The organism is Ornatilinea apprima (assembly GCF_001306115.1).
In the GTDB taxonomy this organism is placed as follows: domain Bacteria; phylum Chloroflexota; class Anaerolineae; order Anaerolineales; family Anaerolineaceae; genus Ornatilinea; species Ornatilinea apprima.
Map to the genome: position 1 here is coordinate 56,481 of NZ_LGCL01000039.1, position 92,664 is coordinate 149,144.

The window sequence follows — 92,664 nt, forward strand, 5'->3', positions numbered from 1 at the left end:
ACGAAAAATTTTTCTGACTTGAATTTGATTGGCCGGGGCGCGACGGGAAAAATGTCGGGTTTCTTCTTTACCGATCATGAGCAGCACCTGGACCACGATACCCAGCAGAATCACATGGCTCCCCACACCACCAGCGATCTGCTCTTCAAGGGCGCGTTGTTAGGTCACAGCCGCTCGGTGTGGCAGGGGATGATCTATGTTTCTCCCGACGCGACCAAAACGGATGGCTATCAGGCTAACCGCAATCTGGTGTTGAGCCCGAACGCCCGCGCCGATTCCATTCCGGGGCTGGAAATCAAGACCGATGATGTGCGCTGCACGCACGGCGCAACAGTTGGGCAGATTGACCCAGAGCCGGTGTTCTACCTGATGAGCCGTGGAATCTCCAAACGAGACGCGGAGCGCCTGATTGTGGAAGGCTTTTTTGACCCGATTATGCAGCGCATTCCATTTGAAGGCGTGCGGCAGCGGTTTCAAACCGCCATTCAGGATAAAATGCAGTCGTATGGCATTTAGATTTCTTTTCACAGACAGGTTATGATAAAATTTTATGATGCACAATTTTGCTGATGAAAAGAGGATCGTATGCCTTCTGTGCCTTTTATGACTCCACCCGAACCGGAGTTTTCGTTTCAGGTCGGGGATGATGTGGAAGTTTTTTGCGACCATGACAAAGAGTATGATCGCATTCGCGGCTGGCTCAAAGGGATAGTGGTGCAGGTTGACGCAAAAATGGTTGCCGTTCAGTTTCAGGAGAATGTGTACCTGACGGACGGATGGATGGTGCCGGACCATATCTTGTGGTTCCCGGCCAATTCTCCGCATATCCGCGAACCTTTGAAAAACCCGCCAAAACCCAGAGCGTTGAAGTTGGATTAAAAAAGGATACAAATTGAGCATGAGTTCGAATCGCTCGCGCTTGGACCCGGAACAAATTCGCGAGGATTTTCCGATCTTTCGCCGGATATTGCCAAACGGGAAACCGTTGACCTACCTGGATTCTGCCGCAACTTCACAAAAACCAAATGCGGTGATTGACGCTATGGATACGTATTACCGCGGTTTGAATGCCAATATCCACCGCGGTGTTCACACGCTGGCCGAGGAAGCGACTGAGGCATATGAAGGCGCGCGAGCGCGTATTGGCCGCTTTATCGGCGCAAAAAAAGCGCGTGAGATCATTTTCACCCGCAACACAACCGAATCGATCAATCTGGTTGCCCAATCGTGGGGACGGAGGAATCTCTCCGCAGGAGATGTGGTCATTCTGACCGAAATGGAGCATCATTCCAATTTAGTCCCCTGGCAAATACTGGCGGCGGAGAAAGAATTGCGGTTGGAATTTGTTCCGATCACCGAAGATGGCCGGTTCAACATGGAACAGTACCAGGCCTTGCTGGGACTGAACCCCAAGCTGGTTGGTTTTTCTCACATGTCGAATGTTTTAGGGAGCATCCAGCCGGCGCGCGAAATCATCGCGTTGGCGCATCAGGCTGGGGCGATTGTGCTGGTGGATGGTGCGCAATCTGTGCCGCATTTACCGGTGGATGTAGCAGAACTTGACACTGATTTTTTGGCGTTTTCCGGGCACAAGATGTGCGGGCCGACTGGCATTGGTGTTTTATACGGAAAAGAAGCGCTGCTTGAAAGCATGCCACCGTTCCTGGGGGGCGGGGACATGATCAAGAAAGTAACCTTGCAGGGATTTACTGCCAACAGCCTTCCCCATAAATTTGAAGCGGGAACTCCTGCAATCGCTGAGGTCATCGGTTTGGGCGCGGCGGTGGATTATCTCTCTGGGCTGGGCATGGAAGCAGTGGCCGCCTATGAGCAAGAATTGGCACGATATGGGATTGAGCAGCTCGAAAAAGTGGATGGCCTGCGTTTGTTGGGCCCGAACGCCGATCACAAAGGCTCGGTGTTTGCCTTCACGCTGGGGGATATTCATCCGCACGACGTGGCTCAGTTGCTGGACCAATCGGGCATCGCTGTCCGGGCGGGGCATCACTGCGCCATGCCGCTGCACCAAAAATTGAATATTCCGGCTTCAACCCGCGCCAGTCTCTATATTTATAATTCGAAGAATGAAATTGATCGGTTGGTGGAAAGCCTGCAATCCGTTAAGAAAGTTTTTGGGTGAGAAAAAATGGACGATTTATATCGGCAGGTCATCATTGAACGGAATAAGAACCCACTTTACCGGGGTGAATTAGAACCTTGTGATATCCGCTTTGAGGATGAAAACCCGCTCTGTGGAGATCAAATTCGCATCGATTTGCGTGTAGACAAAAACGATGTCGTCACCGAGGCGGCATTTAGCGGGCACGGCTGCGCGATTTCCACTGCGTCTGCCGATCTGCTGCTGGAATCAATCATTGGCAAACCCTTGGATGAGATCAGGGCTTTGGGCAAAGAGGATATTCTGGATTTACTGGGTATCGACCTGGGGCCGGTGCGGCTGAAATGCGCGCTACTTTCATTGAAGGTTCTCAAAGCGGGGGTGTATGGTTTAAGTGAAGCCAGCGATTCCCTGGTTGAGGATGAGGGGTGATGGGGATGGAATCCACAGAATTTGATGCCAGCCAATACGAGTTTTTCCCATTTGGAGACGCCGCGGACTTACCACCGGGTGAACGCTGGTTTATTGATGTGGAAGACCGGCCGGTGATGGTGGCAAACCTGGGTGGAAAATATTATGCCATTGCCGATGTCTGCACACATGACGATGGTCCGTTAGGTGATGGCGACATTGACGGTTGTGAGATTATCTGCCCACGGCACGGTGCCCGTTTTGACCTGAAGACCGGAGAAGCGCTTACGCTACCGGCAGTAACGAGAACGATGGTCTACCCGGTGCGCGAGCGGGATGGAAAACTGGAAATTGGAATTTTGAAAAAGTAAATCTTGATCCTTTTAGGGAAACAAAAAGAGCACGCCAGCGCTTTGGCATGCTCTTTTTTGCTGTGTTGATCGTTATGCGTGAAGTGAATTGAGGAAGCTGCCCACAATGCGCAGCGCTTCAAAGCCTTCGGCGTAATGCCGCTCGGCTAGGGCGCCATTGCGAATCAATGTGGACCGGGTGATTTCAGGGGAGAAATAGTATTTGTCTTTGTACGTAGAATACTGCGAGAGCGCTTCGATTTTCTTTTCCACGTCTTGCTCAGTTACTTCAACCAGGAAATTGGGGAAGAAACCGTAGCTGCTACGGAGGACATCAAAGCCCAATACCGTGGTGCCCCGGAAGGCGCGCAGAGCTTCTTCGGTAATCGTTCCGTGATCTTGGTGCAGGTCGGCTTTGGTATGCACAAACACAATTTCAGGCCGGAAGTCACGGTTTATTTTGAGGAAGTATTCCAGAATCTCCTGGCGTGCGTCGGGGAAGCGGCGCGTTTCAAATGGACCCAAAATTCGGCCTTCTTTGGGCACACCCAACACATCCATGCTGCGGTGATACTCTTCTACCAGATGGCTCAGGGCTGGATTTTTCTGATTGTCTGAGAGCGTTACGCAGAGAATTTCAGTTTGACCGGCAACATGAGCAATGAGTGCGCCTGCGCCCAGCTCAATGTCATCGGGGTGTGCGCCGATAAAGAGCAGCCGGCGGCCGTAAAAATTCATATCTTGTCCCATGGTTGTTATTTTGTCCCTAAAATTCCACCCACTACTTTGGTCATCACAATTTTGCCGTCGCGTTCCACCCAGCGGTTGGCAACTTCAGTGATCTTTTCCATCACTTTTTCAAAGTCGTCCGCTCCCTGGAAGAGGCTGCCCCACAGTTTGCGGTCTTCGGACAAAGAAGCTCGGGTGTAGTCGATGAAGGGCTGGGCATTGGTGAAGGTGAGCGGGTTCTCGAAGATTTCAACGCGAGAGCTGGAGAAGGTATCTTTCACGGCTCCATAAATTTCGGTGGAGTATCGCGAGCTGCCCGGCATAGGCGGAATGGGCTTGCCCGTCGCTTCGCGAATAATGTCGTAGAATGTTTTTTTGTTATCGGGCATGGGACCGGATGAGAAGAGCGTGCCGCCGGGTTTCAAGACGCGATGCATTTCGCGGATGGTGAAGGGAATGTCTTCAGCGTAATAGATGGCGAAGCAGCACGACAGCAGATCAAAAGAGTTGTCTTCGAAGGGGAATCGTTCGTTGAAATTCAACGACATGAATTTAACCGGATTGCCAATTTTGGCGTTTTCGGTGCGCGCTTTGGTGAGCAATTCTTCATTCACATCGCCGCCAGTGATATCGCATTCGCCTTGCAGATGGTTGTGGTAACCAAAGCACTGCTTACCGGCTCCGCAGCCTACATCCAGAATTTTCATGCCCTTTTGAAGCGGAAGGATTTGCAGCATCCATTCATCAATATTGCGGCCGCCGAAACGGTTGTGGATGTCGATGCGGGTCATCAAATCGTTAGTGGTTTCCTGATATTCGATTTTCATAAGTCCTCAATCTTTCGGTGGTAATCTAATTATTCAGAAATTGAATTGTAACGGCTTTCGAAACCGGGCGCAAGGAAAAGCAATTAGCAGATACGCGGTAGCATTTCTCCGGCCAATGTGTCTAAAATGCGGGTGGTTCCCATTTCGGTGCGCAGCAACACCCGTTTTAACGGCTGGGCAACCACCTCACCGATAATCGCGGCTTGATCTCCATATGGAGAATCCTGGATTGCCTGCAGGCCGGCTTGCGCTTCGGCGGCGGGCAGAATGGCAATGAGTTTGCCCTCGTTGGCCACATACAGCGGGTCAAACCCCAGCATTTCACAGGCAGTGCGCACCACTGGGCGGACCGGTATCTCGGTTTCATTCAAGATCATGCCTACTCCTGACTGTTGGACGATTTCATTGAGGGTGGTGGCTAAACCACCGCGGGTGGGGTCGCGCAAGACATGCGTGTTGGGAGCCGCCTGCAGCAGATTGGCAATCATCAAATTGAGAGGGGCAACGTCGCTTTGAATATCCGCTTCAAACCCCAGGTCTCCGCGCGCGGTGAGAACAGCCATGCCGTGGTCGCCGATCGAGCCGGAAATAATCACCACGTCGCCGGGTTGGGCGTACTGCCCGCCAATCGTTCTGCTTTCTGGAATCCAACCAATTCCGGAGGTGGTAATGTATACGCCGTCGGCTTTGCCGTGCTCCACCACCTTGGTGTCACCGGCCACAATGGCCACACCCGCTTCTTGAGCGGCGGCGGCCATCGACGCCACAATTTGCTGCAAGGTGGCAATGGGAAATCCCTCTTCCAGGATGAATCCAGCAGTCAGGTAGAGCGGTAGTGCGCCTGACATGCACATGTCGTTGACTGTGCCGCAGACAGCGAGCTTACCAATGTCTCCACCTGGGAATTGGATGGGAGACACGCTGTGGCAGTCGGTGGAGATGGACAGGCGGCCTTTCAGATTGGCTGATTCAGGCAAGGCGGCGCGGGCGAAGTCGTTACCCTCACTCAGGGGAGTTGAGTTGAAATAGGGATAAAAGACATTTTTGATCAGGTCTTGGGTCATTTTTCCGCCGCTGCCGTGACCCATAACGATGGTTTCATTGTGTTGCAGCGGTAATGGACAGGATGGACCCTCAAACGATTGGATCGTAGTCATTATGCTTGCCTTTCTCAGTTCTCTCGGCGGTAGCGGTAATAGGCGGCGCAGGCGCCCTCTGAGGAGACCATGGTCGCGCCGAGCGGGTTTTCGGGTGTGCATTGTTTGCCGAAGGCCGGACATTGGTTCGGTTTTTTCAGCCCTTGCAGGATCTGGCCGGCAATACAGATATCCGATTCCTGGGTCTTAATATGGCCTACATCAAAGCGTTTTTGTGCGTCAAAAGTTGAAAATTCATCCCGCAAGCCCCAGCCGGATTGTGGAATAAGGCCGATGCCGCGCCAGTTGCGGTCCACGGTTTGATACACCTGGTTGATCATCGCCTGGGCAGCGCGGTTGCCTTCTTGGGTAACGGCGCGCGAATAGGCGTTTTCAACGATATGGGTTCCGCGTTCCAATTGGATCACCGTCTGGTAAATACCCTGGAGCAGATCCAGGGGTTCAAATCCGGTTACGGTGATGGGAATGCAGTACTGCTCAGCAATGGGCGGATATTCCCAGTATCCCATGACCGAGCAAACGTGCCCGGCGGCTAAAAAGCCTTGCACGCGGTTCTGCGGCGCGCTGAGAATGGCATGCATGGCGGGCGGTACGCAGACCTGTGAGACCAGCACGGAGTAATTCTTTAGGTCCAATGCGCGCGCTTGAATTACGCTGGCAATATTGGGGGGGGCGGTGGTTTCAAAGCCGATGGCAAAGAAGACCACTTCTTTGTCAGGGTTTTTGATCGCAATCTGGACGGCGTCCAGCGGTGAATAAATCACCCGAACATCGCCGCCGTTGGCGCGGACGGTGAACAGGTCGCCATGCGAGCCGGGAACGCGCAGCATATCTCCAAAGGAGGTAAAGATCACATCAGGCCGGGCGGCGATTGCCAGCGCCTGGTCGATTAATTCCAGCGAGGTTACGCAAACCGGGCAGCCGGGGCCGTGCACCAGTTCAATCTCTGGCGGCAGAAGCTGGTCTAACCCATAGTGCAAAATGGAGTGGGTCTGACCGCCGCAAATTTCCATGATGTTCCAGGGACGGGTGGTGACACGGCGGATTTTTTCTGCCAGGGCTTTGATATAATCCGCGTTGCGAAACTCTTTGGTGAGCTGCATTTCAGACGGTCTCCAGCCCGGTTTCGCTACCTAATTCGGCCTCGATATCGGATAGCTCTTGGAGCAATGCCAGTGTTTCTTTGGCCTCTTCTTCGCTGAGCAAGTTGAGGGCAAACCCGGCATGCACAATGGTATAGTCTCCAATTTTGGCATCAGGCAGCGCAGCCAGGCAGGTTTCGCGGATGACACCGCCAAAATCAACTTTGCCCATTTGCATCTGGTCTTTTTCGTAAATATCAACAATTTTTCCAGGGATTCCAAGGCACATAATTTACCTCATCAAATTGAATTGTAGTTGGCGGCGGCAATAACTGCCTGCCCAAGCGCGATGCCGCCGTCATTGGCGGGCACCTGGCGGTGGGTGAATACTTCAAAGCCTGATTCTTTCAGACCCGTGGTAGTTGATTCCAGAAGGAGCATATTCTGCCAGACGCCGCCGCTCAGCACCACAGCGTTGAGGCCGGTTGATTTTCGCAAGCGCTGGCAGACCTCAAGGGTCATGCTGGCAATGGCATGGTGGAACCGCGCGGAAAGCACCGGCAGCGGAACTCCGTTTGACCAGTCCGCGATGATGTCGCGCAAGAGTGGGGCCGGGTTGATTTGACCATCTTCTATGGAGAAGGAATATACACGACGGGGCTGGTCTTGGCTGGCCAGGGCTTCAAGCTCAATGGCCGCCTGGCCTTCGTAGCTGGCGGTTTGCTGCACGCCAATCAGGGCGGATACGGCATCAAAGAGGCGGCCCATGCTGGAGGTTTGAGGTGTGTTAATATGGTGTTCCAGTTGGCTGCGCAGCAGGGTGCGCTCCTCATAACATAAGGCCTGACAGGCGGGCAGTTCTGGCATCCAATCGATGCCGGCCTGCCAGAGATGGGCCAGCGCCATGCGGGCTGGCTTTCGTACGCTCAGGTCGCCGCCGGGCAGCGGTGTGTATACCAGGTGATACGGCCGGATGAATGAGCGAATACTGCCAACCAGAAATTCTCCACCCCAAATTGCGTCGTCGGTGCCATAGCCAGTGCCGTCGAATATGACGCCAATAACTGTTTTTTCCGCTGGCTGCTGGTTATCAGCCAAGCAGGCGGCCAGGTGGGCGTGGTGATGCTGGACGGAAATCAGCGGAAGACCTTCCCGCTCGGCACGTTCCTGGGCGTACCGCGTGGCCAGATAATTAGGGTGAAGGTCGGCGGCGATCATTTTGGGTTGGACGCGGAAAAGGGTCTGGTAGTGCTCCACGCTGGATTGGAACGCCTGATAGGTTTCGTAGTTTTCCATATCGCCGATATGATGGCTGACGAAAGCGTATTGGTCGCGGGTGAGGCAAAAGGTGTTTTTCAGTTCAGCGCCGGTAGCCAGGACCTCTGGCAGTGATTGATTAAGGATAACCGGGTCGGGAGCGTAACCGCGCGCCCGGCGAATGGGGTACACCTCACCCTGGTTTAACCGGACAACGGAATCGTCCACGCGAGTGTGAATCTCGCGGTTGTGCAACAAAAACCCATCGGCCAATTGATGGAGGCGGCGGTGCGCATCCTCATCGGTGTGGGCGATAGGTTCTTCGCTCAAATTTCCGCTGGTCATCACCAGCACTTCAGGAAAGCCGGGTTGCGGTTCTAACAGCAGCAGGTGGAGCGGGGTGTAGGGCAGCATGAATCCCAGGGTGTTTTGCCCGGGGGCAATTTCGCTGCTTATCGGCGCGCCGGTATGTTTTTGAAGCAAGACGACTGGTTTTTGCGGAGAGGTCAGAAGGCTGGCTTCCTCCGGCTGGACGCGGGCGTATTTCTGAATGATTTCGAGGCTGAAAGCCATGAGCGCAAAGGGTTTCTGGCTGCGCTTTTTCCGCGAGCGCAGTTCCCGTACGGCAGCGTCGTTAGATGCGTCGCAAGTCAGGTGAAACCCCCCCAGCCCCTTAATGGCGATGATTTTGCCGGCCCGGATCCAATCTCTGGTGGTTTGGAGAGCCTCTTCCTGGTTGGAAAGGTGATGATATTGCTGGTCTTCAAACCAAATTTGCGGACCGCAAACCGGGCAGGCAACCGGTTGGGCATGGAAACGTCGATCCAGAGGATTGGCGTATTCCGCGTGGCAGTCTGGGCACATGGGGAAACCGGCCATGGTCGTTTTCGGCCGATCGTATGGAATATCTTGAATGATGGTAAAGCGCGGGCCGCAGTTGGTGCAGTTGATAAAGGGATAGCGATAGCGACGGTTGGCAGGATCGAAAAGCTCGGCGGTGCAATCGCTGCAGATGGACATATCAGGCGAGACCGGGATGTAATCTCCGGGTTGAGACTGGCTGGGAAGTATTTCAAATTGGGTGTAATGGTTAGGCTGGCACTCCTGAACTGTCAGCCGGTCGATGCGCGCCAGGGGAGGGAGAGAAAATTGCAAGGCGCGCAGGAAGGAGGCAACCCCATCGGCGCTGCCGTTGATTTCCATTTCAACGCCGCTGGAAATGTTGCGAATCCAACCAGTAAGATTTAGATTTGTCGCTTGCGTGTAGACAAAGGGCCTGAATCCGACTCCCTGAACAATTCCCTGAACAGAGATCCTGCGCCCTTCGGTAATTCTTTGATTCATTGGTTTTAGCGATTCAAAATTTTAGCCAGCAGCCAGTCTGCCCATGCCTGAATACCCTCGCCGGTTTGACAGGAGACTTCAAAAGTGGTCAAGCCTGGGTTGAGCAGTTCAACGCCCTGGCGGAAGTAGTCCATGTTAAAGTTGATATAGGGGAGCAGGTCAGTTTTATTGATGATCAACACATCCAGACCACGGTAGATGTTGGGGTATTTGTAGGGTTTGTCATCGCCTTCGGGGATGCTGGCAACGACCACGTTGGCGTGGTTCCCCAGTGCAAACCCGGCTGGGCAAATCAGGTTGCCTACATTTTCAATAATGAGCAGGTCAATTTCATCCAGGTTCATGGCTTCCAGACCGCGCTTGACCATCATCGCGTCGAGATGGCAGTTGCCGCCTGTGTTGATTTGCACGGCGGGCATACCGGCTGCCATGATCTTATCGGCGTCGATGGTAACCGGGGCGGTATCACCTTCGATGACGCCGATACGCAGTTTTCCACGCAAGGCTTCAATGGTTTTAAGAATCACACTGGTTTTTCCCGAACCTGGAGCGGCCATGATGTTAATCGCAAAAATGTTGTGATCGTCCAACATTTTTTGGTTCACGGACGCAACCTGGTCGTTGGCATCCATGATTTTTTCAACAATCGGTACGATTTTCGTTGTCAATTTCTACTCCTCTTTCTGGATCTCGATGCTATCCACCCAAAATTCTTCGCCTTGAATAACACGCAAATTCACACTTCCGCAGGAGGGGCAGGGAATAGGTCCGTGTTCGATGGTAAATTCTTGCTTGCAGTTCTGGCAGAGCATTTTGGCAGGAATTCGCGTGAAGTGCAGTTGGGCGCTCTGGCAAATGGTGTTCTCTGTGATCATATCCCAATAAAACTGAACGGAATCATCAATGATGCTGGAAAGCTCTCCAATCACAAGATGAACATCCGTTACACTTTTCGCTCCGGCCTGTTGGGCGTGTTTCAGCGTTATTTGTAAGATATTTTCTGTGACCGATAATTCATGCATGTTGGCAATTATAATATGAGGGTGTTGTTTGATCAATCAAATCTACATAACTTGAGGGAAAAGGTATGAATTGTTTGAGCGTGGCTATCCAGGCGGGGGGCGGGTCAAAGCGTATGGGCGTCAATAAAGCCCTCATGAGTTTTCTGGGAGAGCCTTTGATCACGCGAATTTCTCGCTTGCTTTCACCGGTTTCCGATGACCTCTTCATCATCACTCAAGAAACAGAAGCTTATCAACATTTGGGTCTGCGAACCATTTCAGATGAAGTGCCCAATATGGGCGCTATTGGCGGTCTGCTGACAGCGATGGCACAGGCAAGATGTGATTATGTGGCTGTTGTAGCTTGTGATATGCCTTTTGTGAGTCCTGGCATTCTTAAGCATTGTCTTGAAATTCTGGTTGATAATAACGCCGATGTGGCTATTCCGTTGACGATGGAGGGATATGAGCCTCTACACGCTGTTTATCGAAAAGCAACTTGCTTGCCCGCGATTAGGGAGGCTATGGCCGCTGGTAAAAAACGCCTGATTTCCTGGTTTTCTGATGTGAAAGTAATGGGAATTACGGAAGATCGGTTGTCAATACTTGACCCTGACCAGTTGGCGTTTATCAACACAAATACGATCGATGATTTCTTGCAGGCTGTTGAAATTGCAAAACAACACCCTGAAATGCTACCCCCCAACTTTGATTGAGTTGGGGGGTAGTCAGTTGTATGAATATTGGGGGAATGGTGTTATGCCGCTTCAATGTTGACGGCGGTCACTTTATATTCAGGAATCTTTGAGATCGGGTCTAAAGCGGCTTTGGTGAGGATGTTCGCCGAGTTTTCGGGGAAGTGGAAGTTGGCGTAAATGAGACCCTCAGGGACGCGTTCGGTGACCCAGGCTTCGGCGGTGATGCTTCCACGGCGCGAGGTAACTTTTACTTTGGTCACCTCTTTGTTCAATCCAAGCCGTTCAGCGTCTGATGGCGATACTTCTATCTTCGCCTGTCCATAAACCTCCATCAGGCCTTTGGCGCGGCGAGTCATTTCTCCACCATGCCAGTGATAGATAACACGTCCGGTTGTCATCACCATTGGGTAATTGTCGTCGGGCATTTCTGACGGATCCAGATGGATGGCCGGGAGGAAGAGGCCTTTACCGCGGGTGAATTTTCCGATGTGGAGAATGGGTGTGCCGGGGTGAGAGGCATCGGGGCAGGGCCAGTGCAGAGATTCGCCTGCATTGAGGCGGTCATGTGAGATACCACCATAGCTGGGGGTCAACGCAGCTATTTCTTTCATGATTTCATCGGAATTCTGGTAATCCCAGGCAGCGTATGGCGCAGCTGCGGGTTTGCGGTTGCCCAGATCGATGATGCGTTTGGCTATTTGAGAAGTGATCCACCAATCCTGGCGGGCGTCGCCAAGTGGTTCAACAGCTTGGCGTACCATCTGCACACGGCGCTCAGTATTGGTGAAGGTGCCGGTTTTTTCCACAAAGGTGACACCCGGGAGCAGAACGTCGGCGTAAACGGCAGTTTCTGAGGGGAAGATTTCCTGGAGAACAAAGAAATCGAGTTCTTCAAGGCAATGGCGGACATGGTTCGTATCCGGGTCGGTCATCACCGGATTTTCTCCCAGAATGTAAAGGGCTTTGGTTGAGCCATCCACCGTTGCAGGGATCATCTCGGTGACGGTGCGGCCAACTTTGTTGACCAAAGGCACACCCCAAGCATCTTCAAACTTCTTCTGCGCGGCTTCAGCAGTAACTGCCTGATAGCCTGGATAAACGTTGGGTAAGGCACCCATATCACAGGCGCCCTGAACGTTGTTCTGGCCACGAAGCGGGTTCACTCCACCGCCCTTAATTCCAAAGTTGCCAAGCATCATTTGCAAGTCTGCGAGGGCGTAGACGTTGTGGACACCCACTGTGTGCTGGGTGATACCCATGGCCCAAAATACAGCCATCGGGGCATTCTGGACAAAGATTTCCACCGCTTCGTAAAGTTGCTCTACCGGAATGCCGGTGATTTCGGATACACGCTCCGGTGGGTACTGGAGCACATTCTCGCGGACGGCCTCAAATCCTTCGGTTCTTTCTTCGATGAAGACTTTGTTTTCGTAGCCTTTTTCCAGGATGATGTACATCAGGCCATTGACCAAAGCAATATCTGTGCCCGGTTTTTGCTGGAGATGTAGGACGGCAAATTCGGTGATGTCAATCTTGCGCGGATCGGCAACAACCAGTTTTACTTTGCGGCGCAATACAGCCTGGCGGATTTTTGCTCCAAAGACAGGGTGCTGCTCGGTAGTGTTGGAGCCAATGATCAGCATTGAGTTGGCGTTGGCGCAGATGTCGGCAATTGGATTGGTCATTGCGCCAGAACCAAGGGTGGTCGCCAGACCAGCAACCGTGCTGGAGTGGCACAGGCGAGCGCAGTGATCCACATTGTTGGTGCCGATTACCTGGCGAGCGAATTTATTCATCAAATAGTTTTCTTCATTGGTACATTTCGCAGAGGAGAAGACACCAATGCTATCGGGTCCATATGTGTCTCGGTAGGAAACCATTTTTTGGGCAATCAGGTTCAGAGCAGTGTCCCAATCGGTTTCCACCCATTGGCCGCGATCCGATTTCGAGGGGCGTGGCTGACCTTTAAGCAGGTATTCACGCACCATGGGTTTAGTTAATCGGTCGGGGTGGTGGACGAAATCGTAGCCAAAGCGGCCTTTAACGCAAGTGTGCATGCCATTGACAGGTGCGTTGGGGTTGGATGTGACGCGCACAACTTTGTTGTCTACAACGTTGAGGTCAAATTCGCAGCCGACACCGCAATAGGTGCACGTGGTGGTTACTTTCTTTTCCGCTTTCGGCGCGTCAATGGAGGGTTTGAGATCCAGTGCGCCGGTTGGACAATAAGCCACACACGCACCGCATGATTCACACCGCGCTTCGAGCATGGTTTCGTCCAGGCCAGCGACAATGTGCGATTCAAAACCACGTTCGGCCAGCCCCCAAACAAAACGGCCTTGCACTTCGGCGCAGGCGCGGATACAACGGGTGCAGAGGATGCATTTATTCAAATCCACCCAAATAAATGGATTTGAATCGGTGTTGACCTGATAGCGCGGTTCTTTGGCCATCTCAGCTTTAGGATCAAGGCCATAATATTGTGCCCAGCGGATCAATTCGCTATTCTCAGCATCAACCTCTTTGTATCCAGCATCATAATATGCTGATAATAAGAGTTTTAATGTTGATTTTCGCGAATTGGCGAGGTCTGCATTTTCTGTCTCAATTTCCATGCCTTCATTGACCGGCGTGGTGCATGATGTTACCAAACCGCGTGCGCCCTTCACAGAGACGAGGCACATCCGGCAGCCGCCATGGGGACTCAGGTCTTTATGGTAGCAAAGGGTTGGGATGGTAATATCTGCGTGTTGCGCTGCCTCCAGTATGGTCCAGGAAGGTTCGGCTTCCACACTTTTTCCATTGATGGTTAGAGATACCATAGCTTTTTCCTTTCAAATACAGAAAGTCAAATAAGTTCTAAGAAATTCATTAACGGCGGTTACTCAAGAATAATTCTTTCCGGGTATGTGTATGCCGTAAAACAATCTTTTCGCATATATCCAACCAGGGTGATATTGTTGTGATGGGCAGTTTGAACCGCATTATATGTGGGGGTTGTTCGGGACACCAAAATACAAATTCCTGATCGGATGGCTTTATGGATCATTTCTGAGCTAACCCTGCCCGTAAGCAAGATGAGCCGGGGGATAAAGGGTCGATTTTTTAACAAGAAATGACCTGTAATTTTATCCAATGCGTTATGACGCCCAACATCTTCAACAGCAATATTGATCTGTTTTCCATCACTCATGGCAGCACTATGGAAGCCCCCCATGGCTTGGTGCATGACTTGACCGGCGGAAAATTGCTCATAGAGTGTTATTAACCTTTCCGCAGATATTTTGAAGGAATCCTTCACTCCAGAAAAGGCGAGGGGGTTCTGGAAAGTAAGCCCTGTGGTTGTGCGGTGCCAGTGTTCTGGCCGAACCACTTGCGATTGAAGCTGGACATCGATGGTTGCCGCCTCCAAAGAGATTTGGATGTGTTGGATTTGATCAACAGAGCTGATGATATCTTCATTATACAAAAACCCTACCGCCAATGCCTCCAGGTCGAATGGCGAGCAGATAAAGCTTAACCACTGCTCGCCATTCACCTTCAAAGCGATAGATTTTTCAGTAATGATTTGTTGACGCATTTCAACCCACGCTCTGGTGCGCAGGTTGAAATGCATTTGACGAATGGTTTCGGAACCAGGAAGCATTTAGTTCTTTTTACGTAGATAAATGAACCAATACACCACGCCCACAAGAACAACGCCGCCAATGATGTTTCCGATTGTGACTGGAAGCAGGTTGGCGATGAAGAAGTTATTCACCGTGAGGTGGGGGAAATCTGCGGCGGTTTTTCCAATCGCTTCGAAGAAAGAAGGATCGCCAAAATATTTTACGAAGAGCGCAATCGGAATGAAGTACATATTTGCGACACTGTGTTCCATTCCGGCAGCAACAAAGGCTGAAATGGGGGGGATAATGGCGAGAATTTTATCTGTGGTAGTACGGGCAGAAAAAGTGAGCCATACCGCCATGCAGACCAACGCATTACACATCACACCCAAGGCAAGGGCAGGAACAAATTCCAGGGCAGTTTTTGATTCGCCAATGTTGAGGATGGTCAGCCCAAGAGCGCCTTTTGCAAAGGTGTATTGTTTGGTGAGAAACATGAAATAGGCCGTCAAAACCGAGCCAACCAGGTTGCCAAAATAAACAATCGCCCAATTGCGCAGCAGCTTTCCCAAGGAAACTTTACCGCTCATGAATGCCATGACAATGAGATTGTTGCCAGTAAACAGCTCTGCGCCACCTACGATGACCATGATGAGGCCGACGGTGAATACCAGGCCCATGAGCAGTTTATTGACACCAAAGGGCAAGTCTCCACCGCCTGTACCAACCGTGGTTGCGAAAACAGCGCCCAGGGAGATGAATGCGCCTGCCAGGATTGCCAAGGCAAACATTGTCCAAAAATCCAAACTGGCTTTTTTGACGCCAACGTCTTCCGCTTTTTGGGCCATTTCAGCCGGGACAAGAGAATCGATTCGAATGTTGTTTTCGGCCATTTTTTTCTTACCTCACGCAAAGGATATGATGATTTATTATAGAACAAGCCGTGCTGGATGAGTAGGCTTGATTGTAATAAAAATCACAAACAAACATCATTTGTTATTAATCCAGTTTTAATGGTCCAGCCAGACTTCGATTTTCATTACCGCTTGAGCAGCTAGTTCTGCGGTTTGGGCAGACAGTTCGCGGCTGAAGCCAAACTGATAACCGCGAACGGATACCAGCAAAGCTTGCGGTTGAGCATCATAAAGCGTTTTGGCAATTTCCAGAACCGTTTGCGGGGTCATGTGATGGGTGAGAGGTGAGTTCTGAAAACTGGGAGACAACTCTTGAATATTTAAATCATCAGGCACCGCGCCTGTGTGGGCATCAATAAAGACAACTCTCTCGTAGTTCACTAATTCTTCGGCAAGTTCTGGAAAGAGTTGCAAATCAAATTGGATGTGGGGGTATGGGCCTGGTAAGGGGACTTCATCTTCGGGGGAGTCGGGGAAATCTTGACCATATTTTTGTGCCAGCATTTTGGCAATATGCCAGGCAACCCCATCGTCTTCCCGATCGAAATTTCCATAGGCAAAGATGAGCGTCGGTTTCAATTTTGCTTCCTCAAAAAGCAGGGTTTTGGCTCTATTTATTACCAAAACCCTGCTTGTTCACTTGTTACAACTTGCTAAGGCAAATCGATTATGGGTTGCGGCTCAAGGTTTGGAGTAAGTGTCCTTGTGAGTCGACTATGTCAATGACCATGGGCATTTGGCCAACGGCGTGCGTTGAGCAGGAAAGGCAGGGATCGTGGGCACGAACAGCAGCCTCCACGCGGTTGAGAAGGCCTTCGCGCACTTCATTGCCATCAATATAAGTTTTTGCCACGCTATCTACGGCTTCGGTCATGGCCCAGTTGTTATGGCCGGTGGCAACGATCAGATTCACTTTCGTCAGTTTGCCGTCTTCGTTAGCCCAGTAATGATGGAAGAGTGTGCCACGCGGCGCTTCGATCACGCCAACGCCTTCTCCCTTATTGGTCTGGCGCGTGTTAAGCACATCATTGGAGAGAATATCTTCATCTTCCAACAGCTCACGGGCTTTCTCAATGGCGAATAAAATTTCGATAAGGCGGGCGTAGTGGAAGTAAAGTGTGTTCTCAACAGGAGCGCCGTTATTGAGCGCCTTAAAGCGTTTATGCTCTTCATTGGCAATGGGCGTGCTGATTTGGTCTGATGCATTCAGACGGCCCAGTGGTCCGACACGATAAACCCCTTGCGGGTACCCCATCTTCTTGTAATATGGGAACTTGAGGTAAGTCCAGCTTTCGACATGTTCTGCAATGTAATCCAGGTAATTTCGTCCATCAAATTTTTCCAACTGCTGTCTATTGCGGTCTATCAGGCGAATATCTCCATCATACAGCTCCAGGCTGTTATTGGGCGTTACCAATCCGAAGTAGCCGGTTGGGAAGACAGCAAATTTCTGAATGTCTTCAGCATTTTTCTCAGCCCAATCGCGCATGATTTGCACACCCAATTGGGTGGTAGCAATGGCTTGATCGACACCAGCCAAAATGGCGTCACGATCTTCTTGAGAAAGGGCTTTGTTGACGCCGCCAGGAATGGCGAAGACAGGGTGAATGCGGCGGCCACCCAAGCGGTAGATGATGTCTTGCCCAAATTTTCGCAGCTGAACAGCTTTTACGGCGATATCTGGTGCGGTTTGAATGAGTCCTACCACGTTGCGAACAGCCGGGTCGGCATCAAAGCCGAGGAGCAAATCGGGGCCGGCCAATTCAAAGAAATGCATGCCATGGCTCTGAATGACCTGGCCCATGTGCATGAGTTCGCGCAGCAGAGAGGCAGGGCGGGGAGGCGGGCAGCTCAACAGGTCGTCACCGGCTTTGGCGGCTGCCAGGTGATGGCTAACCGGGCAGATGCCGCAAATGCGCGGGGTAATCATTGGCATTTCAAATACCATGCGGCCTTCGCAGAATTTTTCAAATCCTCGGAATTCATTAATGTGCAAGTATGCATGGTCTACTTTGCCGTCATCCTTCATGCGGATGGTGATTTTTGCATGGCCCTCAATGCGGGTTACTGGTTCAATTGTGATTTTTTTTGCTACCATTATGACCTCCTTTTAGTGCCAATGGAGTTTATCGTCTTTGATTTCAGGAATGCGTCCCTGGGCCAATTCGCTCAAAACGTAATAGATTACGTCTGGGTCTGGGGGACAACCTGGAACAAAGAGATCTACGGGTACAACCTCGTGCAATGCGCGCACACGGGTAGGCACACATATTTCTGGGTCATCAGGGATTTTGCCTTCCGAATCGGTACTTTCAGTTTCCACATAAGCACGTCGCAGGGCTTCTTCCAGGGTGAAGTAGTTGCGCATGGCCGGAACGCCACCAAAGACCGCGCAATCGCCAAATGCAACCAGTAGTTTACAGCGGCTGCGCATTCGGTGGGCTTGTTCTTCGTTGGAAGTATTATTAACACCGCCTTCAAGAATACCGACATCGACACCGTCTTCATCGGGTTCCTTAAGATCGGTTATGGGGGTGGCGCGGATATCAGCCAGTTCAGCAATTTTTATGATGCGTTCATCGATATCCAGCAGCGACATGTGGCAACCTGAACAACCAGCCATCCAGTCAGTTGATATTTTTGGTTTTGTCATTGCAGACTCCTTCATTTTTTCATTATTGGTTTACAACCCATAATCAGGCGTGTTCGATCGATACAACCGACTGACGGTGATGAAGTTCTGACTGCCAGGTAGTGTTCGCCTTGAAGCCCAACATGTCGGCAAGTGATTCCAGAACTTGCTGGTTGCTTTTTGCATAGGCGGGTCCAATGATGGCCGTAGCTGATTCCTGGACGTGTCCATCCATGCTGACGAAATGCCCGCTTTGTTCTGCCCAGTTGAATACGGGCAATACCACATCGGCGCGAGCGGTCAGTTTCGATATGTATGTCGCCTGAACGGCCAGGAAAGGAACAGATTCAAACAGGGCAGTGAACTTCTCGGTTGGCTCTTCATCACCAAGAGCGATATAAGCGACTTTGTGCCCGTTGACAGAGAAAGGCGTGTCGAGCTGGTATTGGGCGGCCGCCAGGCTGTTCGCTCCACCTTTCATGCTGACCAGAGAAGCGTTTACAAATTTGGCGAAGGCAACCCATTCCTCAACGCATTCTAATTTGGATATTGCGCTGCCCATAATCACTGCTGGTTTCTTGGCAGACGAGATAGCGTAGGCGGCTTTCATGAAGACCTCGTCGGCGATTTGGGTAGCCTTGACAGCCGCTTCTAACATCGCATCGGGTTGGATGGATTCATCCACCATCATGCCAAGTTTAACCATTGCCGCTTTCAAACCGCGCGCGATTTCTCCCAATTGCTCGGTTCTGAATACACCATCTGCCAGGGAATCCATTTCATTTACACTGTGGTCAACAACAAAGAGGGTCGCATCTTTAAGGCGAGCGCGCTTGACAAAGAAGCCGGCTACTTCATGTTCTTTCACCAGGTCTGTTCCAACAATGATGAATAGGTCAGATTGGTCTACATCATTGAGCGTGCCTTCAAAGCTTTGTTGTTGCTTTTCGGCCACTTTAGAGAAAACGGTTGTATGCTTGCCTTCTTCAGTCGTTGTCACCGAAGATGCCTTCAACCCATCTTTGAAGATGGTTTTGAGGAGGTGTAGCGATTCGGCAGACAATCTGGTGGAACCAATCGCCACAACGCCATCCGATTTGCCGGCAAGTGGTCTTAATTTTTCAGTTACCAGGTCAAGGGCTTCTTGCCAGGATACTTTCTTTAGCTGCCCATCTATCCGCACCATGGGGCTGGTCACGCGCTCGCGTTGGTCAGCAAGAGGTTCAAAGCGGCCGACTTTGCATATCACGCCGCCATTGATTTTTGCATCCCAATCTCCGTAAATGCGGACGATCTGGTTGTTGCGGGTCTGGACCTCGATACCGCAACCAATTGAGCAGCCAACACAAATGGTGGGGTGCGACTCTACATCTTTTTCCAAGCCACGGTAAGCACTCCAGCGATCAATCAGCGATCCTGTTGGGCAGATCTGAACACAGGTGCCGCAAGAGATGCAAGAACTTTCTCCCAACGGGACGGCGAGATCTGCAATTAATTGACTTTTGGCGCCGCGCTCTTCAAAGCCGAGAGTGGAGTTGCCGACCAGCTCAGTACATGCGCGGACACACCGGCGGCATAGGATACAGCGGTTCTGGTCCATGATGATGTATGGGTGCGATGCGTCTACCTGGAAGGGGATCCAGTTGGGCTGAAAGCCCCAATGGGTCATATCCTGTTCGTATGCTGCTTTCTGTAACTCGCAATCTCCACCAGAGACTTCACAATAAGGACAAAAGTGGTTGCGTTCAGAAAAGATCATGTCCAGCACAAACCGGCGTGTAGCACGAATTTCTTCTGTATTGGTCTTTATCACCATGCCGTTGCTGGCAGGCATTGTGCAGGAAGGCTGCAAAGTGCGCGCGCCTTCAATTTCTACCAGACACAGACGACAACCACCATAAGGCGTGAGGTTTGGATGGTGACAGAGGGTGGGAATATGAATTCCGGCGGCCTTAGCGGCATCTAAAACGGTCATTCCCTCCACTGCTTCCACTTTTTTCGCGTCAATTGTAATTGTAATCATGCTTTGTTCTCTCTGTTTATTATAAGGTTTGGCACTACTTCATTTCACATACACCGGTTGGGCAAACTCCCAGTCGAACATGTGCTTCCACCTCTGCACGAAAATATTTCAAAACATCGTGGATCGGTGTGCCAGCTGTTTGCCCCAGACCACAGTTCGACATGCTGTACAGGTTATTGCTGATCTCATCCAAATCGTCGAGGTCTTTGAGAATTCCTTTTCCACTTGCAATTTTATTAAGAATCTCGAATGCTCGGTGCGTACCAATTCGGCATGGACTGCATTTCCCACAGCTTTCGTTTCGGAAGAAATTCATGAGCACGATAGCCAGGTCGACCACACAGGTATCATTATCACAGATGAGGAGCGCGCCTGACCCCAAAGAGACTCCGGCTTTTTCAAAGGAGTCAAAATCCATGGGTGTATCCTGTAGAATTGCTGGAATAACCGATCCGCTGGAGCCGCCGGTTTGCGCCAGTTTTAACGTACCTCCGTTGCGCATGCCTTTGGCATAAATTGAGATGACTTCGCGCAATGTGATACCCATTGGCACTTCAATCAGACCGGTGGAGTTGACATGTCCAAGGACGGTATAAACTTTCGTTCCCGGGCTGCTGGGCGTTCCAAATTGGCGGAACCAATCTGCCCCATGGCGAATGATGGGTGGAATGTTCGCAATTGTTTCTACGTTGTTGACGAGAGTCGGTTTTTGCCACAGTCCCACGGTGGTGGGGTAAGGCGGGCGAGAACGCGGCTCGCCGCGTTTGCCTTCAATGGATTCGATCAGCGCAGTCTCTTCTCCACAAATGTACGCTCCGGCGCCAGCATGGACATGGATTTTGAAGTTGAACTTCGATTCGAAAATGGAGTTACCGAGAAACCCGAATTCTTCAGCCTGTTGGATGGCGCGTTGCAGGCGTTTATTTGCCAATGCGTATTCACCGCGAACGTAAACATAACCTTCATCTGCGCCTACCGCGTAACCGGCAATTGCCATTGCTTCCAGGATTTTGTGAGGATCTCCTTCGAGAATGAGCCGGTCTTTGAATGTACCTGGCTCCGATTCGTCTGCGTTGCAAATGACGTATTTCTTGTTGCCAGCGGCTTTGGCCACAAACGACCATTTTAAACCGGTTGGAAAACCAGCCCCACCCCGGCCGCGCAGTCCAGACGCTTTAATCAACTCGATGACTTCTGCGGGTTTCATTTCTGAAACAACTTTGCCCAGGGCGCTGTACCCATCATGCAAAATGTAATCTTCAATGTCATCAGGGTCAATCAAGCCCGCGTGTTCCAGAACAATGCGTTGTTCGGCCGGCATCGTATTTTTTCGGGCTGAAATCCACGCGATGCGTCCGCTGAGTTCTTTAACGGATGCCTGTAATCCTGCTGCTATTCTTCCTTTGTAAAGGTGCTCATCAACCAGGTATTCAACATCCGATGGTTTGATCGGTCCATAAATGACTGCTTCCGGGTAGATGATCACCAGCGGAGCAGCATCATTGCGGCCAATATCTCCGACCATCGAAATGGAGACTTCTTCTTGTAAGCCCTTCTTGGTAATTTCTTTTTGAAGGGTTTCAAACACTTCAGCAGCACCCAGTGACATGCTGTGTTCATCACTGGACACAAGGACCATGGAGCGGTATGTTCTCATTTTTCACCTGCCTTTGCTTGGTAGCGCGACAATATTTCGGGCAATTGATTTGGCGTGACATTGCCATAAACATCATCATCAATCACTACTACGGGGCCAATACCGCATAAGCCCAGGCAGCTGGTTGTAACCAGTGTCCACTCATTATCCGGAGTAGTCTCACCCGCCTCCAGTTGGAGGTGCGCTTTAAGCGCTAGCCACACTTCTCGGCCGCCCACAACATGACAGGGGGCGCTTTCACAAAACTGGATGACATGCCTGCCGCGCGGCTTTGTAGACAGCATGTGGTAAAAGGTGGAAACCGAAAGCACATTTGATTTGGGAGTCTTCACCAATTTGCTAACTTCCTCCATCGCCTGCTGTGGCAAATACCCCAGCCGGCGATTAACCTCACTCAATATGGGTATGAGTTCAGAAGGATTCGCCTCAAATTGATGGACCACCTCTTTCACCACTTCGCGAACAGTCTGCTCGTTCAGGGTTTCTATCGACATATTCCTCCTCCAATGTAGATCGTATGCAAAGTTGTGTGCGGATCACATTTCTAGAAGGCGGGTGAAACCATACTGCCGGTGTTTTATTTAGTTGTTGTCGTTGTTATCTAACCTCGATTGCGTTGAAATTACACACTTGCGCGCAGATACCGCAGCGAATGCAGATATCAGGATCAATGTGATGTGGCTGTCGCCGTTCTCCGCTGATGCAGTTCACCGGGCAGTTTCGTGCACAAACGGTACAACCGGTACAAGTATCTTCAACAATCACATATTGAATCAGCGCGCGGCAGACTTTGGCGGGACACCGCTTCTCGTAAATGTGAGCTTCGTACTCATCACGGAAGTGTTTAAGGGTGCTAACTACCGGGTTAGGGGCACCCTGGCCCAGGCCGCAGAGACTACCAGCTTTTACTTCGGCACATAGCGCCTCAAGGCGCTCTATGTCACCATCCTCACCTTTGCCTTCGCAGATCCGCTCCAAAATATCAAGGATACGGCGAGTTCCTACACGGCAAGGCACACATTTCCCGCAGCTTTCTTCCTGGGTAAATTCCATAAAGAAACGGGCAATGTCGACCATACAGGTGTCTTCATCGAGAATGATCATGCCTCCCGATCCCATGAAGGAACCGGCAGCTTTGAGTGTCTCGTAATCTACTTTCAGGTCAACCTGTGACGCTGGAATTGTGCCTCCGGCAGGTCCACCTGTCTGAATGGCTTTTAATGCCTTGTCATCTTTGATGCCGCCGCCAATTTCGTAAACGATTTCGCGCAGGGTAATTCCAAAAGGAACTTCAATAAGGCCAGTTTTCTTCACATCGCCAGCCAGGGCAAAGGTCTTGGTACCTTTGGAGGTCTCGGTGCCCATCGAACCGAACCACTCTGCGCCTTTTAAGATGATTTGCGGAATATTTGCGTAGGTTTCAACATTGTTGATATTTGAGGGTTTGCCCCACAGGCCTTTAACAGCCGGGAAGGGCGGGCGAGGGCGCGGCTCACCGCGGAAGCCTTCGATGGAGGCCATCAGTGCGGTCTCTTCGCCACAGACAAACGCACCGGCTCCCATCCGAATTTCAAGATCGAAACTGAAATCGGTGCCCAAAATGTTTTTGCCAATCAGCCCCAGTTCACGGGCTTGGTTAATGGCAACATTCAGAGTTTTAATCGCATCAGGATATTCGGCGCGGCAGTAAACATACCCCTGGCTGGATCCAATGGCGTAAGCGGCAATCACCATGCCTTCCAGAACGGCATGCGGGTCACTCTCTAGAACGCGGCGGTTCATAAATGCACCGGGGTCGCCTTCATCCGCGTTGCAAATCAGGTATTTGGGGGTTTCTTTTGATTGCCGGGCCAACTGCCATTTTTTGCCTGTTGGGAAACCAGCTCCGCCACGACCACGCAAGCCAGAGTTCAACACTTCGTTAACCACATCTTCAGGTGTCATGCTCGTAAGGGCTTTTGCGAGCGCCTGGTAGCCATCCACGGCGATGTAATCTTCGATATTCATGGGATCAATTCTTCCCAAGCTGTTGCGTAACACGACGCGGATTTCTTTGGCTTGGGGAGGTTTAACTTCATCATCCACTTGTGGCTTAGGCGGCGCCTGGAATTTCTCAACGATGCGGCCTTTGAGGAAATGCTCGGTAACCAGGTAGGGAATGTCATCCACACTCAGGTTTGTGTAGTGTGCGCCTTCTGGATAAACAAGAATATCCGGGCCTAATAATTTGGGGTCACCAATGCGTGAGGTTTCCAAGACTTGAACTTCATCGATGAGTCCCTGGGCTGAAAGTTCATCATTGAGTTTGTCGATGATTCCAAGCGCACCTTTATTCAGGCATTCAGGATCCACCGACACCAATATATGGGAACGAAAAAAGGGCATTTTAACACCTTCCAGAGAGAGTTTTACATGTTGCAGTGATTAATAATCTGGTGACACAGATTAAACATTGAGCATTAAGTCTTTTACGACTGACCCACCAACAATATGCTCCTGCATAATGCGCTGAGCAGATTCTGGTGATACTTTTCCATAGGTTACTTTCGGTTCGGCACCAACCGTAACCTGAACCACCGGCTCAAAGGAATCTAATCCAATATTTCCGGCCTGGCGAACCGTCACGCCAGTAAGGTTTTCCTTCTCGATGAAATCGAGGATGGCTTTTAATGTTTCTCTTGCGCCAGCCGCAATTCCAACCGTGCCCATGCCAACTACAATCTCGATCTGGCCGGCAGCAGCGCGAACCTCGCGTTTGTGCAGCGCTTCTTCGCGAATCTTTTTCAAATCCTCAAGAGATTTAATCTTATTCATTGTTTGCCTCTCCCATTCAATCTGATTGACATATTCGGTTGATTAATCCTGACTTTTTACACTCTCGATACCTGATTGAATGTAATCTCTCACAAAGCTGATTACATCTGGTTCAGATAGCGGGACGCCCTGCAACTCATCTTTTATGACCACATCATCAAACAAGAATTCCTGTGAATCAATTCGATACTCAAATAACCAGTGAACATCCGGCGTACAGATAAACAGGGTAAGAAACGTTTCTGCAAGGTTGCCAAGGGGCATTCGATCAATATGAGATCGCTTAAAGACCACTTCGACTGTGGTGCCTGCCCCAGGGGCTGAGTCAATTTTTAACCAACCTTCACAAGCTTCAGCTGCTGCCTTTAGAAGAGGAATGCCGAGTCCAACTTTACGGGTTGTGCGCGATGTAGTGAAGGGATCGATCACTTTCGCAACCAATTCTGGACTCATCCCAACGCCGTCATCAACGACCAGCATTCGCAATGTGTCCTGGCAGGTATCTTCTTCAATCGTGATTCGAATGTTTTTTGCCTGCGCAGCAACACTATTTTCCGCAATATCCAGCAGGTGAAGCGCCAGCTCTCTCAAGATTATGCGGTTTCCTTGGCTTCTTCTTGTAGCGGCTTAAAGATTTGGGGCAGTTTATTTGGCCGTACATGGCCAATAATTTCATCATCCACCATCAGTACGGGAGCCTGGCTGCATGCGCCAACGCAGCGGCATAGTTCGATAGTAATGGCTCCATCGGGTGTGGTTTGGCCGGGTTCGATGCTAAGCAATTGTTTTGCTTTTTCGATTAATTGGGGAATACCGCCAACATAGCAGGCAGTACCAAGACAGAATTTGACGGTATGACGACCGCGAGGTGTGGTAGTGAAGAAGGAGTAGAAAGTGACTACGCCATGAATGACAGATACAGGGATGTGAAACCGGGTGGCAACATAGTGCTGCATGGGTTCAGAGATGAATCCAATCTGGCTTTGCAGTTCATTCAGTACCACCATTGTGTTTCCGGGCAGGTCTTTATTTTGATCAATAATTTGATCGATAATGACCTTTCTTTTTGGATCTGCCAATGGATCTGTTTCGGGGATTTTTTCTAAGGTGAATGCCATGCTGACTCCAAATGCTAAAGGATTTTGTTAGGACTTGACTTGTGAAAATTAACACTAAGTCACTTTCAATAGTTTACACCGATATTTGATTTTCATCAATTACCAAATGTCATCCTCCGGTGTGAACAATATCAAAGGTGTGATGGAATGGAGTGAATTTGGATTATTGTTCTTGAATCAATACCATTCGACCGTTTTGATTTTTAAGCGCCATGCGAAGTTCGGCAATGGTGGGGTGAGCGATTTTGAAATAGGTTGTGCCTAAGAAATCTTCCAGATAATGAACATCTCCACTCTGGATGGTGGGTATATTTGTAATTTGGGGGTACTTCTTTTGTGCGTCTGATATTTTCATATGCCTTGATATTTCTACGGCTTCCAGATCAATATCAGGAGGGATTAATCCCAGGGTTGGCATCAGCCCGAATGCCTGGCGGTTAATGTGCGCGGGGATGAATAAGCCGCCCAATTCCAATACGCGTTGAAATGCTTGCTTTAAGGTGAGGCGCGTTGAAGTTAGCAATAAGCGATGTTCCCTGCGTATGAAATCTCCAGTGGGGTCGACTACAAATTGTTCGCCGAAAAAATCTGGCCGGTTCTCCAGCGCAGGGAGGTTTGTATCAACATCATGCTGCAGCATTTCGATCTGCTCCAAGGTGTCAAACAAGCAAAGGCAGTGAATGTCTTCAGCAGTTTGCAATTCCATGCCAGGCAGTACGGATAACCCGGTGCCTTCGGCTGCTTTTTGAACAGCCCAAATATTCGCAGAGGCATTGTGATCCGTGATTGCGATAAGTTGAATGCCTTTTTCAATCGCTGCTTCAACAATTAATGGCGGGATCATCTCAATATCACCACATGGCGATAGAACCGTGTGGACGTGCAGATCGGAGCGGTAAGTTTTTAACGATTCAAATTGGTTTTGCGATAGGCTGGAAGGTTGAAAGTTTTCTATCTCAAGCCCATTTCCCATAATTTACCAACCACCGAATAACTGGGTTCTTTAGTCCAAAGCAAGGTTATCTCTTCTTCGTTTGCTTTAGCGATTGTTTCTGGATCTGGTTGGGCGCCTTCAGTAATGATGACCGCGCTTAGGTCTAAAAGAGCAGCAACGGCGACAATATTCATGTGCGCTTGCAGGGTTACCCATACCCCTTTTGAAGCCGCACCAGTCATAACACAGCTCAATAGATCAGATGTGTAGCCGGATGTGGGTGTGATGGATGAAAAATCTTTTGGAGTGGTAAGAACTTTCAAAGAGAGCGCATCAATCATCTTCTGCAGATTCATTCTGAAGATTCTCCTTTTTCTCTTGCATCGTATCCTGGTCCAAATTGATTTTCATTTTTAGGCGAGTGCCATTTCCGGGGCTTGATTCGAGAGTCATCTCATCCACACATCTCTGGATATTCGTTAACCCCATGCCTGCGCCAAAGCCCAGTTCTCGAATTTGCTCTGTCGCCGTTGAATAGCCTGGTGTGAGGGCTTTTTGAACATCCTCAATCCCTGGGCCATCGTCAAATACCCGGATATCCATACGGTGCGGTTCAATTTCCACGCGAATAATACCGCCGTGTGTGGTGTGAATGACAAGGTTCATTTCCGCTTCATATACAGCGATGCCTACCCGCCGCGCGATTTGAGGCGTTGCTCCCAGACGGAGTAAGGCGCGCTTGATGTTGCTGGATGCTGCCCCGCCGTGACGAAAGTCTCCCGCGAGAATGTTGTACCTGAGGATGAGTGATGTGCGGTCCGATTCAATATCTTCAAACAGGTGCCGGGCGCGGTAGCGGCGCAGTTCTTCTTCCTCATTTTGGCGTTGGAGCGCGCGTAGATATCCTCGGGTGATGTCGCCTTTGGTGATGATGCCTTGTAAATGATTTTGCGGGTCTACCACAATTAACCGGCCCACAGAAGTGGTAACGAAGTGTTTTAGCGCTTCTACCACGGGGTCGTTCAATTTAACGGTGATGGGATTTGGAGTCATGTATTTGCTGGCAGGCGCATCGATATCGTTTGCCAGCAAACAGCGAATTATATCTTCCATGCTGACGACGCCGCAAATTTGTTCACCATCTACAACCGGGGCGCCTGAAATGCGCTCCAGTCGGAACAATTCCACTACGTCACGCATGGGCAATTGTGGTGAGATGGCTTTGGTGTCACGTGTCATCACCTCGCTTACTCGCAGTTCATAGGCGAGTTCTTCAACTTTGGTGATGCTTTCAGCCATCTGGTCTGTGATAACTTTATGCGAGCGGGAGGATTGGCCTTCCATTAATTTACTCGGTAATTAATAACAACCACAATCGGCGTTGGGTAAGGGTTTTTCAAACGATGGAAGGCCTGCGTTATACAGTATTGCGCATAATTCGAACATGCCTTTTTCGGACGATATGAGTGGTATTCCTTCCTGGTTGGCAAGCTCAATAGTCTCTGAAGGGACCATTTTGCCCCTTACCAAGACGATGGCAGACACATCCGCTAAGGTGGCCGTGCGCACAACTTGTGGATTGCATAACCCTGTCAAGAGGACGGCTTCGGGTTCGATTGATGTCAGAACATCACTCATCAGATCAGCCCCAAAGCCTCCCTTAATCTCCATGTCAAGGTGGTTTTGATTGGTTGTAAGGAGTCTGCCCTCAATTAACTCGATCAGCTCTTGAACATTCATAATTCCCTGTTGTTTTGAAACCCACTAGAATTGGTATGGACGGCTTGTATATTATTTTACTAGATTTGGCCCATAAACAATACTTTTGTTTGATCAATATTGGAGCAGTTTCTTTAAGGTTATGCAGGATGTGTTAAAATTGAGCCACACTAAACGATGGGTGAGAGAACATGAAGACAACAATTCAGTCAGTCAAGGGTACTCGCGATTTTTACCCTGAAGAAATGGGTGTTCGTTCCTGGCTTTATGAGGTGATTAAAGAGGTCTCCTCTCAGTTTGGCTATCAGGAATATGATGGTCCGTTTTTGGAAAAGATTGATCTTTACGCGGCCAAATCGGGTGAAGAGCTGGTCAAGGAACAATCATTTGTGTTTCAGGATCGTTCGGGCGAAGATATAACCTTGCGCCCGGAGCTGACACCAACCTTGGCTCGGATGGTGGCACAACGCCAGAATCAATTGGTTTTCCCACTGCGATGGTGGTCATTTGGGCCGTTTTGGAGGTATGAACGCCCTCAGAAAGGGAGAACGCGAGAGTTCTTCCAGTGGAATATCGATTTAATCGGTGAGGATTCTCCTGAAGCGGATGCGGAACTGGTATCGGTCTGCATCTACTTTTTCCAAAAAGTGGGGCTAACGCCTGATCAGGTAACCATTCTTGTGAATGACCGGAAGCTGATGGACAGCGAGTTGACCCGTTTGGATATCACGCCGGATTTGAAACGGACTGTCTTCCGGTTGATTGACCGGAAAGAAAAGATGCCCATTCAAGATTGGCGGCAATACGGACTGGATTCGGGCTTAAGCGAAACCCAGATGCAAGGAATTGAAGCTTTGCTGGTTGACCAGGATTTATGGAAAAAATCACCCGATCTCACCCGCTTGTTTGAGATTTTGGAGGCGATGAATCTTCGCCAGTATGTGCGTTTTGACCCGCAGATTATTCGCGGGTTGGAGTATTACACCGGCATTGTGTTTGAGGCTAAAGATCAGGGCCGCGAAGGCCGCTCCATTTTGGGCGGTGGGCATTACGGTAACCTAGTGGCTGACGTGGGCGGTGATCCGCTGGCGGGTGTTGGTTTCGCGATGGGCGATGTGATGGCTGGGATTGTACTGGAAAAGTATGGATGTATGCCAAAGTTCGAGATTTCTCCAGCACCGGTGATGGTAACGGTATTTGATGATGCATTATTGCCCAAATCATTTGCACTAGCCAATTCACTGCGCTTGCAGGGCCTTCGGGCGGCGGTTTACCCGTCGGCTGGAAAATTACAAAAACAGTTTAAGTATGCTGACAGGATGGGCATCCGCTATGTGGTAGTGATGGGCCCTGATGAAGAAGAAGTGGGCAAGGCAACGATTAAGGATTTAGCCAGCCGTGAGCAGTTCACTGTCGCTCAAGCAGAGCTGGTGTTGGAATTAAAGAAATTGCTTGCGAATGCGGGCGCTGTGTGATAAAATCTTGGACACTATGGTGGCTGTAGCTCAATGGCAGAGCGCTGCACTGTGGAATAAATTTCCACTGGCTTAAGTTAGCAGCCCATCATAGTAAAACCACCTCATGGTGGGCGTAGCTCAACGGCAGAGCGGTGCACTGTGGATGCACAGGTTGTGGGTTCGAAACCCATCGCCCACCCTAGATCTTTTCTTCATCGGATATTCGGTTTTTAAGGTGCGTCATGGCCCTTCACGAATTCAATTCCTTCGGCCTTCTATTCATCAAAGAGGATGGTATCACCGTGAACATTTCGGCGGTGAAATCCACCGGAACCCCAATCCACAGGTCTTACGGCGAAGAATTCGATGAGCCGATTAAATTAGAGCGCCCGATCATGGTCAGTTTTGCAGCCGAGATCCTTCCAGATGGGAAAACGAAAACCGCTTTTCATGAAATTGGATCAAACGAGTATACCCCGGTTGCGGAGACCATTCCCCAGGTTGGAAAAGCATTAGCAAAGGCGTTTGACCTTATCAGGGTCGCAGCAAACATATAACAACCTAACAGCCTTCCAAGTAGTCATTGTCCCGGTCATCACAACCGGGACTTTTTTTGTTAATTCTGATCCACTTCCACCAGTTCAAAGAAATCACCCAAAGGCCGGGCCAAGAGCTCATCTGGCGAAAGGCCAATCCCATCTAACAGCAAATTAGCCAAAGCAGCCAGGTCAATCGACTGGACGTTCTGAGATCGGTTAATCCAGCGATCCACCGTGGGGTAAGACACCCTGGCCTTCAAAGCCAAACGATGATTATTCGCCTCCCCTGACATCTTCAAGATCTCGCTCCCCTTGATTTGCAATCGCAACATTGAAACCTCCATTGTTATCATTTAATTGTATTGTAGAGTGTAATCATAGCATTACAATATGACATTTATCACATGATTAATATTACGATAATGATTACGAATTTAACTTAACAATTATACAACGTAGTATAATTACGATGTATAATGAAAGAAAAAACAGTTCACTCAAAACCACGGAGGAACCCAAAATGACGAAGAAAGCCACCATCACCACCGAAGCCACCGCCAACAAAATTCAGAAGTTAGCCGCCAAACTGCGGAGTGTTGCCTATAAATTCAGCCGATCCACTGGCGTTTACGTTGACCCCGAAGACATCTACAGCGATCTGGTAACCGCAATCCTCAACCAGGCGCAGGTTGATCCTGAGTTCATCAACCAGACGGATGCCTACATCATCCAGTTTGCGAAATTCCAGGCGAGCCACATTTGCCAAAAGGCGCAGGTTTACCTCCGATTTGTTGATGAGTTGGGAAATGTGGTGGACCCGGAAGACGAGGACCAGGCCGAAGATCTTGAAATGACAGCCGAAGTCCGGGAAAAACTTCTCCAAAATATCCAGGCCGTGGAAACCGAGGTCCTTTATAACGAAATGGTGGAAACCTTCGTCCAGACAGCCACCTCCAATCTTAAACAGAGTGAGTTAGAGACAGTTTACATGCTTTACATGGGCTACAAGCCAGCCGAAATTGCGAGAGAGGCGAATATCTCGCGAGCGGCGGTGAGCATGCGGATCGATAAAATTGCGAAGAAATTGAAGGGGGTCGAGGAGTAATCCTCATCCCCTTATTTTCATAACCCTATAAAACCAGAGATAAAAGGAGAAACCCAAAATGGCAAACAGCATAGCGAAAGAAATCATGAGCAAAGCGGCGGCAAAATCCATCCAGCTTTTTGAGGTAAAACTCACCATCACCAGTGATGGAGCGGTTCACGGAATTCTGACCCTTCAATCTGGCAAGGTAGACACCATGACCAAGCTGGCCCTGATGGACATTGTGGCAGACACCTTCCGCAGGGAAATTGACGGCCATATCTCATTCTCTAAAAATTCAGTGTTCTTTTGGGATCCAGCCAAATTCCAGGCGCGGTTCAAAGAGCAAGGCGGCTTAACCACTATGCGCCTTCAACGGATCTAATTCAGCAGCCCTTCCACCACCTAAAGAAAGCCGGAGATCCCGGCTTTTTTTGCTTAACTTTTCCTTGCGACAGCGTTTATATCTCCATCAAACCATTTTTCTTTTCAAAGAAAGGACAAGAAAATCATGATTACACTTCCCGATGATGTCAGCGCAAGCCTTAATACAGGGATGCAGGTTGGGAGCGCGATTGAGCTTCCCTTCTTCACCCCCACCTTCTGGTTTTTGAACGGAGATGCCCGGCTTCTCCAGGTTGGCGGCGCAAGCTATTTCGGCGGTTGGGCGGTTTCCAAAGAGCATTGGGACCGGGCCACCAAAGAGGAATGGTTCACCGATCCTTCCGAAAACGCAGGGTTGGTTGAAACCAATCTGGTCACCAGCGACAATAAGCCGTTGGAAACCTGCACTTCCCGATCCCTTATCGTTGCCCCGATGTGCAGTCGCCTTACCTGGACCACCCAGGACGGAGGGCGATATATCGAGTACGTTCCCGGCGGGAGACAACACCTGCAGGTGATTGCGCTGCTCGCTTCCCGCCACGAGGACGGATCTTTCAATGCTTTGGGGCCGGTTATGTTGACCGCAAAAGGCTTCCAGGCGAAAAACCTGCAAGATTCATTTGCGGCGTGGGATCGGGCAACAAAATCCATCCGGCAAAAGGTTGCCCCGAATGTACCTGCGTGGTGTTTCTACGCTGCAGTTGGCACCTTTGGTACGGAGCGTAAACAGGTGATGGTGGGCAAAACCAGCCAGAAGGCCATTACCCCGGTGTCGTGTTACATTCCCAAACAGATCACCGAGGACACCATCACCAAACTTTTTGTGGGCCAGGATAACGCCGCGTCTATGGCAGTCTATATTGAGGCCGCGCAGGAGTGGCTTCACGCTTACGATGCGCGAAAAGCCCAACCTCAACCAAGCCAGACCCAGGCCGTTCCTCAACCGCCAACTTACGATGAGTTACCTCCATTTGACGATCACGAGCCTTTGCCATACTAAACACAAACTCAAAAGCCCGGTGAAAACCGGGCTTTTTTTTGTTTTTGCTTAACTTTTCGGCGCGACAAAGTTTGTAGTTGATAACACAACCTCATAAAGAAAGGAGCAATCCCAATGCTGTTAGATCTAAAGGTCGTAAACCAAATACTTAATTCGGAGCCAGCCGGAAATGTATCTTTAATGGCAATCCCTGGCAATCGTCCGGCGGTCATTGTGCAAACGCCCAACGGCCAGAAAATCATCCTCACCCCTGATATGGCCCGGCAATTGGCAAAGCAGCTCTCGCCAATGGCAGACCTGGCACAACCCAACCTGGAGAATGGATATGGCGACTAATAACGTTTATCGAACGATCCTTCTCACCATGCCGCCGGGGGTTGAGCAAAGAATTATGGAGATCCTCATCCGGCATGTGGGCAGTGAGAACAGGATCAAGCGGCGAGATCTTGTCTTTGCCGTGTTTGGCCGTGTGGACCAAAAGCCAGCGCAGACTTCCACCCTGGACCGTCAGGTTCGATCAGCAATCGCAAGGATGCAAGAGCGCGGAATACCCATCCTGTCTGATAGCGGACAGGGCGGTTATTGGTTGGGAACAAAGGCAGAGTGTGTCAACTTCATCAAGGAACAACAAGATCGGCAAGCTGCGCTCGCAAGGAAAATCAACGGAATTAAAAAACTTTGGAAAATAAGTCCAAACGATTTGCAAGCTAGGTTACCCGGAGTTTGAAAATGGACGAGGAAATTCTCAATAACATCATGGAAGTAAACCACCATAAATACTATTTCGAGATCCCGAATATGGTGGATGATCTGGAGCTTTCCCCTTATGCTTTCCGGCTTTACGCCCACCTCAAACGTGTGGCGGGGGAAAATGGAGCGTCCTGGCAGTCCAACTCCACCCTGGCAAAAGTGTGCAAAATGTCTGCGGGTTCGGTAGTAAACGCTAAACGAGAATTACAGGATGCCGGGCTTATTGTGGTTACGCTGGAGACCACAAAGGATAATAACAGGTATCACAACATCACCATCGTGGATATTTGGGCTAATAACTTCAAGAAATTCACCCAAAACGGCGTGGGTCGTTCATCTGGTGAACACCCCTCTTCACCAGGTGAACACCCCCCTTCACCAGGTGAACTAAAGAATAACCCTATTAAGAATAACCCTGTTAAGAATAACCCTAATACTTGCGCCGTTCCACGGCGCGAGAGAGTAACAGCCGCCAAGAAGCAGGGTGATCTTTTGGATGGAATTCTTTCCTTTGCGGAGAAGTCGGAAGATCCTTTGGCAAACTTCCCCGAAGCGGTGAAACCTACTCTTAAGGCGTTTCTGGATCTTTGGAAAATTGACCCGCCCAGGCCGCCACAAAGAGGGCGAGGCGGTACATTCGCCCAATGGATCAAAGAGGCGCAAGATCTCCAGTCGGCTTGCAGAGATTACCCACTCAACAAGGTTTTACAGGCGGTCTATTCTGATTGGCTTAAATCAACCTATTGCGTAGATCACCCAGGCGCAATCTTGCGGTCAGTCAGGGGAAAGGTGATCGAATTCAGGGCGAAAGGAGTTCAAGCCGAAACACCCAAAGTTGGTCTGGAAAACTACGATCCAGCCGAGGTTGCGGAATTTCAGGCCAAACTCAATCAGGCGAGACAAAATTCTTCATCCGGCCTTTCACCTTTTCCAGGTGTTGAATAATCCCAATTCCACATTCTAAAACTCTATCGAGTTAGAAAGGTAAGTCTATATGGATACCATGAGCAATTTAACTCGCAAAATTGCAGATAGTGTGTCAAGAGTAAACACTTCAACGCCACCTTCACCACCAAAGCCCTATACCGGCATTTGTAAGCCGGATTGTGAGATTTGCGGTGGTATTGGGTATGTCCGGCAAGATCTCCCTGTTAGCGATCCGGGGTTTGGTAAGGCGCAATTATGCCCGAATGTAGATCTCTTTACTCATTACAAAGGCCGGAGCGGTCTGGAAAGTGATGAGCGCGACCTATCTTGGTCCAACATCGCTGACTTCAACGGTGTGGGAAAAGCAGTCGAGGCAGTTCAGACAGTAGTGGAGCGTGGCTATGGATGGATCTTTCTTTGGGGAGATTTTGGTTTAGCCAAGAGCCTCATCCTTAAGACAGCCGTTTCCTCATACATTCGAGAGCGCAAGGAGCCAGCGTCTTATGTGCGTATGGCAGAGCTTTTGGATCATCTCCGATCAGCTTATGACAGCAGCAATCCATCCGAGGACAGCCAGGCCAGGTTGGATTTCTGGTCTACCATTCCCCTTCTTTGCATAGACGAATTTGACCGCGTGCGTGATACAGCTTACGCAAGTGAACGCCGTTTTGTCTTGATGGATCGGCGCTATGAAAAGGCCTGTGGCAGGAAAAACATAACCATCATGGCCAGCAATTCAGATCCGGCCCTCATCGATGGTTATCTGCGGGACCGCATATTTGATGGTCGGTTCAAGGTCATTAAGTTGGTTGGAAAATCGGCCAGGCCGATGATGTCCTATTGATTTGCTTTCACAACTTTATAAAAGAGGCAACATGCAAGAATTACGAAATGGTGACACAGCAATTATGCTGGCACAGATGCAGAGCGGGTCCGTGGATGCGGTCATCACGGACCCGCCTTATGATGAGCTTTCCCCAAATTGGCTTGATGACCTCTTCCGGGTCGTCAAGCCGGGTGGGAATGTGATCATGTTTTGTTCTCCAGAAAATCAATTCTTCAAGCCGGATGAAATCCTTTTCTGGATCAAAACACCGTCAACGAAAAACTTCCAAAAGCGGTGTGGTCGGTTCGTAGAAATGATCCTGGTCAAGCGTGGAGAAAAGGGCGCTTTCAATCCACTCCATTGGTCTCAGATGACCGGGGTGTATGATGATCGATTGGTTCTTCCACCAATCCACCCTTACGAAAAGCCGTTGAGCCTTATTGAGCGCCTTATCCGCATATACACCAACCCAGGGGCGGTTGTTTTGGATCCATTTTGTGGTTCTGGAACAACTTTGGTTGCGTGCATGAACCTGAAACGCAAGGCAATTGGCATTGAGAAGGACCATTCCAAATACCTGTTAGCTCAGGATCGGCTTCTAGGTTTATTACCAGGTAGGCTTAAAGGTGAATAATGAAAACTTCTAATGGTTGTTTACTAGATGAGGATATAACCCGGCGTCTGTTAAAACAGGCGCAATCAGGGGATCAATCCGCGGTTGAAACACTTCTCCAGCGTAACCAACGGTTCATCCAGTCAATTGCGCGGAAATACTATCATCCAGAGCGTATGAATGATCTGGAATTGGACGACCTGGTTCAATTGGGGTCAATAGGTTTCTGCATGGCAATCCAACGGTGGGATGATTCAAAAGAAAATCGCTTCTCCACCTATGCTTATTATTGGGTTCGCGCCTATATCCGAAGGGAGGCCCTGAAATCAGACGCGGGAACATCTGTGTCCTATCGTTTCTCCGAGAAGCTGATGGAGTTTCGGCGGGCCTATTCTAAAGTCTTCGCAGAACAAGGCAGGGAACCAACGGTAAGAGAGCTGGTGGACGCTACCGGGATGCCGGAGGACGAAGTCGGTCTAGCAACCCTCTCCATCCAATCCGGATATTCTCACTCCCCCAGGCTTTCCGATGATGGAGAAGAACTGGACGAAGGAGAGACAATTCCGAGTGAGGTAAACGTAGAGTCGGATGCCATCCATTCAGCCCTGTTGTCCGAGGTTGAGCTTATCGTTGCCCAAATGCCGAAGAAATACCAGACGGTTATGGCCCATCGGTTCAGCCTTTGGGGGCAGCCTGAAATGACGCAACGAGAGCTGTCAAAGAAAATGGGTGTCGCGTTTCAGCGTGTTCAAAAGATTGAAAAGAAGGCGTTGGACCATCTACGGCAACAACTTACCAACAGCCGATTGTTGTGATCGAGGAATGAGCTTAACTTTTCTGGCCCTCAAAGTTTATATAAACAACCTCATACCTTACCAGAAAGGAAAAGCAGCCCATGATTCGAGTAAACAAAATCATCAATAGCAGTTTGGTGGACGGTCCCGGTGAGCGGACCGTTGTTTTTTTTCAAGGATGTTCAATCCGGTGTCCAGGGTGCCAGAATGTCGCCCTTTGGGATCCCAATTCTGGAGATCTCTACGATGAGCAAGATCTTGCCCGAAAACTGGCACACCTGGCCCAACCTCACGGCAACGTGACGATCTCCGGCGGTGAACCATTTAACCAGGTGCGCGGTTTGGCGTTTCTGGTTCGTGAGTTGAAACACTTGGGTGTGAAGAATATTCAGGTTTATTCCGGGTACACGTTTGAACAGTTGATAGCCGGCACAAACGGATCTTACCTTTGGGTGCGTGAAGTGTTGGATCAGATTGATGTGTTGGTGGATGGCCCTTTCATCCAGGCATTGGATGATCCCTTCATCACCTATCGGGGGAGCAGAAACCAACGGCCTATCGATGTTCAACTCACCCTGAAATCAGCGCCGGGAAGTCCAGTCGTCTTGAATTGGGATGACGAGATCCAGATCAGTCAGGATGGAAATATCGTTCTTCCCATTGGCTTGTCAAAGCAATTCGATAGCATCGGCACCATCGAGCGGTCAAGAATGTGCGGTCAAACAACACTTGTCAGGTAAAAGGAGAAAAATTATGGCGAGTCCATTTGTAGAAATTGTGCCCACCGATAGCGTGGTGATCACCGAAGAAAGCACGCGGTTGAACCTTTCCCCGGAAGATTATGCGGCGTTGAAGGCCAACGTTTCAGAGCATGGGGTAGTTTACCCGCTTACGGTGGATAAAAACCTTTGCGTTCTGGATTATGTTGAGCTGGCCCAGGCTTGTAAAGAGCTTGGCTTTCCTCATATCCCGGTTGTGGTTTATGAGAATGGAGCGCGAACCGTTCTCTCCAGAGACGAACTGAGAATGAGCGTTGCTCAAAACATCGCCCACCAAGCAGTTGTTGGTTTTAGGGATAATGTCGAGGCTGCGTTCACACCAATTGTCAAGTCAATCAGTGCCGCGATCTCCAATTTTACACAATCGGTTTCGGGGGATATTCAGCCATTCGTGGAGGCCGTAAGCGAATATCTGGAAAGCCACCCGGAGTTATTGGATCCGGCCGTTTCTGATGATGAAGATGAGGAAATCAGCCAGGACGAGTTAGAGGATGAGGGTGTTGATCTTATCGCGTCAGGCTATGAGTGGGTTTGCCCAAAATGCGACTGGAAAAATGACGAGTTTGAGGTCACAGAAACCGTCACCTGCAAGTCGTGCGGCGCAACCTTCAAGGTTGACGATTATAACCACGCTGTTGGTTAACTCGCGCATCCATTCCACTTATTTTCATAACAACAAAAGGTGAAAAATGAGTTACGAACAGTCTGTTGACGATTATTCAGCCTGGTTTCGAGATGCAAAACTGGCATTGGTTCTTTCCAATCCCGACATTACGGTGTTTGAAATGAAGTTGAACATTAATACCGTGATGTTGGGGTTCATGCAGAACAAAATTGTCATTTTGGGATGCCCTACAACAGAAGGAAATGGGCTGGTGTCCAGACCTGACAAGGGTTTGCCCTGGTTCTGCAGCGATCTTCCCCCATCAGAGCTTGGAGCAGCTTTTTTGAAGCAGAAATGGCAAAAAGATCTTGCGGTCAAAAGGTGGTTGGCAAGAGCCCAAGAGCTTATTGCAGATCCGACCCAGGAGGTCATTGAGTGGATTGAATTCCCGGGCAGGAAAATGACCAAAGGTGAGGCGATGGAGTTTTTGTACTGGTCAAAGCCGCAGGTATTTGAAAGCTGCGATGCCCTCCATTCAGCGCTCCCCACATTTTGGTCTGACTATGAGAACAGGGTCCGGACCTCACCATTTGATTTTATGAGTGAGGTCTGCGTTGGTATTGGATACAGCGAGCATATGTTGTCGTGGTTGGTGGGTTTCCAAAAGAAATTTGCCGAACTGGTCAAGACAAACCATAAACACTTATTATCACAACAGCAAAAGGAGGTGGAGAGTGTCTGATGATGCATTGAGAGTGCTGGTTGATCTTCGAGATCTCACCATCCAAAAGATCAGGATTGGTTTTGGCAATCGGATAATGGCAATTGAGGGTGGGCGTGATCAAGCAGACGAAGCCACCATAGATATTTTGGATCGGTACAATTACCTATTCTCCGAACTGGAGGACGAGCTTAACAAAGACATCAGCAAGCTGGTTGCCAAATACCCCATCATCAACAAAATGATGGAGGTGCGGGGAATTGGACCAACTCTGGCGGCAAAACTGGTTTCGTTGATTGACATCAGAAAAGCCGACAGCGTTTCAGCGTTGTGGAGATATTGCGGATACGGCGTTCAAGACGGTAAGCGAGAACGGCTGGTCAAGGGAGAGCGAGCTCACTTCAACCAAAGGGCGAAAACAGCATGTTATTTGATCGGGTCTTCGTTCCTTAAGTCCAGATCTCCATATCGCCGGGTGTATGACGATGCCCGGCAATATTATGAGGCTAACAGGAAAGATTGGACAAAAGCCCATATCCATAACGCGGCTTTACGGAAAATGGTCAAGGTGTTTCTTGCTCATCTTTGGAATGAGTGGAGAATTCTGGAAGGACTTCCCACAAAGCCGTTGTACGTCAATGAGAAATTGGGCCATACGACCGAGTTTCTTCCAGAAGAGTTCGGATGGAAAACGGACGAAGCCGTGTTAGAAACAGTGTGAGCCAAGAACGTTTAGACGCCCATATAGACACAGCGAGCCAACTTAAGGCAGAAACCCATTAATAATTAGCGAGCCGTTTTAAGGGAGAAACCCAGTCCAGGCAAAGCGAGCCAAATTGAAGAATTGCCCAAATTCTACAAGCGAGCCAATACTTTCAGTAAACCAAAGCAGTTGAGCGAAACCGCCCGGTAAACAGCCGGGCGGTTTTTCGTTTAACTTTCCTCATCTTCAAAGTTTATATAAGCAACCCCAAATAATCACTAGAAGGAGTGAGCTTATGAATTCTACGAGCAAAGAAATTATTAAACTGCTGAAGAAGGTTACGGCGACAGGCCATTCTCAATCACAGATCTTCGATGATTGGTTGGAAATTACTCACTTATCGCTGGAAGCCCTTCCCAAAATCGCCCAGGCTTATTCAAAAGGCGAGACATACACAGACCCTCCAGAGGTAGCAGAGGTGTTCAAGCGGGTTCAGTTCCGGTATGGCACATCTTTTGAGTTATTAAAGCAAGCCTTTGCAATCCTCATTCAATCTTGCAGTCGTTCGCAGGTGTTTTTCGGGAATGAGAATGGAATACCAGGAGACACCTCCCCGGATACATTAGGTGAGGTTTACATGGAGTTTGGCTTACCCTCCAAATATACCGGGCAGTTCTTCACCCCTTGGCCTATCGCTCAATTTATGGCGTTGGCTAGCATGAAGGACGTGGAAAATGAGGTCCACGAAAGGATCAAGGAGGCGTGCAACAAAGATGTTTTCGCCCAGGCATTATTAGCAGCCTCAATGGTCATCAGAGATGGAAAAGAGGCGGGGCAGTTCTTCTTCGGAACCCTTCTTCCATACATAGCGCGGAGAACGAAGGAACAGGTGGAACCCGATCAGAAATTGAGATCTCATTACATGCGCCTAATTTGGGCGATCCGTTCTTGATTAGCTTCAATACCACTTTCCTATTGGATGGTTTGAGCCACATCAACAGCGAACAGGTGAGGTTGCTGTTCAACCACAATAACACGCCCGGTGAAATGGTTGCGGTTGATAGTTCGGATCCCTGGCGGTATGTGATAATGCCTATGCACTTGGGATATTAAGATCAAAGCCCGGCAGAAGTCGGGGCCTATTATTTTGCTTAAGTAAACCTGTTTGGAATTCTAATACCTATTCCAGGTAAGGAGCGTTTTATGAAGTTGCGCGGATTTTACACAAAGAATTACCTTAACTACCAGATTGAGAAGAGAAAGAAAGAGTTGGAAGAAACGGTCCTTTTGGATCACAACCTGGTAAAGCTTGCGAATATCGGTAACACCCCAACTGGAGATCCAGAAATGGGTGAAATGGCGAGGGTGGTCATTACAGATGTCTACCTGGTTATCAGCACTTTGGCCCAAGAAATTTTGAGGTTGCGAAATGAAAGAAAATATTGGATGGAGCGAAGGAGCCCCACAAAACGTATATGAAGATTGTGAAGGTGCAGAAATTATCGTGTTCAGGCAGTGTCCCAATTGTGGGCGTTTCCTCACCACCGGAGAAGTCCTTCAAAACAAGTTGTGCAAGGTGAAATTGCAAGGATGGATCTGCAGCAAGTGTGGCGAGGTCGAACCGGAATGGATGCGGAGTGCTTAACTTTTGGGTTTCTCAAAGTTTATAGAGACAACCCTATAAAACCAAAAAGGAGAAAGCATTATGAGAATTCTGTTGGTTGAAGTGGAAAACTTGAAGTTGGCCCAGGAAGGACGCGCGATACAAAATAACTGGCCCAAATCCCCCACCTCAAACGGTGAGTTTATGACCTGTTTTTTGGATGAGGTGCAAATCCAGTTGGAAAATATCAACCTGGAAAACGGCAATTCGGAGGAAAACCAGTACCGGCTTTGGCAGGCTTTGGCTTATCTTCAAGGCGTGCTGGATCTTGTCGATGGCAACACCACCCCGGTCCCGCTGGATGAATTGGTGGGGTGACCGATGGAGGAAACCGTTTGCCCGAATTGTAATGAGCGAGTTATTCCAAAGGAAATCACCAGCAGAGAAACGGAAGAGTACCAAGGAGCTTTGTGGTTCACTGGAGATACCTATACACAGCGCATTTGCCCGAAATGTGGTGCGAATTGCGATAAACAGTTGGTATCGGCAGACGTGGAGGACCTGCCTTTTTAATTCTCACCAAGCCCGGTCTGAAAAGGCCGGGCTTTTGTAGTTTAAGTACTTAACTTTCGGGGTCCTTAAAGTTTATATACACAACCCTATAAAACGAAAGTGAACCGAAAGGATATGTTATGGAAACCACTATCACAGATCGAAAGCAGGAAGTTGCGGCCTTAACCGGTCTGACAGTTGACCAAATTGGAGCCGTGAAATTTGAGTTGGACCACCTTCGGAAAAATGGTCTTTTAATAGATCTCAATATCAGCGGGACATCGATGTTTATTCGATCCACCACTTGGATTGAGTTGGGAATTCAGGACATTGACGATCCTCGTACCAGTCGTTTCACAAAGGGATCGAAATTCCTCATCCCGGAGGACCAGATTAAGAAATTGCGCTCAATTGAGACGCAGATGCGCTCACTTCTTGACGGCCTTTCATTTGATGTTACTGGCTTTCGGCCCTATCGCTGGTTGCCGGTAACCGCTTATGAGAAATTCCGGGAGAAATGGGCTGAGTTGACCGAGCGTTTCAATCAGGCGAAGCAGGAGATCATAGACAATTACGATGGATATCGAGATCTCGTTTATGCCGACTTTCGGCTTATTGCAGAGGCGGCGTGGAAACAGATTGAGAAGCAGGGCTATTCTTATGCCATTGTGAACGGCAAGGCACTGGATCGAAACGAGTTCATCCAGGCGATTATTCAGGATGCGCTGGCAAAATTCCCCTCCATCAACCAGGTTGAAAATGACCTGAAATGCGATTATGTGACCGCCTTGCTTTATGGCCAGGAAGAGTTAGAAGCGGAGAAATTGAGGACGCAGCAATTGCAAAACCTGATCTATGAGGAACGGCAAAAGCGGTTGGCCCTCGAACACGATGAGCGATTAAGAATGGAGCGGGAGCGTGAGCAATTGCGACACGAGGCTGAAATCAATCGTTTAGCCGAAGAAGAAAAGAACGCCAAAATCATGGCCATGTGGGAGGCAGAGTTGCAACATGCGAGAGAGCAGCTTAACCAGATCTCATCCCCACTGGATGAAGTGTTCAATGACCTGCGCCGCCGGATCTCTGGTGATGTTGAGTCCATGCTGGAGTCGATCAAGAAAAATGGTTACTTAAAAGGAAAGGTTGCGGAGAAAGGGAAAGGCCTTTTGGATCTGTTTGACCTTATGGCAGCCCATGATGACAACCAACTCCGGGCAAAACTGGTGGAGTTGCGCCAGGCCATTGGCCCTGATAATAAAAGCCGGGCAGATGGTGATGTTCGATCCACGGAAGAGATTGTATCCATCCTCAACCAGATTGGCGACTTAACCAGCAAGGCGGTGAAGGATACCATGAATGTGAGCCGGGCGCGGTTCGTGGAGTAAAACAAAATGGAAGGGAGGACTTGGACCACCAAAGAAGGTGAGGTGATCCCGCTCGAAAAACTGGAGCCGGATCACCTCATCAATATTAAACATTTTCTGGAGCGGAAAATAAGCGAATTCCGGGAGATGCTTGAAATTTGCGAGCCAGACAGCTTACGAGGTGCGACTATTCAGGAAGGCAGAGAAAGCGAGGTGAAATCCAGGGCGAGTTTTGTAGAATGACCTATCGAATTGCTTTCATAATCTTATAAACACCTAGGCCCTTGGTCCAGGTGAATTTTATTTTAAGAGAAAGAGAGTTTGTATGATTCAATCACCTTCAACAAGTCGGCTGTTAAACCCGGCGGTGTACAACCAGGCCATTGAAATGGCAAAAGATCTGGTGAGCTGTTCAAACGCGGTGTTTTTTGACACCGAGACAACCGGGTTCGGAATGGACGCGGAGATTGTTGAAATAACGGCGCTGGACAATGAGGGGAAAACCATGCTGGACACCCTGGTAAAGCCGCTTAAGCCCATTCCCCCGGAAGTGAGCCAAATTACCCACATCACCAACGAAATGGTTGCGTTCGCACCTTCCCTGCAGTCGCTTAAGAACGCTTTGGAGTTCACTTTTTCGCGGAAAGTTTGGGTGGCGTACAATGCTTCATTCGATGTGAGAATGTTTTACCAATCTCATCAGATCTCCGGGATCCGGTTCGCGCCAAACTTTTTCGCGGTGTATGATGCCATGCTCATCGTTTCCAACATTCTCCAAATGCCCAACCCATACGGAGGTTTCAAGTGGGTCAAGCTGGGCGAGGCCGCAAAACTATTGCAGGTCGATCTTGGAGATGCGGATTTGCACCGGGCAAAAGCAGACACCACGTTGATGCTGCAGATCCTCTATAAGATCTCCAAATTGGAGAGAGTTGAATAATCCTCATCCCTGTCGGGTGAGATCCCGGCAGGGCCCCCTTTTTATTTAAGCTTAACTTTCGAGGTTCTCAAAGTTTATATACATAACCCTATAAATCTTTTCAGCCAAAGGAGAACCGAAATGAGTGAGAGCGCAATTCAGAGTTTAGACCGTTATATCAGGGCGCGTTATCCAATCATTGGAATAGCAAGCCATGAAGAAAGCCGGGTGATGAGTTTTATCCACCAGGTTGCCGCAATCCGAAACCGCCAGATCGTGAGCTGGTCTGTTACCCAGGGCCTCAAACAGGAGCCATCGGACACAAACAACCTCAACCCCACCGTCACGTTTGACCGAGACACAATACGGGAGATCGTAGCAGCCCTTGAAGAAATTCTGGCTTTTGAGGGAGATCCAACCCTCTTTGTTTTCAAAGATCTCCACGGAATTATTGGAAATCCGGGGCGCGGTTTTGATCCTATCATTGTGCGTTACCTGCGTGATGTGTGTGCCAGGTTTGAGCAGACCCATCATAACCTGGTTCTCTTATCACCTGCAGTGTCCATCCCCCCGGATCTGGAGAAGGTGATGGTTTCAATCGATTGGCCCTTACCTGACAAACAGGAGTTGACCGAAATTCTGGTGTGCGTGGGTAATGATCTTCCCGATAAATACCCGGTCCACCTCAACGGCAACCGAGAGAACATTGTGCAAGCCATGACCGGATTGACCGCATTTGAGGCGGTTGGAGTTCTCAATTCCGCAACCGTGGCATGTGGCAAGTTGGACGAGAGCGCGATCCCCTTCATCGTGAAGGAGAAAGCCCAGATCATCAAGAAAAGCGGTGTTCTGGAATTCTACGATAGTTCAGTCACCATGAGCGAGGTCGGCGGGTTGGACAACCTTAAGCGGTACGCTCAGATCAAGCGGAACGCTTTTTCAGAGAAAGCGCGAGAAGCGGGTGTTGACAGCCCAAAAGGTGTGCTGTTGGTTGGTGTACCTGGTACAGGCAAGAGCTTGTCGGCAAAAGCAATCGCCGGAGGGCAGATGCCGTTATTGCGGTTGGATATCGGATCCCTTATGGGTGGTCTGGTAGGTCAATCCGAGAGCAACATGCGGTCGGCGCTCAAAGTAGCGGAGGCGGTTGCGCCGTGTGTGTTATGGATGGACGAGATCGAGAAAGCCATTGGCGGGGTTGATTCTTCTAACCAATCAGATGGCGGCACCCTGGCCCGACTTTTCGGTACGATGTTGACCTGGATGCAAGAGACAAAATCCCCGGTCTATGTTGTAGCGACCGCAAACGATGTACGGTCTTTACGACCAGAGCTTCTCCGGCGGTTCGATGACATCTTTTGGGTAGATCTTCCAGATGCAGAGGCCAGACGAGAGATCTTGCGAGTCCACCTGGACAAGCGGGGTTATGTTCTCTCGTCTGATATTGAGAAGGTCGTGGAGGCTACCTGGTCTTTTTCTGGAGCAGAAATTGAAAAGGTGGTGAAATCTGCAGTTGAGGCGGCGTTCTTCGATGAAGCCAACCTATCCACAGAATATTTGCTACAAGCGGCACAGCAGATCATTCCGGTGGGCCAGACGATGCAAGAGCAAATTGAGAGCTTGCGGAATTGGGCTAAAGATCGCGCCAGATCTGCAGGAAAACCCTGCGAACCCAAACCACAGGTGGTGATGAGCAGAAAGGTGATGCTGGATCTCTAATCCATCTCCACCATGCCCGGTCTGAGAAGGCCGGGCCTTTTTTTATTTAATTCAGTGAAACGCTTAACTTTTCGGTTTCTCAAAGTTTATCAACATAACCCCATAAAACCTAGAAAGGATCAAGAAAATGAGCGATAGAGAAAATGTGTTGACCCAGGTTGAGAAAGTGATGTCGGGAGCGGATCCATCCGATCTGTTCTTCGATTGGTTTTGCCGGACCAGTTCCTTGAAGGCCAAAGGATGCAAACTGGTTCGCAAGCTGGAGCAGCTGTTGAATGCAAACCAGAAGGGCAATCGTTTTGATCCCAATGCGGTGTACACCATTTTCAAGAATAATTGTCCGTTGTATGGCAAGCTCTACGATGATATTCGGATCTGCGATTTGGAAACCGGGAAAGTCCTTTACACCATCGTCCCTTCGAGTGGTTTTCAAAATGATTTTGGAACAGCGATCCTTTGGGGCAAGGACAATGATTTTTCTGGACCCATTCTGGAAGGCCAATGGAAAGATATTCTGGCCTACTTCTCAACCCGAGCGTAATTCAAAAAGTGGGCCGGATCTCCAGGTGGGCCGGCCCACTTCAACCTATTCAATAAGGAGAGCGAAAAATGTGTAACCTGTCTGATAGCGAGATGCAAGAGATTATTGAAGAAGCCATCTCCACCCCATTGAGCGAGCAATTGGCCGAGGCCGATCAAGTCCAAGATTATGTGGAAATCGAGGAAGATGAAATCGAGGACGAGGAAGATGCTTCACAATATGACGACATGACGGAATATGAGGTGTCAGATCTTATCGCCAATGCAATTTATATGTGGCTTGACGAAGAGGATTGTGATGCAAGCATCTCGACCTACGAGCAAGCGGGTGTCTTAACCAATAACGAAGGTTTGGTTGTCACGATCAACGGCAAGAAATTCCAGGTTACCGTGGTTCGAGCGTCATAACCCATCCTCACCAAAACCGGGGCGGTTCACCGAGAAATCGGGGGCCGCCCTCTTTTTTATTTAACTGGTTTCATGTGCGTACACCTAAAACCGGGTTCGCTAAAAGACGTGTAAGGGACGTAATCACACCATGACATACAAACATACCCTTACCTTGAAAATGAGGCTAGAGACAGCCATAGCCTCGTAGAGAAAAAACCGAAAAAAAGCCGGGGTTGCCACAAGGGTTATAAGAGAAGAAACGCGGAAAATGATAAAAACACCCTATTTTTGAAACGACCCGGTATAGGGATGCCAGGTCACGGCAAGACCACAAAAAAAGACCTCGCTAAAGGGCGTGTAAGAGATGAAATTGGAATATGACATATCAATACACCTAATCTTTTTTAATGCTGCTCAAGCCGAGTACCGGGGAGTAGAGCAAAAATAATTTTGCCGAGAGGGGAATTGGGGTTCACCAAAAGACGTGTAAGGGACGTAAACGAGCGAACCCCCAAAAACCACTATTTATTAAAAATGATGTTTTAGACCGCCTAAGCCGATTTAAGGGACGAAAAAAACAGCCCGCCAAAAGACGTGTAAGGGACGTATTCACACCATGACATACCAATATACCCAGATTAAAAAACATCGTAGAAGCCGAGTATCGGGGAGTAGCGCAAAATTTTTCCAGGCAAAAAAAGAATTTGGGCTCACCAAAAGGCGTATAAGAGATGTAATCAAGATACCCTCAAAACCTCGTTTTTGATAAAAAACAGCGTATTGACCCTCTAGTGGGCTGCACGCTTTTAACCCAATTTGGGGCGTTTGCTTAACTTTTCGGGATCTAAAAGTTTATATAACTGACCCAAAAATATTAAGACTCGAAGGGAGTAGGAAATGTCGAAATACAGGGAGATTAAAACCGAGTTCAGAAATCCAACCAGCTTGAAGAAAGCGTTGGATGAGATGGGTGTGAAATACGAGGCCAGCCTTGATGCCCGATCCAATTCCATCACCCTATGGAGCAATTGGAAAACGTGGGGTGGAGAAAGCCAGGCGGTAGCAATCGCCATTCAGAAGGATGAGGCAAGCCGAGTTGGTCTTGGTTGTTATGATGGAGTCGGTTTCCATTGGAACGGATCCTCATACGATCTGGTTGCCGATCACATGGATGAGAACCTCAACAGTGTGGTAAGCCAGATGAACAAACTTCGTCAATCGTATGCGAAGCAAGAGATCCGGCGGCAAGCATACCAACGAGGCTATGGAGTTCAAGAGGCCGTTGGTCAAGATGGAGTGATTAGAATGACGCTGGTAAGGAGATAGATGATGAATAAGCCACACAAAATCGAGATCCAGATTACCCCGGAGGGTAAGGTTATTGGAGAAGTGAAGGGTGTTTCCGGCCCACAATGCGGCCCACTCACCAAATGGTTGGAAGAAATTGGGAGCGTCCAGGTTGACAGGAGCACCCCGGATTACCATAAGAATTCCGATCAAAATTTGACGGTCAAACGCTAATACTTCGCTGTCATGTTCTCCCCTTGCATGACAGGTAAACCGCCCGGTTCGCCGGGCGGTTTTTTTGTTTTAACTTGCATCACCACAGTATAAGGTTGTTGGGGAAAAGATTTTATTGACTTATCTTCATAAGCGTTTACTCCCGGAGTTGAGTGGATTTGGTTTGTGTATCGGGCCGGGCCGGAACGGATCGGGCAGTAGCAGGTTCAGGGATTTGATAGGTCTGCAGTTTCTCCAATAGAGAAGAAATGTCCTTCGACCCGGTTTTGATTGAAAATAGGGCGGTAATCAGATCGTTTACAAAGTTCGCGCCGCGCGCCAGAATAATTCCGGTCAGCACAAAACCAACAAAAGGCACAATGCCAATCATGGTTAGGGCTGCAAACAGGTCAAGCTGGAAAATAACAGCGACCCCAATTCCCACGACCAGAGCGGTGATCCTGGGCCAGTTATAACCGCCTTCCAGCACCCATTTGATGTTGGTAACAACAGCCTCAATTAACAGAGACGCAGCGATAAAAATCAAGAAGCCTTCCATAAATACCTCACTTTAAGATTTGATCGAAAGCCAATATTATTTTGGGCAGGTTAGAGAGAAGTCCAAGTACAAGGGCAACCGCCACCGGGGCAGCAATTTTGTCACGGACAAAGGCCCAAAACTTATCCTCGTCTTTTTGTTCGGTCTGCTGGTTCTGTTCTTTTGGAGTGTGTCTATTTTCATCCCTGAATAGGTAATTACAGCCATTCTGATTGATGTTGTTGACAGCTTCGGTAAGCCGTTCCAGATTTTGCGACATAATGGCCATTTGAGTAAGCATTCCGGGCGTGCCATTATGACCCCGAATTGTGCGGTTTAATTCCGCAACCTGGTCCAAAACCTGGTTTAGCTTTTGTGTGTTAAGCGATGCTGGCGGCATAACGGCAGATCCCCAATGGTTAGATCTTCTGAATATAAGAGCCGTGAACCCACCCCGAAAGATCATTCCAGGTTACGTTCTTCCACATTCCTTTTGACTTCCCGGCGTAGTCAAGGATGGATCCCGCTTTTAACACGGTAATGATTTGAGAATTCAGGTCGGGGCCTTCCCTCATCCTTAAACCAAGCGTAACCCACGGAGAAACCGAGTATTTGACGGCGACATCTTTTCCTTCTGGCATGGTGATGGGTGCCGTTGGCATTGTTTTCCCGGTCGCCTTTTCGAGCCATTCTTTGGAGAACAGGTTCAGGTCAATTGGCGATAAAATGGTCGCCCTATCGTCATAGTAAGTGCCGGGGAGGGAAATTAGATCTCCAGTGAATTGCCAACCAACCATGTTTTTCAGAGTAACGCCAGGTGGCAGTAGTGGTGTTTTGCCGTAGGGCAGGTAATAGACCAGATCCTCCCACTCCAGAGTGAGCTTTTTGTTTGATTGGACGACGTAATTAGCTACCCAATTAGAATAATCGCCCAACCATTCTGACATACCCTGCGCATACGAGGTAACAAAGCCGTAGCTGGTATAGAGAATAACTGATTTGTCTGCTCTGGAAACCAGGTAGTCCACACATTGTTTGGCATGTTTAGCGATCAGGTCTGGGCGAATTCTAGGGACAGCACTCCAAGAAATTTGCTTAATAACGGCCTTGTACCATGCGTCCCAATTATTCCACCATTGTTCAATGTCCAAAACGTAGGCGAAAATATTCCGGCCTTTATTAATGGAAAGAAAGGTGTCGATTTGCTTTTCCGGGTAATAGATCGGATCCACCCAATGATAGGGGGCAATTGGCATTTCATCTTTTTGGCAGTCAGTGTAATGCTGGTCGAATTTTATATCTTTCGATAAACTGCCGGATGATTTGGCGATGACCGCCCCAACCCCCTTCGAGCGAAGCAAGGCGGGTAAGATCTTCTTCTGATACCTCGAAACGTCAACAACATATGAACTTAACATAACAACCTCATAAAATCACAAAATTAAGGCGTAGGCGTTGATGTTGGTTTGCACCAACCAGAGAAGATCGCCGTCATCGTAAGCCCCACTTTGGACAATCGGATTGACGATGATTACAGGCAACATTTTTCTAGCGGCTTGAATTGGGTTTGAAATAACAGATCTTGCCCAACTCATCCTGAGATCGTGATTTTCGGTTGAGACATCTTCACGGATGATGGTGTCTGCGGATTGCAGACAGGCTACCACAACCTTTTTCTCGATGTTGGCGTTTGAATAAATTTCGTTGTAAATTTCCAGGTAGTTCATAGAAATGATCCTCACTTGATTTGTAATACGCTAAAGGCCAATTGGCGCGGGCGGGATAAAAAAAAGACGGCCCAATGGCATGAATTCAAGACCAAACAGGTATTGATCGTAAACATAGGTGGTCCAGGTGTAGGGGCCACCACTTTTTTTATAAGCAGCCCCACCCTCATACCCTGTTCCTGTCAGGTGAGAGAGAAGGGTTTGACCCGCTGTTCTTGCGTTGTCGGTGCCGGAGTTCTGTTTGTAAAACTCCAGAAATAGCTGACCAGATGCCAATGTGGGGTTAAATGAGAGGTTTCCAGGACTGGGCAACACACTTGTATACTGACTTGAAGGGTTAGTGTTCCAGCCTATCGTTTCCCAAACGCCAAGAATGATGCCCCTGTTCTCACCCGAAGCGTTCACCTCAACCAGGTAATCGCCCGGTGCGAGGTCTTTTCGGGCAAAGACCCCGAAACCAACATTGCTTCCGGAATAAGATTTAATTGTGTCTGGTGTTACGCCGCCGATCCTGACATAGTTGACCCCGCCCAAACCGCCTTTATTGAAAAGGAATAGAATAAGGCAAGCAGGTGATTTGTCCGCCGGAATGTTTACCGTGGAGGACCAAGTACCAGTTGTGCCAGATGAGCGTGTGTCTAATAATGCAACATCAATTGCCATATAATCACCTCATTATGAAAGAGGGGAGATGGAGCGAGCAATCCATAGCGTGACATTCACCTGCTTGATGGTTGCAACGCTATCCACATTCAAAAGGATGGCGTAAGGCCAGAAATCGGTTTCTGATGGTTTGTCAATCACATGCCCAGGCCAGTTCAGGCTTACCATGTTTGGATAGGTGGCTTCGTTCCAAACATACTTATAGCCAGATCTCGCAGATGAGAGCGAGGGCTTATTTCCAGAGGCACAGATTGATTCTGAAACAGTGGGGGGGTATGAGCTTAAAACCTTCTTCCAGACATCGATTGTGATTGATCCGGTTTGATCAGCAACCATATCCACTCGGTAGATCTTCCCACGGACAGGCACAATAGCAGCTACAGGAACCGGGCCGGTTGTGATAACAGATTGAGCGGATCCAATCACAAAGGGGATTGCATACACTCCCAATGCCCAGGATCGGTAATCGAGGACTTTATTTGCCGGGACATTGGTATCACCATAAGAAACCGTCAGTCTTGCGAGTGGGATTTGAAAAACGGTGCTAGATCTCGTAAGTGTAGGTAAGGATGGAGAAGATCCGGGCGTTCCTTCCACAATTTTCAGGGTCATGGATCGGGCGGTCCAGTCTACTTCACACACAACCCAATCGTATCGGTATTGTCCGGCGGTTGTGGGGGCGGCGCTTACTGGTAAGATCGTTTCCTGATCGGAGAAGAAATAATTGCCCTTGATGTGAGCCGCTCCAGGTTTGATTTTCACTTGCATACCAGATGCGTCAGCGTAAACAAAGAGGTCGTCATCAACGCCGCAGATAACGCCATCCTGCAACGATTTGCCAATGGTTTTAACCCAATCAGCCTGATAGATAGGCTGGTTATCGAAGAAATAGAATGTTTCGGTCATCGTGCCTCACTTTATTGACTTGTCTCAATCTGGTTGACCCGATCAGTTAGGTCTTCGATCCGCTCAAAGGTATTAGAAAGAGGAATGTCTTTCAGGGATCCGATAGTTGGGACGATCTTTTCTTCACCATCCTCATCAATTGAAAATTTGACTTCCGTGACGGTTTCCTGCAGGACAACCGCTTCATCAGCAACGGACACCAGATCTCCTAGAAAATAATCCACCCCATAAGTGAAACCCACGCCACCAAGCTCATTTGGCACGATGGTGTAACCCTCTTGCTCCTTCTTTTTCTCCAGTTCGGCTTCTCCCCAATTCTGGAGCTTTGCGCTGTCTGGTTCGTTGCGCTGGTCCTTCATCATCTCAACCAGCCCCCAGGTGCTTATAGAGTTATTATCATAAACACAAACATTTGACCTTGACGATCCTTCGCCCTGGCCTAGCACAATTGCGTAATTTGCTTTTGGAGCGCGGAGTTTATGCTTGAATGATTGCAGGTTTCCAAAATCGGCAGAGAATTTGACTTCGGTGGTTCTATCGGTAGGTTCAAACACCTCAAAGACCAGCCTGCCAAGCGTGGAGTCGTAACGAACGCGATAACCAACCCCGCCCATTTGGGCGAGGTTATAAATGAGGGTAAGAAGGTTGTCAAAGCGAGCGTTGCCGGTTACGGTTAATCCCAGGCCAGAAGAAGCGCCAACTTGGAAATTCGGTAGTCGCCTTCGTTCAATTGCGGATGGGCCGCAGTTGTAATCCACGAATTCCAAAATAACAGCTTCGGCAAGTCCAGTCCTCGTATCGTAAGCGGCTGTTGAGAAGTTCCATCCAACCGGGTCTGGCACAGCAACGCGATCCCCAATTCTGGCAAGATCATCCTTTCCCTTGAATGTCCATGACCGTGAGAGAAAGGACTCCGCATCCATAGCCGTTTCGAGTTCTTGGACCACCCCAGAGAATACTTCAACGTCATTCCGGACGATGATAATGCCTTGATTGACGGATAGCGGGAGATCCCCTTCACCTGAAAGGGTCCAGCTTCCACCCAGGCAAAAGCGGGAAATGAATTCCAATCTTTTGTACCTGGTAATTTCGGAATTCCGAGTTAAGTCAGGGTTTCGAGAATAAATGCGGTATTCAGCAGACATCTTACACCGTTAAATATGCTGGAGTGTACATGACGGTAACAGAGGTGTTTCCATTTCCTCCAACGATTTCCACTTCAACCTGGTTATTGCCTTGCTTCATAGGGAAAAGAGAGCTTGCAGGTGTGAGGTAAGCGAAACGGTTAACTCCATCTCCATCACGAATGGATCTGGTTCGAGGTCTGGTATCAATAATGAGGCTTTCTCCAGTCAATAGGGTTGTGTCAACAACGATAAATTTTCCACTTGTATGGTTTGTAACGTGAAAATGAGTACCTGGCCCGGTGATCGTGATGACAGGCCATGCTTCCACGTCTCCACTATTGGTCAATGTCGCGGTCACGGTGCTTGAAGAAGCCGCAAACCTTACAGGTAAGATGGGAAAGAAATTATAGGGAGACCAATCCCCTGACACCTGCAGCGTAATTGGAGAAGCTGCGTAAAAATAAGGGTCAGATGCGTAGAAGTCAATCACTCCACGGATCCAGTTGGTGAATTGATCCGGCCCGGTACCATCAGACGAGAGGCCAGAGCGGTAGCGGCAATTCAAAACCCTTGTAACACCTTCGTTTGTGATCCTCAATTGACCATCACCTTTGCGCGGATCAAGAATGGAAAGCATGGTCCTAATTCTGGACATAACCGATCCCCGGTCAGCGTCAATCACCATGATTGGCAGAAGGTAATCACGTTGAGAAATTCGAGCAGCGTTTACAATCGAGCCGTGAATGAGGGGAGATGAGCTTTCCTGAAATTCAAAACCCGGCATGAGATCATTCGAGATCCCAACCATTGAGTAAGTATTCACCCGGTCATTCAGGTTAATAGAGATCCCATTTGCATTCGTGAAGGCAACGTTATAACTCATCCAGCACCTCTAAAATCCGTAGGCCATCTCCCAGGACGAAATAGCCCCGGCAAGTGTGTTCTCGTCCAGATCGCGCCCATTGTTATTGACAGTAATGTTTATGGTCTTGCTGTTATAAGTTGATAGATTGGCGCCCATATCAGGCAGCTTATTATTTGGGATAATGGTTCCAGTAGTGGAAGGCGTGAAAAATTCAGGTCCTTCTTCACCAACCAGGTAGGTTGTTCCAGGATAAACTGTGCCGCCCCTGGCTTTGCCGCCGGGTTTTCCTCCACCTCCACCGATCCCTAAAAGGTTGGCCGCCCAATCAGGGATAACAGCGTCAGCAATTGCACTTAAGAACGCCTTGATTTTATCGATAGCGGTTTGAATTGCTTTTGCTATGTTGTCGAAGCGCGTTTTGATAGCGTCCAGCACCTCAATTCCTTTATTTTTCAGGTTGGTAAACCAGTTGATAATGTCTTGAATTGCGCCATCAACAACAGCTTTCCCTTCCTCAAAGGTCATGCCAAAGAAGGTGTCCAAAACCCAGGTTGCAAAGAGTTGCATGTTTTCCCAAATATTGGTAACCAGGTCCTCAAAGATGCCCTTAACGGTTTCTGCAGCACCAGGGAAATCCCCAGTGAATATTTGCATAATGAGCGTGCCGAGCGACAGGATGGTGTCCATCGCCCAGGTAAGCGAATTTTGAATGATGGGCCAGTAATTAAGAAAGGCTTCAACAGCAAAATTAATGGCAATACCCAGGTTGGTTAGAAAAGCCTGAATTAATGGGCCGTTGTCGTTCAACCAGGTTCCCATTTGATCCAGCAAACCTCCGAGTGTGGTGAGGTATTCTGTTACCAATGGGCCGAGAGTTTCTCCCAGGTTGCCAAAGATTTCAGTTATTACCTCACTTATGCCAGGCCCCTGTTCGGTGAAGAATTGACCGAACTTCTCAAAAGTAGAGAAGATCCCAGAGATGGTTTCTTGCAATCCATCGGGCAACCCGGCGGTCAAGGCTTCCAGAAATTCGCTGGTGAACTTCCCATCTTGCATAACTCCAGCGTCACCAATTGCGCCAAATAGGTTGCCGAAATATGAACGGATTGGGCCGGTGGCCTTATCCATTGTGGTGATAAACCCAGTGATTGACGTGCCAAGTTGGAGGCCAAAGTCTTTAATCTTTGCCATTGTTTCAGGGCTGGAAAGCATTCCCACAAAGTCAGTGACATAGGGTTGAATGGCTTGAAAAGTCCCGGTGAAGAATCCCCTCAACCCTACCTCTTTAATGTCCTGCAGGGATGAAATTAAGCCTGAAAAGGTTGTAGCTTGCTTTTCAGCGGCCCCGCCAAAATCTTCTTCAATACTTTTGGTGATCGCTTCAATGGCTTGATCCGCAGGAACCAGGCCTTTTGAGATCATCTTTTCAAGCTCGGCGGTGGTAATGCCAAATGAGTCAGCCAAAATTTGACGGACAGGTATACCCGCTTCCGTTAATTGCATGATCTCTTGTCCAGCAAGTTTCCCTTTGGATTTTATCTGGCCAAGAGCAAGAGCAATCCGGTTCATAGTGTCGCCGCTTGCTCCAGTGGCAGAGGTGTAATCCACCATAGCGGTAGTTAACCGTTGCGCCTCATTCGTGGTGAAACCATAAGCCATAGCCATGCGAAAACTATCGGCAATATCTTTTTGCTGGAAGGGTGATTTTATAGCGAGTTCCTGGATCCAGCCTTGAAGTTTTTGGGCTTCAAGGCCTGCAGCGCCCATAGCTTCGCCTAGCGAAGATGCCATACCAGCATTGACCATCTCACGAGCAGTAAGGGATTGAAGAGACATTCCCAATCTCTCATAATCAGCGTAGGCCGATAAAGCAGCTTTTCCGAGATTTGAGATCCCTGAAAAGATATTTTGAATAATTGCTGCAGACAGGATCCCGCCAGCGATATTACCCAAACCGCCTAAAGCAGCCCCCACCTTACCGAGTGGGGCAGAGGCGTTGTCTTGACCATCAACCACAATAGATATTTTGTACGTTTCGCCCATCGGTTTTCCTCATCGTTTGCGCGGCTTGGTGCGCTTTTGGACCTGGTTTTCACACGAAATCATCTGGAGGTCTTCGGCAATATATCTCATCGGGATTTGCGAGAATGTGAGCGGGTCGCAGTGATAGACGTCTCTACAAAGTTGCAACCGGATATATTGCCAGGGTGCTGGCTTTTTGGTCCACAGGTGAGCCAGCACCCCGAGTTTTAGTTTTTTGAGTCCGTATACTCCATTACCTTTTCCAGGATCGTTTTGATGACACCTTTAAGGTCGATCAGCTTGCGATGCCGGAACCCGCCAACAACGAGGCGGTCCAAAATGTCAAAGACCTCACCAACGGTGTGCCCTTGCGAATTTCCGGTGGTCCAATCGAGCAAGATCTCATAATCTCCGGCGGTGAATTCTTCGACATTCACTTCAATATCAATGGTGCGGGGCTTCGGTTGGGTGGATGGAGCTTTTTTTGATCGAGCTGTAGCCATGTTCTTGTCTCTTTTCTATTGAGTTGTTTTCACAACTTCATAAAATTACGCTGAAACGGTGGTTTGAGAGATCTGGGCGGTTTTCAATGCAAATTCAGCCAGCAGAGCATCCGGGCTAGAGGCTTCACCTCCACCAGCGTTAACCGTGGTCAGAAAGCCAAAATCGGTTTCCCACTTGTAGTGAGTTGCGGCGTTACCGCGTGGATACCAGATAAACTTGACCTTCTTCTTTGCGGCCTTTGCATCGAACAGCTTTTTGGTGGGGTCAGCGTCATTCTCCGTGTAAATCGCCTTGACGGTTACATCTCCAGGCGCGATCTTTCCGGCGGTCAGAATGGCGGTATTACCCTCGGCGGTATACGCTTCACCGATCTGCGTTTCAAAGCCGGAGATTTCGACAGACGCGGCAAAACCACTCATATCAGTGGGTGAAGCATCACCCTCGATCTGGTAAGCGACTTCGGCATCAGCGAAAGACATTCCATCAGTAGTTTGAGACATTTTTCACCTCATCTAAAAACAGTTGACGTTTACAGAAATTATTTCGTGGAGATAGGTTTCTCCAGCGATTTCAGCCATACCATCAGCGTTAGATGGTTGGTCATACATGATGGCCTTAATCAGGCTATGGTTTTTGATGTTCAAGCAAGCGGTTGCGACTTCCTGTTCCAGGTCATCCAATAGGTTTTCTGCGGTTTGTTCCGAGTAAGACTGGTCAGGCTTTTTGGGGTACAGAACAAAGATGTGAATGTTGAGAACAAAATTTGAATTGAGCCCCAATCCGGTAAGCTTATCCCTTGCAGATCCAGAAGAGGTGATATACACCACCGGGCTTGCGCCGTTGAAGTCTGCGACCTGATATGGGTAAACTGCTTGCGCTTTTGTTACGCTTGCTTGCAAATAGGCGGCAAGCGCGGATCTAACATCTTTTCGATTGACCACCGTCATTGAGCAAATCCTCGTAAGAATTCTCTTGCAACCGCCCGGCTAATGCGTGGTCCGTCCTCATCCCGAACCCTGGCGTAGAAGGCGTGTTCCCCGCCGCGAGCGTGTTCAATTGGGCCATATACGGCTGTCTTTTCACCTGATCTAGGGTTTTCTGCGTTTGGATCTATGAAGATCACCCCACGAGGTCCGGCAGCAGTAAACTCATATCTCATTCTGTGGCTAGCACGCAAAGCCCCGGTATCTACATGAGTTTTTCGTATAGCAGATTGGTGTGTCAAGATCAACCCGGCTTGCACCGCCAAGCCCAATGCGCCACCTGGTCTTAAGGCGCGGATATGAGCGGAGTTGGCTTTTTGTGCCTTTTGAATACCTCGAATAGTGGCGGTCATCTGTTAATCACGTCCTCTATTACAAGCTGGTAGGTGGTTTGACCTCGAAAGTCATCCCACGGAGAAACGCCCTTCACCAGGTAGGTTTCTCCATCCACCACCACCGAACAACCTTCGGAAATTGCGAGGCGCGTTTCAGATTGCAAATACACCTCATAGACTTTGGTGGGTGATTGCAATTCCATGCGCCGGATCGTTTCTGATGAGACAGGCATTAGCGGGGTAACCATTACATCAGCCAACTTCGACCAGGCAGAGGACCGCTTTCCATCGACAATATCTGCGGGCTTTTGAAGGACAGCACTTTTCCAGGCAAGATGAGCAAACGAGGTCATACATAATCCTCATTCTTTTCTTGGAAATCAAGCCGGATCGTGTCGCCTACGAGTGGCGCATCACCATAACGGAGCAAGATCTTCTTTTCGAGTCTGGCAATAGCCTTCTCCACCTGCTCAGCGAGCTGGTTGAGATCTTCCCGGCGAGGACCTAGCGCGATATTGACTGTGTCAATGTTGCCGGATATGTTTTCCAGGCACCGCCGTTCGGCCCGGTCCAGAAATTCACTGATCCGATTACCCTCAACTATGGAAAGAACAGAGTCAGTAACCGTACCGATATCCAATTGGTAACCCATCTCGAATAAAGAGGCAGAGATTGGATCCACCAGATCCGCGTTGTTGCCATCGTGGGTTGCTCCATCAAGCCCGGCAACGGTCATTTTTCCACCGCACCGAGCGATCAAAACAGTTTCTATTTGAGCGCGTGTCAATGCCATAAGAGAAAGGGGCGGGCTTTTCACCCGCCCCACCTTTCAACTTTTCTATCCGGCGGGTTCGCTTTCGTTATCGCTGCCGGGCTTTTCCTCATCCTTCTTTACGGTTTTTCCGGTTTTCGAGGACAAAGCCTTTTCCAGCCTTTCCAGGCGTTGGTCAATTGAATCGAGCCGTTCAGCGATATGCTCCAGGGCTTCGGTTTCGCGGATGTTTTTAAGGGCTTCTTTAACTCCCATTCAACACCTCTTCTTATCGACCGTAAGCGGAAGGAACGGTGTAGGTTGAGCCGGAGTCGAGGAACATGACACAACCATTGAGGCGGTTGCCAACACCAAAGCCGCGGCGCATCTGGTAGTACGCGCTTTCGAGAGGAAATTCTTCATCGCGGGCAACCAGGGTCAGGCCAGAGGGCAATCCGGTTTCAGGCGGGTCAACACGTTCAATGATCGGCTTCGGAGCGTCCATGTGAACACCGACCATGTAATTGGCCGGAACGCGGTCCCATTCCACAATCCATGCACCGCTGGAGTGGCGCCCCTTGATCCGGCCCGGCAACCCGGCAGGAAGTCCAATCACCTGCGCGGTATTAGCGCCAGGGACGATAAACTTGTCCCCAACTTCTTCAACCATCGCAAGGGCCAGCACTTTGGCGGTCTGCGCGGAATTGATGAATACCACCAGGTTGTCGCCATAACCAAAGTGCTCGTAGATCTCCGCGACAATGGACTTGATGGGATCGTTAGTGTCCGAGATGGACGAAGCCGCATAGCCAGAAACCAGGTAATGGTTGTCCTGTGCTTCGGTGTCCGATGAGACAACGGCGGGATACAGCGTGCCGTCATTGTTGGCAAGCGGGACAACCGACAAAACACCGTGAATTTCGTCTTGGAAAGACCATGTGGTGTTGTTGAACAGGGCGCGGAGGATCTCACGGCGCACAGAATTTGCGGCACGGATTTGGAGGCTATCCAGATGGATATTCAGATCTTTTACGGACATATAAGCCATCTGGACCCGGTTACCGCCAACAGCGTCCTGGAAGTCAAGCAGAGGCAGGGCGATATCCCACGATCCACTGGCTTTTGTGTTAGCGGGCGGGGCCTGGTTTGTTCCGGGCTGCATGTAACCAGAACCCGGCAGCTTGTATCGGCGTTTGAAGTCCGAGGTCCGCTCATCCACAAACACGGAAAGGGCGCGGTTGATTTCCTCATCAATACGAGCGATTTCCTGTTGAACCGCATCGTATACGATTTGCTGGCCCACCTGGTTTACAAAGGTGCGATCTGCAGCGTAGTCCTGCACATTGAGCAAGCCAAAGATATTCGACATAATTCACCTCCAAATTAGCGTCCGGCAACGTACAGGCATTTCGTGCCATCCGGCAGAGAGCCAACAAAGCCAACCACCACAGAGACAGTACCAGCGGCGGTGTCTACTTTCCCGGCATCGTCAGACAGGTAGACCGGAGCCATAGCATTTAAGCTGGACACGGTAAAACCCGATACATATCCAGCCATCAAAACCGGGCAGGCGACACCAGCCCCAACACTTTCTAACGCAATACCGATGAAGGTGTTAGCGGCGGCATCATTCGCGTCAGCAACAACGAGCAAGCCGGAAGTGTTGAGGGTCACAGCTTGGCCAGCGGTCACGGCAACAGCAGTCTTATATCCAAGAACTTCGCTCTTGCCGGGGTATACCTGGGCAATTTTGGAAGTCGTTTTTGTAATTTCAGCCATTGTTTACCTCACTCTAAAGACTTATTTTCACAATCCTACAAAGTAAAGATACGATTGGGCTGGTCGTTATTCTGGTTATTGCCCTGGTTGGCTTGTGGCTTGGTCTGCAGGTTCGGTTTGGGCGTCCCTCCAGACTTCTTTTGACCGCTCGGATCTACAAGCCAGAAAGGCTTTTCTTTGGCAATCAACTCCACAGCTTCTTTTACGCCCTTAAAATCCCCGGTTTCTTCCTGGGAAATTTTTGAGCGATCAATGACCAACCAAACATCTCCAGCGGCTTCTGGTCGGAAGCCAACCTCACCAGCAAGGCGAACAACCTCGGCCTTCAACAGCCTTTCGTTTGCTTCGGCCTTAAACTTTTCAGCATCAGCGAGGGCTTGTGCGGCCTTTTCTTCGGCTTTTTTGATGGCATCCTGGGCCTTCTCCAACTCGGATTTCTGCGCTTCGTCAGCTTGCCGCTTGGCTTCAACGAGTGCTTTCGCATCATCCAGCTTCTCAACACCTAGCGTTTTGAGAATATCTGCGATGGTGCTGCTTCTGGCTTGCTTTGCGCGATCCGCAAACATAGCGTCCAGTTCGGCCTGAGTGTAGGACTTTTTTTCATCCTTCGGCTTTTCGCCACCATTCCCACCATCTCCATTGTTACCGCCAGTTGAACCCCCGGCGTCAGGGTCATCGGAGAAATAAAATGTGGGCCGAATAAAATGCAGGTTTTTCATAGACCATCCCTTCATCATCCCGGTTTTTCCGCAACCGTAGCGTAGAATAAAAAAACACAGAACCCGGAGCCAAAATTTTGGCTTCGGGTTCTGTGCCTCGGTCAAGCTAATGAGATTATAGCACGTTCAAGGCGTTTGACATCAATTAGGATCCTTCTTTTGACCATGCATGTAGTCGGTCTTATCGATTTTCCCCTCTTTTTGCATTTTGTAGAGCTTTTCGAGATCTTCCTGGTTTTCGGGGATATAAATTGTAACGGTCTTGCCGTTCATTCCGATTTTCTTTTGCTTCTTCATCCTTCAAACTCCGGGGGTAAAACGATATATTCAAACTGGTTGCCAAACTTACCGTTGACCCAATTTGGTCCAACATGGGCCATGAAAATTCGGTGGATGGGAATATCCTCAACTAAAACGGTAAACCCATCAAACCGAGCTGCAGTAGAGTAATCAGAGGTCCAGCTCTCCAAAACGGAGAACATATCAGTCGGGTTTTTCAAGCCGCGATACAGCCTAACACTGGTTACACCTTGTGAGCGAAAGAATTCCTGTGTTTGATTATACATTTGCCGGATCGTGGGCTGCAAGGCTTTTACCAGGTTCTGATCTATGGCCGTGTTCTTCGGATCCCAAACCCAGGTTTTTAATCCGAATTCTTCTTTTACGGCCCACTTCATGTGAGTGGGCGTTCTGTACCACGACCCATTACACCATGCTTTGGACAGGGCGGTTGGAGTAGGCGTTTCGATGTCTGCTCCACCTGGCTTCGCAACCCGGTAAGATCGGATCTTCTTGGGTGAAGATCTGTCAAGCGGCGATAGACCTGCCAGTTTGCGCCTCTTGTCTTCACCCCGGCGATCCTTCTCGGACCCAGCCTCTTTTTTCATCTGGTCAGTTATTCCGTCATCGTAGTCTTCGTAATAGAGGGCAATCGAGGTTCGACAATAGTTATGAAAGGGCGACCAATCCAGATGATCCGCATAGCGGGGTGTGCCAGTGAGGTGAAAGGGTTCGTCAAACGGGACGTGCTGGCCATGCACATTCAAACAGCAATCGGTTGTCCGTGAGTCAACAGCGACTACGGCGAGCTTCTCAATTCGGTTTTTCTGTTTGGTGCTGGTTTGTACCACGCCACCCCATGTTGTCCACATTAGAGAGGATATCCAGGTGGAAACAGAAGCAATTGGATCTCCAGGGCGCAATACCCCGATCCGTTCTTCATCACCTAAAATCAGGTCAACATCGGAACCGACCTGCAGAATGCCTTTGGTAGTTTTCCATTGTTGTTCGACTGTGCCTACCACAGCGTCTAAAGCAGCTTCTCTTTGGGCTTGTAATCCTAACGCCATAAAATCATCAGTGGGCTTAACTCCGTAAAATTCAAGCTGCTTTTGAGCGTCCCGCAGACCATATAATTGCGCCTTTTCCAGCAAAGGCGCAATCTCAAAACGGATGGTGCGGATCAGGGCAGTCATTACCTCATTTGCCGCCCATATTTTGTTTCGATCCATAAGGGCTTGGCGCATACTTCGCCGGGCGTTGCGATAGGCGGTCATAATCACTCCACGCGGGTGATTGATGGTTCCAGCCTTCGCAAACAGGTCCAACTGGTAAGCATTTGCTTTCAATGCGGATTGAACAGCCAACTCTAGCGGGTTCATTCGCCCTCATCCCTCACATATTCAACAGTGTATAGGAGGACTTCGCCAGCGAACTCCCTTGCCCGGACAATATCGGCAGCGACATCTTCCGGTTGAGTTGCACAATCACATAGCCAGGCATGGTATTTAACGTTGCCAAACACGATCAGCGTTAAGACCAGCTCACTTCCACAAACAGGGCAGATTGGGCGGTTATTGATTGGATTAATCTTCTTCTGATTGAGATCCATCACCAGCTTGTCCCACTTCCCCGATTTCGGTTTCACCTTCTTCGGACCCCTCCGATAACGCGGCAATTTGCTTGAATGCTTCGAGCCTTGCCTTGTATTCTTCTGAGTTGGTGATTTTGAGAATATCCTCATCAGACCATCCATGCCGTTCGAGAAATAACGGAAGGGGCATACCATTAGATTTTGCAGACTTCGCCACATTCCAGAAAGTTTGTTCGAGTTCGAGTTCATCAGCCTTGTCCTCTTGAAATACCGGGCGATCTGCTATGGAATGGTCCAGATCTCCCTTATCGTAGCTTTCCAGGTCAAACCCTTCAAAGCCGTCATAATGTCGGAAGCCGCCAATAGCAACGGCCATCATTTGTGCCCTTACCAGCGCGTCATCATAATTCACCCGGCGATCTCGGACCTTGTTTTCAGTAGGGCGTTGGTTCACCCTCAAAGCCCGGCCTGAAATATCGCCTTTCACATTGAGAAGATCGGAGTTCAATTCAGGGTAGTCCTTCTCCAGAATTTCCAGCAGATCTTTTACATAAGCCGCGGTGTCAGAAATATTCAGGTTTGACACCAAAGGATATGCAGAAGATCCAACAGGGCCATAAAATACTGGTGTTTCTTCCCTTATTGGTAATTCGTTTTGGTCTGACGCTTCGGTATATGCTGTTCTGGCTTTTGAAGTTGGTTTACTAACACCAGAGAAAAGCCAGGGCGCGTCCACCATTTTTCGGATCTGGTCAGAGAGTTTGGATGCTACGTCATCCACTTCGCGGAATTTTGCGTGCCCACCCTGGTATTCGCTAAAACCAAAGTTGAGGCCAACGTTATTGTGCCGGATAAACACCATCGGCACGAAACCGTAGGGTTCGCTCCATGTGTGCGCTTCGTTCCCCCAGGCATAGGGCGCGTCATTCTTGAAAAGTTCGTAAACCACCTCATCCCCATTTCGTGAGGCGACTTCCCGATAAACGACAAAACGGTTCAGGTTTTCGGGGTCTTTCAATTCCTGCTCAATGACATAACCCTTCACGTTGCCCATTTTGTCCAGGTCAACACTTTTGATCGTGCCAGGGTGGATGATCTCGAAGAATACTTTTCTCTTCTGGACATCATCAATGACCTTGATTGCGACATCGCCCAGGACGGTTCCCCAAAGGGCGCAGATGTTTTTGTTTGTTTGCCAATTTGACCATCTCCAAACTTGCGCCAAAGCACCACGGAGATCCTCATTTTGAGTTTGGATGGGTGTTGCGGTTGATTCGTCATTTCTCGCAAACGGATCCAATGGGCCACCCCAAAGATGGGTTTTCCAAAATTCCCCCAGGCGGTAGGCCGGGTTATAAATGCCCCGAATTGCCTTGTAGAGGCCGTAATTGGATTTGAAAATTCGCGCCCAGGCGTGGATTTTGGAGTAGGCCGTGTTCTCGTAATAAGACCAATACAGGTCGTAACGGAATTTTCTTGCTTCAAACGAGTTGAAATCGGCTTCTCCAGCCATAATATCTGCAGAGAGCCAGCCTTCACGAAATGCCCGGATCCCATTTTGCAACCGTTGAAATATTGTTGTCATAATCACCCTCGGTAAGTAGATAAAACGTTATGTCCAACCTCTAATGAGCCAAATGTCTCACCTGCAGCGGCCAACGCCAGCGCCCACGCCCAAAACTTGTCTGCGTGATGGCCTTCTCCACGATCATTGTCAAACTGGATCGTTTGGGATGATGACACCAGCTTGCGGATAGAGTGGATCTGATAGATAAAATCCCTTTCCAATGGGAGCGGGACTTCTCCACGCTCGGCCTTCAACTTCGCATCAGTGGCCCACTTCTGTTTTGATGCCCCTGAGAATGTAACCCCTTCGCACCGGTCAGAATAACGGCGGTGTGCATCCTCGGCCAATTGCATACCAAGCCCGGTTTGATCAATCAGCATCCTGATAATAGGTAAGGTGTCCATCAATCGGCACAAGACGGCAAACTGGTCATCAAACTCGGTGTTTGCCATAGATATATTGAGGCGAAATGGTAAGTGATCCAGCATAGTTCTTCCGGTCAATACGATTTCCGATTTGTCTTTTGTTCGCCCCATGTCCATGCCGCCAACGAGACGATCCTCAACTTTCCCTTCAATGATCGCCCTTGCGACCTCATCAATGACAGCCAATCCCTCATCAACGCCGTTTACAATCCTGTACCAGAGCTTTCCTTGTTGGGCTAAGATCTGGTTTCGTTTAATCAGGTCCCAAGAGATCCAAGAAATGGCTTCATCCAACCAGGCGCATTCGTATTCCTGTTGGAAATCTTCGAGGACTGAGTTCTCATAAATGGTTATAAGACGGTTTGTGCCAAACAACCTCACTCGGTCATCAGTGTTCATGTGAGGTGCCAGCTTTTTGGCGTTCTCGATGTCTTTGCAAAAGGCCCGGATCATCCACCAGGGGATGGCCTTGCGCTTATAACCAGGAAATTTCTGTATTCTTTGGGTGAAGATTTCCCAAAAACGGCCTCTTGCGCCTAGAGGGGAAGATCCAATTCGCAGTGATCCACCTTTTGAAAGCACAGGAAGAACAGATTGATAGATCTCTTGATCGTTTGGGTAATGGGCAAACTCATCCAGGTAAATATTTGCTCGCGCCTTACCACGCAAGGGCCGGCAGGGGTGAGAAATAATGCGACTTCCATTCTCAAACTCTAGTTCAAAGCGGTTATCGATGACCAGCTTTTTCCTTACATCTGGATCGAGGGCTTCATGAACGTGTTTGGCATAGCGGATCTTTTCAGAGGCTTCTGCCAAATTGATTGAAAGGAAAATATTCGTGGAGCGGTCGTTTATATGGCAATCAGCAACGGAACCGGCAGCCGCCAACCATGACCATCCCACCTGTCGGCTTTTCAGATCAATTGAGAGTAATGATTGGTTGTTAAGGTTCTTAAGCTGGAATTCCTCCCACCTGGCTTCTGGATCTCCAGTAGCTTCTTGCAGGTTCAGGAATTCCACCAGGAAAAACAGGCGTGATGAAAGATCATTGAGATTTGCCATGCTTAAAACATAATTCCGGGGCGGTTATCGCCCCGGGTTCTGTATCTCGGTCAAGCCTATAGGCTTATTATTGCAACCGTTTACACTCCGCTTGGACCGAAAGCGATTACGAACTACCACGTCAATTTCGTAGATCTCGTAATTCTGCAGGGTTATTGTTACCTCACCCCATCCGGTTTCTCCCAGGATCTTTTCAACGCACGATTTGAGTTCGAGGGTTTCTTCCTGAGATAAACTTCGTCCCTGCAGGTCAGAGGCAGGTTCAATCCGTTGGATCTGTGGTATCTGATGCGCCATCTGCAAAGTCCTCTAGTTCTTCTTCTTCATCATCCAAAACAGCGTTAATAATCCCGGCTATATTCTTCCAGCGTTCTTGTCTTGCTTTCTGCAGGTCCACACCTTTTGTAACGTTGATGTTGAAATTGGCATCGTATAAGCCGAGAAGCTTTGCGCGTTGGTCAGATATTTTGAGGATCCGATCAATGCATGATAAATCTCCATTTGTCGCCTTCGACCATAATGTGTTCAGGAGTTGGTCAAGCCGGGCGATTTCAAGCCGCAGGGCTTGCGAAAGATCTTCAACTTGCTCTTTTTCCAGCCGTTCAGTAATCTTTTTTACGTCATTGGAGATTGTGCCAATCGAAATATTGAGGGCATCAGCAATTTGACGGTAAGACAAGCCAGCAAGGATATTGGCGGCAACCACTTTCCTGCGTTCTTCTGCGCGTAATTTTGCGGTTTTCTTTTCAACTGGTTTGCCCATGTTCAACCTCGTGATGTTCATTTTGGGCCAGGTATTCTTCCAGAATGTCCGCCATTTTGGCAAAGGCTGTGGCGGTGTTGATGATCCCTTCGGCCTCCTTAAACTCCAGCAGCTTATCAAAGAAACGGTCAAACTCATCAACACCAGCGATCAACCTGGTCCTATTGGATTTGCCAATGCGCTTAATCACATCGGAAACCCGCTCGATTTCGGCGGGCACAAACAAAATGGACGGCTCTTCCAGCCGGAGCGGTTCTTCATTCAGGCGAATAACATTCACCGGAGGTAATGTCTGGAGAAGGTTGTCATCCAAACCTGTGTAGATCTTGGCTTGGAGGCTATCGAGTTCATTCCATAAGTCCAAAAGAAGGGTGGGGTTATCCTGGCCCACTAGCGAATTATGGGAAAGCTGGATGGCAATTTGCCTTGACCGGGTAAGGTCCTCATCCGTGTATAACACCAGGATTTTCTGGATATTTGCTTCTTTCGCAGCTTGAACCCGGTGATTACCAGACAGTACAACAAAAGAGCCATCGGCCTTCTTCCAACAAAAGGGGAGGGTAGATAGGTTCTGGTCGTTCTTGATGTTGTCTACAAGCTGGTCAAACAGGCGTTTTGGCATGAAGTGGGCGTTCTTCTCCACTGGTTGGATCTCGCCCGGCGACACAAAAGCCAGCTTGTAAGGCGTGTATTCTCCGATCTCGGCATTGAGTTGAGTCAGGAGGTCGTTGATCCGTGTTTCGTCAGCCATTCGTGCAAAACCTCTTTCCAGGTAAGTTGATTGAATTCACCCTCATAATTGAGGTAGTGTTTGCCATCAGGCGCCACCCCTCGTTTCACCAGGTTGAGGACCCCTCTATACTTCATCGAGACAGGCCGTTCAGTGAAAGCGGTTGTAGAAAGCGATTTCAAGCGCAGCATGTTGATGCGCTCCATCATCTTTCGGGTTTCACCAGAGACAGCCAAAGAGACAACCAGCTTAGACAGCCTCTTATAGCGTGTGCCAGGGATGGCAAAATCAGAGTTGATATATAGGCCGGAGTGACCAAACTTCTCTTTTGCGAACTCGATAAAACCAACGGTTTGGTCATCCACCATTACTGCGAAAGCCCAGGTTCCTTGTCCGAACAGAATATTTTTCCCTAGAAATGCGTTCTTAAACCGGGCAAGATCTGAGGTTTTGATCGGCACAAGTTTGACCGTAGAATTTGCGGTTATTTCGGTGTGAAGGTTGGCTAGCCGGAGTTTTGGTAAGCCAGTCAGCAGTTTGTCTCGCAAGTAAACTGGCTTCTCGGTGATGTTGGAGTAGATATATACCGCTCTGGCACGCCCGGACTTCTGGACCATTATCGGATCCAAGCCGGGAATAATCCTATCGTCATACCAGACATATTGCCGTTTTCTCATCCAATCCAAAAGCCGATCGCGAGCGGCGTCATCAAGCATGGTATAGGATGGTTCGTCCCATTCAAAGATCTGGCCTAGCCGTTTATACATGCGCTCATAACCGCCAGCGTAGGTTGGGGCATAGCACATGAAAACGGAATCGGAATGGTCATTCTGGCAAAAGTGATCGTAGACATCTCCAGCATAATATCCATCAATCTTGATGCGAGCCACAGAGATCCGGGCATTGGTTTTTTCAAAGAGGGTGTCAAAATTGGCGAGGTAATTTTGCCACATGCGTTTTCGGTGAATGTTGTCCAGCTTTTCAAACTGGAGCATATCGAGCAAGATCATCACCACGGAGAGTTTATCTGCAGTGGACTTCAAGTAAGGAGCAAGCCATTCAAACCCCTCATCCTTTATTTGCAAGCGGAATTCCTGGTCAGTCAGGTAAGCACCAGCACAACCAGAATAGAGAGAAACGTCATTAGAAAAAATGCCTTTGGGCTGAACAACCTGGGTTAAAACCGCTTCGGAAGTGAAATTGCCGGAGCACCCCACGATGATTTTCTTGTCTTTCAAAACAGGGGTTAAGCTGGCAAGAAATTTCCTGACATCAGAGTTAATGGCACCAATAAACATTTGGACCCCAAAAGTTCGAGTGTAGGTTAGCGCAGAGAGGCAATAAGGCGACACCCCATACCAATAATCACAGAAGCGAGTTAAGACGGTCAGGTGACCGTAGGTAAGACCAATTAATTGGGTTATAACACGGTAGGAGGGAGTTGCCACCCTGGGCAAAGCGTATTACAACGAAAGTGCGCGGTAATGGTGAAACGGTATCACACCTGGTTTCCAACCAGAGGTTCGGGGTTCAAGTCCCTGTTACCGCTCAAAACGGTGAGCTTAATCGGCTTGCCGTTTTTTATTTATGACCTTATTTTCACAACTCAATAGGCTTAACTTTTGGGTTTCTCAAAGTTTTTATCAACAGCCCCAAATCACATCAAAAGGAGAGAAATCCATGAAAACGTGTGAATACAGAGTTGGCTTTATAGCCACCAAACCGGAATCCGCTTACAACGAGGTCGATGTTACCAAAACGAAGTTCGTTTTAGACCTTTCCGGGAAGAATAAAAACGCAGATGTTTACCAGTCAGATATTGTGGTTCCTGAAAAGAAATACGATCTGGTAGATATGTATCTGGAGATCATCATTCCAGGTCATCCGAAAGCGGAAGTCGTGCGCGAGAATTTGCAAAGCCCTGAAATTATGGCCCTCTTACCCCGGATTTTCAAAGGACACAGCTTCAATTTTGGTGGTGGACGGTATAACAGCATCCTCAACCAGGACGCACAAAACGCGGTCAATGAGTTGGTAAAAGAGTTGGAAAGCATCCCAGACTATTACACGCCGTGGACCGTAGAAAAGTGGATGGAAAAGGTTGAGGTTACCTCCCAGGCCAGTGATGAATTACTGGAACGTATAGCGCATGATTGTCTCGATGAGTTTGCCATGATGGGCGACAGCCATGTTCTTTTGGGAAACGGGAATGATCTTCTCATCCACCTCAAAAAGAAACGGACTAAGGCGCGAGAAATCTTGACCCAATAAGTAAAACCCATAAGCCCCGGCGTAAAAACCGGGGCTGTGTTTTTGTTTAACTCCAGATCATCCTAAAAACTTATTTTCATAATTCCATAAGAAATGCTTAACAAAAGGGTTTCTCAAAGTTTATATCCATAACCCCAAAATCACCCCAAAAGGAGAGAAACCCATGAAGTACGCAGACCTTCCGAAATCCGAGCAACCTTCCCACAAAATCCACGAATACGGCGGCAAGGTTCTTACCCCGGCAGAGCTTTTGGCCCTTGCAACCTTTGGGATGCCCAGCACTTCCGAGAAATTGGGCGAGCTTTACAAGGAATACGGCGGTTTGAGCCGGATCCCCCGCCACCGCATTTTGGAAATTGACGGTCTTGGCGAGAAAACTGCAGATGCGATCCAGGCCATTGTTGAGCTTACCCGGCGCGAGATTGTAGCACGCAAGCCAGATCGTGTCTCCATCCATTGTCCGCAGGATGCAGCGGATTTGGTGATGTACGAGATGTCTCAACTGGAGGTTGAGCAGTTGCGGGTAATTCTGATTAATACGAGAAACGAGGTTATGCGGGTAGTGAACCTCTATCAAGGCACCGCCAACTCATCTAACGTGAGGATTAGCGAAGTATTCCGGGACGCCATCCGGGAAAATGCAACAGGAATCATCCTGGTTCACAACCACCCTAGCGGTAATCCAGATCCAAGTCCAGAAGACGTGCAGTTGACGAGGGCGGCGGCAGAATCTGGTAAAATGCTTGACATTCGGGTTTTCGATCACATTATTGTCGGAGCTAACGGCACATATCGTAGCTTGAAGGAAGCCGGGCTTGGTTTCTAAAGACCTGCTTCATCCCCTACTTCAAGCGACTTCAAGGCGGGCGTGAAAAACGCCCGCCCCCTTTTTTTATTCAAGGAGGTGCGTTTGCGTTAAAACCATAGTGTCAATAGAATCGAGTAGAGAAAGGACCAAAATGCACGAGCTTTATGATGTTGGGTATCAGTCGATCAAGAATTCAGGTGTCCTCATCCAGCTTGCCGAGAAAATGGGTGCGGTGGTTTATGATATTCGGTTTTCTCCAAAGTCGAGCGATCCGCAGTGGGCCGGCATCAACCTGGAAATCACTTTGGGGGGACGTTATATCCACCTCAAAGAATTGGGCAACAAGAATTACAAGGGCGGTCCAATCGAGTTAGTGGATCAATCTGCAGGTCTGGAGGCGGTCTATAGCGAACTCCAAAACAGGCCAGTCATTCTCATGTGTGGTTGTTGGGACCGTGAGAAATGCCATCGAAAAACTGCAGCCCGATTATTCGAGTTGAGGTACGGCGTTGTAAGCATTCCTCTTACCTCACCTAAAATCAAGGAGATTTTGGGGATGGTAGATCCTCCAGAAATCAAACAGGACAGTCTATTTTAGCTAGGCCGGGCCAAAAGCCCGGCTTTTTTTATTTTAATACCTTCTGTCTGCTTAACTTTTGGGGTTCTTAAAGTTTATCAACATAACCCTATAACACTTCAAAAGGAGAGTAACCCATGAAATTCACACGGTACGACAATTGGAACCAGATCATAGCGACAGATTTTCTCGGCACATTTGAAGCAACCTACAATGAAATCGTAATTGCCTTCGGAGATCCAATTGTAAAAAATGGTTGCACTGTCTGGCAATTTGAGTTTGAGAACGGAAATGTTGGGTTTATCGTTTTGGGTGTCCGACCTGGTAATGGGGTTATCGAGTGGGACATTTATGGATTTGAAGCTGAGACAGTGGATCTCATTCAGGAGGTTTTTGAGCAGTACAGATAACACCTTCTCCACCAGCCCCGGCTAGAAACCGGGGCTGTTTTTTGATTTAAGCGCATTACCGGGCTGTAGAGATCAGCCCGGTAATGCTCACACAAGGAGGGAGAAAGATGGAGTACCAGTAAAGGAGAAATGAGCGACAGAAGAAGCAGCCTACTAGCGTTATAACACGGTGAGCGTTTTTGACAACCATAACTCATCATTTTGCCAAAGTTGGCCCAACCTGGTTATTGTACCTTATCGGCTATTACCTCCAGGTCGAATACGAAATTTTGGTTGGTTCTTTGGCGCAGAATTCACCTCATCATCCGAGTAGGCGTAGGGACCTTTCCTAACGGTGTTGACGATCTCCAACGCTTGGTCAATTTTCTTCTTCATCACCTCCAGTTCATCCTGCATGGTTCGCAAATGCCCATCGAATATTTGGGTTGCCCATTTGAGGCTTAATAGAAAAGCGGTAAGTTCTTCCAGTCCGGCAATCGTTGAATGTGTGTGGTTTTTTGGCTTGCTTCCTGTGTCTGACATAATTCACTCCATTCAGGTGATGTTTATCACATGGCGGTTAATGCGCTCATGTTATGGTGTTGAGGTTGTTGTAAATTTTGGGCGGTTTGGTAAACTTCTACAAACGAACCCACAACGGCACCTTAACAGTTGAATATTAAAAAGGGACAAAATTGGAGTTGAGATGTATCATTTAAGCATGATCGAAGCCGAAGTCCTAAAAATGCTTGCCTTAACAGAAATGTCCACGGCCACCAAACAGAGCTATGAGTTTTATTGCCGAGACTTCTTTCGTTGGTGGTTTGAAAACAACCCGGATTTAGATCCAATCCTGGTTTCAGTGGATGATGTCATGTTGTGGTTGAGCACTCATCCAAAATGGACTTCTTCAACCAAACATATTGCGGGTTCTGCACTTAAGAAGTTCTATCGGTGGAAATATGGGGAGCACCCATTAGAGCTTTTGAAGATCAAACGAGTTGACCCAGGCCCTCAAAGAACGCTGGACCGTGGAGAGTTGCTGGACGTTCTTTCTTCTATCGACACCACTACAATCGGCGGCATCCGTGATCTGGCGATCCTGTCTCTAATGGTTGATACAGGGATCAGAGCGACAGAGATCTGCAATCTCGAAATGGATAGGCTTAACCTGGACAAAAAACGTTTCACCGTGAAAGTGAAAGGCGGTGGAATTGCCGAAAAGTTGTTTTTTGACTATACGGGATTGTGTCTACGGAATTGGCTTGTCTTGCGAGACGAGATTGTGATGAAGGGCGTAAAGAATGTGTTTGTTTCAGTAGGGGGAAAACGTCCAGGAACCCCATTAACTAGATCGGGCATCCGGTATTTATCAAAGAAAATGTCGGCGCTGTCTGGAATTGCGAGGTTTTCCCCTCACTGTTTGCGCAGGACTTTTGCCACGCTTGCTACCGAGAACGGAGCTCCTAGCAGGGTGGTTCAGGTGGCAGGAGGTTGGAAATCGATCAGAATGGTAGAGAGATACACCAAAGCATTGAAGCCAGAGGCGATTGCGCCATTCAGCCCTATAGACAAGCTTATGAACGATTGAGAGTGATCGTGCGTAAGTTATGTGGTTAACAACACAAACGCATAACTGTGGATGCAGATGTTGTGGGTTCGACTCCCATCAGCCACCCCAAAGAACCGGCATTGCGCCGGTTTTTTCGTTAATAGATATTCTTTATTTTTTAGGGTTCGGAAGGCCAGGTAAGGTCCGTGGCGTTGACCGCGGGGGGGTTTAACCAGGCCAGCCAGCCAGTGGATCTCCGCTTTTGGGGTGTGTAGCGGTCAAAGCCAATCAGAAGCATGCTGCAACTAATCAACAAGGCGCCGAGCCACTGCAGGGGGCTGAGACGCTCCCCTAACCAGATAGCGGCCACGCTGACGGTGATAAGCAATTCTCCCAGCCCCAAAAGCGTGGTTTGCATACCGCCCAGGTGTTTGACCCCCAGGAAGAGAGTGATGCGTGAAAAAAATGTAATGGCGGCCATGCCTAACACTGGCCACCAGGGCGTTCCACCTGGCGGGAGTTGACGGTTGAAGAGGAGAAACGCCGTTGTTACCGTTACTGTCATGGAGAGGAGTGTGTAAAAAGTGACGGTGGGCGCCGGCACTTCCAATAGTACGCGCTGATTGATCAGGATGTGCAGGGCGTATAAAATGGCCGAGCCAATCATGAGCAGGGCTCCGGGCAGATCTGCATTTTGACTGCCCGTCGCGACTAATAGATACACACCCGGAATGGCTACACCTAGACGGATAAAGGTAATGCGGTTCACGGGCTGCGAATCCAGCATTTGCCAGACTGCCAGAAAGATGGGATAAAAGGAATAGATGAGGTGAGCGATGCTGGCATCCAGGCGGTTAAGAGCCGAATAATACAAGATGGATCCTAAGCCATTGAATAGGCCGGCCAATGCGCACCCAATCAGGCCAACTGGATAAATGTAAAAAAACTGTCGGTGTAGGATCAGCATGGAGACAAACAACATACCAGCCGCGATTGCGGTACGGAGGGTAACGAGGGCGAGGGGAGAGAAACCGGCAAAAAGGGCTTGTTTGCCAAAAATGGGAGTGAATCCCAAAAACAGGGCAGAAGAAAGTGCAGCCAAAATTCCGGTATTCCGGCTGCTCCTTTCTTTTATTTTTCTGGCTGTTTCGGCAATTACCTGAGAGCCGTTCATTGCACTTCCTGATTTAGTTGAGGAGTGATTTCACCTCATTTTGTAAGTCTTCGCTGATGAAATCGCCTTTTTGGAGCAAGTTTTGGATGCGCCCGCGCAGGCGCTGTTTTTCCTGCGGGGTTAATTCTTTGGCGGTTACCACTACCACAGGAATCTCCGCGGTCGATTTATCTTTTTGCAAGGCGTCCATCACAGCGAATCCGTCCATTTCGGGCATCATTAAATCCAAGAGAATTAAATTTGGCCGCTCTTTCTGGGAAACCTCAATGGCTTCCTTTCCATTGGCGGCTTCAAAGAGAGTGAAGTTGCCTTGCGATTGAAGAATGCGGCGCAGGAGCTGACGCGCTTCGGGCATGTCATCAACAATTAAGACGCGCGGGTAGCGGTCGCTGGCGACTTTGGAGAGCGCGGCAAGCAAGCCTTCTTCCTGGCTCTCTTGCAGGGCGGGGTGAGATAGGTTAATGTCGTGCGACCATCCTTCACCAAGAATTGCGCTTTCAATGGGGAAGGTGTGTCCGGTATTATTGACCACTACCACCTCATCGTGTCCAATAACCCCAGAGCGGACCAGTTGGATTAAGCCTGAAAACGCTACAGCGGCGGCAGGTTCAACTGAGAGTCCTTCCATTTTGGCGAGGAAGTGCATGGCGCGGAAGGTGTCTTCGTCGCTGGACGAAATAAAGGTGCCACCGTTGTTCTGTAACATCATCTGCCGCAGCAAAGTATACGAACGTCCAGGGTCGCCGGTGGCTAGTGTCTCGATCAGGGTTTTGGGAGAGGCAACCGGCAGGGGGGTATCAAGGCCTTGCTGCCAGGCGTGAACCATCGGCGCGCAGCCATCCACTTGAATGACGGCAATTTTGGGGATGCGGTCGATCAAGTTCATGGCCTTTAATTCGGTAAAGCCCTTGATCACCCCAATGGGACCCATGCCGCCGCTGACGGACTGAATGTACCAATCGGGGGCGCGCAACGGATAGCCTTCGCCTGGGCCTAGCTGGTTGGGAAGCTGCTCGGCGATTTCGTACGCGATGGTTTTCATCGCCTCAATGCAGGGGATGCTGCGTGCGCCGAGGTCGTAGTAGAGATTGCGCTGGGCGGCAAACTCTGAGGCCACTTTCTTGGTCTGGTCATACGACCCCGTCACTTTGATGACCTGGGTGCCATAAATGGCCACTTCACGCATTTTTTCCGATGGAACCAGGCTGGTTAGAAACGCCCAGAGCTTGATGCCCGCACGCGCCGCGTAGGCTGAGTAAGCAATAGCCACATTTCCGGTCGACGCGACAACCATTTCTCGGATGCCCGCTTCTCTCAAGGCCGCGATGGTTACCGCAGCCTGGCGGTCTTTGAATGAGGCGGTTGGTCCCTGTCGCTCGTCTTTAATAAAAATGTTTTTACACCCGATCATTGTTCCTAGATTAATGGCTTTAAGCAAAGGTGTTCCACCTTCACCAAGGCTGATATTAGGATCGCGCGATTGGATGGGCAAGAGCTCGTGATAACGCCAGAGATTAAATGGGCGTTTTGACCATTCAGAAAGTGCCTGCAAAGCGATGGCGGGATAGTCGTAAACGGCCTCACGCCACTGGCTTCCACAGGCGGGGCAGGCAGTTTGGTTAAAAAGGTAGGACGATTCGGTTTTACAATCCAGGCAACGGACTTTGATTGGTGGATTCATAGCAAGACTCATTGTCCTTTTCTGAAGGCGTTAGTTTTTTTGTTTGATAGCGTTTTCCAGCGCGTTGATTAAATCACCTGGGCGTAAGAAACCTTTGGTCAGGAAAAGATGTCCGTAGACTGCTAGGCTTTCGTGCTGCTCGGCGGTCAGGTCGGCACCGGTCATTACGATTACCGGAATTTTTGAAAACTGTTTGTGGTTTTGGAGTTGTTCCAGGAAGGAGAAGCCACTGACTCCTTGCAGAAATAAATCTAAAATGATCACATCGATGGGGGTTTGCAGCAAAACGGTAAGGGCGGCGCCGCTGTCGGCTGCGCTCTCCAGCTGATAACGAGATTGGTTTTCCAGGAGCCTGTAGATAAGCCGCACGTCTTCTTCGTTGTCGTCGATTACCAAGGCGCGGATTGTTGATTGGGGGGCCTGTAGACGGTGGATGGTTTGGATTAATTCATCTTGCAGGAAAGGTTTTAATAAATATTCTGAAACGCCTGCCTCGGCAGCCTTTTCTCTTTGGTCCAGCATGCTGCAAACCAGAATGGGAATTGAGGAGGTTTGCACCGACTGTTTTAGTTGGGAAATCAGGTCCCAGGCATTATAACTCTTTGCCGCAACATCAATGATCAGGATGTGCGGCTGCATCTCCGCGATTTTGCCGGCCAGGTCTGGCTGGTATGGCAGAGATTCGATGGAATAGTCAGTCGATTCTAGATAGCGGCTGTAAACAGCGATCACCTGCGGGTCTTCATCAATGGCCAGAATCAAGTTTTCGCGTTCGGGTAGGGTCGCTGGCAGTTGGGCTTCCACAACTGGCAGTGTAAAGAAGAAGGTGCTGCCTTCGTCAATGATGCTTTCAAGCAGCCCAATGCGGCCACCGTGCATTTCGATGAGCGAACGGCAGATAGAAAGGCCAAGACCGGTGCCGCCTGACTTGCGTGTAGGCGAATCGTCTACCTGCGAAAACTCCTGGAACAGTTTATGCCGGTCGCTTTCGTCGATCCCTATGCCGGTATCTTTGACTGTGATCATCAGCTCTGCTTTTCCATCATTAAGAATGGGCTGTGCTTGCAGTGTGATAGATCCTTTTTCAGTGAATTTGGCCGCGTTTGATACCAGATTGAGCAAAACCTGGCGGACGCGAGTGTGATCGCCTTTTACCAGCGGCAGGCCATCGGGAATCTGGTTACGCAGTTGGACGGGTTTGTCTTTGACCAGGCCGGTTGCGGTGGTCATGACGCTGTTGGCCAATTCTTTGATGTCCAGCTCGCTGATAGACAGTGTCATCTTGCCAGCTTCGATTTTTGACAGGTCAAGAATATCATTGATCAGGTTGAGCAGGTGCTGTCCAGAGTTGTAAATCGCGCTGAGGTCTTGTGATTGGATCTCATTAATGGGGCCGTCAATGCCTTTCAGAATCACTCTGGAGAAACCAATAATTGAGTTGAGCGGGGTGCGCAGCTCGTGACTCATGTTTGCCAGGAATTGGCTCTTCATGCGATCCAACTCGTGCATTTCACGGAGAGCTTTTTGACTTAATTCATAGGCGCGGGCGTTTTCAATCGCAACTGCCACCTGGTCGGCGATGATTTGGGAAACATAGATCACGTCATCGGTGAAAACGCCAGCATCGGTTGCCTGGAAATCCAGAGCGCCAATAACCCGGTCACCAATTTTCAAAGGAACGCCCATTTCGGCTTTGGTGGCGGGCAGCAGGGGATTGGCGTAGTAATTCGGGTGGTGCGATACATCGTTGACGACATAGGGCTCGCGGGTGGCTGCGGCGGTGCCAATGATGGATTTTGAGCCGACAGCCAGGCGGTGGCCGCGGCGCTTCAGCTCTTCGCCAGCAAGGCCCGTAGATTCTTTGACCACCGCATATTCGCCTTCGTCATCGAGGAGAAAGATGGAAACGTGATAAAATCCAAACCGTTCGCTGAGGAGGTTAACAATCTGGCGCAGCAGAACGTCCAACGAGAGCGTGCGGGTGGTATCACGGGCGATCTCTGCCGCAGCTTCCAATTCCAGCGCGCGGCGTTCTGCTTGCAACAGGAAATTTTGCCGCTCGGCGGCAACCATTTGCAAGTTCTGGTAGAGGCTGGCGTTCTCCAATGCCAGTGCTAATTGCCGCGCAACCTCTTGCACCAGGGCAGTTTCATCAGGAGTCCATACACGCCCTGGTTGATCCTTCACTTCCAGCACGCCCTGCGCTTCTCCGCCAATCTCAAAGGGAACAGCAATGGATGAGGGTTGATGATTACCGGCGATGATGACAGGCTCCCTGTGCACGATGCTGGTTTGGCCAGAAGGATTGATGGGTGTTGATCTTTGGGGGGCTGCGTCAGTTGTCGGCACGGGATAATTCAAGGGAGACGTCTGCCGAGAAGGTTGAACCGGAGTATTTTCTGGTTGTGGTTCGACAGACCTGAGTGGAGAGAGCAAAAAAGAGAATCCGCTCCAACCGGTAAGCTGCCCCGATGAATTGAATTGAGCGAAACCAGTCATACGGATATTTGACTTCGCCCCGGATTGGCCCAAGATGACCAGTTCTTCTTCAAAATGGTTAGCCTGTGAGTTGATCAGGTTCTTCAATCGGATGGAAGAAGCGGTATCCATGCCCAGCAAATAGATTTTTTCATGGATGACTTTTTCAGCGGTAACGCCCAAGGCTTTTTGAATTTCCGAACCGCAGGAGATATAGTCGCCAACCTGATTACACTGCCAGGTCCATCCGGACAGCGTATCTGGGCGCAACGGTGTTGTGGGCGGTTCTACCTGTTTTTCGATCTTTGAAAACAGGTTCTCAAGCCGGTTGTAAAGTTGTTTCCTGGGCATGTTGCGTAATCTCCAAAGCGAGTGAACGATATTGCATGGCCGCGCGGCTTTTGGTGGCGTGCATCAGTATGGGCAGCCCCGCGATTGGGCTTTCGCGTAATTTTGTGTCCATAGCGATAAAGGTATTAAGAAGACCTGATTGAAAATTCTCTGCCAGTTGCTCGGCCAGCACGCGGTGCGTTTTATTGCGTTTGTCAAACATGGTCATGATCAGGCGGTATGTGAGAGCGGGATTGTATTTTGAGCGGATCATACGCACCCAATCCATCAAATTGCGCAGCGCGTAGATGGAGAAGTATTCGGGTTGGGTTGGCACCAGCAACATATCTGCCGCGACCAGAGCGTTCATGGTCGCCGCGCCTAAGAATGGTGGGCAGTCATATAAAACATACTCATACAAGTTGTTCAGACTTTGAATCGCATTTCGCAAGATGTATTCATAATTCTTTTGGATGGGCAAAAAGCGTTCCGCGTTGGCCATTTCATGATTGGAGGTGAGTATATCCAGACGCGGACACACCGTTGTTTGAATCGCTGCTGGTAAAGGCGCGCCCGATAACAGCACTTTGCTGATTGAGACTGATTGTTCGTTGGGGTCAATGCCCAGTGCCAGGGTTAAATTGGCCTGGCCGTCAAGGTCTACAACTAATACACGATGACCAGCTTCGGCCAGGGCGGCGCCCAGAGAAACGGTTGTGGTTGTTTTGGCAACCCCGCCTTTTTCATTGGCAATAGCAATGCAATACATTACTTGACCTCGTTTGATTCTTGCAAAGAGGAATTGAGTACCAGCTGCCCGGTTTTTGTTTTCTCAGCCGCGGAAGGCGCGGCTAATTCTTCCTGGTTTTTCTTTTGAATAGTGATCTGTGCCTGCTGCACATTCAGCTCCCGTTTAATCTCTTCGACGGCGATCTGGATCATATCTTCAAAATTGGTGGTTGAACGGATGCGATTGGTAATTTCAAAGGCTTTGCGATCCCGCTCGGCCCGGCGAAGAGTTTGTTCAAACAGGCGGGCGCTTTCCAGCGTGAGCGCGATTTGATCGGCAATCTGCTGGATGGTGTTGATTTTCGCGGCGTTCCAGAACAGGTCTTGTTCGTTTTCCTGCTGCAAGCGAATCACGGCGATGGTTTCTCCACGCAAGTTGATTGGAACAGTAAGCTCAGTGATGTTCACCTTTGGGTCAGCTGGAGAAGGACGTGAGTTAATCTTAACGCGCTTATCTTCCAAGATATCCGGATCTTGACTAATGGCATTTGTTTTGCTTAAACCGCTGTTGGCTGAATAGCGTACCACGCCATCACGCTGTTTCTGGCCTGCTACTGCAGCCCACTCGTTTTTAAGATAGCGTTGGTGGGTGCGTTTCATGTCTTCCAGCGCGCGGTTAGTTTCCTCATACAGGTTATTGTTCATAATGGCGATGGCTATTTGGTCGGCCAAAATGGAAAACAATTCAATATCTTCCTCAGTGAAGGCGTTTGGAACCTGGGATTGGACATCCAACGCGCCGATGACCTGGCTACCAATTTTGAGAGGAAGCGCCATCTCTGACCGTGTGTTCGGAAGGTCGGGATTATTGAAATAAATCGCGTCTTCACCCACATCGGTCGCAATCCGAGGACGACCCTGTCCGGTGGCGTAGCCCACAATACCAACCTGACCCACCCGCAGGCGATGGTTGCGTTTCAACATGCGCTGTCCGCCTTCGCTGTTAGCTGCTTTCAATACGGCGTACTCATTATTCTGGTCCAGCAAGAATACACCGATGTGGTAAAAACCAAAGCGCTGGTTAATCAGGTGAGTTACATTGGTCAGCAGACTTTGCAGGTCTTGCGTGGCTGTAACGCTGCCGGCGACTTCCGCGATAGTCTTAAGTTGCTGCGAGCGGAAGGTGAGGCGTTCATTTTGTTTTGTAATTTCCAATGTGCGCTGTTGAACGCGGTCTTCGAGGCTGAAAATCAAGTCTCTCAATTGTGAGGTCATCGAGTTGAACGCCCGCGCCAGCGCTCCAATTTCGTCTTTTGTGGAAATAGCGGCTTGAATTTGTAGGTCACCGCCCGATACTTTTTCCGCGGTACGCGTCAGCGCCAGAATGGGTTTGGAAATTGTGCGAGCAATCAGAGAAGCAATGATGGCGATGGATGCGCCAAATAGCCCGATGTAAAAAATTAGCTGATTGTTTTGCTGCTCATAGACTGCCAATAGATTTGATTGTGTCTGTGGATAAATGAGAAACCACGGCACACTGGTGAGGCGCAGAACCGCTCCAAATTCAGAAATGTTGTCGGGTTTTTTATCCAGGTCCTTGGTAAAGAAAGACTCCTGATAAGAGCGATACGCGTTGATCAAGCTTAACAGGTCGTCTGATGGTTCTTGCTGATCTTCTGAGAATGAGACTGGTAGACTGCCATTGCGCTTTAGCTGGTTTATCTGATCCGTCGTATATTCCATGATTGGGTAGAAGCGGTATTGCGGCTGTAGCGTGTCTACAATGCGGATGTACAAAAAGTCTATGATGATTGGGAATACCTGATCGTTATAAGTGGTTGTCTCTGATCGCAAAAGACGGTCGATGGATTGCAGGCTGAAGCGTGCGCGCAGCACGCCCAGCACCTGGTTTTCTTCTCCAAACACTGGGCTGGAAAATATGATTTCAGGCTGTTGGTCTGGCTGAAAAACAAGGTCAGCAACGTACGAGATTCCAGAAGAATAACTGGAGCGAAAATAATCGCTTTGGCTTTCATCTGCGCCGACACGCTCAGGGTCAGAGTCGTATTCTACGATACCAGAAGCATTAAGCAGGCCAAAGGAAAGCACATCTCCTTGGGTGATATTGGCCAGGGAAAGCGATTCAATAGTGGAGTAAAGCTCATTCTCAATGTCAGATGGGCGCCAATTTTCCGGGATGGAAAGGTAACGGCTAAAGATAGGCAAAGAGGCATTGGCACGCATCATTTCTTTTGTGGAAGAAAAGAAAGCATCCACCTCTTCAGCTTTGGCAGCCGCGGCAACTTTCAGGGATTCTCGCATCTGGTTTTCAAATGAAGAGCGCTGGTTGGTCATAACCAGATAAGAAATGGCAATCAGCGGAATCAGTGAAACGGCCAGCGAAAAGTTGAGCAAGCGAATTTGAAGAGAGGGTAAGATGCGTTGGGTAAGAAGATAAAAAAGATAGACCAGAGATACCAGAGCCAGAACGACGATCAGGTATGTATTGATGGAGGGAATGTCCAGACGGCTGGTTTCAAGCAGCGTTCCGGCGGCAATGGTGATAAAAGAACCAACTGCGCTGAACACTTGAAACGGGAACACATCATCGACAGCCAGAATGGAGGAACTAAACAACATGCTGACGATGAAGAAAAGCAAAGATGCTGGAATGGCAACTTCCTCGATCAGGTACGAGAAGGCAGCCAGGAAAAGCCAGATGGAAAGCAGTAATACAAACAGACGTAAAAATTTCCGCCGGCGCAGAAATCCAAACCCAACTGCCAGACAGGTAAGGGGTGTAAGGATTGATATGCCCATCGTTATGATCAGAATGGGAACAGGCAAGCGAAATGGTGAGACTGTGAAAAAACCAATTCGTAATAACAAAGCAGACGCGATGATGGAAAGAAATGCGGTCATCAGCCCAAAGCGAAGGACTCTGCGCTCCTGGATTAAACTGCTGTGCGTTTTTTGTGCAGGCATTGTGTTATCGAGGCTGGTCTGTGTCATTGATTTCTCGAATTAAGATTGGCTGTCCATTAATTGAATAATGACTTCAGAAACACCCATTGATTTGCCCAGTTCTTCGGCTGCCGTTTCCAAAATCGAGTCGACGTCGATTGACGAGCGCAGCCTGGTGGTGATTTCTGAAACAAGGTGCTCTTCATCGGCTCGCGATTGGGCTTCTTCCATAAGGCGGGCGTTTTCCAACGCCAGTGAGAGTCGGTCTACGGAACTATCCAGCAGGGTTAACAGGTCTTGAGGCACTTGCTCGCGGTTAACCCGCACATTGAGAACACCCAAAACCTGATTTTGAATCTTAATCGGAATTGAAACGGTAGTTGAGGCAGGAGCAGTTGAGTCTGTTTGATGAACCTGGATGACTTTTTTGCCTTCCCGCAGGGATTTTTCCGATTCCGGGGTATGAACAAGAACATTCTCCACTTTCTGGTTCTTGAAGCGGTATGCGTACAATCCGGTGTCCTGCTGTAAATGCTGTTTCCAGGCGTTCCAAACAATTTGAGATTGCGCCATTTCCAGCGATTGGACCGTTTGCTGTAGGTTTTCCACTAGAGATGCTTTTTCAATAGCGAGCGATAATTGATTGGTGATCAATTGCAGGATTTTCACTTCTTCCTGGGTAAAGTCATTGGCCCGGTTGCTTTGAATGTCCAGCGCGCCAATGACACTCTGGTTGGACAATAAGGGCAAGGCCATCTCGGCCTGGGTGTTGGGAAGAAGCGGATTCTTGTGGTGGAAACTATCTTGAGCCACATTGGAGGCGATGCGGGGTTCGCCGCGGCTTACGGTAAACCCAACAATACCCACTTCACCGATCTTCAAACGGTGGCCATTTTGCAGCATCGTTTTGCCCGCTTCGCCGGCAGCCGCGCGCAGAATAGCAAATTCTTTGTTGTTATCTAAAAGGTAAATGCCGACGTGCTCATACTGAAATTCTTTGGAAATGATATTGACAGCAGCGTTGAGAATCTCTTCCATATTGGTCGAGCGAAACACCTGCTGCGTGATCAAGGTAGCTGCTTCCAACCGGCTGTTCTGGGTGGAAATTTGAGAAGTGCGCTCTTTTACTCGATTTTCCAGCGTTTCAGACTGGGCAGAAAGCTGATTGGCCAGGTCTTGCTGCTGGGATAAAGCGGTGTTGAGACCCGACACCAGACTTAAAACAGACCCGACTGCCAACCCCGCGGCTAACAAGAAGACGAAGTTGCCATTCACCCATTCAGAAAACGATCCTGAGGTGGCCATCTCTTGCATGGAGGGAACGGGTATTCTGCCGGTGGTCATCAAGAAGGCCACGATCCAAACCGAACTCAGGGCAATGACAATACCGAAAATGCCAAAATTCAAGGTGAAGCCAGTTTTCTTGTCGCCCTGGCCGAGAAGCGCCGCAGTCAGGATGGAAAAAGTAACCAGGAAGATACGCCCTTCACCGCTCATCCCGGTTTGAAGCAGGTCCACCATGCCGATGGTGAAGACTTCCAGCGCGACAATGGTGACGCGCAGGTTGAGTGGAAGGTCGCGAAAAATCGCGATAAGCACCGTAATTAGATAGACGGTCAGGTAAACTGCTATTAAGTCCCACCGCTGGCGTTGGATATCGCGCAGGGTGGTGAGGATGATAACGATCAAGCCGGTTACGCTGGCTATCAGCAGGATAAACTGCAAGATTCGCTCGCGAAGCACTTTCAGGGTGTCATTGGGCGAAATGGATGCCGGTATTTGAAAAGGATTGATTCGCTCGATAAGTTTCATAAGATCAATTCCTCTTCTGGCGCATCCTCGTCGAGTTGGGTGTTCAAGTTCGGGTGAGTGAGTTGGATAAACACTTCATCCACGGCGGCCAGTTGGCCCAATTCTCGTACTGCCGTTTGCAAGATGTCATTAATGCGGGGTGTTTTTGCCAGTTGAGCAGACAGATCGTTCACTTTTTGCTGCCGGGCTGCGGCGCGCTGAGTTTCTTCCAGCAGCCGCGCGCTTTCCAGCGATATGGCCATTTGTGAAACAATTTCGTGAATGAAAGTAACGTCTTCGTTTGAGGGGGGCGCGGCGGTTGTGATTTTGAGGTTACCAATCCGCTGTCCGCGTAAGTTCACCGGCACATCCATTTTATGGCGGCCAACCCAGTTCACAGGTGAAAAAGCAGGATTGGTGTACTGAAATTCCAGTTTGCCATGAATCGCCAGTTCTTCTTGCCATGCAGACTGAATATATCCACGAGTGAGAAGAGAAATTTCTTGAAAGTCTTTGCGAGATTTTTCCAGCAGGTCTGAATTTTCAAGGGCGACCCCAATTGAATCCGCGATGCTTTGGAAAATGGCAATATCGGTGTCATCGAATGCTTCTGCGTTGGTAGACTGAATGGACAAGGCACCCAGAATCCGGGTGGGGCCGAGGATTGGCAAAGCCAACTCGGACCGCGTCTCGGGCAGATTGGGGTTTACATATCGGTTGCTTTCATTTTGAACATTCAACGCAATTCTGGGCTGCTGGTTGGCAACACACCAGCCGATCATGGACAGACCGCCAATAGGAAGGCGGTGGGCGTTGGCAAGCATTCTTCTCCCCGCAACACCCGAACCAGCGCGTAGAACCGCGTACTGCCTTGAAGGCTCAATCAGAAAGATACCGACATAATAGAGTCCCAGTGAGTCTGCCATCAGGTCAACTACGTTCTGCAGCATTTCTTCGGAAAAGACCTGGGTCGCAATGCTGTGGTTAATTTTGGCAACGACTTTCAGCTGGTTAAGGCGCCGGTCGAGATTTTGGCTTTGGGCAGCAAAAGTTTTTTCCATGTCTGTGCGCGTGAGTTCAATTTCATCCATAGCGATGGAGTGACTGAGAATGTCTCGCCGGAACGATGACGCCCAATATGAAAGGCTGAAGACAACTCCTCCAGCGATTAGCGCATAGACACTTGTGATCAAAAGGCCGGGAATTACGCTTTCTGGCTGGGCTGTGATGAAGGGGGATGTGAGCGACAATGTCAGGCTCTCGGAAGCCAGGACGGTCAAACTGCTAATCACTACACCGGCGACAGCCGCTCGCCGGTTCAGAAGGATAGCGCCATAAATAGAAAACGCTAACAAAAGAAGCTGGGCAGTTCGGTTTTGGTTTCCTTGAAAAATCGACCATACGCTGGCCAAATAGAGAAGCCCAAGCAGAAAGGATGCCCGAACTCGATAGGGCAGATGGCGGCGAAAAGAAGCCCAGAGGCTAACGGCCAGCGCCAGGCTGAAGAAAAAAAAGCCAAGACCTTTTTCACCCGGCTGGTTGTCAGCTAGGAAGAATGCAAATAAGACTGCAATCACCAGAATCATCAGGAACTGAGAAACCCGGAGGATGGTTTCTTGCAGCTTCAACAGCGGATCTCTTTGTCCACTGGCTTTTGGAGTATCGGTAGGGAGGATTTTGCTCAGGATGCTCACGGTCAGTTTTCCTCCCCCTGAAGTTCAGTTGTTTCCGGATCCTGGCTGCCAAACATCCACACAGCGGGGTTGATTTCAATTTGTGTCTGATAGGCATCCAGCGCCCGGCAGACTTCGACCGCAGTTGTCTCCAGAATCGACTGGACATCACTCGATTGGCGGATCGAGGCAGATACCTGGTTGATTTTTCGCTGCCGATCTACCTGTTTGCGAATCTGCTCCATAAGACGGGCATTTTCGACCATAGCAGAGAGGCTGTAGGACCAGGTTTCGAGAATCTCTTGTAAATCTTCGGTGATGGTGCCGGGTTCCTGGCCTTCGATGAAAAGGACTCCAACAGATTTGCTGCTGAAAGCGAGGGGAATGGCCAGGACGGTGCGGACTTCGTCCGCAAAGTCGGTATATTCAGAGTTGACAGATGTATCTTTAACCAGGATCGTTTGTTTGGTTTGCATTACTTTACCCAAAATTCCCATGCCCGCGCGCGCTTTAGGCGCCGGCAGGGATGTATACCCGCCGCCGGCGGTCGCGGTGAGTTCAACTTCTGACTCAGATGTGGGCGTATAGATGGTAAAGCGGTTTGTGGAAAAAATCTGGTTAAGCTCGCGAACCGTCAGGTTGAAGATTTCTTGCACATCTTCCATGCCCGCCAGGCGAGAAGTGAGCCATTGCAGCGATTGGTTGGTGGAAAGGTGCATTTGCGAGCCGTGGAACAGCCTGGCGTTCATCACCGCTGCGGCCAGCTGGTCGGCCAGCACTTGAAGTGTGCTGATGGAATTGTTTTCAAACGCGTTGCGCCGGGTGGATTGAACATCCAGGAGGCCCAATAACTGTCCGCCGGCGATCAGTGGTATCACCAGTTCCGCGCGGGTTTCTGGCAGAAAAGGATTCGGATAATACGACGGATCATTCTTGACATCATTAGATACCACTGGTGTCCGTTCCAGTGAGGCTTTGCCCACCAGAGAAGGCGAGCCTACGGCGAGGCGGTGTTTTGTCCGCATTAGTTGTTCTCCGGCCGGGCCAGTTGATTCCTGGATGGTCGCGAACTCACCGGTAGAGTCCATGAGGAAAACAGAAGCGTGGTAAAATCCAAATCTTTCCAAAACAAGGTTGACAGATTTCTTCAAGATATCGTCAATGCTTAAGCTCCCGGCAATATCGCGGGCGATTTCAGCGGCGATGCGAAGCTGTACAGCTTGCTTTTCCGCCGAAGCGGTAAAAGAAATGCGGGTGAGCGTATTCTTCAAAACGGCGATCAAGTTTTCCAGTGAATCCAGCAGGTTGGTGTCAATTTCATCTTCGTCGCGGGAGCCGAGGATGAGGATGGCCTTTAGATTCTCTTCGATAAATATGGGTAAAATGGCGCCAGATTGGCAACCTCGATTTCGGATCAAAGAGATGACCGGCAGGCGTTCGGCGTCTTTGTAGAAAAAGAGCTCTTTTAAGATGGTGCGCTGGTTATGCAGGAACTGCTCGGGGATATTCTGGAGAGGAATAATCACATTCCTGCCGGTATCCAGAGCGGTTTTACCCGGTTCGGCGACCCCAACCAAGCGGACCTGATCCTCTTCGGCGGAAAAGAGCCCGGCGACCCATTCGGCTTCCTGCAAGGCGGATAGGATCGTCTGGTAGGCCTGATCGGCGTTCTGGCAGGCAGTCAGGCGCAGACTGGCTTTAAAGAGGGGCGAATCCTGCTCGAAGGAGAAACGAACCATCTCGTTGGTTTTTGTCTTTTGCCAGCCCATGGCAATCTGGTTGGAAATATCTTGCAGCCAGCTAATGATTTCTGCTGTGAAGGTGTTTTCTGCAGAGGAGTGGATGTTAAGCACTGCGGTTGTTTGCCTGTCCAGTCGAATGGGGATGCAGACTTCGGCTGCCGAGTCTGGGAAGAGTAGCAGCCGATCGGTCTGTGATCCAAATTCATTATGGGTGATACTGGTGATCTGGTAGTCTGTTAGCGCCAGGGTGATGGGCGTGCGCGAAGCGACTGGAAGGTGATAACCGAGCGGTAGTTGGTTGCCAGGCTGCGCTCCGCTTTGCTGGCGTAAAATGAGCTGATTGCGGCTTTGATCGAGGAAGAAGAGGCAGGCATAGGTCAGATCAAAACGACCAACGAGCTTCTCCAACACCTTTTGGAGCATTTCGGAGCGTTGGGAAGACTGGTTGATGATCTGTGAAATTTCCGAGGCAAGCCGGTAGCGTTCGGTCTGCTGCTCGACTCGCTTTTCCAGGGATTGGTAAAAGGTTTGAAGCTGGTCGCCCATCTGGTTAAAGGTGTAAGAGAGCATGCCAATTTCGTCATTGCGATTCAGGTCTACTCTGGCGTCCCATTTACCAGCGGTGAATGCTTTAGCCTGGTCCTCCAGCTGCTGCAGTGGTTTAACAATGGTGGAGCTGGCATAATAGCCTACGCCGACCATTGCAATCAGCGAAACAGCCAGCAGAATGATATTAAAATTTCCGAGGATATCAATTTGCTGAACCAGGTAGCTCTGCGGTATGGATAGTAAAAGGCCGGTTTCAGGAGAAGTGATTGCGGCCGCATAGCCGATAACCGCTCCTAAGCCACTGTTAGATGCCATCACTTCACTTTCCCCGGTCATTACCTGCGCGATTTCATTTGAATTGAGCGGCAATTCGAAGGCGGATGGTGTGATAAGCTTGGTTGTTTTATCGTAGGAAACGATTTGGCGATCCTGAGTGATGAAGGCCACACTTGACTGCGGGAAGAAGGTAGAGGTATGCGCGAGCTGGTTCAAAAAGAGCTCACTGGTCGCGAAGGTGAAGAATGTGCCCAGTAATTGGTTGTCTTCGGTGTAGACCGGCCATGAGTTAACAATGACGAGTTGGTTTTTGTAGAGTGAAGTTGGGTTGAGGAACAGTCCGGCGTGCGTGCCACCAAGATAGGCAAGAAAGGGTTCGTTGGCTGACGCGAAAGTTTCTTTTCTCCAACTGGGGTTTGTGCCAACCACAAAATCTCCATTGGCGTCCAGGAACGCGATTTGGTTAAGACCGGACGGCAAAGAGAGGCTGGACCTTGAAAGGTAAGATCCCAATTTGGATTCGGCTGAAAACTTTTGGGTGATGTTTTGTGGGTTTGCCGCCAGCAGACTGATTGATTTTTGCAGGTTGGTGTCGCTTTTAATCTGGTTGATGATCGTCTGGTGAGATCGGTTTAGCTCTTCAATTTGCTGGAGGTTGTTTTCGACGATCAGTCGAGCTTGTGATGTAGTGAGGTCGGCCAACAAGTTTCTTGAGCGGAGAAAAGTGATCGACCCAATTAAAGCTAAAGGGAGTATGGCAACGATCAACAAGCCCAGAATGACCTGACGCCGGAGATTTCTTTTAACAATAAATGGGGAATGAATGTTAGCTGTGGAGGAAGACACGGATTTGGGCATAGATCATCCTATCCCTTAATGCAGTTCCCAAATGGATTCGCCTGCCAGGATACGATTAATCTGGTCCGGGAAACGGTCGGGATCAATAGGTTTTCCTAAAAAACCATCAAACCCGGCGGCGCGGGCGCGGGCGATTTGTTCCTCACTGGCTTCGGCGGTTACAGCGACGACGGGTATGCCCGCGAATTTGGGTGTTTGTTTGATTTTTTTTAGGGCGCCATAGCCGTCTTCGTAGGGCAGACGAATATCCATCAGCACTAAATCCAGAGTAGGAAGGTTATCGGCAAACTCGACAACCTCATACCCAGAAGTTTTCCACTCACAGTGTATCCCCAAAAAGCCGAGCAAACGGGCAATAAGGACAAAATTGGACACGTTGTCTTCAACAACCAGCACAGTTTTGCTTTCACTGTTGTCTTTGCGGTTCAGGGATCCTGTGTTGCTTGAATTTGCCATCGATCTAAACATGTCCTTCTTGCTCCAGATCCATCTCAATGAAGGTAGGCTTCGATTTGGTCTACAAATGTGTCTACATTGATTGGCTTTTCAATGTAGCCATTGCAGCCCGCTTGCAGCGATTTTTCCCGGTCCCCCTTCATCACATTGGCGGTAATGGCAATAATGGGGGTGTCTGTAAAGGATTGTTTGGCTTTTATCTGTTGGGTAAGGGTGTAACCATCAACCTCAGGCATATTGATATCCATTAAGATGAGCTGAGGCACGAAATGAGTGAGGACATCGAGCGCTTCAATAGCGTTTTCAGCTTCAACGACTTCATAGCCACTTGCTTGCAGGATGCGGCGAACAAGAATCCGGTTTTCAAAATTGTCTTCAACATGCAAGATTTTGCGTTTTTCAGCCATTCAGTTCCCCCGAATGACACGTAATCGATAAACGAATAAGAGTCGTTGCCATTTCAATATTATACTGTTAAGATCACAACCTATCACCCGGTCAAATCCCGCCTTACAGGATTGTTAGGTGGGTGTGCAATTTGTATTGGAGGTCAGATTTTTGTTGATGGCGGCGGAAAAATTGGGAGGTTATTGACAATGCTTTTTGGGTGTGGTACATTTTTCTACATATATACAACTATGGACAACTTTGCGGTTGCCGGTGTTTCTCAAATTTTCCGTGAGCCGATTGTATCATCCGTTTTTTGCGGAGGCGGTATGAAAGAAATCCAAGTTATGGTGAACACCAAAGTGGGGCTGCATGCACGCCCCGCGGCATTGTTTGTTCAAACAGCCAAACAATTTTCCTCGCGAATTACGATCATTAACGCTGGCAAAGATGCGAACGCCAAAAGCATTCTGAATGTGCTGGCATTGGGCGTGTACCACGGTACTACCGTGCAAATACAGGCGGAAGGTGAAGACGAAGATAAGGCGATAGCAGCTCTGCTAGAGCTGATTGAATCCAATTTTGGGGAGCCTGAATAATGATAGAAATCAATGGTATTGGTGCATCAAGAGGGATTGGGATTGGTCCCATATTCCAATATAGGACCACAAAAATTGAATTTGAAACTTGCAAAGTGGATGATCCACAAGCCGAACTTGCCAGAGTCAGGGCGGCTGTGCCAATTGCGCGAACGCAATTGGAAGGTGTTTATGAACACGCTCAGAATGATCCTTCCACTCAGGCGGAAGCTGAAATCTTCCAGGCGCAGTTGATGATGCTGGAAGACCCAGAGTTTTGGCAGCAAGTTGAGGACCAGATTAGTGGAGAGCGGACGAATGCCGAGGCGGCAATTTCGAATGTGGCCAAAACGTATGCTGAAATGCTGCGTGCGATGGACAATGAGTATTTTGCCGCGCGCGCCGCGGATGTGTTTGATGTTGCCAACCGGGTGCTAAAGATCTTGCTTGGAATTTCAGACTCTCCCACCACCGGCCTTGTGCAGCCTTCGATCATTGTGGCTGAAGATTTAACCCCTTCTGATACGGTTTTGATCGACAAATCTTTAGTGATTGGTTTCTGCACAGCGATCGGTTCGGCCACCTCGCATACAGCAATTCTGGCGCGCGGACTGGGGTTGCCGGCTGTGGCGGGCGCGGGACAAGAGATTATTGGATTGCGCAACGGAGTGATGGCTGTGATCAATGGAAACGATGGGAAATTGATTATTGAACCAGATCTAGCTACAATCCAACAGTTCCAAACTCGTTTGAAGGTCGCTGCTGAAATTAAAGAAAACGCATTGAAATTGGCCAAAGAGCCGGCGGTTACTCAGGACGGCTTACGGGTAGAAGTTGTAGCAAATATTGGCAATGTTGAGGGTGCTATCAAATCTCTGGCATTTGGCGCGGAGGGAGTGGGTCTGCTTCGAACCGAGTTTTTGTACCTAGAGCGCAACAATTTACCTTCAGAAGAAGAACAATGCACGGCCTATCGAGCAATTTTTGAGCCGTTCGGCTCCATGCCGGTTGTGTTGCGAACGCTGGATATTGGCGGTGATAAAGAACTGCCCTATATGGATATGCCAAAAGAAATGAATCCATTTTTAGGGCTGCGCGCATTGCGCCTATGCCTGGCAAACCCCGATTTATTCAAAACTCAGCTGCGAGCCGCCTTGCGCGCCGCTGTAGGCCGCAATGTGAAGATTATGTTCCCGATGGTTGCCACACTGTCGGAAATTCGTCTGGCCAAATTGGCGCTTGAAGAGTGCCGGCAGGAATTGTCTGCAGAGGGGAAATCCTTTGCCGATGATATTGAGGTGGGGATTATGGTTGAGATTCCGGCGGCGGCGGTTTCCGCGGACCGATTGGCCAGAGAAGTGGATTTCTTTTCGATTGGCACGAATGATTTGAGCCAATACACCATGGCGGCAGACCGCACGAATTCTGCGGTTGCGGGCCTGACGAACGCGTTTCAACCGGCTGTTCTGCGGTTGATCCACCAGGTGATTCAGGCAGCTCATGCCCACGGGAAGTGGGTGGGTATGTGTGGAGAACTGGCCGGTGAGCCACTCGCTGCGCCGCTGTTGGTGGGCATGGGACTGGATGAGTTTTCGATGAGCGCGCCGATGATCCCGGTGATCAAGCAAATTTTGCGCGGATTGAATGCGGCAGAGATGAAGGAACTGGTTGAAGAGGTGTTGGATTTAGACTCGCCAGAGGAAATTCAGGAGCTGGTCAAGCAGCGTGTACCGCAGGCTGATGTTCAAGTGTGATTTAACGGGGATTAATAAAACCGGGGCTGTCTCTAAAGAATTTGGAAACAGCCCCAAAAATTAGCTGCAAATCGAATAAAAACGAAAAAACAAAAAATTGGTAGCCTACCTGGCTGCCAATTTTCGCATATTATGGGCAATACTGATCA

102 protein-coding genes and 2 tRNA genes (1 of these 104 cut by a window edge) are annotated in these 92,664 nt (G+C 49.3%); 42 read left to right on the forward strand and 62 right to left on the reverse strand.

What is annotated here, in order from left to right:
- The 5 genes from sufD to ADN00_RS15520 all read left to right on the forward strand — a co-directional run.
- Positions 1 to 516: the 3' portion of a Fe-S cluster assembly protein SufD gene (gene sufD, locus ADN00_RS15500; protein ID WP_082390210.1), read on the forward strand. 837 nt of this gene lie to the left of the window's left edge; the window shows 516 of its 1,353 coding nt (coding positions 838-1,353); its start codon lies beyond the left edge, outside the window; its stop codon occupies positions 514 to 516.
- A 69-nt stretch (positions 517 to 585) separates the two neighbouring features.
- A complete protein-coding gene (locus ADN00_RS15505) occupies positions 586 to 879 on the forward strand; it encodes a hypothetical protein (RefSeq protein WP_075063916.1) in 294 nt (97 codons plus the stop codon).
- 19 nt (positions 880 to 898) lie between these two features.
- Positions 899 to 2,140, forward strand: coding sequence for a cysteine desulfurase (locus ADN00_RS15510; protein WP_075063917.1), 1,242 nt, complete (start codon positions 899 to 901; stop codon positions 2,138 to 2,140).
- A gap of 6 nt (positions 2,141 to 2,146) precedes the next feature.
- A complete protein-coding gene (locus ADN00_RS15515) occupies positions 2,147 to 2,551 on the forward strand; it encodes an iron-sulfur cluster assembly scaffold protein (RefSeq protein WP_075063918.1) in 405 nt (134 codons plus the stop codon).
- A 5-nt stretch (positions 2,552 to 2,556) separates the two neighbouring features.
- Positions 2,557 to 2,901 carry a Rieske (2Fe-2S) protein gene (locus ADN00_RS15520; RefSeq protein WP_075064013.1) on the forward strand — a complete coding sequence of 115 codons (345 nt, stop codon included), beginning with the start codon at positions 2,557 to 2,559 and terminating at the stop codon, positions 2,899 to 2,901.
- Between the two features lie 72 nt (positions 2,902 to 2,973).
- On the opposite strand, the gene ADN00_RS15525 is transcribed toward ADN00_RS15520, so the two are convergent.
- The 8 genes from ADN00_RS15525 to hypA all read right to left on the reverse strand — a co-directional run bounded on the left by ADN00_RS15525 (position 2,974) and on the right by hypA (position 10,334).
- Positions 2,974 to 3,618, reverse strand: coding sequence for a PIG-L deacetylase family protein (locus tag ADN00_RS15525; protein WP_160317540.1), 645 nt, complete (start codon positions 3,616 to 3,618; stop codon positions 2,974 to 2,976).
- 17 nt (positions 3,619 to 3,635) lie between these two features.
- Positions 3,636 to 4,436, reverse strand: coding sequence for a class I SAM-dependent methyltransferase (locus ADN00_RS15530; RefSeq protein ID WP_075063920.1), 801 nt, complete (start codon positions 4,434 to 4,436; stop codon positions 3,636 to 3,638).
- A gap of 83 nt (positions 4,437 to 4,519) precedes the next feature.
- Positions 4,520 to 5,593: a hydrogenase expression/formation protein HypE gene (gene hypE / locus ADN00_RS15535; protein ID WP_075063921.1), complete on the reverse strand. Its 1,074-nt coding sequence runs from the start codon at positions 5,591 to 5,593 to the stop codon at positions 4,520 to 4,522.
- A 14-nt stretch (positions 5,594 to 5,607) separates the two neighbouring features.
- Complete coding sequence (gene hypD / locus ADN00_RS15540) at positions 5,608 to 6,696, reverse strand: hydrogenase formation protein HypD (protein WP_075063922.1); 1,089 nt, start codon at positions 6,694 to 6,696, stop codon at positions 5,608 to 5,610.
- A gap of 1 nt (position 6,697) precedes the next feature.
- A complete protein-coding gene (locus ADN00_RS15545; protein ID WP_075063923.1) occupies positions 6,698 to 6,964 on the reverse strand; it encodes a HypC/HybG/HupF family hydrogenase formation chaperone in 267 nt (88 codons plus the stop codon).
- A gap of 11 nt (positions 6,965 to 6,975) precedes the next feature.
- Complete coding sequence (gene hypF, locus ADN00_RS15550; protein ID WP_075063924.1) at positions 6,976 to 9,276, reverse strand: carbamoyltransferase HypF; 2,301 nt, start codon at positions 9,274 to 9,276, stop codon at positions 6,976 to 6,978.
- A 5-nt stretch (positions 9,277 to 9,281) separates the two neighbouring features.
- The gene (gene hypB, locus ADN00_RS15555) at positions 9,282 to 9,944 is read right to left on the reverse strand and encodes a hydrogenase nickel incorporation protein HypB (protein ID WP_236691526.1); all 663 of its coding nucleotides are present in this window, start codon (positions 9,942 to 9,944) and stop codon (positions 9,282 to 9,284) included.
- Between the two features lie 3 nt (positions 9,945 to 9,947).
- Positions 9,948 to 10,334 (reverse strand): hydrogenase maturation nickel metallochaperone HypA, encoded by a 387-nt coding sequence (hypA, locus tag ADN00_RS15560; protein ID WP_082390212.1) that lies wholly within the window; start codon positions 10,332 to 10,334, stop codon positions 9,948 to 9,950.
- 29 nt (positions 10,335 to 10,363) lie between these two features.
- Here hypA and mobA point away from each other — a divergent pair, with 29 nt between their 5' ends.
- A complete protein-coding gene (mobA, locus tag ADN00_RS15565) occupies positions 10,364 to 10,993 on the forward strand; it encodes a molybdenum cofactor guanylyltransferase (protein ID WP_075063925.1) in 630 nt (209 codons plus the stop codon).
- 41 nt (positions 10,994 to 11,034) lie between these two features.
- Here the strand turns inward: mobA and fdhF are convergent, their stop codons facing one another.
- The 17 genes from fdhF to ADN00_RS15650 form a co-directional block, all read right to left on the reverse strand.
- On the reverse strand, positions 11,035 to 13,797 hold the full coding sequence (gene fdhF, locus ADN00_RS15570) for a formate dehydrogenase subunit alpha (RefSeq protein ID WP_075063926.1): 2,763 nt from the start codon (positions 13,795 to 13,797) through the stop codon (positions 11,035 to 11,037).
- A 59-nt stretch (positions 13,798 to 13,856) separates the two neighbouring features.
- Positions 13,857 to 14,621, reverse strand: coding sequence for a formate dehydrogenase accessory sulfurtransferase FdhD (gene fdhD, locus ADN00_RS15575; protein WP_075063927.1), 765 nt, complete (start codon positions 14,619 to 14,621; stop codon positions 13,857 to 13,859).
- On the reverse strand, positions 14,622 to 15,476 hold the full coding sequence (gene focA / locus ADN00_RS15580) for a formate transporter FocA (RefSeq protein ID WP_075063928.1): 855 nt from the start codon (positions 15,474 to 15,476) through the stop codon (positions 14,622 to 14,624).
- Between the two features lie 117 nt (positions 15,477 to 15,593).
- Positions 15,594 to 16,076 carry a hydrogenase maturation protease gene (locus ADN00_RS15585; protein WP_075063929.1) on the reverse strand — a complete coding sequence of 161 codons (483 nt, stop codon included), beginning with the start codon at positions 16,074 to 16,076 and terminating at the stop codon, positions 15,594 to 15,596.
- Between the two features lie 88 nt (positions 16,077 to 16,164).
- On the reverse strand, positions 16,165 to 17,595 hold the full coding sequence (locus tag ADN00_RS15590; RefSeq protein WP_075063930.1) for a Ni/Fe hydrogenase subunit alpha: 1,431 nt from the start codon (positions 17,593 to 17,595) through the stop codon (positions 16,165 to 16,167).
- A 12-nt stretch (positions 17,596 to 17,607) separates the two neighbouring features.
- Positions 17,608 to 18,150: an NADH-quinone oxidoreductase subunit B family protein gene (locus ADN00_RS15595; protein ID WP_075063931.1), complete on the reverse strand. Its 543-nt coding sequence runs from the start codon at positions 18,148 to 18,150 to the stop codon at positions 17,608 to 17,610.
- A gap of 43 nt (positions 18,151 to 18,193) precedes the next feature.
- A complete protein-coding gene (locus ADN00_RS15600; protein WP_075063932.1) occupies positions 18,194 to 20,152 on the reverse strand; it encodes a molybdopterin-dependent oxidoreductase in 1,959 nt (652 codons plus the stop codon).
- 34 nt (positions 20,153 to 20,186) lie between these two features.
- A complete protein-coding gene (nuoF, locus tag ADN00_RS15605; RefSeq protein WP_236691529.1) occupies positions 20,187 to 21,761 on the reverse strand; it encodes an NADH-quinone oxidoreductase subunit NuoF in 1,575 nt (524 codons plus the stop codon).
- Between the two features lie 44 nt (positions 21,762 to 21,805).
- A complete protein-coding gene (gene nuoE, locus ADN00_RS15610) occupies positions 21,806 to 22,303 on the reverse strand; it encodes an NADH-quinone oxidoreductase subunit NuoE (protein ID WP_075063934.1) in 498 nt (165 codons plus the stop codon).
- Positions 22,304 to 22,406: 103 nt separating this feature from the next.
- Entirely contained in the window at positions 22,407 to 24,194 is a 1,788-nt protein-coding gene (locus tag ADN00_RS15615) for an NADH-quinone oxidoreductase subunit NuoF (protein WP_075063935.1), read from the reverse strand.
- A gap of 60 nt (positions 24,195 to 24,254) precedes the next feature.
- The gene (locus ADN00_RS15620) at positions 24,255 to 24,623 is read right to left on the reverse strand and encodes a (2Fe-2S) ferredoxin domain-containing protein (protein WP_075063936.1); all 369 of its coding nucleotides are present in this window, start codon (positions 24,621 to 24,623) and stop codon (positions 24,255 to 24,257) included.
- Positions 24,624 to 24,665: 42 nt separating this feature from the next.
- Entirely contained in the window at positions 24,666 to 25,214 is a 549-nt protein-coding gene (locus ADN00_RS15625; RefSeq protein WP_160317543.1) for an ATP-binding protein, read from the reverse strand.
- A gap of 2 nt (positions 25,215 to 25,216) precedes the next feature.
- Positions 25,217 to 25,741 carry an NADH-quinone oxidoreductase subunit NuoE family protein gene (locus ADN00_RS15630; protein ID WP_082390216.1) on the reverse strand — a complete coding sequence of 175 codons (525 nt, stop codon included), beginning with the start codon at positions 25,739 to 25,741 and terminating at the stop codon, positions 25,217 to 25,219.
- A 163-nt stretch (positions 25,742 to 25,904) separates the two neighbouring features.
- Positions 25,905 to 26,714, reverse strand: coding sequence for a PHP domain-containing protein (locus ADN00_RS15635; protein ID WP_082390218.1), 810 nt, complete (start codon positions 26,712 to 26,714; stop codon positions 25,905 to 25,907).
- Positions 26,693 to 27,031, reverse strand: coding sequence for a hypothetical protein (locus ADN00_RS15640; protein ID WP_075063938.1), 339 nt, complete (start codon positions 27,029 to 27,031; stop codon positions 26,693 to 26,695). Before ADN00_RS15640 ends, ADN00_RS15635 begins: the two co-directional genes overlap by 22 nt.
- Positions 27,009 to 28,019 carry a CBS domain-containing protein gene (locus tag ADN00_RS15645; protein ID WP_082390220.1) on the reverse strand — a complete coding sequence of 337 codons (1,011 nt, stop codon included), beginning with the start codon at positions 28,017 to 28,019 and terminating at the stop codon, positions 27,009 to 27,011. The genes ADN00_RS15640 and ADN00_RS15645 overlap by 23 nt, the downstream gene beginning before the upstream one ends.
- A gap of 15 nt (positions 28,020 to 28,034) precedes the next feature.
- Positions 28,035 to 28,415 (reverse strand): DRTGG domain-containing protein, encoded by a 381-nt coding sequence (locus ADN00_RS15650; protein ID WP_075063939.1) that lies wholly within the window; start codon positions 28,413 to 28,415, stop codon positions 28,035 to 28,037.
- A 170-nt stretch (positions 28,416 to 28,585) separates the two neighbouring features.
- Here ADN00_RS15650 and hisS point away from each other — a divergent pair, with 170 nt between their 5' ends.
- From hisS to ADN00_RS15665, 3 genes are all read left to right on the forward strand, one after another.
- Positions 28,586 to 29,869, forward strand: a complete 1,284-nt coding sequence (gene hisS, locus ADN00_RS15655; RefSeq protein ID WP_075063940.1) for a histidine--tRNA ligase — start codon at positions 28,586 to 28,588, stop codon at positions 29,867 to 29,869.
- A gap of 109 nt (positions 29,870 to 29,978) precedes the next feature.
- Positions 29,979 to 30,050: transfer RNA gene (locus tag ADN00_RS15660), tRNA-His, on the forward strand.
- A gap of 43 nt (positions 30,051 to 30,093) precedes the next feature.
- Positions 30,094 to 30,408 (forward strand): hypothetical protein, encoded by a 315-nt coding sequence (locus ADN00_RS15665; protein ID WP_075063941.1) that lies wholly within the window; start codon positions 30,094 to 30,096, stop codon positions 30,406 to 30,408.
- Between the two features lie 59 nt (positions 30,409 to 30,467).
- Here ADN00_RS15665 and ADN00_RS15670 read toward each other — a convergent pair whose 3' ends face one another.
- Positions 30,468 to 30,722, reverse strand: a complete 255-nt coding sequence (locus ADN00_RS15670; RefSeq protein WP_075063942.1) for a hypothetical protein — start codon at positions 30,720 to 30,722, stop codon at positions 30,468 to 30,470.
- Between the two features lie 188 nt (positions 30,723 to 30,910).
- Here ADN00_RS15670 and ADN00_RS15675 point away from each other — a divergent pair, with 188 nt between their 5' ends.
- The 25 genes from ADN00_RS15675 (at position 30,911) to ADN00_RS20605 (ending at position 48,180) form a co-directional block, all read left to right on the forward strand.
- Positions 30,911 to 31,495 carry a sigma-70 RNA polymerase sigma factor region 4 domain-containing protein gene (locus tag ADN00_RS15675; RefSeq protein WP_075063943.1) on the forward strand — a complete coding sequence of 195 codons (585 nt, stop codon included), beginning with the start codon at positions 30,911 to 30,913 and terminating at the stop codon, positions 31,493 to 31,495.
- Between the two features lie 58 nt (positions 31,496 to 31,553).
- Positions 31,554 to 31,859, forward strand: a complete 306-nt coding sequence (locus tag ADN00_RS15680; protein WP_075063944.1) for a hypothetical protein — start codon at positions 31,554 to 31,556, stop codon at positions 31,857 to 31,859.
- Positions 31,860 to 31,985: 126 nt separating this feature from the next.
- Positions 31,986 to 32,858 carry a hypothetical protein gene (locus ADN00_RS15685; RefSeq protein ID WP_075063945.1) on the forward strand — a complete coding sequence of 291 codons (873 nt, stop codon included), beginning with the start codon at positions 31,986 to 31,988 and terminating at the stop codon, positions 32,856 to 32,858.
- A 180-nt stretch (positions 32,859 to 33,038) separates the two neighbouring features.
- The gene (locus ADN00_RS20045) at positions 33,039 to 33,194 is read left to right on the forward strand and encodes a hypothetical protein (protein WP_160317544.1); all 156 of its coding nucleotides are present in this window, start codon (positions 33,039 to 33,041) and stop codon (positions 33,192 to 33,194) included.
- Positions 33,184 to 33,585, forward strand: coding sequence for a hypothetical protein (locus tag ADN00_RS15690; RefSeq protein WP_075063946.1), 402 nt, complete (start codon positions 33,184 to 33,186; stop codon positions 33,583 to 33,585). The genes ADN00_RS20045 and ADN00_RS15690 overlap by 11 nt, the downstream gene beginning before the upstream one ends.
- Before the next feature lie 2 nt (positions 33,586 to 33,587).
- Positions 33,588 to 34,553: a helix-turn-helix domain-containing protein gene (locus ADN00_RS15695; protein ID WP_075063947.1), complete on the forward strand. Its 966-nt coding sequence runs from the start codon at positions 33,588 to 33,590 to the stop codon at positions 34,551 to 34,553.
- Between the two features lie 49 nt (positions 34,554 to 34,602).
- Complete coding sequence (locus tag ADN00_RS15700; RefSeq protein ID WP_075063948.1) at positions 34,603 to 35,379, forward strand: P-loop NTPase family protein; 777 nt, start codon at positions 34,603 to 34,605, stop codon at positions 35,377 to 35,379.
- A 31-nt stretch (positions 35,380 to 35,410) separates the two neighbouring features.
- Complete coding sequence (locus ADN00_RS15705; protein ID WP_075063949.1) at positions 35,411 to 35,995, forward strand: DNA-methyltransferase; 585 nt, start codon at positions 35,411 to 35,413, stop codon at positions 35,993 to 35,995.
- Complete coding sequence (locus ADN00_RS15710; RefSeq protein WP_075063950.1) at positions 35,995 to 36,789, forward strand: sigma-70 family RNA polymerase sigma factor; 795 nt, start codon at positions 35,995 to 35,997, stop codon at positions 36,787 to 36,789. Before ADN00_RS15705 ends, ADN00_RS15710 begins: the two co-directional genes overlap by 1 nt.
- Positions 36,790 to 36,869: 80 nt before the next feature.
- Entirely contained in the window at positions 36,870 to 37,508 is a 639-nt protein-coding gene (locus ADN00_RS15715) for a 4Fe-4S single cluster domain-containing protein (protein WP_075063951.1), read from the forward strand.
- Between the two features lie 13 nt (positions 37,509 to 37,521).
- Complete coding sequence (locus ADN00_RS15720; RefSeq protein WP_075063952.1) at positions 37,522 to 38,190, forward strand: ParB N-terminal domain-containing protein; 669 nt, start codon at positions 37,522 to 37,524, stop codon at positions 38,188 to 38,190.
- A 46-nt stretch (positions 38,191 to 38,236) separates the two neighbouring features.
- On the forward strand, positions 38,237 to 38,893 hold the full coding sequence (locus ADN00_RS15725) for a hypothetical protein (protein ID WP_075063953.1): 657 nt from the start codon (positions 38,237 to 38,239) through the stop codon (positions 38,891 to 38,893).
- A complete protein-coding gene (gene tas, locus ADN00_RS15730; RefSeq protein ID WP_075063954.1) occupies positions 38,886 to 39,593 on the forward strand; it encodes a TIGR-Tas system RNA-guided endonuclease in 708 nt (235 codons plus the stop codon). Before ADN00_RS15725 ends, tas begins: the two co-directional genes overlap by 8 nt.
- A 277-nt stretch (positions 39,594 to 39,870) precedes the next feature.
- Entirely contained in the window at positions 39,871 to 40,527 is a 657-nt protein-coding gene (locus ADN00_RS20050; RefSeq protein ID WP_075063955.1) for a hypothetical protein, read from the forward strand.
- Between the two features lie 23 nt (positions 40,528 to 40,550).
- Positions 40,551 to 40,688: a hypothetical protein gene (locus tag ADN00_RS20600; RefSeq protein ID WP_407944723.1), complete on the forward strand. Its 138-nt coding sequence runs from the start codon at positions 40,551 to 40,553 to the stop codon at positions 40,686 to 40,688.
- Positions 40,689 to 40,778: 90 nt separating this feature from the next.
- Positions 40,779 to 41,054, forward strand: coding sequence for a hypothetical protein (locus tag ADN00_RS15745; protein WP_075063957.1), 276 nt, complete (start codon positions 40,779 to 40,781; stop codon positions 41,052 to 41,054).
- A gap of 226 nt (positions 41,055 to 41,280) precedes the next feature.
- The gene (locus ADN00_RS15750) at positions 41,281 to 41,556 is read left to right on the forward strand and encodes a hypothetical protein (RefSeq protein WP_075063958.1); all 276 of its coding nucleotides are present in this window, start codon (positions 41,281 to 41,283) and stop codon (positions 41,554 to 41,556) included.
- Between the two features lie 314 nt (positions 41,557 to 41,870).
- Positions 41,871 to 43,115, forward strand: a complete 1,245-nt coding sequence (locus ADN00_RS15755; protein ID WP_075063959.1) for a hypothetical protein — start codon at positions 41,871 to 41,873, stop codon at positions 43,113 to 43,115.
- 6 nt (positions 43,116 to 43,121) lie between these two features.
- Entirely contained in the window at positions 43,122 to 43,337 is a 216-nt protein-coding gene (locus ADN00_RS15760) for a hypothetical protein (RefSeq protein WP_075063960.1), read from the forward strand.
- Positions 43,338 to 43,419: 82 nt separating this feature from the next.
- On the forward strand, positions 43,420 to 44,034 hold the full coding sequence (locus ADN00_RS15765) for a 3'-5' exonuclease (RefSeq protein ID WP_082390226.1): 615 nt from the start codon (positions 43,420 to 43,422) through the stop codon (positions 44,032 to 44,034).
- A 120-nt stretch (positions 44,035 to 44,154) separates the two neighbouring features.
- Positions 44,155 to 45,729: an AAA family ATPase gene (locus ADN00_RS15770; protein ID WP_075063961.1), complete on the forward strand. Its 1,575-nt coding sequence runs from the start codon at positions 44,155 to 44,157 to the stop codon at positions 45,727 to 45,729.
- A gap of 127 nt (positions 45,730 to 45,856) precedes the next feature.
- Positions 45,857 to 46,270 (forward strand): hypothetical protein, encoded by a 414-nt coding sequence (locus ADN00_RS15775; protein ID WP_075063962.1) that lies wholly within the window; start codon positions 45,857 to 45,859, stop codon positions 46,268 to 46,270.
- A gap of 68 nt (positions 46,271 to 46,338) precedes the next feature.
- Positions 46,339 to 46,677, forward strand: coding sequence for a hypothetical protein (locus tag ADN00_RS15780; protein WP_075063963.1), 339 nt, complete (start codon positions 46,339 to 46,341; stop codon positions 46,675 to 46,677).
- Positions 46,678 to 47,556: 879 nt separating this feature from the next.
- Positions 47,557 to 47,985: a DUF1257 domain-containing protein gene (locus tag ADN00_RS15785; RefSeq protein WP_075063964.1), complete on the forward strand. Its 429-nt coding sequence runs from the start codon at positions 47,557 to 47,559 to the stop codon at positions 47,983 to 47,985.
- A gap of 3 nt (positions 47,986 to 47,988) precedes the next feature.
- Positions 47,989 to 48,180 (forward strand): DUF2997 domain-containing protein, encoded by a 192-nt coding sequence (locus ADN00_RS20605; protein WP_160317546.1) that lies wholly within the window; start codon positions 47,989 to 47,991, stop codon positions 48,178 to 48,180.
- Positions 48,181 to 48,316: 136 nt separating this feature from the next.
- Here ADN00_RS20605 and ADN00_RS15795 read toward each other — a convergent pair whose 3' ends face one another.
- From ADN00_RS15795 to ADN00_RS15920, 25 genes are all read right to left on the reverse strand, one after another.
- A complete protein-coding gene (locus tag ADN00_RS15795) occupies positions 48,317 to 48,718 on the reverse strand; it encodes a hypothetical protein (RefSeq protein WP_075063966.1) in 402 nt (133 codons plus the stop codon).
- A 7-nt stretch (positions 48,719 to 48,725) separates the two neighbouring features.
- Positions 48,726 to 49,097 carry a hypothetical protein gene (locus ADN00_RS15800; RefSeq protein ID WP_075063967.1) on the reverse strand — a complete coding sequence of 124 codons (372 nt, stop codon included), beginning with the start codon at positions 49,095 to 49,097 and terminating at the stop codon, positions 48,726 to 48,728.
- Between the two features lie 19 nt (positions 49,098 to 49,116).
- Positions 49,117 to 50,115: a GH25 family lysozyme gene (locus tag ADN00_RS15805; protein WP_075063968.1), complete on the reverse strand. Its 999-nt coding sequence runs from the start codon at positions 50,113 to 50,115 to the stop codon at positions 49,117 to 49,119.
- Between the two features lie 15 nt (positions 50,116 to 50,130).
- A complete protein-coding gene (locus ADN00_RS15810) occupies positions 50,131 to 50,424 on the reverse strand; it encodes a hypothetical protein (protein WP_075063969.1) in 294 nt (97 codons plus the stop codon).
- Positions 50,425 to 50,454: 30 nt separating this feature from the next.
- Positions 50,455 to 51,087 carry an SET domain-containing protein gene (locus ADN00_RS15815; RefSeq protein WP_075063970.1) on the reverse strand — a complete coding sequence of 211 codons (633 nt, stop codon included), beginning with the start codon at positions 51,085 to 51,087 and terminating at the stop codon, positions 50,455 to 50,457.
- A gap of 12 nt (positions 51,088 to 51,099) precedes the next feature.
- Positions 51,100 to 51,993, reverse strand: a complete 894-nt coding sequence (locus ADN00_RS15820) for a hypothetical protein (protein ID WP_075063971.1) — start codon at positions 51,991 to 51,993, stop codon at positions 51,100 to 51,102.
- An 11-nt stretch (positions 51,994 to 52,004) separates the two neighbouring features.
- Positions 52,005 to 53,138 carry a siphovirus ReqiPepy6 Gp37-like family protein gene (locus ADN00_RS15825; protein ID WP_075063972.1) on the reverse strand — a complete coding sequence of 378 codons (1,134 nt, stop codon included), beginning with the start codon at positions 53,136 to 53,138 and terminating at the stop codon, positions 52,005 to 52,007.
- Between the two features lies 1 nt (position 53,139).
- The gene (locus tag ADN00_RS15830; RefSeq protein WP_075063973.1) at positions 53,140 to 54,003 is read right to left on the reverse strand and encodes a phage distal tail protein; all 864 of its coding nucleotides are present in this window, start codon (positions 54,001 to 54,003) and stop codon (positions 53,140 to 53,142) included.
- 9 nt (positions 54,004 to 54,012) lie between these two features.
- Positions 54,013 to 56,028 (reverse strand): tape measure protein, encoded by a 2,016-nt coding sequence (locus ADN00_RS15835; RefSeq protein ID WP_075063974.1) that lies wholly within the window; start codon positions 56,026 to 56,028, stop codon positions 54,013 to 54,015.
- 206 nt (positions 56,029 to 56,234) lie between these two features.
- Positions 56,235 to 56,510 (reverse strand): hypothetical protein, encoded by a 276-nt coding sequence (locus ADN00_RS15840; protein ID WP_075063975.1) that lies wholly within the window; start codon positions 56,508 to 56,510, stop codon positions 56,235 to 56,237.
- A gap of 45 nt (positions 56,511 to 56,555) precedes the next feature.
- The gene (locus ADN00_RS15845) at positions 56,556 to 57,011 is read right to left on the reverse strand and encodes a hypothetical protein (protein ID WP_152966385.1); all 456 of its coding nucleotides are present in this window, start codon (positions 57,009 to 57,011) and stop codon (positions 56,556 to 56,558) included.
- Positions 57,012 to 57,023: 12 nt separating this feature from the next.
- Positions 57,024 to 57,458, reverse strand: a complete 435-nt coding sequence (locus tag ADN00_RS15850) for a hypothetical protein (RefSeq protein ID WP_075063977.1) — start codon at positions 57,456 to 57,458, stop codon at positions 57,024 to 57,026.
- Positions 57,459 to 57,843: 385 nt separating this feature from the next.
- Complete coding sequence (locus ADN00_RS15860; RefSeq protein ID WP_075063979.1) at positions 57,844 to 58,182, reverse strand: hypothetical protein; 339 nt, start codon at positions 58,180 to 58,182, stop codon at positions 57,844 to 57,846.
- On the reverse strand, positions 58,179 to 58,646 hold the full coding sequence (locus tag ADN00_RS15865) for a hypothetical protein (protein WP_152966386.1): 468 nt from the start codon (positions 58,644 to 58,646) through the stop codon (positions 58,179 to 58,181). The genes ADN00_RS15860 and ADN00_RS15865 overlap by 4 nt, the downstream gene beginning before the upstream one ends.
- A 21-nt stretch (positions 58,647 to 58,667) precedes the next feature.
- The gene (locus ADN00_RS15870) at positions 58,668 to 58,856 is read right to left on the reverse strand and encodes a hypothetical protein (protein ID WP_075063981.1); all 189 of its coding nucleotides are present in this window, start codon (positions 58,854 to 58,856) and stop codon (positions 58,668 to 58,670) included.
- A gap of 13 nt (positions 58,857 to 58,869) precedes the next feature.
- Positions 58,870 to 59,949, reverse strand: coding sequence for a hypothetical protein (locus ADN00_RS15875; protein ID WP_075063982.1), 1,080 nt, complete (start codon positions 59,947 to 59,949; stop codon positions 58,870 to 58,872).
- Positions 59,950 to 59,963: 14 nt separating this feature from the next.
- Positions 59,964 to 60,359 carry a hypothetical protein gene (locus ADN00_RS15880; protein WP_075063983.1) on the reverse strand — a complete coding sequence of 132 codons (396 nt, stop codon included), beginning with the start codon at positions 60,357 to 60,359 and terminating at the stop codon, positions 59,964 to 59,966.
- A gap of 35 nt (positions 60,360 to 60,394) precedes the next feature.
- Positions 60,395 to 61,078, reverse strand: coding sequence for a hypothetical protein (locus ADN00_RS15885; RefSeq protein WP_075063984.1), 684 nt, complete (start codon positions 61,076 to 61,078; stop codon positions 60,395 to 60,397).
- 141 nt (positions 61,079 to 61,219) lie between these two features.
- The gene (locus ADN00_RS20060) at positions 61,220 to 61,375 is read right to left on the reverse strand and encodes a hypothetical protein (protein ID WP_160317548.1); all 156 of its coding nucleotides are present in this window, start codon (positions 61,373 to 61,375) and stop codon (positions 61,220 to 61,222) included.
- Complete coding sequence (locus tag ADN00_RS15890) at positions 61,372 to 62,739, reverse strand: structural protein (RefSeq protein ID WP_075063985.1); 1,368 nt, start codon at positions 62,737 to 62,739, stop codon at positions 61,372 to 61,374. Before ADN00_RS15890 ends, ADN00_RS20060 begins: the two co-directional genes overlap by 4 nt.
- 204 nt (positions 62,740 to 62,943) lie before the next feature.
- Entirely contained in the window at positions 62,944 to 64,536 is a 1,593-nt protein-coding gene (locus ADN00_RS15900) for a hypothetical protein (protein WP_152966388.1), read from the reverse strand.
- Between the two features lie 2 nt (positions 64,537 to 64,538).
- Positions 64,539 to 66,005, reverse strand: a complete 1,467-nt coding sequence (locus tag ADN00_RS15905) for a terminase large subunit domain-containing protein (RefSeq protein WP_075063988.1) — start codon at positions 66,003 to 66,005, stop codon at positions 64,539 to 64,541.
- 262 nt (positions 66,006 to 66,267) lie between these two features.
- A complete protein-coding gene (locus ADN00_RS15910; protein ID WP_075063989.1) occupies positions 66,268 to 66,768 on the reverse strand; it encodes a helix-turn-helix domain-containing protein in 501 nt (166 codons plus the stop codon).
- On the reverse strand, positions 66,752 to 67,519 hold the full coding sequence (locus ADN00_RS15915) for a ParB N-terminal domain-containing protein (protein ID WP_075063990.1): 768 nt from the start codon (positions 67,517 to 67,519) through the stop codon (positions 66,752 to 66,754). The genes ADN00_RS15910 and ADN00_RS15915 overlap by 17 nt, the downstream gene beginning before the upstream one ends.
- The gene (locus ADN00_RS15920) at positions 67,486 to 68,796 is read right to left on the reverse strand and encodes a putative antirestriction adenine methyltransferase (RefSeq protein ID WP_075063991.1); all 1,311 of its coding nucleotides are present in this window, start codon (positions 68,794 to 68,796) and stop codon (positions 67,486 to 67,488) included. Before ADN00_RS15920 ends, ADN00_RS15915 begins: the two co-directional genes overlap by 34 nt.
- A gap of 180 nt (positions 68,797 to 68,976) precedes the next feature.
- Here ADN00_RS15920 and ADN00_RS15925 point away from each other — a divergent pair.
- The 5 genes from ADN00_RS15925 to ADN00_RS15945 all read left to right on the forward strand — a co-directional run bounded on the left by ADN00_RS15925 (position 68,977) and on the right by ADN00_RS15945 (position 71,564).
- A tRNA-Gly gene (locus ADN00_RS15925) sits at positions 68,977 to 69,047 on the forward strand.
- A gap of 131 nt (positions 69,048 to 69,178) precedes the next feature.
- A complete protein-coding gene (locus ADN00_RS15930) occupies positions 69,179 to 69,769 on the forward strand; it encodes a hypothetical protein (protein ID WP_075063992.1) in 591 nt (196 codons plus the stop codon).
- 163 nt (positions 69,770 to 69,932) lie between these two features.
- Positions 69,933 to 70,595 carry a JAB domain-containing protein gene (locus ADN00_RS15935; RefSeq protein WP_075063993.1) on the forward strand — a complete coding sequence of 221 codons (663 nt, stop codon included), beginning with the start codon at positions 69,933 to 69,935 and terminating at the stop codon, positions 70,593 to 70,595.
- A 133-nt stretch (positions 70,596 to 70,728) separates the two neighbouring features.
- Positions 70,729 to 71,175, forward strand: coding sequence for a DUF488 domain-containing protein (locus ADN00_RS15940; protein WP_075063994.1), 447 nt, complete (start codon positions 70,729 to 70,731; stop codon positions 71,173 to 71,175).
- A gap of 116 nt (positions 71,176 to 71,291) precedes the next feature.
- Positions 71,292 to 71,564 (forward strand): hypothetical protein, encoded by a 273-nt coding sequence (locus tag ADN00_RS15945; RefSeq protein ID WP_075063995.1) that lies wholly within the window; start codon positions 71,292 to 71,294, stop codon positions 71,562 to 71,564.
- Between the two features lie 234 nt (positions 71,565 to 71,798).
- On the opposite strand, the gene ADN00_RS15950 is transcribed toward ADN00_RS15945, so the two are convergent.
- Complete coding sequence (locus ADN00_RS15950) at positions 71,799 to 72,086, reverse strand: hypothetical protein (RefSeq protein WP_075063996.1); 288 nt, start codon at positions 72,084 to 72,086, stop codon at positions 71,799 to 71,801.
- Between the two features lie 178 nt (positions 72,087 to 72,264).
- On the opposite strand from ADN00_RS15950, the gene ADN00_RS15955 reads away from it, so the two are divergent.
- Positions 72,265 to 73,134: a tyrosine-type recombinase/integrase gene (locus ADN00_RS15955; RefSeq protein ID WP_160317549.1), complete on the forward strand. Its 870-nt coding sequence runs from the start codon at positions 72,265 to 72,267 to the stop codon at positions 73,132 to 73,134.
- A gap of 139 nt (positions 73,135 to 73,273) precedes the next feature.
- Here the strand turns inward: ADN00_RS15955 and ADN00_RS15960 are convergent, their stop codons facing one another.
- The 10 genes from ADN00_RS15960 to ADN00_RS16005 all read right to left on the reverse strand — a co-directional run bounded on the left by ADN00_RS15960 (position 73,274) and on the right by ADN00_RS16005 (position 90,203).
- The gene (locus tag ADN00_RS15960) at positions 73,274 to 74,269 is read right to left on the reverse strand and encodes a DMT family transporter (protein WP_075063998.1); all 996 of its coding nucleotides are present in this window, start codon (positions 74,267 to 74,269) and stop codon (positions 73,274 to 73,276) included.
- 13 nt (positions 74,270 to 74,282) lie between these two features.
- Positions 74,283 to 75,950 carry a pyridoxal-phosphate dependent enzyme gene (locus ADN00_RS15965; RefSeq protein ID WP_075063999.1) on the reverse strand — a complete coding sequence of 556 codons (1,668 nt, stop codon included), beginning with the start codon at positions 75,948 to 75,950 and terminating at the stop codon, positions 74,283 to 74,285.
- Positions 75,951 to 75,980: 30 nt separating this feature from the next.
- Entirely contained in the window at positions 75,981 to 78,779 is a 2,799-nt protein-coding gene (locus ADN00_RS15970) for a response regulator (protein WP_075064000.1), read from the reverse strand.
- A complete protein-coding gene (locus ADN00_RS15975) occupies positions 78,748 to 79,527 on the reverse strand; it encodes a ParA family protein (RefSeq protein WP_075064001.1) in 780 nt (259 codons plus the stop codon). The genes ADN00_RS15970 and ADN00_RS15975 overlap by 32 nt, the downstream gene beginning before the upstream one ends.
- Positions 79,527 to 82,472: a GAF domain-containing protein gene (locus ADN00_RS15980; protein ID WP_160317550.1), complete on the reverse strand. Its 2,946-nt coding sequence runs from the start codon at positions 82,470 to 82,472 to the stop codon at positions 79,527 to 79,529. Before ADN00_RS15980 ends, ADN00_RS15975 begins: the two co-directional genes overlap by 1 nt.
- Positions 82,473 to 82,511: 39 nt before the next feature.
- The gene (locus ADN00_RS15985) at positions 82,512 to 84,263 is read right to left on the reverse strand and encodes a GAF domain-containing protein (protein ID WP_075064003.1); all 1,752 of its coding nucleotides are present in this window, start codon (positions 84,261 to 84,263) and stop codon (positions 82,512 to 82,514) included.
- Positions 84,260 to 85,936 (reverse strand): GAF domain-containing protein, encoded by a 1,677-nt coding sequence (locus ADN00_RS15990; protein ID WP_075064004.1) that lies wholly within the window; start codon positions 85,934 to 85,936, stop codon positions 84,260 to 84,262. The genes ADN00_RS15985 and ADN00_RS15990 overlap by 4 nt, the downstream gene beginning before the upstream one ends.
- Positions 85,937 to 85,938: 2 nt before the next feature.
- Positions 85,939 to 89,184, reverse strand: coding sequence for a GAF domain-containing protein (locus tag ADN00_RS15995; RefSeq protein ID WP_075064005.1), 3,246 nt, complete (start codon positions 89,182 to 89,184; stop codon positions 85,939 to 85,941).
- Between the two features lie 171 nt (positions 89,185 to 89,355).
- Positions 89,356 to 89,835 carry a response regulator gene (locus tag ADN00_RS16000; RefSeq protein ID WP_152966390.1) on the reverse strand — a complete coding sequence of 160 codons (480 nt, stop codon included), beginning with the start codon at positions 89,833 to 89,835 and terminating at the stop codon, positions 89,356 to 89,358.
- On the reverse strand, positions 89,832 to 90,203 hold the full coding sequence (locus tag ADN00_RS16005) for a response regulator (protein WP_075064007.1): 372 nt from the start codon (positions 90,201 to 90,203) through the stop codon (positions 89,832 to 89,834). Before ADN00_RS16005 ends, ADN00_RS16000 begins: the two co-directional genes overlap by 4 nt.
- Before the next feature lie 309 nt (positions 90,204 to 90,512).
- Here ADN00_RS16005 and ADN00_RS20610 point away from each other — a divergent pair, with 309 nt between their 5' ends.
- Both ADN00_RS20610 and ptsP read left to right on the forward strand, forming a co-directional pair.
- Positions 90,513 to 90,782, forward strand: coding sequence for an HPr family phosphocarrier protein (locus ADN00_RS20610; RefSeq protein WP_075064008.1), 270 nt, complete (start codon positions 90,513 to 90,515; stop codon positions 90,780 to 90,782).
- On the forward strand, positions 90,782 to 92,515 hold the full coding sequence (gene ptsP / locus ADN00_RS16015; RefSeq protein WP_075064009.1) for a phosphoenolpyruvate--protein phosphotransferase: 1,734 nt from the start codon (positions 90,782 to 90,784) through the stop codon (positions 92,513 to 92,515). The genes ADN00_RS20610 and ptsP overlap by 1 nt, the downstream gene beginning before the upstream one ends.
- The last annotated feature ends 149 nt before the right edge of the window (positions 92,516 to 92,664 follow it).

Excerpts from the sequence above, each read along its gene's own strand:
- ADN00_RS15715 (WP_075063951.1), top strand. The coding sequence starts at position 36,870 with ATGATTCGAGTAAACAAAATCATCAATAGCAGTTTGGTGGACGGTCCC.
- hypD (WP_075063922.1), bottom strand. The coding sequence starts at position 6,696 with ATGCAGCTCACCAAAGAGTTTCGCAACGCGGATTATATCAAAGCCCTG.
- focA (WP_075063928.1), bottom strand. The coding sequence starts at position 15,476 with ATGGCCGAAAACAACATTCGAATCGATTCTCTTGTCCCGGCTGAAATG.
- ADN00_RS15830 (WP_075063973.1), bottom strand. The coding sequence starts at position 54,003 with ATGAGTTATAACGTTGCCTTCACGAATGCAAATGGGATCTCTATTAAC.
- ADN00_RS15965 (WP_075063999.1), bottom strand. The coding sequence starts at position 75,950 with ATGAATCCACCAATCAAAGTCCGTTGCCTGGATTGTAAAACCGAATCG.
- ADN00_RS15955 (WP_160317549.1), top strand. The coding sequence starts at position 72,265 with ATGATCGAAGCCGAAGTCCTAAAAATGCTTGCCTTAACAGAAATGTCC.
- ADN00_RS16005 (WP_075064007.1), bottom strand. The coding sequence starts at position 90,203 with ATGGCTGAAAAACGCAAAATCTTGCATGTTGAAGACAATTTTGAAAAC.
- ADN00_RS15665 (WP_075063941.1), top strand. The coding sequence starts at position 30,094 with ATGGCCCTTCACGAATTCAATTCCTTCGGCCTTCTATTCATCAAAGAG.
- ADN00_RS15515 (WP_075063918.1), top strand. The coding sequence starts at position 2,147 with ATGGACGATTTATATCGGCAGGTCATCATTGAACGGAATAAGAACCCA.
- nuoE (WP_075063934.1), bottom strand. The coding sequence starts at position 22,303 with ATGTCGATAGAAACCCTGAACGAGCAGACTGTTCGCGAAGTGGTGAAA.
- ADN00_RS15620 (WP_075063936.1), bottom strand. The coding sequence starts at position 24,623 with ATGAATAAGATTAAATCTCTTGAGGATTTGAAAAAGATTCGCGAAGAA.
- ADN00_RS20605 (WP_160317546.1), top strand. The coding sequence starts at position 47,989 with ATGAATAAGCCACACAAAATCGAGATCCAGATTACCCCGGAGGGTAAG.
- ADN00_RS15815 (WP_075063970.1), bottom strand. The coding sequence starts at position 51,087 with ATGGCAATTGATGTTGCATTATTAGACACACGCTCATCTGGCACAACT.
- hypE (WP_075063921.1), bottom strand. The coding sequence starts at position 5,593 with ATGACTACGATCCAATCGTTTGAGGGTCCATCCTGTCCATTACCGCTG.
- ADN00_RS15950 (WP_075063996.1), bottom strand. The coding sequence starts at position 72,086 with ATGTCAGACACAGGAAGCAAGCCAAAAAACCACACACATTCAACGATT.
- hisS (WP_075063940.1), top strand. The coding sequence starts at position 28,586 with ATGAAGACAACAATTCAGTCAGTCAAGGGTACTCGCGATTTTTACCCT.
- ADN00_RS15900 (WP_152966388.1), bottom strand. The coding sequence starts at position 64,536 with ATGACAACAATATTTCAACGGTTGCAAAATGGGATCCGGGCATTTCGT.
- ADN00_RS15590 (WP_075063930.1), bottom strand. The coding sequence starts at position 17,595 with ATGGTAGCAAAAAAAATCACAATTGAACCAGTAACCCGCATTGAGGGC.
- nuoF (WP_236691529.1), bottom strand. The coding sequence starts at position 21,761 with ATGTCACTGGGTGCTGCTGAAGTGTTTGAAACCCTTCAAAAAGAAATT.
- ADN00_RS15755 (WP_075063959.1), top strand. The coding sequence starts at position 41,871 with ATGGAAACCACTATCACAGATCGAAAGCAGGAAGTTGCGGCCTTAACC.
- ADN00_RS15775 (WP_075063962.1), top strand. The coding sequence starts at position 45,857 with ATGAGCGATAGAGAAAATGTGTTGACCCAGGTTGAGAAAGTGATGTCG.
- ADN00_RS15760 (WP_075063960.1), top strand. The coding sequence starts at position 43,122 with ATGGAAGGGAGGACTTGGACCACCAAAGAAGGTGAGGTGATCCCGCTC.
- ADN00_RS15600 (WP_075063932.1), bottom strand. The coding sequence starts at position 20,152 with ATGATTACAATTACAATTGACGCGAAAAAAGTGGAAGCAGTGGAGGGA.
- fdhD (WP_075063927.1), bottom strand. The coding sequence starts at position 14,621 with ATGCTTCCTGGTTCCGAAACCATTCGTCAAATGCATTTCAACCTGCGC.
- ADN00_RS15970 (WP_075064000.1), bottom strand. The coding sequence starts at position 78,779 with ATGCCCAGGAAACAACTTTACAACCGGCTTGAGAACCTGTTTTCAAAG.
- ADN00_RS20050 (WP_075063955.1), top strand. The coding sequence starts at position 39,871 with ATGAATTCTACGAGCAAAGAAATTATTAAACTGCTGAAGAAGGTTACG.
- ADN00_RS15690 (WP_075063946.1), top strand. The coding sequence starts at position 33,184 with ATGGCGACTAATAACGTTTATCGAACGATCCTTCTCACCATGCCGCCG.
- ADN00_RS15705 (WP_075063949.1), top strand. The coding sequence starts at position 35,411 with ATGCAAGAATTACGAAATGGTGACACAGCAATTATGCTGGCACAGATG.
- ADN00_RS20610 (WP_075064008.1), top strand. The coding sequence starts at position 90,513 with ATGAAAGAAATCCAAGTTATGGTGAACACCAAAGTGGGGCTGCATGCA.
- ADN00_RS15725 (WP_075063953.1), top strand. The coding sequence starts at position 38,237 with ATGAGTTACGAACAGTCTGTTGACGATTATTCAGCCTGGTTTCGAGAT.
- ADN00_RS15845 (WP_152966385.1), bottom strand. The coding sequence starts at position 57,011 with ATGTCTCAAACTACTGATGGAATGTCTTTCGCTGATGCCGAAGTCGCT.
- mobA (WP_075063925.1), top strand. The coding sequence starts at position 10,364 with ATGAATTGTTTGAGCGTGGCTATCCAGGCGGGGGGCGGGTCAAAGCGT.
- ADN00_RS15710 (WP_075063950.1), top strand. The coding sequence starts at position 35,995 with ATGAAAACTTCTAATGGTTGTTTACTAGATGAGGATATAACCCGGCGT.
- ADN00_RS15875 (WP_075063982.1), bottom strand. The coding sequence starts at position 59,949 with ATGTCGAATATCTTTGGCTTGCTCAATGTGCAGGACTACGCTGCAGAT.
- ADN00_RS15870 (WP_075063981.1), bottom strand. The coding sequence starts at position 58,856 with ATGGGAGTTAAAGAAGCCCTTAAAAACATCCGCGAAACCGAAGCCCTG.
- ADN00_RS15985 (WP_075064003.1), bottom strand. The coding sequence starts at position 84,263 with ATGAAACTTATCGAGCGAATCAATCCTTTTCAAATACCGGCATCCATT.
- ADN00_RS15685 (WP_075063945.1), top strand. The coding sequence starts at position 31,986 with ATGATTACACTTCCCGATGATGTCAGCGCAAGCCTTAATACAGGGATG.
- ADN00_RS15615 (WP_075063935.1), bottom strand. The coding sequence starts at position 24,194 with ATGCCCTTTTTTCGTTCCCATATATTGGTGTCGGTGGATCCTGAATGC.
- ADN00_RS15510 (WP_075063917.1), top strand. The coding sequence starts at position 899 with ATGAGTTCGAATCGCTCGCGCTTGGACCCGGAACAAATTCGCGAGGAT.
- ADN00_RS15520 (WP_075064013.1), top strand. The coding sequence starts at position 2,557 with ATGGAATCCACAGAATTTGATGCCAGCCAATACGAGTTTTTCCCATTT.
- ADN00_RS15700 (WP_075063948.1), top strand. The coding sequence starts at position 34,603 with ATGGATACCATGAGCAATTTAACTCGCAAAATTGCAGATAGTGTGTCA.
- ADN00_RS15840 (WP_075063975.1), bottom strand. The coding sequence starts at position 56,510 with ATGGCTACAGCTCGATCAAAAAAAGCTCCATCCACCCAACCGAAGCCC.
- fdhF (WP_075063926.1), bottom strand. The coding sequence starts at position 13,797 with ATGGTATCTCTAACCATCAATGGAAAAAGTGTGGAAGCCGAACCTTCC.
- ADN00_RS15750 (WP_075063958.1), top strand. The coding sequence starts at position 41,281 with ATGAGAATTCTGTTGGTTGAAGTGGAAAACTTGAAGTTGGCCCAGGAA.
- ADN00_RS20060 (WP_160317548.1), bottom strand. The coding sequence starts at position 61,375 with ATGAAGAAGCAAAAGAAAATCGGAATGAACGGCAAGACCGTTACAATT.
- ADN00_RS15810 (WP_075063969.1), bottom strand. The coding sequence starts at position 50,424 with ATGAACTACCTGGAAATTTACAACGAAATTTATTCAAACGCCAACATC.
- ADN00_RS15890 (WP_075063985.1), bottom strand. The coding sequence starts at position 62,739 with ATGAACCCGCTAGAGTTGGCTGTTCAATCCGCATTGAAAGCAAATGCT.
- ADN00_RS15935 (WP_075063993.1), top strand. The coding sequence starts at position 69,933 with ATGAAGTACGCAGACCTTCCGAAATCCGAGCAACCTTCCCACAAAATC.
- ADN00_RS15695 (WP_075063947.1), top strand. The coding sequence starts at position 33,588 with ATGGACGAGGAAATTCTCAATAACATCATGGAAGTAAACCACCATAAA.
- ADN00_RS15780 (WP_075063963.1), top strand. The coding sequence starts at position 46,339 with ATGTGTAACCTGTCTGATAGCGAGATGCAAGAGATTATTGAAGAAGCC.
- ADN00_RS20045 (WP_160317544.1), top strand. The coding sequence starts at position 33,039 with ATGGCAATCCCTGGCAATCGTCCGGCGGTCATTGTGCAAACGCCCAAC.
- ADN00_RS15825 (WP_075063972.1), bottom strand. The coding sequence starts at position 53,138 with ATGTCTGCTGAATACCGCATTTATTCTCGAAACCCTGACTTAACTCGG.
- ADN00_RS15885 (WP_075063984.1), bottom strand. The coding sequence starts at position 61,078 with ATGAAAAACCTGCATTTTATTCGGCCCACATTTTATTTCTCCGATGAC.
- ADN00_RS15675 (WP_075063943.1), top strand. The coding sequence starts at position 30,911 with ATGACGAAGAAAGCCACCATCACCACCGAAGCCACCGCCAACAAAATT.
- ptsP (WP_075064009.1), top strand. The coding sequence starts at position 90,782 with ATGATAGAAATCAATGGTATTGGTGCATCAAGAGGGATTGGGATTGGT.
- ADN00_RS15940 (WP_075063994.1), top strand. The coding sequence starts at position 70,729 with ATGCACGAGCTTTATGATGTTGGGTATCAGTCGATCAAGAATTCAGGT.
- ADN00_RS15915 (WP_075063990.1), bottom strand. The coding sequence starts at position 67,519 with ATGGCTGACGAAACACGGATCAACGACCTCCTGACTCAACTCAATGCC.
- ADN00_RS15680 (WP_075063944.1), top strand. The coding sequence starts at position 31,554 with ATGGCAAACAGCATAGCGAAAGAAATCATGAGCAAAGCGGCGGCAAAA.
- ADN00_RS15525 (WP_160317540.1), bottom strand. The coding sequence starts at position 3,618 with ATGAATTTTTACGGCCGCCGGCTGCTCTTTATCGGCGCACACCCCGAT.
- ADN00_RS15980 (WP_160317550.1), bottom strand. The coding sequence starts at position 82,472 with ATGCCTGCACAAAAAACGCACAGCAGTTTAATCCAGGAGCGCAGAGTC.
- ADN00_RS15545 (WP_075063923.1), bottom strand. The coding sequence starts at position 6,964 with ATGTGCCTTGGAATCCCTGGAAAAATTGTTGATATTTACGAAAAAGAC.
- ADN00_RS15765 (WP_082390226.1), top strand. The coding sequence starts at position 43,420 with ATGATTCAATCACCTTCAACAAGTCGGCTGTTAAACCCGGCGGTGTAC.
- ADN00_RS15960 (WP_075063998.1), bottom strand. The coding sequence starts at position 74,269 with ATGAACGGCTCTCAGGTAATTGCCGAAACAGCCAGAAAAATAAAAGAA.
- ADN00_RS15770 (WP_075063961.1), top strand. The coding sequence starts at position 44,155 with ATGAGTGAGAGCGCAATTCAGAGTTTAGACCGTTATATCAGGGCGCGT.
- ADN00_RS15945 (WP_075063995.1), top strand. The coding sequence starts at position 71,292 with ATGAAATTCACACGGTACGACAATTGGAACCAGATCATAGCGACAGAT.
- ADN00_RS15630 (WP_082390216.1), bottom strand. The coding sequence starts at position 25,741 with ATGGCATTCACCTTAGAAAAAATCCCCGAAACAGATCCATTGGCAGAT.
- ADN00_RS15905 (WP_075063988.1), bottom strand. The coding sequence starts at position 66,005 with ATGGCAAATCTCAATGATCTTTCATCACGCCTGTTTTTCCTGGTGGAA.
- ADN00_RS15745 (WP_075063957.1), top strand. The coding sequence starts at position 40,779 with ATGAAGTTGCGCGGATTTTACACAAAGAATTACCTTAACTACCAGATT.
- ADN00_RS15645 (WP_082390220.1), bottom strand. The coding sequence starts at position 28,019 with ATGGAAGGCCAATCCTCCCGCTCGCATAAAGTTATCACAGACCAGATG.
- ADN00_RS15800 (WP_075063967.1), bottom strand. The coding sequence starts at position 49,097 with ATGCCGCCAGCATCGCTTAACACACAAAAGCTAAACCAGGTTTTGGAC.
- ADN00_RS15930 (WP_075063992.1), top strand. The coding sequence starts at position 69,179 with ATGAAAACGTGTGAATACAGAGTTGGCTTTATAGCCACCAAACCGGAA.
- ADN00_RS15795 (WP_075063966.1), bottom strand. The coding sequence starts at position 48,718 with ATGGAAGGCTTCTTGATTTTTATCGCTGCGTCTCTGTTAATTGAGGCT.
- ADN00_RS15910 (WP_075063989.1), bottom strand. The coding sequence starts at position 66,768 with ATGGGCAAACCAGTTGAAAAGAAAACCGCAAAATTACGCGCAGAAGAA.
- ADN00_RS15505 (WP_075063916.1), top strand. The coding sequence starts at position 586 with ATGCCTTCTGTGCCTTTTATGACTCCACCCGAACCGGAGTTTTCGTTT.
- ADN00_RS15530 (WP_075063920.1), bottom strand. The coding sequence starts at position 4,436 with ATGAAAATCGAATATCAGGAAACCACTAACGATTTGATGACCCGCATC.
- ADN00_RS15860 (WP_075063979.1), bottom strand. The coding sequence starts at position 58,182 with ATGACCTCGTTTGCTCATCTTGCCTGGAAAAGTGCTGTCCTTCAAAAG.
- ADN00_RS15785 (WP_075063964.1), top strand. The coding sequence starts at position 47,557 with ATGTCGAAATACAGGGAGATTAAAACCGAGTTCAGAAATCCAACCAGC.
- ADN00_RS15595 (WP_075063931.1), bottom strand. The coding sequence starts at position 18,150 with ATGACAAAACCAAAAATATCAACTGACTGGATGGCTGGTTGTTCAGGT.
- ADN00_RS15880 (WP_075063983.1), bottom strand. The coding sequence starts at position 60,359 with ATGGCTGAAATTACAAAAACGACTTCCAAAATTGCCCAGGTATACCCC.
- ADN00_RS15635 (WP_082390218.1), bottom strand. The coding sequence starts at position 26,714 with ATGGGAAATGGGCTTGAGATAGAAAACTTTCAACCTTCCAGCCTATCG.
- hypF (WP_075063924.1), bottom strand. The coding sequence starts at position 9,276 with ATGAATCAAAGAATTACCGAAGGGCGCAGGATCTCTGTTCAGGGAATT.
- ADN00_RS15975 (WP_075064001.1), bottom strand. The coding sequence starts at position 79,527 with ATGTATTGCATTGCTATTGCCAATGAAAAAGGCGGGGTTGCCAAAACA.
- ADN00_RS15640 (WP_075063938.1), bottom strand. The coding sequence starts at position 27,031 with ATGAATCTGCAGAAGATGATTGATGCGCTCTCTTTGAAAGTTCTTACC.
- ADN00_RS15850 (WP_075063977.1), bottom strand. The coding sequence starts at position 57,458 with ATGACGGTGGTCAATCGAAAAGATGTTAGATCCGCGCTTGCCGCCTAT.
- ADN00_RS15805 (WP_075063968.1), bottom strand. The coding sequence starts at position 50,115 with ATGTTAAGTTCATATGTTGTTGACGTTTCGAGGTATCAGAAGAAGATC.
- ADN00_RS15835 (WP_075063974.1), bottom strand. The coding sequence starts at position 56,028 with ATGGGCGAAACGTACAAAATATCTATTGTGGTTGATGGTCAAGACAAC.
- ADN00_RS15670 (WP_075063942.1), bottom strand. The coding sequence starts at position 30,722 with ATGTTGCGATTGCAAATCAAGGGGAGCGAGATCTTGAAGATGTCAGGG.
- ADN00_RS15820 (WP_075063971.1), bottom strand. The coding sequence starts at position 51,993 with ATGACCGAAACATTCTATTTCTTCGATAACCAGCCTATCTATCAGGCT.
- ADN00_RS15650 (WP_075063939.1), bottom strand. The coding sequence starts at position 28,415 with ATGAATGTTCAAGAGCTGATCGAGTTAATTGAGGGCAGACTCCTTACA.
- ADN00_RS15720 (WP_075063952.1), top strand. The coding sequence starts at position 37,522 with ATGGCGAGTCCATTTGTAGAAATTGTGCCCACCGATAGCGTGGTGATC.
- ADN00_RS15920 (WP_075063991.1), bottom strand. The coding sequence starts at position 68,796 with ATGTTTATTGGTGCCATTAACTCTGATGTCAGGAAATTTCTTGCCAGC.